This window comes from Psychrobacter muriicola 2pS (assembly GCF_904846535.1).
GTDB classification, from domain to species: Bacteria; Pseudomonadota; Gammaproteobacteria; order Pseudomonadales; family Moraxellaceae; genus Psychrobacter; species Psychrobacter aquimaris.
Genome location: NZ_CAJHBC010000001.1, coordinates 57,672 through 173,014 on the forward strand (window position 1 = coordinate 57,672; position 115,343 = coordinate 173,014).

Annotated in this window: 97 protein-coding genes; 57 read left to right on the forward strand and 40 right to left on the reverse strand. The window is 43.4% G+C overall.

Going from position 1 to position 115,343, the window contains the following annotated elements:
• Positions 1-32: 32 nt before the first annotated feature.
• The gene (locus JMX93_RS00245) at positions 33-950 is read right to left on the reverse strand and encodes a LysR family transcriptional regulator (RefSeq protein WP_443518167.1); all 918 of its coding nucleotides are present in this window, start codon (positions 948-950) and stop codon (positions 33-35) included.
• Between the two features lie 260 nt (positions 951-1,210).
• Between JMX93_RS00245 and JMX93_RS00250 the strand changes: the two genes are divergently transcribed.
• The 21 genes from JMX93_RS00250 to JMX93_RS00350 all read left to right on the forward strand — a co-directional run bounded on the left by JMX93_RS00250 (position 1,211) and on the right by JMX93_RS00350 (position 22,025).
• Positions 1,211-2,329, forward strand: coding sequence for a muconate/chloromuconate family cycloisomerase (locus tag JMX93_RS00250; RefSeq protein ID WP_198333275.1), 1,119 nt, complete (start codon positions 1,211-1,213; stop codon positions 2,327-2,329).
• 86 nt (positions 2,330-2,415) lie between these two features.
• Positions 2,416-2,706 (forward strand): muconolactone Delta-isomerase, encoded by a 291-nt coding sequence (catC, locus tag JMX93_RS00255; RefSeq protein ID WP_193012734.1) that lies wholly within the window; start codon positions 2,416-2,418, stop codon positions 2,704-2,706.
• 242 nt (positions 2,707-2,948) lie between these two features.
• Positions 2,949-3,872 (forward strand): catechol 1,2-dioxygenase, encoded by a 924-nt coding sequence (gene catA, locus JMX93_RS00260; protein ID WP_499203504.1) that lies wholly within the window; start codon positions 2,949-2,951, stop codon positions 3,870-3,872.
• A gap of 156 nt (positions 3,873-4,028) precedes the next feature.
• Positions 4,029-5,405, forward strand: coding sequence for a benzoate 1,2-dioxygenase large subunit (benA, locus tag JMX93_RS00265; protein WP_499203505.1), 1,377 nt, complete (start codon positions 4,029-4,031; stop codon positions 5,403-5,405).
• Positions 5,406-5,465: 60 nt separating this feature from the next.
• Complete coding sequence (gene benB, locus JMX93_RS00270) at positions 5,466-5,963, forward strand: benzoate 1,2-dioxygenase small subunit (RefSeq protein ID WP_499203506.1); 498 nt, start codon at positions 5,466-5,468, stop codon at positions 5,961-5,963.
• 105 nt (positions 5,964-6,068) lie between these two features.
• Positions 6,069-7,085 (forward strand): benzoate 1,2-dioxygenase electron transfer component BenC, encoded by a 1,017-nt coding sequence (gene benC, locus JMX93_RS00275; RefSeq protein ID WP_499203507.1) that lies wholly within the window; start codon positions 6,069-6,071, stop codon positions 7,083-7,085.
• Positions 7,086-7,131: 46 nt separating this feature from the next.
• Complete coding sequence (locus JMX93_RS00280) at positions 7,132-7,911, forward strand: 1,6-dihydroxycyclohexa-2,4-diene-1-carboxylate dehydrogenase (protein WP_499203508.1); 780 nt, start codon at positions 7,132-7,134, stop codon at positions 7,909-7,911.
• 78 nt (positions 7,912-7,989) lie between these two features.
• Positions 7,990-9,183, forward strand: a complete 1,194-nt coding sequence (gene benE, locus JMX93_RS00285; protein WP_496190617.1) for a benzoate/H(+) symporter BenE — start codon at positions 7,990-7,992, stop codon at positions 9,181-9,183.
• 130 nt (positions 9,184-9,313) lie between these two features.
• On the forward strand, positions 9,314-10,006 hold the full coding sequence (locus JMX93_RS00290) for a 3-oxoacid CoA-transferase subunit A (protein ID WP_499203509.1): 693 nt from the start codon (positions 9,314-9,316) through the stop codon (positions 10,004-10,006).
• 26 nt (positions 10,007-10,032) lie between these two features.
• Positions 10,033-10,683, forward strand: a complete 651-nt coding sequence (locus tag JMX93_RS00295) for a 3-oxoacid CoA-transferase subunit B (protein WP_496190616.1) — start codon at positions 10,033-10,035, stop codon at positions 10,681-10,683.
• A 34-nt stretch (positions 10,684-10,717) separates the two neighbouring features.
• Positions 10,718-11,950 carry a 3-oxoadipyl-CoA thiolase gene (pcaF, locus tag JMX93_RS00300; protein WP_499203510.1) on the forward strand — a complete coding sequence of 411 codons (1,233 nt, stop codon included), beginning with the start codon at positions 10,718-10,720 and terminating at the stop codon, positions 11,948-11,950.
• A 78-nt stretch (positions 11,951-12,028) separates the two neighbouring features.
• The gene (pcaD, locus tag JMX93_RS00305) at positions 12,029-12,808 is read left to right on the forward strand and encodes a 3-oxoadipate enol-lactonase (protein WP_499203511.1); all 780 of its coding nucleotides are present in this window, start codon (positions 12,029-12,031) and stop codon (positions 12,806-12,808) included.
• Positions 12,809-12,889: 81 nt separating this feature from the next.
• Positions 12,890-14,185: a M20 family metallopeptidase gene (locus tag JMX93_RS00310; protein ID WP_499203512.1), complete on the forward strand. Its 1,296-nt coding sequence runs from the start codon at positions 12,890-12,892 to the stop codon at positions 14,183-14,185.
• Positions 14,186-14,496: 311 nt separating this feature from the next.
• Positions 14,497-15,861 (forward strand): MFS transporter, encoded by a 1,365-nt coding sequence (locus JMX93_RS00315; RefSeq protein WP_499203513.1) that lies wholly within the window; start codon positions 14,497-14,499, stop codon positions 15,859-15,861.
• 504 nt (positions 15,862-16,365) lie between these two features.
• Positions 16,366-16,440, forward strand: a complete 75-nt coding sequence (gene pqqA, locus JMX93_RS00320; protein ID WP_075107140.1) for a pyrroloquinoline quinone precursor peptide PqqA — start codon at positions 16,366-16,368, stop codon at positions 16,438-16,440.
• 79 nt (positions 16,441-16,519) lie between these two features.
• Positions 16,520-17,431 (forward strand): pyrroloquinoline quinone biosynthesis protein PqqB, encoded by a 912-nt coding sequence (gene pqqB / locus JMX93_RS00325; RefSeq protein WP_499203514.1) that lies wholly within the window; start codon positions 16,520-16,522, stop codon positions 17,429-17,431.
• A 30-nt stretch (positions 17,432-17,461) separates the two neighbouring features.
• Positions 17,462-18,220: a pyrroloquinoline-quinone synthase PqqC gene (pqqC, locus tag JMX93_RS00330; RefSeq protein ID WP_499203515.1), complete on the forward strand. Its 759-nt coding sequence runs from the start codon at positions 17,462-17,464 to the stop codon at positions 18,218-18,220.
• Complete coding sequence (gene pqqD / locus JMX93_RS00335) at positions 18,217-18,513, forward strand: pyrroloquinoline quinone biosynthesis peptide chaperone PqqD (RefSeq protein ID WP_499203516.1); 297 nt, start codon at positions 18,217-18,219, stop codon at positions 18,511-18,513. The genes pqqC and pqqD overlap by 4 nt, the downstream gene beginning before the upstream one ends.
• On the forward strand, positions 18,510-19,706 hold the full coding sequence (pqqE, locus tag JMX93_RS00340; protein WP_499203517.1) for a pyrroloquinoline quinone biosynthesis protein PqqE: 1,197 nt from the start codon (positions 18,510-18,512) through the stop codon (positions 19,704-19,706). The genes pqqD and pqqE overlap by 4 nt, the downstream gene beginning before the upstream one ends.
• Before the next feature lie 2 nt (positions 19,707-19,708).
• Entirely contained in the window at positions 19,709-20,764 is a 1,056-nt protein-coding gene (locus JMX93_RS00345; protein ID WP_499203518.1) for a dipeptidase, read from the forward strand.
• 304 nt (positions 20,765-21,068) lie between these two features.
• A complete protein-coding gene (locus JMX93_RS00350; RefSeq protein ID WP_499203519.1) occupies positions 21,069-22,025 on the forward strand; it encodes an EamA family transporter in 957 nt (318 codons plus the stop codon).
• Positions 22,026-22,165: 140 nt separating this feature from the next.
• Here JMX93_RS00350 and JMX93_RS00355 read toward each other — a convergent pair whose 3' ends face one another.
• The 5 genes from JMX93_RS00355 to JMX93_RS00375 all read right to left on the reverse strand — a co-directional run bounded on the left by JMX93_RS00355 (position 22,166) and on the right by JMX93_RS00375 (position 27,256).
• On the reverse strand, positions 22,166-23,215 hold the full coding sequence (locus JMX93_RS00355; protein ID WP_499203734.1) for a zinc-binding alcohol dehydrogenase family protein: 1,050 nt from the start codon (positions 23,213-23,215) through the stop codon (positions 22,166-22,168).
• Positions 23,216-23,319: 104 nt separating this feature from the next.
• Positions 23,320-24,174, reverse strand: a complete 855-nt coding sequence (locus JMX93_RS00360; RefSeq protein WP_499203520.1) for an SDR family NAD(P)-dependent oxidoreductase — start codon at positions 24,172-24,174, stop codon at positions 23,320-23,322.
• 344 nt (positions 24,175-24,518) lie between these two features.
• The gene (locus JMX93_RS00365) at positions 24,519-25,646 is read right to left on the reverse strand and encodes a M14 family metallopeptidase (protein WP_499203521.1); all 1,128 of its coding nucleotides are present in this window, start codon (positions 25,644-25,646) and stop codon (positions 24,519-24,521) included.
• Between the two features lie 209 nt (positions 25,647-25,855).
• Positions 25,856-26,680, reverse strand: coding sequence for a DODA-type extradiol aromatic ring-opening family dioxygenase (locus tag JMX93_RS00370; RefSeq protein WP_499203522.1), 825 nt, complete (start codon positions 26,678-26,680; stop codon positions 25,856-25,858).
• Positions 26,681-26,803: 123 nt separating this feature from the next.
• Positions 26,804-27,256 (reverse strand): DoxX family protein, encoded by a 453-nt coding sequence (locus JMX93_RS00375; RefSeq protein ID WP_499203523.1) that lies wholly within the window; start codon positions 27,254-27,256, stop codon positions 26,804-26,806.
• Positions 27,257-27,417: 161 nt separating this feature from the next.
• Between JMX93_RS00375 and JMX93_RS00380 the strand changes: the two genes are divergently transcribed.
• Positions 27,418-28,365: a LysR family transcriptional regulator gene (locus tag JMX93_RS00380; protein WP_499203524.1), complete on the forward strand. Its 948-nt coding sequence runs from the start codon at positions 27,418-27,420 to the stop codon at positions 28,363-28,365.
• Between the two features lie 68 nt (positions 28,366-28,433).
• A complete protein-coding gene (gene ampC, locus JMX93_RS00385; RefSeq protein WP_499203525.1) occupies positions 28,434-29,609 on the forward strand; it encodes a class C beta-lactamase in 1,176 nt (391 codons plus the stop codon).
• An 89-nt stretch (positions 29,610-29,698) separates the two neighbouring features.
• Here the strand turns inward: ampC and JMX93_RS00390 are convergent, their stop codons facing one another.
• A complete protein-coding gene (locus JMX93_RS00390) occupies positions 29,699-30,565 on the reverse strand; it encodes a hypothetical protein (protein WP_499203526.1) in 867 nt (288 codons plus the stop codon).
• Between the two features lie 403 nt (positions 30,566-30,968).
• Here JMX93_RS00390 and JMX93_RS00395 point away from each other — a divergent pair, with 403 nt between their 5' ends.
• Positions 30,969-31,319 (forward strand): DUF3817 domain-containing protein, encoded by a 351-nt coding sequence (locus JMX93_RS00395; RefSeq protein WP_499203527.1) that lies wholly within the window; start codon positions 30,969-30,971, stop codon positions 31,317-31,319.
• Between the two features lie 142 nt (positions 31,320-31,461).
• On the opposite strand, the gene fhuB is transcribed toward JMX93_RS00395, so the two are convergent.
• The 3 genes from fhuB to JMX93_RS00410 all read right to left on the reverse strand — a co-directional run bounded on the left by fhuB (position 31,462) and on the right by JMX93_RS00410 (position 35,463).
• Complete coding sequence (fhuB, locus tag JMX93_RS00400; RefSeq protein WP_499203528.1) at positions 31,462-33,630, reverse strand: Fe(3+)-hydroxamate ABC transporter permease FhuB; 2,169 nt, start codon at positions 33,628-33,630, stop codon at positions 31,462-31,464.
• On the reverse strand, positions 33,627-34,538 hold the full coding sequence (locus tag JMX93_RS00405) for an ABC transporter substrate-binding protein (RefSeq protein ID WP_499203529.1): 912 nt from the start codon (positions 34,536-34,538) through the stop codon (positions 33,627-33,629). Before JMX93_RS00405 ends, fhuB begins: the two co-directional genes overlap by 4 nt.
• 160 nt (positions 34,539-34,698) lie before the next feature.
• Positions 34,699-35,463: an ABC transporter ATP-binding protein gene (locus tag JMX93_RS00410; protein ID WP_499203530.1), complete on the reverse strand. Its 765-nt coding sequence runs from the start codon at positions 35,461-35,463 to the stop codon at positions 34,699-34,701.
• A 138-nt stretch (positions 35,464-35,601) separates the two neighbouring features.
• Between JMX93_RS00410 and JMX93_RS00415 the strand changes: the two genes are divergently transcribed.
• Positions 35,602-35,868: a hypothetical protein gene (locus JMX93_RS00415; RefSeq protein WP_499203531.1), complete on the forward strand. Its 267-nt coding sequence runs from the start codon at positions 35,602-35,604 to the stop codon at positions 35,866-35,868.
• A 106-nt stretch (positions 35,869-35,974) separates the two neighbouring features.
• On the opposite strand, the gene JMX93_RS00420 is transcribed toward JMX93_RS00415, so the two are convergent.
• The 4 genes from JMX93_RS00420 to hppD form a co-directional block, all read right to left on the reverse strand.
• On the reverse strand, positions 35,975-37,363 hold the full coding sequence (locus tag JMX93_RS00420) for a Na+/H+ antiporter NhaC family protein (RefSeq protein WP_193012764.1): 1,389 nt from the start codon (positions 37,361-37,363) through the stop codon (positions 35,975-35,977).
• A gap of 108 nt (positions 37,364-37,471) precedes the next feature.
• A complete protein-coding gene (locus tag JMX93_RS00425; RefSeq protein ID WP_499203532.1) occupies positions 37,472-37,813 on the reverse strand; it encodes a 4a-hydroxytetrahydrobiopterin dehydratase in 342 nt (113 codons plus the stop codon).
• 172 nt (positions 37,814-37,985) lie between these two features.
• Positions 37,986-38,930, reverse strand: coding sequence for a phenylalanine 4-monooxygenase (gene phhA / locus JMX93_RS00430; RefSeq protein WP_499203533.1), 945 nt, complete (start codon positions 38,928-38,930; stop codon positions 37,986-37,988).
• Between the two features lie 188 nt (positions 38,931-39,118).
• Positions 39,119-40,219, reverse strand: a complete 1,101-nt coding sequence (gene hppD, locus JMX93_RS00435) for a 4-hydroxyphenylpyruvate dioxygenase (RefSeq protein WP_499203534.1) — start codon at positions 40,217-40,219, stop codon at positions 39,119-39,121.
• A gap of 145 nt (positions 40,220-40,364) precedes the next feature.
• Here hppD and JMX93_RS00440 point away from each other — a divergent pair, with 145 nt between their 5' ends.
• The 5 genes from JMX93_RS00440 to JMX93_RS00460 all read left to right on the forward strand — a co-directional run bounded on the left by JMX93_RS00440 (position 40,365) and on the right by JMX93_RS00460 (position 46,087).
• On the forward strand, positions 40,365-41,294 hold the full coding sequence (locus JMX93_RS00440) for a LysR family transcriptional regulator (RefSeq protein ID WP_499203535.1): 930 nt from the start codon (positions 40,365-40,367) through the stop codon (positions 41,292-41,294).
• Positions 41,295-41,459: 165 nt separating this feature from the next.
• A complete protein-coding gene (locus JMX93_RS00445; RefSeq protein ID WP_499203536.1) occupies positions 41,460-42,656 on the forward strand; it encodes an amino acid aminotransferase in 1,197 nt (398 codons plus the stop codon).
• Between the two features lie 252 nt (positions 42,657-42,908).
• Entirely contained in the window at positions 42,909-44,198 is a 1,290-nt protein-coding gene (fahA, locus tag JMX93_RS00450) for a fumarylacetoacetase (RefSeq protein ID WP_499203537.1), read from the forward strand.
• A 114-nt stretch (positions 44,199-44,312) separates the two neighbouring features.
• Positions 44,313-44,888 (forward strand): VOC family protein, encoded by a 576-nt coding sequence (locus JMX93_RS00455; RefSeq protein WP_499203538.1) that lies wholly within the window; start codon positions 44,313-44,315, stop codon positions 44,886-44,888.
• Between the two features lie 146 nt (positions 44,889-45,034).
• Positions 45,035-46,087, forward strand: coding sequence for a TRAP transporter substrate-binding protein (locus JMX93_RS00460; RefSeq protein WP_499203539.1), 1,053 nt, complete (start codon positions 45,035-45,037; stop codon positions 46,085-46,087).
• A gap of 86 nt (positions 46,088-46,173) precedes the next feature.
• Here the strand turns inward: JMX93_RS00460 and JMX93_RS00465 are convergent, their stop codons facing one another.
• On the reverse strand, positions 46,174-47,037 hold the full coding sequence (locus tag JMX93_RS00465; protein WP_499203540.1) for an IclR family transcriptional regulator: 864 nt from the start codon (positions 47,035-47,037) through the stop codon (positions 46,174-46,176).
• A gap of 315 nt (positions 47,038-47,352) precedes the next feature.
• Between JMX93_RS00465 and maiA the strand changes: the two genes are divergently transcribed.
• Both maiA and JMX93_RS00475 read left to right on the forward strand, forming a co-directional pair.
• Positions 47,353-48,000 carry a maleylacetoacetate isomerase gene (gene maiA / locus JMX93_RS00470; RefSeq protein WP_499203735.1) on the forward strand — a complete coding sequence of 216 codons (648 nt, stop codon included), beginning with the start codon at positions 47,353-47,355 and terminating at the stop codon, positions 47,998-48,000.
• Positions 48,001-48,346: 346 nt separating this feature from the next.
• A complete protein-coding gene (locus JMX93_RS00475) occupies positions 48,347-49,528 on the forward strand; it encodes an acyl-CoA dehydrogenase family protein (RefSeq protein ID WP_499203541.1) in 1,182 nt (393 codons plus the stop codon).
• Positions 49,529-49,760: 232 nt separating this feature from the next.
• On the opposite strand, the gene JMX93_RS00480 is transcribed toward JMX93_RS00475, so the two are convergent.
• The 3 genes from JMX93_RS00480 to JMX93_RS00490 all read right to left on the reverse strand — a co-directional run bounded on the left by JMX93_RS00480 (position 49,761) and on the right by JMX93_RS00490 (position 57,413).
• Positions 49,761-54,632 (reverse strand): ESPR-type extended signal peptide-containing protein, encoded by a 4,872-nt coding sequence (locus JMX93_RS00480; RefSeq protein ID WP_499203542.1) that lies wholly within the window; start codon positions 54,630-54,632, stop codon positions 49,761-49,763.
• A gap of 421 nt (positions 54,633-55,053) precedes the next feature.
• A complete protein-coding gene (locus JMX93_RS00485) occupies positions 55,054-56,700 on the reverse strand; it encodes a sensor histidine kinase (RefSeq protein WP_499203543.1) in 1,647 nt (548 codons plus the stop codon).
• Positions 56,701-56,714: 14 nt separating this feature from the next.
• Positions 56,715-57,413, reverse strand: coding sequence for a response regulator transcription factor (locus tag JMX93_RS00490; RefSeq protein WP_193012777.1), 699 nt, complete (start codon positions 57,411-57,413; stop codon positions 56,715-56,717).
• 267 nt (positions 57,414-57,680) lie between these two features.
• Between JMX93_RS00490 and JMX93_RS00495 the strand changes: the two genes are divergently transcribed.
• Entirely contained in the window at positions 57,681-58,202 is a 522-nt protein-coding gene (locus JMX93_RS00495; RefSeq protein ID WP_499203544.1) for a Spy/CpxP family protein refolding chaperone, read from the forward strand.
• A gap of 176 nt (positions 58,203-58,378) precedes the next feature.
• On the opposite strand, the gene JMX93_RS00500 is transcribed toward JMX93_RS00495, so the two are convergent.
• Together JMX93_RS00500 and JMX93_RS00505 are read right to left on the reverse strand one after the other, a co-directional pair.
• Complete coding sequence (locus JMX93_RS00500) at positions 58,379-60,004, reverse strand: hypothetical protein (RefSeq protein ID WP_499203545.1); 1,626 nt, start codon at positions 60,002-60,004, stop codon at positions 58,379-58,381.
• A 55-nt stretch (positions 60,005-60,059) separates the two neighbouring features.
• Entirely contained in the window at positions 60,060-62,021 is a 1,962-nt protein-coding gene (locus JMX93_RS00505; protein ID WP_499203546.1) for a hypothetical protein, read from the reverse strand.
• Between the two features lie 427 nt (positions 62,022-62,448).
• Between JMX93_RS00505 and ggt the strand changes: the two genes are divergently transcribed.
• Positions 62,449-64,317, forward strand: a complete 1,869-nt coding sequence (ggt, locus tag JMX93_RS00510; RefSeq protein ID WP_443509953.1) for a gamma-glutamyltransferase — start codon at positions 62,449-62,451, stop codon at positions 64,315-64,317.
• A 105-nt stretch (positions 64,318-64,422) separates the two neighbouring features.
• On the opposite strand, the gene JMX93_RS00515 is transcribed toward ggt, so the two are convergent.
• The gene (locus tag JMX93_RS00515; protein WP_499203547.1) at positions 64,423-64,914 is read right to left on the reverse strand and encodes a restriction endonuclease; all 492 of its coding nucleotides are present in this window, start codon (positions 64,912-64,914) and stop codon (positions 64,423-64,425) included.
• Positions 64,915-64,922: 8 nt separating this feature from the next.
• On the reverse strand, positions 64,923-65,060 hold the full coding sequence (locus JMX93_RS00520; protein ID WP_443557120.1) for a hypothetical protein: 138 nt from the start codon (positions 65,058-65,060) through the stop codon (positions 64,923-64,925).
• Between the two features lie 351 nt (positions 65,061-65,411).
• Here JMX93_RS00520 and dnaE point away from each other — a divergent pair, with 351 nt between their 5' ends.
• The 5 genes from dnaE to cysE all read left to right on the forward strand — a co-directional run bounded on the left by dnaE (position 65,412) and on the right by cysE (position 72,235).
• Positions 65,412-69,137, forward strand: coding sequence for a DNA polymerase III subunit alpha (gene dnaE / locus JMX93_RS00525; protein ID WP_499203548.1), 3,726 nt, complete (start codon positions 65,412-65,414; stop codon positions 69,135-69,137).
• Positions 69,138-69,381: 244 nt separating this feature from the next.
• Positions 69,382-69,759, forward strand: a complete 378-nt coding sequence (locus JMX93_RS00530; RefSeq protein ID WP_443509828.1) for an Hpt domain-containing protein — start codon at positions 69,382-69,384, stop codon at positions 69,757-69,759.
• Entirely contained in the window at positions 69,759-70,652 is an 894-nt protein-coding gene (locus JMX93_RS00535; protein ID WP_443509829.1) for an RNA methyltransferase, read from the forward strand. Before JMX93_RS00530 ends, JMX93_RS00535 begins: the two co-directional genes overlap by 1 nt.
• Before the next feature lie 109 nt (positions 70,653-70,761).
• Positions 70,762-71,205 (forward strand): YtoQ family protein, encoded by a 444-nt coding sequence (locus JMX93_RS00540; RefSeq protein WP_443215092.1) that lies wholly within the window; start codon positions 70,762-70,764, stop codon positions 71,203-71,205.
• A 148-nt stretch (positions 71,206-71,353) separates the two neighbouring features.
• The gene (gene cysE / locus JMX93_RS00545) at positions 71,354-72,235 is read left to right on the forward strand and encodes a serine O-acetyltransferase (RefSeq protein WP_443215091.1); all 882 of its coding nucleotides are present in this window, start codon (positions 71,354-71,356) and stop codon (positions 72,233-72,235) included.
• 94 nt (positions 72,236-72,329) lie between these two features.
• On the opposite strand, the gene JMX93_RS00550 is transcribed toward cysE, so the two are convergent.
• The 7 genes from JMX93_RS00550 to pheA form a co-directional block, all read right to left on the reverse strand.
• The gene (locus tag JMX93_RS00550) at positions 72,330-72,614 is read right to left on the reverse strand and encodes an IS630 transposase-related protein (RefSeq protein WP_499203549.1); all 285 of its coding nucleotides are present in this window, start codon (positions 72,612-72,614) and stop codon (positions 72,330-72,332) included.
• Between the two features lie 212 nt (positions 72,615-72,826).
• Positions 72,827-73,381 (reverse strand): 2-amino-4-hydroxy-6-hydroxymethyldihydropteridine diphosphokinase, encoded by a 555-nt coding sequence (locus JMX93_RS00555; protein WP_499203550.1) that lies wholly within the window; start codon positions 73,379-73,381, stop codon positions 72,827-72,829.
• Entirely contained in the window at positions 73,356-73,781 is a 426-nt protein-coding gene (gene folB, locus JMX93_RS00560) for a dihydroneopterin aldolase (protein ID WP_193012792.1), read from the reverse strand. The genes JMX93_RS00555 and folB overlap by 26 nt, the downstream gene beginning before the upstream one ends.
• Before the next feature lie 52 nt (positions 73,782-73,833).
• A complete protein-coding gene (rarD, locus tag JMX93_RS00565) occupies positions 73,834-74,796 on the reverse strand; it encodes an EamA family transporter RarD (protein ID WP_499203551.1) in 963 nt (320 codons plus the stop codon).
• Between the two features lie 258 nt (positions 74,797-75,054).
• Positions 75,055-77,376, reverse strand: a complete 2,322-nt coding sequence (locus tag JMX93_RS00570; protein WP_499203736.1) for a bifunctional prephenate dehydrogenase/3-phosphoshikimate 1-carboxyvinyltransferase — start codon at positions 77,374-77,376, stop codon at positions 75,055-75,057.
• Positions 77,377-77,523: 147 nt separating this feature from the next.
• Positions 77,524-78,666, reverse strand: coding sequence for a histidinol-phosphate transaminase (gene hisC / locus JMX93_RS00575; RefSeq protein ID WP_198331904.1), 1,143 nt, complete (start codon positions 78,664-78,666; stop codon positions 77,524-77,526).
• Positions 78,667-78,818: 152 nt separating this feature from the next.
• On the reverse strand, positions 78,819-80,000 hold the full coding sequence (pheA, locus tag JMX93_RS00580) for a prephenate dehydratase (protein WP_198331905.1): 1,182 nt from the start codon (positions 79,998-80,000) through the stop codon (positions 78,819-78,821).
• 528 nt (positions 80,001-80,528) lie between these two features.
• Here pheA and JMX93_RS00585 point away from each other — a divergent pair.
• Together JMX93_RS00585 and JMX93_RS00590 are read left to right on the forward strand one after the other, a co-directional pair.
• A complete protein-coding gene (locus tag JMX93_RS00585; protein WP_193012795.1) occupies positions 80,529-81,470 on the forward strand; it encodes a transaldolase in 942 nt (313 codons plus the stop codon).
• A 142-nt stretch (positions 81,471-81,612) separates the two neighbouring features.
• Complete coding sequence (locus JMX93_RS00590; RefSeq protein ID WP_198331906.1) at positions 81,613-82,074, forward strand: hypothetical protein; 462 nt, start codon at positions 81,613-81,615, stop codon at positions 82,072-82,074.
• Between the two features lie 116 nt (positions 82,075-82,190).
• Here JMX93_RS00590 and JMX93_RS00595 read toward each other — a convergent pair whose 3' ends face one another.
• Entirely contained in the window at positions 82,191-82,760 is a 570-nt protein-coding gene (locus JMX93_RS00595) for an adenine phosphoribosyltransferase (protein ID WP_193012797.1), read from the reverse strand.
• A 355-nt stretch (positions 82,761-83,115) separates the two neighbouring features.
• Between JMX93_RS00595 and JMX93_RS00600 the strand changes: the two genes are divergently transcribed.
• Both JMX93_RS00600 and JMX93_RS00605 read left to right on the forward strand, forming a co-directional pair.
• The gene (locus JMX93_RS00600; protein WP_011280463.1) at positions 83,116-83,280 is read left to right on the forward strand and encodes a rubredoxin; all 165 of its coding nucleotides are present in this window, start codon (positions 83,116-83,118) and stop codon (positions 83,278-83,280) included.
• 27 nt (positions 83,281-83,307) lie between these two features.
• Positions 83,308-84,336, forward strand: coding sequence for an alpha/beta fold hydrolase (locus JMX93_RS00605; RefSeq protein ID WP_193012798.1), 1,029 nt, complete (start codon positions 83,308-83,310; stop codon positions 84,334-84,336).
• Positions 84,337-84,456: 120 nt separating this feature from the next.
• On the opposite strand, the gene JMX93_RS00610 is transcribed toward JMX93_RS00605, so the two are convergent.
• Positions 84,457-85,458 carry a WG repeat-containing protein gene (locus tag JMX93_RS00610; protein ID WP_499203552.1) on the reverse strand — a complete coding sequence of 334 codons (1,002 nt, stop codon included), beginning with the start codon at positions 85,456-85,458 and terminating at the stop codon, positions 84,457-84,459.
• 404 nt (positions 85,459-85,862) lie between these two features.
• On the opposite strand from JMX93_RS00610, the gene JMX93_RS00615 reads away from it, so the two are divergent.
• Entirely contained in the window at positions 85,863-86,795 is a 933-nt protein-coding gene (locus JMX93_RS00615; protein ID WP_193012800.1) for a DMT family transporter, read from the forward strand.
• 133 nt (positions 86,796-86,928) lie between these two features.
• Here the strand turns inward: JMX93_RS00615 and JMX93_RS00620 are convergent, their stop codons facing one another.
• Positions 86,929-88,362, reverse strand: coding sequence for a solute carrier family 23 protein (locus JMX93_RS00620; protein WP_227686016.1), 1,434 nt, complete (start codon positions 88,360-88,362; stop codon positions 86,929-86,931).
• A gap of 542 nt (positions 88,363-88,904) precedes the next feature.
• On the opposite strand from JMX93_RS00620, the gene JMX93_RS00625 reads away from it, so the two are divergent.
• Positions 88,905-90,338: an L-serine ammonia-lyase gene (locus JMX93_RS00625; protein WP_443509839.1), complete on the forward strand. Its 1,434-nt coding sequence runs from the start codon at positions 88,905-88,907 to the stop codon at positions 90,336-90,338.
• Positions 90,339-90,480: 142 nt separating this feature from the next.
• Here the strand turns inward: JMX93_RS00625 and JMX93_RS00630 are convergent, their stop codons facing one another.
• From JMX93_RS00630 to xthA, 3 genes are all read right to left on the reverse strand, one after another.
• Positions 90,481-90,879 (reverse strand): DUF4377 domain-containing protein, encoded by a 399-nt coding sequence (locus tag JMX93_RS00630; RefSeq protein ID WP_443215084.1) that lies wholly within the window; start codon positions 90,877-90,879, stop codon positions 90,481-90,483.
• 415 nt (positions 90,880-91,294) lie between these two features.
• A complete protein-coding gene (argJ, locus tag JMX93_RS00635) occupies positions 91,295-92,518 on the reverse strand; it encodes a bifunctional glutamate N-acetyltransferase/amino-acid acetyltransferase ArgJ (RefSeq protein ID WP_193012803.1) in 1,224 nt (407 codons plus the stop codon).
• A gap of 134 nt (positions 92,519-92,652) precedes the next feature.
• Positions 92,653-93,477 carry an exodeoxyribonuclease III gene (xthA, locus tag JMX93_RS00640; RefSeq protein ID WP_443557108.1) on the reverse strand — a complete coding sequence of 275 codons (825 nt, stop codon included), beginning with the start codon at positions 93,475-93,477 and terminating at the stop codon, positions 92,653-92,655.
• 221 nt (positions 93,478-93,698) lie between these two features.
• Between xthA and JMX93_RS00645 the strand changes: the two genes are divergently transcribed.
• The 5 genes from JMX93_RS00645 to JMX93_RS00665 all read left to right on the forward strand — a co-directional run bounded on the left by JMX93_RS00645 (position 93,699) and on the right by JMX93_RS00665 (position 100,969).
• Positions 93,699-94,292, forward strand: coding sequence for a hotdog family protein (locus tag JMX93_RS00645; protein ID WP_198331912.1), 594 nt, complete (start codon positions 93,699-93,701; stop codon positions 94,290-94,292).
• Between the two features lie 27 nt (positions 94,293-94,319).
• Entirely contained in the window at positions 94,320-95,198 is an 879-nt protein-coding gene (locus JMX93_RS00650; protein ID WP_499203553.1) for an ABC transporter ATP-binding protein, read from the forward strand.
• A 100-nt stretch (positions 95,199-95,298) separates the two neighbouring features.
• Positions 95,299-96,093, forward strand: coding sequence for an ABC transporter permease (locus JMX93_RS00655; protein ID WP_193012807.1), 795 nt, complete (start codon positions 95,299-95,301; stop codon positions 96,091-96,093).
• A gap of 718 nt (positions 96,094-96,811) precedes the next feature.
• Positions 96,812-98,509, forward strand: coding sequence for an AMP-binding protein (locus JMX93_RS00660; protein WP_499203554.1), 1,698 nt, complete (start codon positions 96,812-96,814; stop codon positions 98,507-98,509).
• A gap of 759 nt (positions 98,510-99,268) precedes the next feature.
• The gene (locus tag JMX93_RS00665) at positions 99,269-100,969 is read left to right on the forward strand and encodes an AMP-binding protein (protein WP_499203555.1); all 1,701 of its coding nucleotides are present in this window, start codon (positions 99,269-99,271) and stop codon (positions 100,967-100,969) included.
• Between the two features lie 110 nt (positions 100,970-101,079).
• On the opposite strand, the gene JMX93_RS00670 is transcribed toward JMX93_RS00665, so the two are convergent.
• The 5 genes from JMX93_RS00670 to sohB all read right to left on the reverse strand — a co-directional run bounded on the left by JMX93_RS00670 (position 101,080) and on the right by sohB (position 106,968).
• Positions 101,080-101,949: an SDR family oxidoreductase gene (locus JMX93_RS00670; protein WP_499203556.1), complete on the reverse strand. Its 870-nt coding sequence runs from the start codon at positions 101,947-101,949 to the stop codon at positions 101,080-101,082.
• A gap of 237 nt (positions 101,950-102,186) precedes the next feature.
• A complete protein-coding gene (locus tag JMX93_RS00675) occupies positions 102,187-102,939 on the reverse strand; it encodes a histidine phosphatase family protein (RefSeq protein ID WP_499203557.1) in 753 nt (250 codons plus the stop codon).
• 68 nt (positions 102,940-103,007) lie between these two features.
• A complete protein-coding gene (locus tag JMX93_RS00680) occupies positions 103,008-104,303 on the reverse strand; it encodes a phosphotransferase family protein (RefSeq protein WP_499203558.1) in 1,296 nt (431 codons plus the stop codon).
• Between the two features lie 155 nt (positions 104,304-104,458).
• Entirely contained in the window at positions 104,459-105,709 is a 1,251-nt protein-coding gene (locus tag JMX93_RS00685) for an acyl-CoA dehydrogenase family protein (RefSeq protein WP_499203737.1), read from the reverse strand.
• Between the two features lie 278 nt (positions 105,710-105,987).
• Positions 105,988-106,968: a protease SohB gene (gene sohB / locus JMX93_RS00690; protein WP_198331921.1), complete on the reverse strand. Its 981-nt coding sequence runs from the start codon at positions 106,966-106,968 to the stop codon at positions 105,988-105,990.
• 368 nt (positions 106,969-107,336) lie between these two features.
• On the opposite strand from sohB, the gene aspS reads away from it, so the two are divergent.
• The 7 genes from aspS to JMX93_RS00725 all read left to right on the forward strand — a co-directional run bounded on the left by aspS (position 107,337) and on the right by JMX93_RS00725 (position 115,335).
• A complete protein-coding gene (gene aspS / locus JMX93_RS00695; RefSeq protein WP_198332046.1) occupies positions 107,337-109,163 on the forward strand; it encodes an aspartate--tRNA ligase in 1,827 nt (608 codons plus the stop codon).
• A gap of 67 nt (positions 109,164-109,230) precedes the next feature.
• Entirely contained in the window at positions 109,231-110,199 is a 969-nt protein-coding gene (locus JMX93_RS00700) for a lysophospholipid acyltransferase family protein (RefSeq protein WP_499203559.1), read from the forward strand.
• A 361-nt stretch (positions 110,200-110,560) separates the two neighbouring features.
• Positions 110,561-111,277: a glycosyltransferase gene (locus JMX93_RS00705; protein ID WP_443557343.1), complete on the forward strand. Its 717-nt coding sequence runs from the start codon at positions 110,561-110,563 to the stop codon at positions 111,275-111,277.
• Positions 111,278-111,293: 16 nt separating this feature from the next.
• Complete coding sequence (locus tag JMX93_RS00710) at positions 111,294-112,295, forward strand: Stealth CR1 domain-containing protein (RefSeq protein ID WP_499203560.1); 1,002 nt, start codon at positions 111,294-111,296, stop codon at positions 112,293-112,295.
• 41 nt (positions 112,296-112,336) lie between these two features.
• Complete coding sequence (locus tag JMX93_RS00715; RefSeq protein ID WP_499203561.1) at positions 112,337-113,503, forward strand: nucleotide sugar dehydrogenase; 1,167 nt, start codon at positions 112,337-112,339, stop codon at positions 113,501-113,503.
• A complete protein-coding gene (locus JMX93_RS00720; protein WP_499203562.1) occupies positions 113,503-114,525 on the forward strand; it encodes an NAD-dependent epimerase in 1,023 nt (340 codons plus the stop codon). The genes JMX93_RS00715 and JMX93_RS00720 overlap by 1 nt, the downstream gene beginning before the upstream one ends.
• A gap of 45 nt (positions 114,526-114,570) precedes the next feature.
• The gene (locus tag JMX93_RS00725; protein ID WP_499203563.1) at positions 114,571-115,335 is read left to right on the forward strand and encodes a glycosyltransferase family 25 protein; all 765 of its coding nucleotides are present in this window, start codon (positions 114,571-114,573) and stop codon (positions 115,333-115,335) included.
• The last annotated feature ends 8 nt before the right edge of the window (positions 115,336-115,343 follow it).

Sequence of the window (115,343 nt, forward strand, 5' to 3'; positions counted from 1 at the left end):
TTGAGAGCACTACTAATGGCATTAGAAGCTTGTCAAATTTTCTCACGCTTATAATCAAAACCTTCTGCATCATAGATTTGGTAAGTGACATTCAGCAATGTTTTTAATAGCTCTGACTTGTCAAAGTGTCTGACACTCATCACAATCGGTGAGGTAATCAATCCATCTTCAAAGGGTATATAAGTCACTTCTTGACTCCGCAAATGTTCAAGGGTTTTGGGCACAATTGTCAAACCCTCGCCTGCCGCCACTAGCCCCAATGCAACATGCAACTCACGCACCTCTGTAAAATAATTGGCCTTTAAGTTACGAGCGTCAAATAATTCCAAGACATAATCGATAAAACTGGGACGCGGTGCGGTTGGATATAGCAATAAATTCTCATTGGTTAAATCCATCAGTCTCACACTAGTACGCCCTTCCTTCGCCAAAGAATGACCAACAGGAACGGCAACGACCAAGCTCTCTTCCCTAAGCACCATCCGCCTGATAGAAGCGTCTTCAAATAATAGCCTACCAAACCCAACGTCTATTTTTCCGTCTACCAATCCTTGTGTTTGTTGCCAAGAATTCAGCTCATATAGTTTGATTTCCACATTTGGATATACCTCACGAAAACGGGCGATCACTTTTGGCAATATGCCAGATAAGATAGAGGAAACAAAACCGATAGACAGCGTATTATCAAAATTACCTTTGCGAATGGTCATCGCCCGCAGATCGTCCGATTTTTTCAATATCTGAATGGCATGATCATAAAAAAACTCCCCTGCCTCAGTCAGTTTGAGTGGACGATTTTCCCTATCAATTAACGTAACTCCGATCTCTTCTTCTAGCTGCTTGATTTGTCTACTAAGTGGCGGCTGTGAGATATACAAGCGCGCAGCTGCCTTATTAAAGCTCTTTTCTTCTGCGACTGCCACAAAGTAGCGTAAGTGCCTCAGTTCCATCTTTTCTCTTCCTTGATCAGGCCTTGGGCTGGTTTCTTAACATCAGTTTTTCAGTTGTGACGCTAATTACTATGACAACCGAATAAACTCGGTCGTAGCAATCATCTTTATACCTAAAGAACATAACACGGTGCAGGTTATATATAAAAATACCTAAAAGGTATTAATAATAGACTAAATAGGTCTTAGACATGCTGTTATCTAGCATTTATAGTTCTTATTAAGCATAAGGACGCACCACTCATCAATTAGGGACTGTCATGATTCGTTCAATTAATACCTTGCTGGTACCAATACCTACTATTCGAGCGCATAAGCTTGCTTGTACCGTCATGAACGAACAAGTACTCGTGCTAGTACATATCCAAACAGAAGATGGCTATGAAGGCTGGGGAGAGGCAACCACGATCGGCGGTCTCAGCTATGCCGAAGAAAGCCCTCACAGCATCAAAACCAATATTGATACTTATTTCACGCCTCTTTTATTAAAAGAGCAGCCGACCAGTGCAGCAAAAGCGATGCAACTGCTAAACCTTCATATCAATGGCAACCGTTTTGCAAAATGTGCGATCGAAACTGCCCTACTAGACATTGAAGGCAAACGCTTAAACTTGCCCGTGAGTGAGCTAATTGGTGGCCGTGTCCGCGATCGTATCGAAGTGGCTTGGACGCTAGCCAGCGGTAATACAAGCAAAGATATCGCTGAAGCTAAGCACATGGTTGAGCAAAAACGCCACCGTATCTTTAAGTTAAAAATCGGTAGCAATCCGATTCTTGACGACGTAGCGCACGTATTGGCGATCAAACAAGCCTTACCTGATTGTCGCATCACAGTCGATGTCAATCAAGCATGGACAGAGCTTGAAGCGATGAAAGGCATTAGCCTATTGCAAGCGGGCGGCGTTGATTTAATAGAACAACCTATCTCCATGAGAAACCCTACTGGACTTAAACGCTTAACAGATCATTTTGACGTACCCATCATGGCGGACGAAATTGTCCAAGACCCGCAAAATGCCGCTCGTTTAGCAGCAGATCATTGTGCCGACGTCTTTGCCGTAAAAATCAATCAAGCAGGTGGATTAAAGGCCGCCTGTCTCATTGGACAAATGGCACATTTAGCAGGTATTGAGCTGTATGGCGGTACGATGCTTGAAGGCCCTATCGGTACAGCGGCATCAGCACACGTGTTCTCAACGTATCCGAGTTTGAACTTCGACACAGAGCTGTTCGGCCCGCTCTTATTGACCGAAGACATTTTAGTGCAACCTCTTGATTATCAAGACTTTGGTTTGACAGTACCCAGCGGAGCTGGATTAGGTATCGAAGTAGACAGCGATAAGGTATATCGCTATGCCAAACAAGCCGCCACTAAATAAGAAAAGTCGTCATTTGCTACGGACTTTCAAAATGAAACGCGGTAGCAACTCGCCAACTTACCCTCATCAAATATAAGGAAATAATTATGTTATACCACGTCAGAATGGATGTGTTAATCCCAACAGATATGGATGCAGACAAGGTCAACGAGCTTAAAGCAACCGAAAAAGCCCTCTCGCAAAAGCTACAAGAGCAAGGTAAGTGGCGTCACATTTGGCGCTTGGCTGGCGAGTACTCTAACTTCAGTATCTTTGATGTCGACAGCAACGAAGAGCTACACGACATCATGATGTCGCTACCCCTTTACCCTTACATGAAGGTTGAAGTGACACCCTTGTTACGTCATCCATCGTCTATTCGTAGTGATGACAGCTAAGCGGTAGATAGCGCTATTGATAGGCTCAATCAGAGCAGTCAACCACTCATCAATAGCGTATTGGCTTAAAGCCCCCTTATTTATTACCAAACATCATTGGTCTATATCAGACCAAGCGGGCGCTATGGCTCAAATTTTAATAGCGCAATAACACAGGCAAACAAATTTTGAGTAAGAATACTCAATACTTATCCCGTTAAAATATTTATCCCTTTTAAATAGTCCTCAACAAGGAGAGAGACATGGAACGCAGCCAAATTGAAGCATTAGCCACGCAATTTATCACAGGCAAAATTGACTACCCTGAACAAGTCAATCCACGCGTACAAGAGATTGTATTACGTATCGTCACCGACCTCATGCAAACCATCAATGACTTAAAAATCACTGCCGATGAATATTGGACTGGGGTTGAATTCATTGGTGATTTGGGCAAAGAAGCGGGGTTGTTATCACCCGGCCTCGGTTTTGATCACTTCATGGATTTGATGATTGAAGAGGATTTAAAAGCAGCAGGACTTGATGGCGGCACTATACGTACTATCGAAGGGCCACTCTATGTCGCTGGTGCGCCAGAAGAACAAGGCTTTGCACGTCTAGACGATGGTACAGACCTTGATAATGGTACCGTGCTGTTTATGCAAGGGACTGTTTATGACAACGATGGCAACCCACTACCGAATGCCAAAGTTGAAGTATGGCATGCCAATAGCTTAGGCAACTACTCTTTCTTTGATGAGTCACAGTCAGCATTCAACTTACGTCGCAGCATCATCACGGACGAAAACGGCAATTATGCCTTCCGCAGTATTGTACCGCTAGGTTACTCGGTGCCACCAGACGGCATGACGCAAAAAGTACTGGGCCCGCTAGGTCGTCATGGTCATCGCCCCGCACATATTCACTTCTTCGCCAGTGCGGATGGTCATCGTAAATTGACCACACAAATCAACATCGATGGCGATGAATATCTATGGGATGACTTTGCTTTTGCCAGTCGCGAAGGCTTGGTGCCAGAAGTCACGATGGTTGAAGATGCGGACAAGTTAAAAGAAAAAGCGCTTGATAAGCCTTATGCCAGTATCGATTTTGACTTTCATCTGGTGAAAGACATTGACCAAACCGTACAAGGCAGTGAAGTAGAACGCCGCCGTGCCCAAGGTTAATGGTCATTTAATAGCATCATTTAATAGCAACCACTTAATATTGGAATACAAATAGCTAATAAATAGTGGGTTACTACGTTTGATACGTCCCAGCTGTCGTATCAAACGTCACACCCTACCCTCATTTAACATCGTTATTATACAAGGAAGGCAGCCATGAGCGAGCGTATCAATCTAGTACCTGAAGGATCAGACATCACTATTGATGATTTTTTAGAAGAGAACAGTGAAAAAGGGATTTATCGTCTGCATCGTAGCGCCTTCACTAACGAAGAGCTGTTTGAACTTGAAATAAAACATATTTTTGAGAGCAATTGGGTGTACTTGGCGCATGAAACTCAAGTTCCGAATAACAACGATTATTACACCTCATACATTGGTCGTCAGCCAGTCATCCTTGCCCGCAATAAAGAAGGCGAGCTGCATTGTATGATTAACGCCTGTTCACATCGTGGCGCTCAGTTATGCCGTCATAAAAAAGGCAACAAAGCCACTTACACTTGCCCATTCCACGGTTGGACCTTTAACAACACAGGCAAGCTGCTTAAAGTAAAAGACCCACGTGGCGCAGGTTATCCTAAGATATTCAACAAAGACGGTTCACACGATCTAAAACAAGTGAAGATAGCCAATTATAAAGGCTTTATCTTTGCCAGCTTAAATGATGACGTCCAGCCTATCGAAGAATGGCTTGGCGGCTCTACCAAAATCCTTGACATGATTGTCAATCAATCTCCAGAAGGTCTAGAAGTGCTACGCGGCACCTCGACCTATACCTTTGACGGCAATTGGAAGCTACAAGCTGAAAACGGTGCTGATGGCTATCACGTTTCAGCTGTGCATTGGAACTACGCTGCCACTACCGCCCGCCGTAAAGAAGAAGCGGCCAAAGAAGACAACATCAAAGCCATGAACGCTGGTAAATGGGGTCGTCAAGGCGGTGGTTTTTATTCTTTTGAAAATGGTCACATGCTGCTATGGACTCAGTGGGAAAACCCCCAAGACCGTCCAAACTATGCATATCGTGATGATTATGTCGCAAGCTATGGTGAAGCGATGGCGGATTGGATGATTGGACGCTCGCGTAACTTATGCCTCTATCCAAACGTCTATATCATGGATCAGTTCAGCTCACAAATTCGTATGTTACGCCCTATTGCCGTTGATAAAACTGAAGTGAGCATCTGGTGTATCGCCCCCAAAGGTGAAAGCGATGAAGCACGTGCTCGCCGTATCCGCCAGTACGAAGATTTCTTTAACGTCACTGGCATGGCAACGCCTGATGACTTAGAAGAATTCCGCTCGTGCCAAGAAGGCTATAACGGCATCAAACTTGAATGGAATGATATGTGCCGTGGCTCTGAGCATTGGATAGAAGGCGCAGATGAAGGTGCGGCAGCCATTGATCTCAAACCTTTATTGAGTGGGGTTAAAACTGAAGATGAAGGCTTGTATACCGTCCAGCATCGCTACTGGCATGAAGAGATGAAAAAAGCGCTAGAGCAAGAAAAACAGCTACATGGCGAAGGGTAATACGACAGCCAGTAACTTGCTTATCATGGCAGGAATAACCAACACATAAGGATATCAATCATGAAAAACACCACTGTGCAAATTGAAGACATTCGACAGTTTTTATACCGTGAAGCGCGTTTATTGGACGAGAAAAAATGGGAAGAATGGCTGACTTATTATGACGAAGACTGCCCTTTTTGGATGCCAAGCTGGGATGACGATGGTGAGCTGATTAGCGATCCGCAGAGAGAAATCTCACTGATTTATTATCCTGATCGTCGTGGTCTTGAAGATCGTATTTTCCGCATCGAGACTGAGCGCTCATCTGCGACCATCCCTGATACCCGCACTGCCCACAATTTATCCAACATTGAACTGCTTGAAGATAACGACGGTATCGTGACAGTACGCTTTAACTGGATCAATAAATCTTATCGCTATCATGAGACCAATACTTACTGGGGTTACTCTCAGTACAAGATAGACATGACTCAAGAGCAACCAAAGATTTTGGACAAATATGTGGTCTTAAAAGACGACTATGTGCATCAAATCATGGATGTCTATCACGTCTAATATTCGCGCGTTATCTAGTTATTGCTCAGTCATGATTCAGTAAATACTTAGTCACTATTTAGTCATTACGTTTCATTTAATAGGTGTTGGAAAGGGATATTTCTCATGGAATACAATATTGCTCTACAATTCGAAGACGGCGTCACAGGTTTCATTAAATGTGAAGCAGATGAAACGGTCGCCGAAGCCGCTTATCGTCAAAAATTTAATATCCCAGTGGATTGTCTTGATGGGGCTTGCGGTACATGCCGTTGCCATTGTGAGTCTGGCAGCTACGATATGCACCCTGATATGTACATCGAAGATGCACTCACAGAAGCGGAAGCCAACGAAGGTTACGTGTTGACTTGTCAAATGATTCCAGAAAGCGACTGCGTCATCAAAGTACCAAGCTCCTCTGAAGCTTGTAAAGTAGGCAAATCGACGTTTAAAGGCAAGCTACAACAGCTCAATGTACTGTCAGAGTCTACCATTCACTTTGGCGTGGACATCGAAAACCCCGATGCCTTGGTATTCCTGCCGGGTCAATATGTCAATATTAGTATTCCTGATAGTGACGAAACACGCTCTTACTCATTTAGCTCTGTGCCTAGTGTGAAGCAAGCTGAGTTTGTCGTCCGTAATATTCCCAATGGCAAGATGAGCACCTTCTTGTCTGATATCGCGCAGATTGGTCAAGAGATAAATTTTGAAGGACCTTTTGGCAGTTTTTATCTGCGTCCACTGGTGCGTCCGACATTATTTTTGGCAGGTGGTACTGGCATTGCGCCTTTCTTATCAATGTTAAAAAGCTTAGAAGTTGCTGGTGGTCATCATCCTGTAAATATGGTCTATGGCGTCACCAATGACACAGATTTGGTGGAAATTGCCAAACTTGAAGAGGTGAAACAAAACCACGCTTGGTTTGATTATCGTACTTGTGTGGCGAGTGAGGACAGTAGCCATGAGCGTAAAGGCTACGTCACAAGTCATGTCGAAGAGGAGTGGTTAAATGGCGGTGACGTTGATGTTTATCTTTGCGGTCCTTTAGCCATGGTCGATGCGGTCAGTAACTGGTTAGATGACAGCCTGCTAAAGCCCAGCAATTTTTATTATGAGAAATTCACCCCTAGTGAAAAATAAAATGGCTGAAACCATAGAGCGACAAGCAAGTTTTTAGGAGATAGCAATGAGTAAGCGCTTTGAAAATAAAGTATGTATCGTCACGGGTGCCGCCCAAGGTATCGGACGCGGCGTCGCTTTACGTCTCGCAAGCGAGGGCGCAAAGATCGTCATGGCAGACTTCTCACCATTGGTAGAAGAGGTCTTAGCCGAAATCACGGCAAATGGCGGCGATGCGATAACGATTCAAGCAGACCTTGAGAGCTCTCAAGGTGCACAAGCGGCTATCAATAAGGCACTGGATACTTATGGTCGTATCGATGTACTCGTCAATAACGTTGGCGGTGCGATATGGATGAAGCCTTTTACCAGCTTCACAGAAGAAGAGATTCAGAAAGAAATCAGTCGCTCTTTATTTCCAACTTTGTGGTGTTGCCGTGCGGTGTTACCAGTCATGGTCAAGCAGCAATCGGGCACCATCGTAAACGTCTCTTCCATCGCCACACGTGGTATCAACCGTATCCCCTACTCGACGGCAAAAGGTGGTGTCAATGCCATGACCGCCTCGCTCGCTTTTGAGTATGCAAATGACGGCATTCGTATCAATGCGGTCGCAACGGGCGGTACTGAAGCGCCGCCTAGAAAGATTCCACGTAATGCCAAGCCATTAACGGATGATGAAAAGGTATGGATGGATGCGGTCGTTGATCAAACCATCGATCGCACCTTTATGAAACGCTACGGCACGATTGATGAGCAAGTCAATGCCATTGTGTTTTTAGCGTCAGATGAGTCCTCCTATATCACTGGCAGTACGATCCCTGTGGGTGGTGGTGATGCAGGCTAAAAAACGCCTATAGGCTCGTAGATTGACTAACGTGAACTCCACTACTCTCTGATTACTGCTCATTTGCAAGGAAGCAATATGGCCACTGTCATCCAAACATTAAAAGAAGATTGGTCACTCTCGGCATCGGTGGCAGGATTTTTGGCGGTGCTCATCTCGTATGCTGGCCCTTTGATTATCTTTTTTCAGGCAGCACAAGCGGCGCAGGTCTCAGATGCGATGATGGCCTCTTGGATTTGGGGCATCTCCATTGGCGCTGCTGTCTCTGGTATTTATCTGTCTATTAAATACAAGACGCCAATCATCACCGCTTGGTCAGCGCCCGGAACGGCATTACTGGTGACAGTCTTTCCTGAGATGAGCATCAATGAGGCTATATCCGCTTATATTCTCTCAGCCGTGGTGATATTTTTGGTAGGTGCAACAGGTTCTTTTGACAAGATTTTGCGATGGATACCGAATGGCATTGCGGCTGGCATGATGGCCGGTATTTTGTTTCAGTTTGGCTTAGAGTTATTTGTCGCCACCAACACCATGCCATTTATCGTGTTTAGCATGCTTGGTTGTTATTTATTGGCCAAACGTTTGTCACCGCGCTATACCATGATTTGGGTGCTGTTATGCGGGGTTATTTTAAGTGTTCTACTTGGCAGGATGAATCCTGTCGATATGGATTTGGCGATTACCATACCCACCGTTATCTGGCCTGAATGGACATGGAACGCCACGTTTAACCTTGCCATTCCGCTTATTTTGGTCAGCTTAACGGGACAGTTTTTACCAGGTATGGCCATTTTAAACCTCAGTGGCTACGACACACCAGCCAAACCTATAGTGAGTATCGCAAGCCTTGCGTCATTAGCCGTCGCTTGTGTGGGCGGTATTACCATCGTATTAGCCGCCATTACCGCCGCATTATGTACTGGAAAAGACGCCCATGAGCTGAAAGAAAAACGCTATATCGCAGGGGTCGCCAATGGCATCTTCTATTTATTAGGCGGCTTATTTGCTGGCAGCATTGTAATGGTGTTTAGCCTATTGCCAAAAGAGCTGGTCGCCGCGCTGGCTGGACTTGCCCTCCTTGGTGCTATTTCTACCAACATCACGATTGCCATGAAAGATGATGACCAAAGAGATGCCGCTTTAATTACCTTTTTAGCAACCGCTTCTGGCATGAGCTTTTTGGGGTTAAGTTCCGTATTTTGGGGCATCGTTATCGGTATGATTGCTCATTATGTTTTAAATAAAAAACGTTTACTGTCATTTACTTAATCGCAAACGCTACGGGTTATTGATAATGCCATCTTCCAGTAACCCCCAGACCCCTTAATAAATGATTCAACGGCTTTACAGAAAACTCTGGCTAATACTATCTAACACTACGTTCTCATAGGGTATCAATATGATTAACAAAGCGGATAAAAACATCACTGAGGTGCTCAGTCAAATCAAAGACGGCGCTACCATTATGATTGGTGGTTTTGGTACGGCAGGACAACCTGCTGAACTGATTGATGCGCTCATTGATTTGGGTATTAAAGATTTAGTGATTATTAACAATAATGCAGGCAATGGTGATCATGGTCTTGCCAAGCTATTAAAAACAGGGGCAGTGCGCAAAATTATTTGCTCATTCCCGCGCCAGTCAGACTCTTGGGTATTTGATGAGCTATATCATGCGGAAAAAATCGAGCTGGAGCTGGTACCACAAGGCAATCTGGCCTGCCGTATTCAAGCCGCAGGTATGGGACTTGGTGCGGTATATACGCCAACGGGCTTTGGTACTTTACTCGCAGAAGGTAAAGAGACGCGCCATATCGATGGCAAAGACTACGTGCTTGAGTATCCAATTAAAGCAGATTTTGCCTTGATCAAAGCTGATAAAGGTGATCGCTGGGGCAACTTAGTCTATCGAAAATCAGCACGTAACTTTGGTCCCATCATGGCCATGGCAGCTGACGTGACGATTGCTCAAGTTTCTGAAACAGTAGATCTTGGTGCGCTTGACCCTGAACACATCATCACGCCAGGTATCTTTGTGCAGCATGTGATGCAAATCCAGCCTACTCATTCTACTGCCGCAGCAAGTGCTTAATACGGTCAATCATAAGGAGCGTCATCATGAGCCATACATTATTAACACGGGATCAAATCGCTGAGCGCGCTGCCCAAGATATTCCAGATGGTGCCTATGTCAATTTAGGCATAGGACTACCGACCAAAATTGCCCAATACTTACCTGCTGACAAAGATGTATTTCTGCATTCAGAAAATGGGCTGCTGGCTTTTGGCCCGCCCCCTGCCAAAGGCGAAGAAGACCCAGAACTGATCAATGCTGGAAAAGAATACGTCACCATGTTAGATGGCGGTAGCTTCTTTCACCATGGCGACTCGTTTGCCATGATGCGCGGGGGACATATCGACATTTGCGTATTGGGTGCGTTTCAAGTGGCGGCCAATGGTGACTTGGCCAACTGGAGCACCGGTGCTAAGGGTGCCATACCTGCTGTCGGCGGTGCCATGGACTTAGCGGTTGGTGCCAAAAAAGTCTTTGTGATGACCAATCACACGACCAAGACTGGTGAGCCTAAGATCGTCAGCGAGCTTACCTATCCTGTGACTGGGAAAAACTGTGTAGATCGTATTTTCACCGACCTGTGTGTTATTGATGTCACGGTTAAAGGACTGGTAGTGACTGAAATGGTCGAAAACCTAAGCTTTAATGACTTACAAGCGGTAACAGGTGCCACGCTCATTGACGCGACTAAATAAAAACATCTCATAATTAAAACTTAGGATAATCGCTATGTTCGATTCAACTACTGGTTTAAACAACGCTTATATTATTGATGCCATTCGCACGCCTTTTGGACGTTACGGTGGCGGTCTAGCCCCTGTACGTGCCGATGATTTGGGTGCTATTCCTATTAAAGCCTTGATGGAACGCAATACCAATGTCGACTGGGTGCAAGTAGATGATGTTATTTACGGCTGTGCCAATCAAAGCGGTGAGGACAATCGTAACGTCGGGCGCATGTCATCCCTTCTTGCCGGCCTTCCCTATCAAGTGCCAGCTACTACGGTGAATCGCCTATGCGGCTCGTCAATGGATGCGTTAGCCATAGCTGCGCGTGCGATTAAAGCCGGAGAAGCCAATCTCATTATTGCTGGCGGCGTTGAGAGCATGAGCCGTGCGCCATTTGTAATGGGTAAGTCAGATAAAGCATTTTCTCGTAACCAAAAGTTAGAAGATACCACCATGGGCTGGCGCTTTATCAATCCAAAGCTCGACGAGTTATATGGCACTGAAACTATGCCGAAAACGGCGGAAAATGTCGCTGAGCAGTTCAACATCAATCGTGCTGACCAAGACGCCTTTGCACTACGCAGCCAACAACGTACCAATGCTGCACAAGAATCAGGATTTTTCAAAGACGAGATTACCCCAGTCATCATCCCGCAGCGCAAAGGCGATGCAGTCATTGTCGATAAAGATGAGCATCCTCGTGCAGACACCACGCTTGAGAAATTAACCAAACTTCGTGCCATCGTTAAAGAAAATGGCACAATCACTGCTGGTAATGCATCAGGCATTAATGATGGCGCAGCAGCCTTCTTGGTAGCGTCAGAGCAAGCCATTAAAGAATTCAACCTGAAGCCACGTGCGCGTATTGTGGCTTCCACCACAGTAGGTGTTGAACCACGTATTATGGGCTTTGCCCCAGCACCGGCGATGAAAAAGCTACTGGCGCAAACTGGACTGTCTCTTGATGAGATGGATGTCATTGAATTGAATGAAGCCTTTGCCGCCCAAGCCTTAGCTTGCACGCGTGACTTGGGATTAGCTGACGATAGCGAGCGTGTCAATCCGAATGGCGGTGCGATTGCGCTTGGTCACCCACTTGGCGCTTCAGGAGCACGTTTGATTTTAACAGCACTCAATCAACTTGAGAAAACTGATAAGCGTTATGCCATATGTTCGATGTGTATTGGGGTGGGACAAGGTATCGCCATGATTATTGAACGAATTGATCATTGAATGCATTAATAATCAATCACCATAAACCTATGCGCCACTGACATTACAATGACACCATTATAAATAAGGATGATCGTTATGCCTGTACTTGAAAATAAAGACGTTACCTTAAACTATGCCACCTTTGGTGATAGCCGTAACCCTGCGCTTATATTCTCCAACTCTTTAGGTACCAGCTACCACATGTGGCAGCCACAAATTGACGCTTTGCAAAACGATTATTTCATCATCTGTTATGACACTCGTGGTCATGGAAAATCTTCTGCATCCAAAGGCCCTTATAGCCTTGATGCGCTTGGACAAGACGTCATCGATTTGCTCGATCATTTACATATTGATAAAGCATTTTTTTGTGGCATTTCAATGGGCGGCATGACAGGTCAATGGCTAGCCATTCATTATCCTAACCGCTTTCATCATTTGATGCTGTGCAATACGGCTGCAAAAATTGGCAATGAGGCCGCATGGACAGAGCGGGCACAATTGGTACGAGAGCAAGGTCTAGATCCTATCGCGGCAACAGCAGCATCGCGTTGGTTTACCGAGGGCTTTATCAGTAACCATCCTGATATCGTCAACGCCTTATCTGACACTCTTGCCGCTAGCAGTAGCGAAGGTTATGCCAGCTGCTGTGAGGCGCTGGCTGTCGCTGATACTCGCGAGCAATTAAAAGATATCGATGTCGCGATTACGGTGGTGGCAGGTACTGAAGACCCAGTGACGACGGTTGCCGATGGTCAATATATGGTCGATCATATCCCAAATGCCACACTCGCTACTATTGAAGCCTCCCACATCTCAAACATTGAGCAGCCTGACGTATTCAATCAGCTTGTGCGACAGTATTTAACCTACTAATCACGCCAAATTTATTGAGCAGTTAAGCGCTATTATGAAAAAAAGTCACCACACGGAAGTAATTTCAGACAAGGAAGGAACATGAAAAAGTCATTATTATCATTGGTTGTTAGTATTGCGGCCTGTAGCGCATTTAGTGCTCATGCCGATATTAACATCGATGAACAGGTAAAAAGCGTTGAAAATAAGGTGATTGAATGGCGTCGGGACATTCATCAACATCCTGAACTGAGCAACAGAGAAACCCGTACTGCCGCTATCGTTGCTAAGCATTTAAAGTCACTCGGTATGCAGGTTGAAACTGACATCGCGCACACGGGGGTTGTGGGTTACTTAAAAGGTGCCAAACCCGGCCCCACAGTCATGCTACGGGCAGACATGGATGCATTGCCAGTCACTGAAAAAGCAGATGTCCCATTTAAATCAACGGTTGTGACTAAGTATATGGGAGAAGACGTGGGGGTCATGCATGCTTGCGGACACGACACTCATGTTGCTATGTTAATGGGAACGGCTGAAGTACTGGCTGGCGTACAAAAAGAGCTGCATGGCAATATCATGTTTGTGTTTCAGCCAGCAGAAGAAGGCGCCCCTACAGGTGAAGAAGGTGGCGCCAATCTGATGTTGAAGCAAGGCATATTTAAAAAATATAAACCAGACGTTGCATTTGGACTTCATATTATGTCTAGTTTAAACACTGGTCAAATTGGCTACCGAAGCGGCCCTATCATGGCCAGTGCGGACACCTTTGATATCACCGTAAAAGGCAAGCAGACTCACGGTTCAGCTCCTTGGAATGGGGTGGACCCTATTGCCGCTGCCTCGCAAATCGTTACAGGAATTAATCATATAGTCAGTCGTCAAGTGGACATTACTAAAGAGCCTGCCATCATCTCATTTGGCAAAATAAGTGGTGGAATACGCGACAATATTATTCCAGATAGTGTCAATATGATTGGTACTATTCGTAACTTTGATATGGATAATCGCGATCAAATTTTTGATAACATAAAAACGACTGCCACTCATATAGCGATGGCATCAGGCGCAGAAGCAGATGTCAAAATCATCAAAGGTTATCCTGTTACTATCAATAATCCAGCGCTTACTGCGCAGATGCTACCCACTCTTAAAAGCGTAGCGGGTGCGGACAACGTATTTGATGTGCCTAAGCTCACAGCATCTGAAGATTTCTCGTTTTATTCCCAAGAAGTACCGGGATTGTTTATTTTCTTAGGCGGTACACCCGCTGGTCAAGACACTAGTAAGGCACCGTACAATCACTCTCCCTACTTTTACGCAGATGAAGCCTCATTTAAAGTGGGTACTAAAGCGCTGAGCCAATTGGCCATAGACTATTTAGCCATGAACAAATAACGCTTTCATAGAAACCTAAGTAGCTCATATATCTAAAAGACATATGAGCTACTTTTTTATTAGTGTTTTCAAAAAGACTATCTATGATCAGTAAAGGCATTATTTTCTTGAACAATAGTAATATTGCCGGAGTCATCTGCTTATAAATCCTTACAGCGTATTCTAGAAAAAGGCCGCGTTTCTTCCATTCTACCAAAGTAAAACCCATACCTTTTAGGTATAAATTTATACTTAGATGGTTTTTGACTTAATACCGGTAAAACCCTAACTTGTAAAGCACGTATAAGGATATTACCCACGGAGAAAAACGAATGGAATCTAAACCCCTAAACATCAATAAAGTCATTGATGAAGCCAAATTTTCCCCTTTTCATTGGAAAGTGTTGTTTTGGTGCCTATTGATTATTATTTTTGATGGCTATGATCTTATTATTTATGGTGTGGCGCTGCCGCTACTGATGGAGGAATGGTCATTGACCGCGGTACAAGCAGGTTTTCTTGCCAGTGCTGCACTTTTTGGTATGATGTTTGGCGCCATGATTTTTGGGACTCTCTCAGACAAGATTGGACGCAAAAAAACGATTATGATTTGTGTGGGTCTATTCAGTAGCTTTACCTTTTTAGGGGCTTTTGCTGATGGTCCAATGCAGTTTGCTGCTTTACGCTTTGTTGCTGGTTTAGGTATTGGTGGTGTGATGCCGATATGTGTCGCTCTGACCTCTGAATACGCGCCAAAACGTATGCGTAGTACGCTAGTTGCTATCATGTTTAGTGGCTATGCCATCGGTGGTATGGCGTCAGCACTACTAGGGTCATTTTTAGTGGTGGATTTTGGCTGGGAAGTTATGTTTTATATCGCAGGTATTCCCACCTTGCTATTGCCAATTATTTGGAAAATGCTGCCTGAGTCTTTGATGTATTTGGTCAAAGAAGACAGGCATGATGACGCTAAAAAAATCGTCCGCAGACTTGCACCACAAGAAACGGTCACTGCCTCTACTACCTTACTATTAGATGAGCTGACCAAAGGTGATGACGCACCCATTAAGGCCCTTTTTCTAAAAAACCGTGGATTCACCACTATCATGTTTTGGGTTGCTTTCTTTATGTGCCTGCTGATGGTGTATGCACTTGCTAGCTGGTTGCCAAAACTGATGATTCAGGCAGGTTATTCATTAGGCGCTAGTATGCTGTTCTTATTTGCACTAAATATTGGTGGTATGGTTGGGGCTATCGGTGGTGGTGTATTAGCTGACAAATTCCATCTTAAACCTGTTTTGGCCCTCATGTTTGCCTTGGGTGCAGTGGCATTGATATTGCTTGGCTATAATAGTCCTCAGGTGGTGCTATATACTCTCATTGCAATCGCTGGCGCTACCACTATTGGCTCGCAGATCTTACTTTATACCTTTGTTGCTCAATACTACCCTACAGCGGTACGTACGACGGCGATGGGCTGGGCATCGGGTATTGGTCGTATTGGCGCTATTGTAGGTCCTATCTTAACTGGGGCGCTACTGACACTTGAGCTAAGCCACCAGACCAACTTTTTGTTTATCGCCATACCAGGAATAATTGCAGCTATTGCTATTTTTCTCGTAAACCTAAATGCAGCAGTGGACAGCAAAACAAGTCAGGAGCAACAAATGAATTTAGACACTCCAATATCAACTTAATACTCACTTAAATGTGATATTAGTTGCATATCATTAAGTTAGCCCTTTTTTAGCGTATTCACGATTTGAATGCGCTATTTTTTATTGTCAATGATGCCTGTACTCAGGCAATGCGTCTTACACTACCTCTCAAAACATTCATATTTTTCAAAGTAAAAAACTATTCTGTTAAAAAAATAAATCACCATTGTATTTTCTTCTTACCATAACTAAAGATCGGTGATAATTCTCATAAAAAACAGCCAATCCATATAAACGAATCGTCGAACAAAAGGTATAATACCAACGTCATGCCATACCTATGTAAGTAACTAGGAGCCAGAAAGGCTTGGGCCATAAAACGCCAATACAGATTTGCTTTGATTTGTGCGGCCAGGCTATGTTACCAAAACCTTCTACGTTAACATCTAACAAATTGACATAGAGGGTCAGCTTATACTACCATTGATAATTACTTTCATTCATCTTACTGATGATCCTATAATAACTTTTTGGAGTAATCCCATGCAGTGGACCAAACCAGCTTTTCAAGACATCCGTATCGGTTTCGAAATCACTATGTATTTTGAAGCACGTTAAAAACTAATGAACCTGAATACATTAAAAGCCCTAGATGATTAGGGCTTTTATTTTTTTGGAAATTTGGAAATATCGATTTATGTATATTCACGTTTTAGGCTCAGCCGCTGGTGGCGGATTTCCGCAGTGGAATTGCAATTGCGAAAACTGCCATGGTGTACGTCAAGGCACCATTGACGCAAAGACCCGCACTCAGTCTTCGATTGCTATATCAGAAAATGGTATAGATTGGATTTTGTTTAACGCCTCACCAGACATTCGCCAGCAGCTATTTGACTTTAAAGCGGCGCAGCCAGCACGTCAATTGAGAGATACAGGCATTACGAATGTGGTTTTGATGGACAGCCAGCTTGACCATACGACAGGGCTATTGACCCTGCGCGAAGGTTGTCCGATTCCTGTTTGGTGTACTGACATGGTCTATCAAGATCTCACGACAGGCTTCCCTATTTTCAATATGCTAAAGCACTGGAATGGTGGTCTGCAATATAATCAAATCGATCCAAAACAGACCTTTCAAATCGACGGCTTTAGCAATTTAGAACTGACGCCTTTGGTGATTAGAAGCTCTGCACCGCCCTACTCCCCACACCGCAACGACCCCCATGATGGCGACAACATCGCGCTGATTGTGAAAGATTTAAAAACACAAAAACAACTCTTTTATGCGCCAGGTTTGGGCAAAATTGACGATGACATTATGCATATTATGAAAGCCTCTGATTGCGTGATGATTGACGGCACGCTATGGACTGACAATGAAATGCAAGAATGTGGCGTCGGCACAAAAACTGGCCAAGACATGGGTCATTTGCATATCAGTGGTGACGATGGCTCGCTACATTATCTAGATCAGCTCGAAAATACTCGTAAAGTGTTGATCCACATTAATAATACCAACCCGATATTGAATGAACAATCTGAACAGGCTGCGACATTAAAACAACATAGTGTTGAAGTGGCCTTTGATGGTATGCAGATTGAGTTGTAAGGCAAAGACAGCAATCATAAGGTAAAAACAATGCAAGAAGAAGCGAAAGCACTAAGCCCAGAAGCCTTTGAACAAGCGATTATGGATAAAGGCCAGTATTATCATATTTACCATCCTTTTCATATCATGATGCATGAAGGCAAAGCGACCCAGCAGCAAATCCAAGCGTGGGTCGCCAATCGATTTTATTACCAAATCAATATTCCATTAAAAGACGCGGCGATTATGGCGAACTGTCCCGATCAGCGGGTGCGTCAAGAGTGGATTCAGCGCATGATTGATCAAGATGGGGTGTATCCAGATGGTGGTGGCCGTGAAGCGTGGTTGGGTCTGGCAGAAGCGGTTGGCCTTAGCCGTGAGCAGGTAATTTCTGAAGAGCTGGTATTACCGGGTGTGCGTTTTGCTGTTGATGCTTATGTCAACTTTGCCCGCCGTGCCACATGGCGTGAGGCAGCGAGTAGCTCATTGACCGAGCTGTTTGCCCCGCAGATTCACCAGTCGCGCTTAGAGTCTTGGCCCAAGCACTATCCTTGGATCAAAGAAGAAGGCTATACCTATTTCCGCTCGCGCTTGAGTCAAGCTCGCCGCGATGTTGAGCATGGCCTGACCATTACCCTTGACTCGTTCAAAACGGCTGAAGAGCAAGAGCGTATGCTTGAGATATTACAATTTAAACTGGATATTCTATGGACGATTTTAGATGCCTTGAGCCTTGCTTATGTCCATAACCAAGCCCCTTATCAAAGCGTCACTACTGACCATGTTTGGCATAAAGGATTGTTCAAATGAGTTTACCCGCTAGTTTACCCGAGCTGGACCAGTCTATCGTACCCGTGTGGCGCCATGGTTATCGTTTTCAATTTGAGCCAGCTCAGAATGCTTATGTCTTACTGTACCCTGAAGGTATGATAAAACTCAATGACAGTGCCAGCATCATTGGACAGCATATTGATGGTCAGGCATCCATTGCTGATATTATTAAAAAGGTGAAAGCCATGTTCGGAGATATCCCTGAAATCGAGCAAGACATTATCGAATATATGCTGGTCGCCCAGCGTGAACATTGGATTGATTTAGTATGACTGCGCCAGTCGGACTGCCGCTATGGTTACTTGCTGAGCTAACCTATCGCTGCCCATTACAATGCCCTTATTGCTCCAACCCAATTGATTATGCTCAGTATAAAGAAGAGCTAACGACGCAAGAGTGGTTTGATGTGTTTGATCAAGCGCGGCAAATGGGCGCGGTGCAGCTTGGGTTTTCTGGCGGTGAACCACTGGTGCGTCAAGACTTAGAAGAACTGGTCGCTTATGCGCACAAGCAAGGTTTTTATACCAACTTGATCACTTCAGGTATGGGACTTACTGAGGCTAGAATCGCGCGTCTAAAAGAAGCAGGCCTACAGCATATTCAAATCAGCTTCCAAGCCAGTGATCCATCGGTAAACAATGCCTTGGCAGGTTCAAAACATGCTTTTGAGCAAAAGTATGAGATGTCACGTCTGGTCAAACAGTATGACTATCCGATGGTGCTTAACTTTGTGATTCATCGGCAGAACATTGATCAGATCGATCAGATTATTGATCTCTGCTTAGAGCTAGAAGCCGACACGGTTGAGCTGGCTATCTGCCAGTTTTATGGTTGGGCGTTTGAAAATATCGAAGGCCTACTACCGACCAAAGAACAAGTGGTTCGCGCCGAACGCATTACTAATGAGTATCGCAAAAAAATCGAAGAGCGTGGTATCAAATGTAAACTCATTTTTGTGGTGCCTGACTATTACGAAGAACGTCCGAAACCCTGTATGGATGGTTGGGGTAAGATTTTCTTGACCGTGGCACCTGACGGCACCGCCCTACCTTGTCATGCTGCCAGACAGCTGCCCATGTCCTTTCCCAATGTCAGGCAGACGCCATTAAAAGATATCTGGTATGACTCAGACAGCTTCAATCACTTTCGCGGTGATGATTGGATGCCCGACATGTGCCAAAGTTGCCCAGATAAAGAGCGGGATTATGGTGGCTGTCGTTGCCAAGCGTTTATGCTGACGGGCGATGCCAAGAATGCCGATCCTGTGTGCGGCAAATCGCCTTATCATTATTTGATTGAGGAAGCACGTATCAATAGCGAGACGCCAGTTCCTTTTGAAGAACTGCGTTTTCGCAACCCTAAAAACTCTAAGCGACTAAGTAACAAACAGCTAAGTGACAAACAAGCCAATGAAGCACAAGTGAATCAAGAGCAACTGATTCCCACTCGTACGGTCACGGATTAAATATGAATGCTGATAATAAGCCTGTGATTTTTGACGGCCATAATGACCTGTTGACCCGCTTATGGCTAAGCTCGGCTGACGATCCCGTGCACGATTTTATCTATGGCACGCTACCGGGACATTTAGATTTAAAACGTTGCCGACAAGCAGGATGGATGGGCGGATTATTTTCTATCTTTTTGCCACCCTACGCTTATGTGAAAAACAACCATCCGGACAAATTAATCAACCCTTCACACTCAGATTTCACTCCGCAAGAAATCGTGGATATTTGCTGTGCGCAATTGGCGCTTGCTCAGCAATTGCAGGCGCGATCAGATGGTCAGATTCAGATCTGTACGTCCTTGGCACAAATTCAAGCCTGTCATCAGAATCAACAATTGGCTATCGTTTTGCATCTTGAAGGCGCTGAGTTTTTAGCTATTGAGCCTGACTTACTGGATGTGTTTTATGAAGCAGGAATCAGAAGTATTGGCCCATTGTGGAATAGGAAAAGCCTATTCGGTGATGGTTTAAATGTGTCTTTTCCGCACTCTCCAAATACAGGATCTGGTCTAACCCGTGAAGGTAAAGACCTTATATTGGCATGCCGTGACAAGCATATGCTGATTGATGTATCACATATGAATGAGCGCGCGTTTTGGGATACGCTAGAAATTGCGGATCAGCCCATTGTCGCAACCCACTCCAATGCACACGCCTTATGTCCGCAAGCAAGAAACTTAACCGATCACCAGCTGGCTGCCATCAAACAAAGCAATGGTATGATTGGTGTGAATTTCGATGTTGCTTTTCTTCGTGCTGATGGGCAACGCAACACGCAAACATCACTTGATGTTATTGTTGATCATCTTGATTATCTGATTGACCATTTAGGCGAAAATAACGTTGGTTTTGGCTCTGATTTTGATGGTTGTCTATTGCCAGATGAGTTATCAGACATTAGCCAAATCTCCATGCTGATTGAGCGGATGCAACAACGATATTTCTCTGATGAGCTTATTGAAAAGATTACGTCGAAAAATTGGTTTGCTGTGCTTGATAAGATATGGCAGTGATAAGCATATGATTTTTCACAACAAATTATATGCTAAATAAAAAGGAAATACTTAGAGCTCAATTCAAATCATTTGAATACAACTCAGCCATCTATATTGTGGGTAATCTGGTAAGTAACCTATAGGTCGATAGATCGAATTTTTCAAGAATCGTCAATCTAGAACAGGTGACACAAACCGACGCGGAAAAACCCTTCAATGAAGCTGCAAGTGGAGTTAGTACCTTATAATTTCATATATGATTTGCTACAACCTAAATAATTCATGAGTATAATAACCAGCTATAACTTTTTAGGCCAACTACATGACTCCCATATATACCGCATTGGCTGTACTGGTTACCTTCATTTGGGGCGTAAATTTCACCTTTATTGCATGGGGGCTTGAGAGCTTTCCACCATTAATGCTTACTGCCCTGCGTTTTTTCTTTACTGCCATTCCATTAGTTTTGTTTCTAAAGCCGCCTAAATTTAACCGTACATTACTTATCTATGCCATCGGCACATTTGTCATGCAATACGCCTTTGTATTCACCGCCATGCATTTGGGTGCATCGCCAGGGTTAACGGCGCTATTACTACAAATTCAGATTTTTATCACTGTATTGCTGGCTTACTTTATATTGGATGAGGCAGTCAGTCGCATGCAAATCATCGGTATGTTGGTCGGTGTACTAGGACTCAGCGTGATTGCGCTAAACCTTGGCGGTGATATGCCTTTGGCTGGTTTTGTCTGCATCTTGATTGCAGCAATAGGCTGGAGCTTTGGCAACATTGCCTCAAAGCAAGCGTCAGCGCAAGCAGCCTTGAAAACCACGCAGCAGGGTTCAGGAATTACTATTGTCTCGCCTAGCACTGGCAAAAACAAAGCATCCGCATTATCTGCCCTAGCATTGGTAGTTTGGGGTGGCCTCATTGCTTGCGTGATGTTGACTCTATCTTCTCTTATATTTGAGACCGATGCATGGCAGCTAGCGACGTTTACTGAAGCATCACTAAAATCCTGGCTATCGCTTGGATTTATCGTGTATATCTCAACCTTGATTGGCTTTGGATTGTGGGCACATCTACTCAGTCAAAATACTGCTTCCAAGGTTATGCCGTTTGCTCTACTGGTACCAGTATTTGGCATGGTAACCTCAGTGCTGCTCACAGGAGAAGTTGTGACGTGGTGGAAGATACTGGCAATGACATTGATTTTGTCGGGGTTGTTATTGGCAAATGTGAAGATAAAGTTGGAAAGAAAGCGCCAGCCAATATAACATTAGCTACTTTATTGAAAAAAAAGTAAAAAATACTATAAAAATATGATTTCTAGTTAAACAAAAAAACCACCCTTGCCGATCAAACTAAGGTGGTTTTTATTTTGGTTTTAAGACTATACTTTCTAAAACTCAAAGTCCTATGCAGGCCAGCCTTCTAATACAATCTTGCCATGCGCTTGCTGGTTTTCTAGCATTTGGTGCGCACTGCGTACATGCTCAGCCGTGATAGTGCCAAGATGATAAGCAACCGTGGTTTTAATCTCGCCAGCATCGATCATTTTCGCTACATCAGTCAATAAACGATGCTGTTCAATCATATCTGGCGTATGGAACATAGAGCGCGTAAACATAAACTCCCAATGTAGGCTTAGGCACTTAGTTTTAAGAAGATTGGCATCTAATGATTTTGGATCATCAATGAGTCCAAGTTTACCTTGTGGCTTTAAGCATTTAATGATTTCTTCATAATGCTCGTCAGTATTATTGAGACTCACGACGTAATCTACTTCAGTGATGCCTATCTTTTGCAGTTCATCAAATAAAGGATTGTGGTGATTGATGACATGATCTGCGCCTAGCTCCTTTAACCACTGTACGCTCTCATCTCTTGAAGCAGTGCCGATAATCTTGGCAGAAGTTCGTGTTTTTAGTAGCTGCGTTAAGATAGAACCCACGCCGCCCGCTGCACCAATGACTAATACCGAAACGTCATTAGCACTCTCATCACTACCATTTTTATCTACCGAGCTGTTAGTGACAGGCACTTGTAAACGCTCAAACAACATCTCCCAAGCCGTGATCGTGGTGAGTGGCAATGCCGCCGCTTCAGAGAAAGACAACGATGCTGGCATACGCCCAACAATACGCTCATCAACCAGCTGATATTCAGCATTACTTCCCGAACGGCTTAAATCACCTGCGTAATATACTTTATCTCCTACTGAGAACAGGCTTACCTCGTCGCCAACTGCCGTCACGATGCCCGCCGCATCCCAACCAATCACTGCATACTCACCCTCTGGTGCAGGACGCGATTGACGGATTTTATAATCCACTGGGTTGACGGATATGGCTTTGACCTCTACCAAAATGTCATGGCCTGATGCAGTCGGTTTATCAAGGGTAATGTCTTGTAGTGCTTGTTCATTATCGATGGCTAGGTTGTCTTGATAGCCAATGGCTTTTATTGTCTGATTTTGCATTGTTTTTATTCCTAATAATAAATAAATTGAACAGAGCTCTCATGTGGGCAATACTGAAATACATAGCGCTTAACAGGAGGCAATTACTTTTAATACAACGACTGTAACACCTGCTGTGTTTGGCTTTCTAGCTCTGCAATGGCTTCTTTGTCTAACGCATCGGCATGCGGTTGACCAAATTCGCCCCTAGCATCGCCATGTGCACCATCTTTGATATCGTTATCAAAGTATTTACCCGTGTCACTAGCGAACTCATCCGAGACAGCCAATTCTGTTAGGATATTTGCGCCTTTGTCTGCTGATGACCAGTGATGACCATACGCTTCGTCAACCATCTTGGTGTTCAGCAATGATCCCGGATTGACAGCGATCACATTGATATCATGGCTAGCAACTGTGTCAGCTAAACCCATGCTCCACATCGTGAGCGCCAGTTTACTTTGCGCATAGGCAGCTTTGTCATCGAGACGCTCTTGTCCTACAAATGCCTTATATGATATTGGTGCTTGAGCAGCTGAGCTTAAATTCACAATACGCGCTTTACTAGATTGCTTGAGTAAAGGTAACAAAGCATTAGTCAATTCGTAAGGTGCTAGGTAATTGACCACAAAGCGCACGTCCAAACCATCTTTAGTCATCGCTGATGCCGTGGTATAAATCCCTGCGTTATTTATCAATACATCCAGCTTTGGTAGCTTTTCATTGACGTCTGCGGCCATCTTGAGCACAGCCGTTAAATCGGAAAAATCAGCCACAAACCCATCAATATGATCTACCGCGTCGCCTGTTGCCACTGCTTGGACTTCTGCAATGACACTAGCAAGTTTGTCAGCATCGCGGCCATGCAGGTAAACGTGATGCCCAGCCTCTGCTAGCTTTAAAGCAGCCAACTTACCAATGCCATCTGTGCTACCCGTGATTAAAATAGTTTTATGCATAGTCATAAACCGTCCTTATTGTTTGAATTATGGTTTCAGTCTTGGATACGTGTTCTATTTTATCTGTCGTTATAGCACCCATTGTTATGAAAGTGTTGTGATTCAAAACAGCAATCATCATCGACGGAAACACTTAAAGTTTCTGAAACTGGCTGATTTTTTGAATCATTATTTACTGTATGAGAGAGTAGCCGATTACGGCTATATAGTTGCGGGTGTCTATGTAAATTAAATGAAAATACAATTGATAAAAAAACGCTAGTAAGTGAGTACTTACTAGCGTTTTAATAACGACTAACGGCTTAAATACCTTTTATAAGTTGTCTGTTTAAATCCTCAGTTAGCGTCAATTAACGTAAATCATCAACGACGGCTAGCATGGCAATAAGCGATGCCTCACCTAACTGAATAGAACGCTCTGGTGACCAGCCCATCTCTTCATCAGGTAGATTATCGTTGTCTTTAAATGGCATCTCTAAGGTATTAGCAAGACAATCAAAACGTTCAGCCACCCAATGGGTTGCCAGTGTCATGTTCGCCTTACCTGGCGCATCAATCTCATAACCGACCTCGGTCTGAAAATCGGCACTGGCTAATTTCAATACGTCTGAGAACCGATCGCGTAGATGTGCGAGGCGCTCGTTATAACTCGGCGTGCCTTGAGAGCCAGCAAGGAATGCAAAAGGCAATGCTTCATCGCCATGCACATCATAAAACAGATCAACGCCCGTCTCTTCCATCTTATTGATCACATAAAACACTTCAGGACTTTTTTCTAAACTTGGACTTGCCCACTCACGGTTTAGGTTCGTACCTGCTGCGTTCGTACGTAGATGCCCGCGTACACTGCCATCAGGATTCATATTCGGCACAATATAGAAGTTGGCTTTGTCTAATAACAACCTGCTATTGGCATTATCGCTATCTAACAAGCTATAGAGCAAACCTTCGACCAGCCACTCAGCCATCGTTTCACCCGGATGCTGACGTGCAGTGATCCATATGTTGCGTTTATTAGTATCGCCATCACCAATCTTCACCAATGTTAGGTCGCGCTTATCAAGCGTGTCGCCTAAATGCTCTAAAATCACCAGTGGGTGCGTCTGTACAGCTGCTAACAAGTCTTGGTGACGCTCATAGCTATAAGGCGCAAAATAAGCAATTTGGATAGTTTCGCAGGCCAACTCTGCCACGATGGTTAATTTGCCATCTTTATAAGTAGTCGGTAGACGGAACCAATGCTGACGATCGTAAGAAGCGACTGCTTGATAATCCTCCCACCCTTCGAGATAGGAAGCCTCCCCTGCATTCATAATATTGAGAACGTACTCTTCTCCAATCTCACCAGAGAGACGGAAGTTGAACCATTGGAAAAACTCTTCACCAACGTCTGGACGAATGGCCAGTTGAATATTATTTTTATCTTCTATGTTAAGTACGTCAATATTACCTGCATCGAAATTGGCAGTGATATGCATGATCGCTCCTTGATTGGTTTTTTATGATTGGGTCTAATCGGCTATGTGTAGGATACAAAGGAAGGTGACAGATTTTTTATTCTAGATAGTCTCTAATCTAACACGGTAGCGTTATACTTTATTGGTCATCACACACTCTTTTTCAAGTCATTAGCGTACCAGATTGATCTCTGGTTTTTTCAGAATGGCCCACAGCGCTATATTCATATTTATCCAAACTGGAAAGCAGATAACTGCGTTTTTAGCACTTGCTCAGAGTAAATTTTATGACCCTTATCATTACCTGCTGCGCCTACCGCCACCATAAGCGGTAGCAAATGCTCCTCTGCTCCTAATGGATGTGAGGATGTTGCATAGGGCGCTTCTGACCAGTTAGCCAGCGCTGACCATCGCGTCTTCAAATCCGCTGCGACAGTATCCGTCAGCCAGTCGTCAAAACCCTCTGACGGTGCGGTGAAGTTTGCATCACCATAGCCACGCATATTATGAAAACTCATACCGCTTCCGATGATCAATACGCCTTCTTGACGTAATGCATGCAGTGCTTGGCCCGCTGCCAGATGCGCTTTTGGGTCTAGATCATTACGCAGTGACATCTGTACCACGGGAATATCCGCTTCAGGGAGCATTACCTTTAACGGTATAAAGACACCATGATCAAAACCGCGTGACGCATCTTGTTTGTTCTGTATACCTGCCTCAGTTAGCAATTTACTGACTCGTTCAGACAATACTGGCGCGCCTGATGCTGGGTATGTCAAGTGATAGGTATGCTCAGGAAAACCATAATAATCGTAAATCAAATCAGGTTTCACGCTAGCAGTAATACCAAACTTAGGTGTCTGCCAATGAGCGCTAATCATCAAGATAGCCTTTGGACGCTCAGGCAATCGAGTCGTAATGCTCGCTAAAAAAGTCGCCATCCCATCCCACATATCTGCAGGTTGCCAATCCATAAAAAAACAAGGTCCCGCGCCATGCGGTATAAATAGCACAGGCTGACTTACTGACTCGTTAGATACGTGTACGCTCATCACTTTCTCCTTGTCACTTTTATAAGATGGTTTGATTAATTGATATGATGTTGTCAGCGTGGGCCATTACTGTTTTTACGATGACGCCTCTTTAGCGTTACTGACAGCAATTAAAGGTAACTATTACACACGCCCTAGCTTTTCTGATAGTGCCTTGTCCATACTTATAGCACCGCCACCTTGTACCGCTAAAGCCAGCAAAGCCACCATCAAGGTCAATGCGTATTCGTAGCCACCATCAGCGGCGAATAAACCATTGCTGATATGGACAGAAAAAATAGCGACTAGCATCGTAAAGGCAGCGATCAATGCGGCAGGTCGAGTCAGTAATCCTAAAACTAAGGCAAGACCACCAAAGAACTCAGCACCGCCTGCCAATATTGCCATTAACAAACCAGGTTCCATACCCATACTGCTTAACCATCCAGCCGTGCCAGCCAGCCCATTGCCACCAAACCAGCCAAATAACTTTTGTGCGCCGTGGGCTGCCAAAATCAAACCAACGGGCACACGAAGGATTAAGGCAGCAGCGCCAGCTTCTGATGTTAAAATTTTATTTAATAGTGATGTTTTCATTGATAATTACTCTATAACGTATGATTGGGATAAATGCTGTATAAAATGATATAGACACACTTTACTATCAACGCGATAAAAGAGTAAGCCGAGTTATATTGAATGATTATCAACGTATCGTTTATAGTAGAATCAGCATTAGATTAAACATAGGAAACAACATGGATAGAATCGATGCAATGCGTGCCTTTGTAGCGGTGGTGACTGAGGGCAGTTTCAGTAAAGCCGCCACAGCGATGCAGCTTTCACCGCAACTGGTGAGCAAGTATGTTGCAAAGTTGGAGGAGCAGCTGAATACCCGTCTGCTCAATCGCACCACACGTAAAGTGAGCATGACTGAGGCTGGCAGTCAATATTTTACACACGCACAGCAGATTTTGTTGAGTATTGATGAGATGGCATCGCAGTTGGGCGGCTTACAACAGCACCCTAAAGGTATTCTACGAATCAGTGCACCTGTCTCATTCGCCTTAAAGCATATGGCAAAGCTGATTACTGACTTTCAAGAACGCTATCCCTCAGTCACCGTTGATCTACAGCTGAGTGACCGGAAAGTTGATATCGTTGAAGAAGGCTTTGATATTGCATTGCGTATTGGACAGTTAGACAGCTCATCGCTGATTGCCAAGCAAATCTCGCCTATTCGCGTGGTTTTATGCGCCTCACCTGAATATCTAAAAATCCACGGTACGCCTAAACGACTTGAAGATTTAGAGGCGCATCGCTATTTGCATTATAGCTATATGAACGGAGAGACTAGGGGACAAATTTATAAGTACCTAAAGGCGAAACAGCTCAAGGAAAGCAGCATTTTTCGTAGTAATAACGGTGACGTGCTGGTTGAAGCGGCCATTGCAGGCGCAGGATTGATATTGCAACCGACTTTCATTGTTAGTAAAGCGCTAAATACTGGCAAGTTAGTTATAGTGCTGCCTGAATATGAACCCAACCCTTTGGGCCTATATGCAGTCTATGCTCATAGAAAACTGCTGCCCCATAAAGTCAGGTCTTTTATTGACTTTATGACGGACTATTATGGTGATCCACCGTATTGGGATGAGTACATTAAGTTGAACCGCCCTAAGGTTATCGGGGATTCAATATCCTGAGAGAATACGTCAAAGAAAGCATCAAATAATTACTAATACCTCTAATAGTATGGAAAAATAACCACACAATGAAAAAACCCCTTCAAAGTATTTTAAACCGAGTGGGACTGACCGCTTTAGTGGCAGCATCATTACTATCGAGCACCGTACAGGCAGTAGATAGTGATGATCGCTTAAAAAGTACTGTTGATCAGCAAGCCACATTATTAATGAATAAGCATGATATTCCAGGCATGGCCTTTGGCATTATTATTGATGGAAAATCACATTTTTATCATTATGGTTTAGCTGATAAGAAAGCCAAAATACGTGTCTCAGAAAACACGCTCTTTGAGCTGGGATCTATCAGTAAGACGTTTGCAGCTACCTTAGCCAGCTACTCTGTATTGAATGGCTCGCTCGCATTAGAAGATACAGCTGATAAATATATTCCCTACCTAAAAAACAGTACCATTGGCAATACCAAACTTATCAATCTTGCCACCTATTCGGCGGGTGGTCTACCGCTCCAAGTACCTGATGACGTCACAAACAATAAGGAGCTGCTGCGCTATTATAAATCTTGGCAGCCCCTCTTCCCTATCAACTCAAAGCGTCTATATTCTAATGCCAGTATAGGATTGTTTGGTTATATATCGGCATTGAGCATGGATGCTGATTACACACAGCTGATGGAACGTAAAATACTGCCGTTACTCGACATGCCAAATACTTTTGTCAATGTACCTAATGACAAAATGTCCGATTATGCGTTTGGCTACAATGCTGCTGGTGAGGCCATCAGAGTCAATCCTGGTATATTAGACGCCGAAGCCTATGGTATTAAATCCACCATTTCAGATATGACGCATTTCATGGCGGCGAATATGGGTCTTGTGCCATTGGATACAGATATCCAGCAAGCGTTAGACAACAATAGAAAAGGCTACTATCAGGCAAGTACTTTTACACAAGGTTTGGCATGGGAAATGTACCCTTACCCCACCACGCTTACCGCTTTGCTCGAAGGCAATTCTATGGAGGTGATTCTAAAGCCTCAAACCATTACAACAGACAAGCATCAAACAGCAGTTTTAAACAACGTATGGGTCAATAAGACAGGTGCTACCAATGGGTTTGGCGGTTATATCGCTTATATTCCTGCCCAAAAATCAGGTGTCGTTATTCTGGCAAATAAAAACTATCCAAATGCAGATAGAGTCAAGGCAGCGTATGAGATTTTAGAAAGTGCGATGACCCATTAATGAAATATGAGTCACGCGCAACGTTATGCACAGTAGCTTTTATGAATGATAATGAACCCACTAGATGCTGGGTTCTTTGTGTTTAACCTTTAAGAGCACCCTTCAACTAGATAGATCGCTTCTGGTATACCAATATCAATGCTTTTCACCACACCTGTTAAAAGGATTTTATTGTCTGTTGTCCACTTATTTGCTTTAATCCTATAGTCATTCAGCTTTTGACCACCCTTGATATGGTATTCAATTTGTATGGGTAATTTGTCTTGTTTATCATTAAGCTCAATATTTTCGTCTTTTAACCACTCTCCTTGTGCATTTTCTTTGATAATTTTGAAATTAACGTTAGCAATCAGGCTGTAGTAGTCACCATCGACCGCATATTTATCGACCTCATAAGTAAGCTCGTCATGATGCGCTTTCATAACATCTGCGACTGCATCGCCAACCTTGATGTCTTTATAGAAAGGTATGTTTGGATCCTGAATAGTGATCAGGGCAACCTTGTTATCTATAATTTGATACAGCACAGAGGCACGTTTGCCATATTCTTGATCCATATAGCTCAGTGCTGGGTTATTGACGTAGTAGCATTGTTTGTTATCACTCTCTGCTCTAGTCATTCCTAAGTCATTTAGTAGCTCAGGCGTAACAACTTGTCCAAAGCTTAACTTCTGATAGCCTAATGGGCTGACCATTTTTTCATCGGCTATATTTTCTACTGTGATAGCCTGAATTTTATCCGTAGTGATAGAATCTGTAGGCACTAGATTTACAGAAGTCTCTTCCTTCTTGTCCATACCTTTATCGGTATCAGCCGTTTGGGCAGTGACATTATTGTTTGAAGATAGAGACTTTGAGCCACATCCTGTCATCAGTTGCATAGTAACGATCGATAAAGTAGCAAGCAGTGCTGTTTTAATTGTTGGTATGAGTAACTTTTGAGTAAAAAATGACATGACTGAACTCCTGAATCTGGATTATTTATATTAATACCTGTTCTATCAGACAGTCAGTTTCTATATTGTTATAAAGGAGAAATAGCGCTAATGACATCGAAATATTGACCAACAGTTTGGAAGAATTTAGCTATCTTTATCCCATATAGACGAATATCGATTGACCTATAATGTAAATATTGGCAGCAAGGTGGTTGCTACTATGAGCTGAGTATCAGGTATTGGAGCTGATGCTATGATTGGTAGGTCCGACCCTATACTCGTAAAAAACCCAAGATAAAAAATAAAGAGTGCAAAATAGAGTCTGACATAAAGCATTACTTCAAAGCTCTGAGTATATCCAGTATCATATCGACACTAAAAACTCTCTACGTTGCTTTTTGCTAAACAAAAGGAAGATACAGTGCCGCAGGCTCAAACTACTATCACAGAAACACCTAACCTCACAAAAGAACAAAACACTGTATTGAAAAATCTTACGGTCATGGGTTACTTAGAAGGTACTTCCTTCTTATTATTACTTTGCATCGCCATGCCGCTAAAGTACATGATGGGTATTCCAGAAGCGGTCGCCTATATAGGGATGGCACACGGCGGCTTGTTCATCGCATATATTTTAATGCTGTTGGCAGCCACCACCAAAATCAAAATGCCGCTTTGGGCAATGCCAGCAGGGGTACTCGGATCCTTTTTGCCCCTTGGTCCGTTTATATTCGATCATTTACTAAAAAAAAGCTTGAATAAAAAAGATTAAAACTCCTTCAAAATACAACCAAACAACTCACCAAATATGACGAACGTCGGTGATTTTAAGGTATAGATCTGTTTACTCGCTTGACGGTATGTATTAATGACTGATTATGATTATTTATCAGTCATTAATTTTCCCATAAAAACTATCCACTCACAGCAACTGGCACTTTACGAATCAGCCATAAAAAATACGCGCCGCCAATGATAGCCGCAATTGTGCCTGCAGGCAGCTCATAAGGGAAAATAACATAACGTCCAATCCAATCTGCTATTACCATCACCCCTGCGCCTAACAAAGCGGCTAATGGCAGTTGGCGCTCAAGCCTTACCGCACCAAGTGAGGTCGCCAAATGCGGCACCATCAAGCCAATAAAACTCAATGGCCCTACGGCAAGCGTACTGGCAGTACTTAGTGCCGCCACCAGTGCCAATAGCGAAATCGTGACTGGCGTCACAGCCACCCCCAGATTACGAGCGACCCCTGTACCCAAACCAAGCACTTTTAAGGGTTTGATAAGCAGTAAGCTGAGAGCAAATAAAATGAGGGCAATGCCGATAAGATACCAAACCGTGCTAGGCTGAGCGCTATAAGTGGTTCCAGATAACCAGCTAAGCATCGCCTCTAAACGAGGGTCGCCAGACAGCTTGACCATATGCATCACCCCATCCATCATCGCGGCAATACCGATACCGACCAGCAACAGATAGCCAGAACTTACTCTGCGTGCTAGCCAAATAACCAGCAATAACACGGCCATCGCTCCTGATAATCCTGAGATCAACAACGTGCCTGAGCCAGCAGACAGTCCCAAGCTTGGTAGCAGTAAAAATCCTAAGATAACCCCAAGCGCCGCGCCCGAGCTCACACCCAGTACCTCTGGACTTGCCATCGGATTGCGGGTGAGCGTTTGCAATAGCACACCAGCGATGGCCAACATCAGACCCGTTGCAGCAGCGCTTAGGCTGCGAGGGAGCCGATACTGCTGAGTAATTGCCCAATCAGTACTTAGTCCCCAACCATTGACGTCTTGAACGAAAAGACAGGCCAGTATGATTATCAATACCACGCCAAGACCCCAGCGCCACCATGCCACAGGTGCATGTTTACCCGTCAGCATGGGAGTCACGGTTTCTATGCGCTCACGGCGCTGACGCAAAATCAGCCAAATAATCAGTGGCGCGCCGAGAATACCCGTCATCGCCCCTGCTGGGATTTGCATATTTAGTATGGGTTCAAGTAATAGAGCGACATTGCTAGTCAACCATAAAAGCAGTGCCCCTAAGACAAAGGCTGCAAGCAGACGCTTGCTAATAGAAGCGACACCCAGTGCATTGACCAGACTGGCAGCGCCAAGACCGATAAAACCAATCAGACCGACTTCGCTAACCACCAAAGCGGTAACAACCGCCACAATAAGCACCACCAAGGCACGTATACCGTTAATCGGCACGCCCAAGCGCTTGGCTTGTGAGTCATCCAGACTCATCAAGGTTAATGGTTTTAACAATGGTAGACAGACAACCGCCATCACGACCGCAGTTATTGACAGCATCATACTGGTGTGCCAGCTGTTTTGTGCCAAAAAGCCCGCTGCCCACGACAGCATGCCATTGCTACGCTCAGCGAAAAATAATACCAAGACATTGGCAACGGCAGCGAGCAAAATATTGACCACTAAGCCTGCCAATATCAAAATCAAAGGGTTAAATCGGCTGGGCGCTGACAGAGCAAATACCAGCCCCATACTGATAATCGCGCCAATAAAGGCCACATAAATACCGCCATAAATCGCCAAACTTGGCAAAAACAAGGTCACAATGAGCATAGCTAATTGCGCACCAACGCCGACGCCCAATGTGGTGTCTGACGCTAATGGGTTTTTGACCAGCTGCTGTAGCAAAATACTGACAACTCCAAGCAGACCCCCTGCCAATAGCGCCACTATGCTGGTCGCCACTATATGCAGCTGCGTTGCAAGACTGCTAATATCCAATTGCGAGCTTGGAATAAACAAGTCACTGATTGGGCGTGTCCACTCCTGAGCGATTAATGCCCACGTGCTCCATACTGACAACACCACAAGGATAATCATTACTGCCCAGATGCGCCATGTATCCGCAAATACCGCAGGTTGTTGCCGAGGTGGGTTTGGTGCTGGATTGGGAGGTTTTTGCGCGAGCTTTGAGTGTGGCTCTGATGATGTTTTTAATGTGGGCGACTGAGAAGCTGCGAGTGAAGTCATAGGTTTAACATAATCAGTAGTATTATTGGCATGAGGGTGACGAGTCTGTGCGGCAGTGTTGGTAGTCATGATGCGGCCCCACCTTTTAATGTCACTGTTGATAAATTATTTGCCAAGCCGACCAGTGAAGACATACCGCCATAAATCCATATGGGTGGCAGCTCGCCCACACAGCGCTCATCGCCATAGCCTAGACGCTGCCAAACCAAACTGTCTTTAATCTCAGCTCGGGTTATCGGGCTTAAAGGGTCGATGATTAATAGGCAGGTCTCATTATCCAATTGAGCCAAATCGCCCATTCGAATGGGGACAAACCCCCATTGATTGCCTTTACCTAATACATCAAGCTCTTTGCCCATCTGACTTAGCACGGGTTGAAACAAACTATTTTTGACATACATACGCATGTTATTGGCATCAGCAAACTGCACAACGGCGAATTTCTTCACTTTTGGGTAGCGCTGTTGGAGGCGCTCACTTGCCAGTTTGATATCCTTCTGACTTTTTGCAATATAATTTTCAGCCAAGGCTGGTTCATCAATCAGTTTGCCCAGTTTGCGAGTTGGCTCAGTATAATCTGACCAAGTTGCGGTATCCCCTTTGGCGGCGAACATGACTGACTCAGAGGGTACATCTCCATAGAGATTGCGTGCATGCTCATAAAAAAAGTTATCGACGACCAAATCGACAGGCAGTTGTGCAACCAGTTCCGCATTAGGCTGATAGCGAATGCCCAAATCAATCGTTGATGTTGGCAGTTTAGGCGTGCCTACCCATCTGTCCCAAACCCTGATATCGCCTGTCGCAATCGGTGGGTAGCCCATCGCTGTCAACGTTGCCGCATTGCCCCAATCAGGTGAGACAATATTGATGTTAGCGTTATCTGCATTGCCCACTTGAGCGTCTTTTTGCACCACTACTGGTTGGTGACAGGCGGTCAGCACGGTGGTCAGTGTTAAGCTTGCTATAAGCGGCAACCACTTATATTTACTGATAGTGGGAGTTATGAAAGGTTTTATAAAAGATTTTATGGCTGTTTGAGAGAATTGATATTTATAAAGAGCAGGAAACATAGCGGCCTATCTTTTGAGCGAATAAGAGAAAATGGAAAATAAAAAAAGATATTGAGGACACGCCCTAAGCAACAGCAACTGGTTGCCCCGTTATAGGGTGACTAAGCAACTGCATATCGACGTTAAAAATCTTGTGTAATATTGTCGGTTGCATGGTGCTACTAATATCACCATCATGGCAAATACGGCCGTTTTTTAGGGCGATGACTCGATCGGCATACTGCGCTGCCAAATTAATATCGTGGATAATAATGACCACACTCAACCCCTGCTCATCCACCAAACGACGGATAAGTTGGATAACTTCCAGCTGATAGTGCATATCAAGAGCGGCTAATGGCTCATCAAGTAATAAATATCTGGTGTCTTGTGCCAGACACATAGCAAGCCAAACGCGAGCACGCTCACCACCTGAAAGCGTGGCCGTAGTGCGGTCAGCGAACGCCTCTGTTTGGGTGATACGCATGGCTTCTGCTACTTTATCTTTATCAATTTGGCTTGGTTTTTGCAGCCACTTTTGATGTGGATAGCGCCCTAGCATCACCAGCTCACGTACTGAAAACCCAGCGGCTTCTGGTAGTTGCTGTGGCAAATAGGCCATTCGTCGTGCCAGCTCTTTGCTACTGTAATCACTGATATCGCGCTCATCCAAGCTGATGCTACCGCCATTAGTCATCATCTCGCCTGCCAACGCTTTAATCAAAGTAGATTTTCCTGAACCATTATGTCCAACTAAAGCGGCCAATTGGTTGCTACCAATCTCACAGCTTACATTGTCTAATAAAGTATTGCCTTGCCGACTGATAGTCAATTGGTTTGCACGTAACATATTGGTACTCATTATTAATTTAAATCGTTGTATGTATATTGGACAGCTAATAAAAACTGATTTTACTCGCAAACGATAATAAAAACAATTATCATTAACTTAAAATACCACTCTTTTTATTTCCATTTACTGTTACGCGTGAGGACATATATACCCCATTCTCTTTCACCTGTTACACGTAACCCTCAAATTCAAGCGGACTTCTATACTCAGTTAATCATTTCAGAACTCGCACAAACCATTGCCCATGCCAACGTCAGACTAACGGCTATCTATGCCGAAGCCATCGCTTTACAAGTACAATTGACCGACACAAAAAAACGTCTGCTCAATCTCTTGAACAAACGTTTTTCATCACATTACATTGTGCTAGATGCCTATCAAGTCGTTTTGAATGACAACTAGGTCATGATTGCAGAGTGATAAATAAAAGCTAGGGCTTGCTGTGTTGCCTTAAAAGACACAAGCCCTAGCATTTTGATGCAAAGTTTAGATACAAAAATTTTTCGGGTTACTGACTCTTAAGTCGACTGATGGTAATACCCGTAAAGCCAAATAATATCGTCAGCAATAGCGATAAATAACAGAAGAACGCATAAGGCAGATAATCAAGCACGGGCACGCCTAATGCTTGGCTGATAAACACGCCGCACACACTCCAAGGGACCAAAGGATTGATGACCGTACCCGCATCTTCAATGGTACGAGACAAATTCTTAGGATGTAAATTCAAACGCTCAAACGTCGGACGAAAGGCTGTACCGGATAATAAGATACTCAAATACTGCTCGCCAATAAGCACGTTAATGCTCAGAGCAGACATGGCAGCGGCAAATATGGCGCGACCTGATGTGGTTAATGTGTCTTTGATCCCTGATAACAGAGCTGGCAAAATACCCAATGCTGTGAGCAAGCCACCAAGACTGAGTGCCAATATCACAATCGCTTGAGTAAAGAACATACTCTGCACACCGCCACGCGATAGCATACCACCGACTTCACCCAGCTCTAACGATGCAGCGGGCGCATAGCCTGCAAATAGATAGCCGCCTAATTGCCCAAAGCTCGGCGAGCTATGCAAATAAGTAATAATCAATGCCGCCACAATGGTACAGATAATCGTATAGATGGCATTGACACGGAAAACAGCCAACCCAACCAGTACCACAAATGGCAATACCGCATAACCATGTACCAAGCCACTTTCAATTAACTGACCTTGCAATACGGTTACCTGACTCAAATCAGAGCCTGCGGTCTGCCCAGAGAAAAACCAAAAAATAATGACCGTCAGTATCCACGCCGGTACAGTGGTGTACATCATATTGCGAATATGCTCAAACAAATCAATACCTACCACCGATGACGCAATGGTGCAAGTGTCTGATAACGGCGACATTTTATCACCAAAGAACGCCCCTGAAACCACAGCACCAGCCGCGATCGCAACGTTGGCATCAAAGGCATTACTCATACCAATAAAAGCCACACCCAATGTCGCCGCGGTGGTCAAACTACTGCCCAAGGCAATACCAATAATAGAGGTCAACACAAAGGCTGAAATGTAATAATACTCTGGCGAAATCAACTGAAAACCAAAATACATCAGCGTTGGAATAGCACCAGACATCATCAAAGCGGCGACCATCAAACCAATAAAAAAGAATAGATAGATCGCACCGATACCACGCATGACACCCGATGCCATTTGCGCTTGCATATCATCAAAGGTCAAGCCTTTAAACAGACCAATGCCTAGCAAGACACAGATAGCAAGTATCAATGACAAATGCGGTACCCAGCCAAAACCTATCATGGTAACGCCCATGATAGCGATGACAATGGCAGAAATCATAAATGCCAGTTGAGGAGAAATTTGGGTTAATATTTTTGGCGGCATCACACATCCTTAGGTTGCCAGTAGCGTCTGGCGTTAGATTGGATTTGAGTTTGACAATTTCAATAAATTGGCAAGTTTAGCAAGCTGATGGAGCAATTCATAACCCCATTACTCATCAAGCAAGCTATCGGTCTTAGCCGCCATGACAAAGTCGTTGCGATGCAAGCCTTTAATACTGTGCGACCACCACGTTACTGTAACTTTACCCCACTCTACCAATATCCCAGGATGATGCCCTTCTGCTTCAGCGATGTCTGCAAGCTTATTGGCAAATGCCATCGCCTTGACGAAATTTTTAAACTTATATTGACGTTGTAATTGCTTGATGCCATCAACTTCTATCAATGACCAATTCGGAATTTGTTGCAATAGTTCTTGTGCTTCATTGTCGCTGACTGTCGGTGCGCCAATACGGCAGGCTTCACAGCTGGCTTGTGATAATGTCGTCATTATAATATCCTTTTATGTTAACTATTGGGGCACGTGCTCAATTAAATTAATAGTCCTCTAAATGGCCTAAAAATGAGGGCACGCCCTAGTTTTTGTAATAAATATACGTCCATGTTGACGCTGTTTTTGATGGCTACATGATTCAAATGATGCCGTGTTTCTCAACCATACGTTAGGAGTTTTTCACCGCATAACTAGGCTCAAACAATCCTAGGGACATGGCTTGTTTGACCATTCCCATGATATCGCTATTAACAATATCAAATAATGTATCCAAATCATCAATGACATAATAAATCGGCTGGATATGATCAATACGATAAGGAGTACGGAGTACATCAAGCAAGTCAAAGGCTCGATGTTCTGGTTGAGTCTGATTTTCTGTTTTATTTTGAGACTCATGACTGAGCGCATAGACCGTCTCAGATGGTGAGCTTAAGATGCCGCCGCCATAGATTCGGCGACTGCCCTGATTTTGTCCCACCAAACCAAACTCGATGGTAAACCAATAGAGCCGTGCTAAAAACCATCTTTCTTCTTTAGTGGCATTAAGACCCAGCTTGCCATAAGTCTCATTGAACGTTGCAAAGGCAGGATGCGTCAGTAACGGGCAATGTCCAACGATTTCATGAAAAATATCGGGTTCTTCGATATAGTCCATATCGTCCAAGCGACGGATAAAGGTTGCCACTGGAAAGGATTTATTGGCAAGCAATTTGAAGAACTTACCAAAACTGATTAAGGCAGGGACAGCCGCGGTTTGCCAGCCAGTCGTGGCTTGCAATACTTCATCAATATCCTGTAGCTGCGGAATACGAGTAGCGGGCAAATTCAGATTTTTTAGACCCTCTATATAGGCTGGGCAGGCACGGTTGGGGGTTTGCTCAGCTTGACGCTCAAGCAAGGCTTGCCACATACCATTTTCATCATCACTATAGTGAATATGACCATGGCTATCTGGCTGGTGCGACACATAAGGTTGTTTTTTAGGAATAGAATCCTGCTTTTTATGAGCAGAATCATCGTGGCTAGCTGCATCAGTGCCTAGCGTTTTGCAAGCAACGCTGTTGGCACCGATAGCTTTATTAACAGAATTCGTATGTGGTAGGCGTTCCATGCCTGTATTCCTTTTATTGCCATTAGCACTCTGAATTTTTGCTAGTCGTTTTCAATCATGACTTAACCATAGCTCAGTCATCACATTGAACACACGGCATTACAGAGTGCAGTGCTTATTAGGGACAAGACAAACTCCTTTTATCCTGCCCGTTTATTTTATGGATTTTTCCCTAAATGTAGAGGCGCTTACGGCATTTCAGTCTCTGGCTGACCAACCGTGCCACGACGAACTTGATCACGCTCGATAGATTCAAATAGGGCTTTAAAGTTACCTTCGCCAAAACCATCTTCGTAATCACCTTTACGTTGGATAAATTCGAAGAATACAGGGCTACCCAGAATAGTTTCAGAGAAAATCTGTAGCAACAGACGCGGTGTGCCGCCTTCAGTCGTGCCATCTAGCAAGATACCGCGCATCTGTAGCTCAGAGACATTTTCGCCATGACCTGGTAGACGTTCGCTGAGCATTTCATAGTAAGTCGCGGTTGGGGCAGTCATTAGCGGGATACCAGCTGCTTTTAACTTATCGATACTGGCAAACAAATCATCGCTAGCCAAAGCAATATGCTGAATGCCTTCACCGTTGAAATGCATCAAGTACTCTTCGATTTGACCGCCGCCCTGCTTTGACTCTTCGTTTAATGGGATACGGATTTTGCCATCAGGCGCTGTCATGGCTTTACTGGTCAGACCAGTGTATTCGCCTTTGATGTCAAAGAAGCGGATTTCGCGGAAGTTAAAGATGCGCTCATAAAAGTTTGCCCAATAGGCCATACGACCACGGTAAACGTTATGGGTTAAATGGTCGATGACTTTGAAGCCATGCCCGACAGGACGACGGTCTACATCAGCAAAAAATTCGAAATCAACGTCATAAATAGACTCACCATCTTTATAACGATCAATGAGATAAATCAGTGAGCCACCGATACCCTTGATAGCAGGCAGGCGTAGCTCCATCACACCAGTTGGTACGTCTACTGGCTGCGCGCCCATTTCGATGGCACGCTCGTAAGCTTTTTTGGAATCCTGCACACGAAAGCCCATGCTACAAGCGCCAGCACCGTGCTCTTCAACGAAATAGCTGGCTTCGCTTTTTGGTTCACGATTTAGAATAAGATTGATGTCACCTTGACGGTACAGCGCAACATCTTTTGAGCGATGGTTAGCCACATGGGCAAAGCCAAGCTGTTTGAACAATGCGTCGACCGCATCCGGTTGAGGTGAGGCGAATTCAACAAAATCAAACCCATTCAGTCTCATTGGGTTGTCAAATAAATCTGCCATTGTAATCATCCTTAATTTCAATTGGTGGTAAAAATGCGATAAAAAATGTCTTCCATCAATAATTCTTATTGACGATGTATTTATATTAGATTAGGTTTATTTATAAGACTAATTGTTTTTTATGATTTATTTATCAGGTTTACTTATGAATATCAGCATTCGCCAATTAACCGCTTTCATCCAAGTCGCTGATAATGGCAGTTTTACCCGTGCCAGCGATCAGATGCATTTGACCCAATCTGCCGTTAGCGGATTGATTAAAGAATTGGAGTCCAGCCTTGGTATTGTGCTGTTTGACCGTACTACCCGCCAGCTGTCTTTGTCAGCAGTAGGACGGCATTTATTGCCACAAGCACGGCGCATCTTGAATGAGATGCAGCTCTTTGAAAATGAGGCGAGCAGCTTAACAAGCTTGGCACAAGGTCAAGTACGGCTCGCCGTTTCGCAGTTTGCAGCCTCCTCTATGCCAGCGGTCATCGCCCAGTTTGCCAAACAACACCCCGAGATTGGCGTGTCGTTATTGGATTGTTCGGCAGAAAACTTACTCAGACATATTCAGGACATTGAAGTAGATTTGGGTGTCGGCACTGAGCTTGGTTTTATGGAGACTGAGGACGACATCAATGCTGATTTGTTATATCAGCTGCCATTTTGTGTGGTGATGCCCGATAACCATGCGCTGGCACAAAAACATGAAATAACGTGGCAGGATTTATTAGACATTCCGCTCATCACGCTGCAAGGCCCTTTCATTGAACAAGTGACAGCCGAGTTGAACGACCAGATCGCCAGCCATATCCAACAGGCACGTTACAAAGTCAATTTTATGTCCACCGCGCTTGAGATGACCCGTCAAGGCTTCGGCATTACCTTATGTTTGCCCTATATGCCCGAAGTCATCGATTGGGTTAGCGCCAATGGCTTACAAATGAGGCCGCTGGCACAACCAGTTAAAATGCGGCAGTTTTTTATCTACCAGCGTTCTTCGCGTGCATTATCACCTGCTACTATTGCCTTCAAAGGCTTCTTGCAGAGCTATTTTTCCAGTCATTTTAATGACTTACAGCGTACTTAAATATTGCTTTCACAGATAGCATCAGCGCTTAAAAAGCCTTGAAACATAATGGTTTCAAGCCACTATTTTATTAATTATGCAAGATAATTGAATCTCATATTGAGTTAACCGTCAATTTGCTCTATGATTTTTGGCGGCTTGATTTATATTTCATAAGGAAACAACATGTTTGAACGTATCGACTACTACGCGGGTGATCCAATTTTAGGGCTGATGGAAAAATATACAGCAGATAATAATCCTAAAAAGGTCAATTTAGGCATTGGTATTTATTATGATGAAAATGGTGTATTGCCCGTACTTGACTGCGTAAAAACAGCCGAAGAACGCATTGCCGATCCTATTGCTCCGCGTCCATATCTGCCGATGGCAGGCTTGCCAGGACACCGTAAAGGCTGTCAAGAATTACTATTCGGTAAAGACGCACAGATTTTAAAAGATGGCCTAGTCGCTACTATTGCTACGATTGGTGGTTCTGGCGCGTTAAAAGTCGGCGCTGAATTCATCCATGAATGGTTCCCACAATCTAAATGCTATGTGAGTGATCCAACATGGGGCAACCACATTGCCATTTTTGAAGGCTCTGATGTCGAAGTGGGTAAATACCCGTACTACGACAAAGCCAACAGCAGCATCAAGTTCGATGAAATGATTGCGTTTTTTGAGACATTGAACAAAAATGACGTGATCTTGCTCCATCCTTGTTGCCACAATCCAACGGGGTTAGATTTGACCCGTGAGCAGTGGGATACTGTGCTGAACGTCATTCAAGCGCGCGAACTGATTCCATTCATGGATATTGCCTACCAAGGCTTTGGCGAAGATATGGACAGCGATGCTTATGCGATTCGTAAAGCTGTCGATATGGGCTTGCCATTGTTTGTCAGCAATTCATTTTCTAAAAACTTATCGCTATATGGTGAGCGTGTCGGCGGTCTATCGGTTGTCTGCCCAACGGTTGATGAGACAGAGCGCGTCTTCGGTCAGCTGAATGCTACCGTACGCCGTATCTACTCAAGCCCGCCATCACATGGTGGCCGTGTGGTCGATATCGTCATGAATGACGAAGCACTGCATGATCAATGGGTTGGCGAAGTTTATACGATGCGCGACCGTATCAAAGCCATGCGCTTAAAGCTTAAGTCAGTATTAGAAGCCAAAATCCCGAACCGCAACTTTGACTATATTACCCGTCAAAATGGCATGTTTAGCTTTACTGGTCTGACGCCTGAGCAAGTCGAACGCTTACAAAGCGATTTTGGCATTTACATGGTTTCCAACTCACGTATGTGTGTGGCTGGACTAAATACCAGTAACATCGACTATGTTGCCAATGCCATGGCAGACGTCTTACAAGACTGAGTGAGCACGCATTAAAACGATGCGGTAGTACGTAATAGAGATTCACAAAAAGGTTGAGCGAGTGCTCAGCCTTTTTTATGTCATGCGTTTTTCATATTTACTTTAATAAAGAATATCAACTGCCTTAGTATCACATCTCTTTTAAGAAAACACTGCACAAAAACCCTTGCAATCTCCACTTTGATAAATTACATTATGCGTAAGTAGTTAATTATAACGTAATTCATTATATGCTTTAGCAAGGAGCAACCTATGTCAACGATTGACAATACCCTCACATCCTTTATCAATATCGCCGCTGATTCTGACTTTTCTATTCATAACCTGCCTTATGGTATTTTTAGTGATACCAAAGATGGCAAACGCCGTGCTGGTGTGGCTATCGGTGAGTACGTGTTGGATTTGGCTGTGCTCGAAGCAGAAGGTTTACTGAGCTTAGAGGGCGGTCAATATTTTGATCAACCAACGCTAAACGCCTTTATTGACTCTGGTCGAGACAATTGGACTCAAGCACGCACAACCATCCAAAACCTACTATCTAGTGCCAGCGATACCTTGCGCGACAATCAAGATTTGCAGAAAAAAGCGCTATTTAGTCAATCAGATGTCACCATGCATCTGCCTGTTCACGTACCAGGTTTTACCGACTTCTATTCGTCTAAAGAACATGCGACCAACGTCGGCACTATGTTCCGTGATCCAAACAACGCCCTACTACCTAACTGGACTGAAATGCCAGTCGGCTATAACGGACGCGCCAGCACCGTCATCGTCAGTGGCACTGATGTGATACGCCCCTCTGGTCAATTAAAGCCAAATGCTGACGCCCGCCCTATTTTCTCAGCCTGTAAGCGTTTAGATTTTGAACTTGAGACTGCTTTTGTAGTTGGTAAAGGTAATAGCATTGGTCAACCGATTGCAGTAGACAATGCCTTTGAGCATATTTTTGGCATGGTCTTGCTCAACGACTGGTCAGCCCGTGACATTCAAAAATGGGAATATGTGCCTTTAGGTCCATTTAATGCCAAGACCTTCGCTTCTGAAGTATCACCTTGGATCGTCACCATGGATGCATTGGCACCTTTTAAAACGGCATGCCCGATTCAAGAGCCAAAACCATTGGCATATCTAAATGAAAAAGACAGCAATAATAGCTATGACATCACTCTGTCAGTTGAGTTATTGCCTGAAAATGCAGAAACAGCTACAGTCATTTGCGAGACCAATTTTAAGTACATGTACTGGTCTATGGCGCAGCAGCTCACGCATCACACCATCACTGGCTGTAAAGTAGAAGTTGGCGATATGATGGGCTCAGGTACGATTTCAGGGCCAACGCCTGACTCTTATGGCTCGATGTTAGAGATTGCTTGGAATGCTACCAAACCAGTAACGCTTGAGGGCGGCGCAACACGCAGCTTTATCGAAGATGGCGATACAGTGATCATGAAAGGCTATAGCGAAAAAGACGGCGTGCGTGTTGGTTTTGGTGAAGTGCGCGGCAAAGTATTGCCCGCGCTTAACTTTGATTTCGATAAATAGTCTAGAAAAAATGTGAGCACAGTTGTTTTGAGCTGCCAAGCAACCATCGACCTATAGTCAATCGGTACTGGCAGCCTATCTACTCACTGCATTCCCTATCAAAAGGAGTTTGATATGAGCTTTAAAATTGAAAAGATTCATCATGTGGCCTATCGCTGCAAAGACGCCAAAGAAACTGTTGAATGGTATCAAAAACACCTAAACATGGATTTCATCCTTGCATTCGCTGAAGACCACGTGCCTTCGACCAAAGCCTTTGACCCTTATATGCATATTTTTTTAGACGCAGGTAACGGCAACGTATTGGCGTTTTTTGAAGTACCCAATCAGCCTGAAATGGGTTTTGATCCGAATACCCCAAACTGGGTGCAACACTTAGCTTTGAAAGTAAAAGATCGTGATGAGCTAATCCTTGCTAAAGAGCATTTGGAACAAGGCGGCATTGATGTCATTGGCGTCACGAATCACGGTATCTTTCACTCTATTTACTTCTTTGATCCCAACGGTCATCGTCTAGAGCTGACATACGACGACCCGACCTCAGAAGACAAGGTTTCTATGATTACCGAAGCCATTAAGCAAGACATGCTTGATGAATGGTCTCGTACCAAACGCGCGCCTGCGCATACTCAGTTTTTACATGCCGAAGAGTTGGCTGAAGCACGAGAAGTCGCACCTGTCGGTGAGTAATTGCCCTGTTATTTTGTTTGCTACCTCTTTTTACATGATTAATTAGGCCGTGCCATCATTTTAAGACCACTAAATGTATCAATATACTAATTGATGATACGCCCTAGATAGCGAACAATATCCAACCATCATGAAAGGATTCAATGATGAAAATAAAAACCCCTATAGGAATACTCTTAGCAACCTCGATTGCGATGACTGGCTGCTCTAATAACGAACAAGCAGCAAGCGCCGATGTCAATACAGGCGACGTGACGACGCTGAGATTTTCACACTTTATGACGGCCAATGACAATATCAATACCGAAGCATTGGAGCCATGGGCAAAGAAAATCGAAGAAGAATCAAATGGTCGTTTAAAGATTGAGATCTACCCTTCTGCTACTCTCAGCAAACCGGACGCTACCTATGACGCTACCGCAAAAGGTATCGTTGATATCGGTATGCAAGCGCAAGGATATACAGCAGGACGGTTCCCTTTGACGCAGATTGTAGAGCTACCCGGTATCACCAATACCGCACAGCAGCAAAGCTGTATCCTGCATAAACTCTATGACGAGGGTGTCATTAAAGATGAGTACGAAGATACTCATTTGCTCGCACTCATCGGGACAGGACAAGGCGCTCTTCATACGGTTGATAAACCCATTCGCACGCCAGCCGATATGAAAGGCTTACGTATTCGCCAACCTTCGGCCGTTGCTAGCCACATTATCGAGGCGACTGGTGCCGCACCCGTTGGCATGCCTGCCAGTGATACTTATACCTCGCTTCAGCGCGGTGTCATTGATGGGCTGAGCTTTACTTGGCAACCCATTCAAGCTTTTCATCTTGATGAGCTCATCAATACACATACCAACATACCTTTTTACAACTCTACCTTTGTCATCAGTATGAACAAAGATAAATATGATAATTTGCCCGATGATCTCAAAAAAGTAATTGATGACAATTCAGGGGCGCAGATGGCAGCACGTGTCTCCAAAGTATTTGACGTCAGCAATGCTAAAGCCATGGCTGCCGCTAAAGAAAAAGGCGATATCATGATCGATATTCCTGACCCACTCAATGACCCAGACTGGAAAGGTCCATTAATGGAGGGCTCGCAGCACTATCTAGATGAAGTCAATGCCACTGGTCTAGATGCTAATAATGTATACGAAAAAGCAAAAGCAGCAAGTAGCGCCTGTGTGGTTTAAATAAGGAGTATCGTGAGACAATATGGGTAAATAAATCTCTCGAAGCGATAATGCGATAGCCAGTCAGTTTGTAGTAAAAATTTTGGCTATGCTATTTGATAACGCTGCGCGATTGCTAGTATTTGCTCAACCACGTTGTGTTGCTCACTCATCGGCAATTGCTCTGTCGTTCCAATGATAGTGATGGCGTATTCTAGTGGTAGACCTTTGCCAGCAGTTTTGTCACTAATAGCAAGCTGCGGTAATATGACAGGAATTGTGATGGCATTAATCCCCATCAGCATATCACCAGTGACCGTCGCATAGCCTTGGGTACGAATCTTGGCTTGCAAGTGACTGAAATTCTGCCATTTTTCTGTAATTATTGCTTCATTGTCATTCTGCCATTCAGCTGTGACCAATGGCTGAATGACCGCATCAGATTGATAGCTGGCAAATAATTGCCCTGTAGCTGATGTCGTCAAAGGCATGCGTGAACCGATGCGAGTGATAATACTAATCGGGCTGTCTGGTTCAACTGACTGAATAATAATAGGGCCTTCGCTAAACCATTTGGCAATCTGCACACCGCAATTCAAGGTATCCTTAATTTCATTAGCGATGTGCGTCAGCCGCTCTAAAATATTGTTTTGACTAAATCCAGAATGCCCAAATGCTGCCAATGTGTTAACCCTATCGCCCAGCCCGTAGCGACCATCATCAAGCTTACGCGCATAGTTTTTACGAATGAGGCTGACCAAATAGCGGTGACACTTTGCTGGATGCATTTGCATCACTTGCGCAATGTCTTTTAACATCATTGGCTCGTTATGATCGATAAGAACGTCTAATACCGACAATCCAATCTCCAGTGACTGTACGCCATTCTGGCTTTTATTGGTTGTCGCCGTATTGTCTAAAGGGTTTTCAGCTACTGGCATGTTTTGCTCAATGAATAATTTACTTGGCATGTTAATCTAAACATATTAATGAAAAACTGAAATGAAGATTTAACGTCATAAGAGTTTATTAATTATATAAGATACATTTCGTCTTACTAGGGCGTGTCCTCAATTCAATCGATTATCTTCTAAATGGGCTAAAAATGGTTAAATTTTGCCAAAAATCGTCATATAGCTTATCAATATCTCGATATTATTGTCGCTACTTTCCTTGTTTGACGGCAATTTATCACATTTTTATCACCATTTTTAAAATGAGGACACGCCCTAATTATAACTCCTTATCTCACTCACAACCTACCATAATAAAAGGAATTAACAATGATGACACTTTATGGCTACTTTCGCAGCAGCACTTCTTATCGTACTCGTATCGCGATGAATCTAAAAGGCTTAGACTATGACTATATTTCGGTCAATTTAGCACAAGATGAGCAATTAGCAGATGAGTTTAAATCACTCAATCCTCAAGGGTTGGTGCCTGTCTTACAGGCAGATGATTTATTACTATATCAAAGCCCCGCCATCCTAGAATGGTTAGAAGAAGTCTATCCTGAGAAGGCATTATTGCCCAAAGACGCGGCTGGGCGCATGCAAGTACGTGCCATTAGCGCTATGATTGGTTGTGATATTCATCCGATTAATAATCGCCGTATCTTACAATATCTACGCAATGAGCTGTCAGTAGACGAAGCAAAAGTCATGAGGTGGTGCAACCGTTGGATGAGTGAGGGATTTACGGCGTTAGAGAAAATACTAGCAAAAGACAAAACCCGTGGAAAATTTTGCTACGGTGATAGCCCTACTTTTGCAGATTGCTATCTGATTCCTCAGGTTTCTTCGGCGCGACGTTTTAACGTAGATTTAAGTGCTTATCCCAATATCGTCGAAATTGACACGCATTGCCGTATGCTCAAGGCCTTTGCCGATGCTGATCCTAGCATGCAGCCCGATGCGCCCAAGTCTCAGTAAATAATCAAACAGGGTTCTTTCAGTAAGGGTGTTTTTCTATTAAATGACTAGAAAATTAAATAACAAAATGCCCTTATAATTTCTGGGCTCAGACAAAGCAATCAAAGCGAATGACTGCCTGAAAATATGCAAAGTATTGATACTCTTAAGCCAAATATAGTATTCAATATTTTATTACATCATCACTTCTAGTTTTCATCTCAATATAATATTTCATATATTCAAATTATTGGTTGTATAGCAGTCAACTGTTGGCTATTCTTGGTATAGGCATTGTTATATCTCAAATTTAGAATTGATTTTAGATAAACATACTGTTTTATTCATTAAAATAAGGTTGGATATTATGAGTTATACACCTTTATCAAATAACAAAGACGCTCTACTATCCGATGCAGCTGAAGATATTTATGATTTAGCCATATCAGCTAGAGAAGAAACCGAAACCTCTAGGAGAATTGCACCGACAGTGGTTAAAAAACTGTCAGAGTTGTCGCTATTTAGGATGGGATTACCAAAATCGTTGGGAGGATGGCAAGGCAATCCTGTGGAAACGTTAAAGGTTTATGAGACGCTAGCCAGTGCTGAAGCCTCAGTTGCTTGGATCGTTTGGAACAACCATTTGGCCTGCACATTTGGACGATTTTTAGACGAGCCTAGCATGAAGGAGATATACAGTGACCCCTCTCATGTCTATGCCAACTCAGCACGCCCTGAAGGGATTGCTAAACGAACCGCTGAAGGATATACGGTCTCAGGTCAATGGACACTAGTATCAGGTTGCGAATTGGCAGACTGGTTTGTGCTACGTTGCTTAGTAATATCAGAAGGCTCACCCACCACCCTTGGGCCGGGTGCAAATTTAAAGCTGTTTTTTATTCCAAAAGAAGATGTGGAAGTGATTGATACTTGGCATGTTGGTGGACTAAATGGTACAGGCAGTCACGACATCGTTATTAAAGACGCTTTTGTGCAGGAGCGTTATGCGGTCGACTTTTATAGCCCTGTTGCCATCGATAATGCGTATAGTCGCCTACCAATTGGTTGTATTAACGCAGCTGGCTGTGCAGCGATGGCACTGGGTGTCTTAAAAGCAGCGACAGATGAGTTAATCCAAATCTGCCATGAGAAAGTCACGCCAGGTAAAAGCCCAGATTTGCGTGATCGTGCAGCGGTACAGGCGACTATCGCTAAGAGCAAAACACTATTAGCGTCTAGGCGCTCGCAATTACATAATAGTGTCGAGGTATTATGGAACGAAGCCCAGCAACAGAACACCTTTACCGATATACAGCTGGCTGATGTGTGGGCAGCAGCCTGTGAGGCAGCGAGAGAAGCCAGAGCCATGGTATCGGAGATTTATGCGGTCGCTGGTACGGTCTCGCTATATAAAAAACATAGAATAGAAAGAGCGCATCGAGACATTCATGCTATTTTACAACATGGCATCGTGCAGCCACATTGGATGGAGCAAGCCGGTATGGCTTATGTCGGATTGACCCCAAATGCAGCCATGTTCAGAGTATAAAACTGCTTTTATGATAATAAATAAGCTCTCATAGAATGAGGGCTTTTTATCGCTTGGCTATTGAGCGAGAGAAAAAAATCATTGTCAAAAATCATATAGTGACCACCAAATCATCGCGCTGAAAATGTCTTCATTTTCAAGTCATAAAAAAGCAAGACATCTAATGCCTTGCTTTTTTATGACTAACTTTGTAATTAACGAATCACTTTACTTGATATTAGACTTGGTTTTTTTAGTCAAAATGGAAGCCTGCACCAATCGAGCCACCTGCATTACCTTGGGTATCAGCGGTGCCATTTACCTTAATGACCCAACGACCATCATTAGATAACTTCGAGAAGCCAATAGCGACCGCACTTTCCCCATTGTACGTTCCTATACCACCACCGATTAAGGATTTACCGGCGATATAAGCTTGCGGTAATGAAGACATTGCCATGGCGGCTGAGATACCAGCATTTGCATCGTCTTCGACTTCACCAATTTTATAACCCAATTGGTTCATATTGTCATCCAGTCTTTTATCAAGTGCACTTAATTGACCGAAATTGACAGCATCTCTGGGTGCCATACCGTCAGCCACATCAGTGATCTTGTTGCCAGCGGCGTTGATACCGCTTGCAGTCATACTAGGACCACCGACGATGCTAACGCCATTATTATTGACTGTCGTATTGCCAGTCTTGACGCTATCTATACTAATGTTACCGTTTAGATCAAATTTAATACTACTGCCTGCTGCTGTGGTGGTGATGTTATTGCCACCTGTGAAGTTAAGAACACTGCCATCGCCTACTGGTTTATTGATGGTAGCACCGCTATCAGCACCAAAATTGAGACCTGCATCTATTTTATCCTTGTTCACTTTGATATTGGTGGTGTTGGTGTCGATGTTTGTCTTATTCGTGGCAATGTTTGTGGTATTGGTTTGAATATTGGTGGTGTTGGTTTGGATGTTTTCATTGATAACGATTTCTCCTTGCTTAATAGAAGCAATCGCACCATCGATACTATTTTGACCGGTACCACCAATATTACTATTGGTAAAGGTGCCATCTACAGGATTGTAGACTGTCTCACCGCCAATGATACTACTGATGCCATTGCCTTGTGCATAGAGCTGACCACCGTTGATGGCATCTTTGCTACCTACAGAGACAGCGCCATTCGCAACGTTTGTAATCTTAGTGTCAGCAGCATTGATACCCGCTTTGGTGACACTAGGTCCGCCTGTAATAGTCAGACCATTACTATTAATAATGGTGTCACCCGCTGTTATGCTGTCTACATTCAGATCTGGGTTTAAGTCAAAGCTAATGTCATTAGCACCGGCTAATGGCGCTGCAGCACGTAGCCCAGGGCTAACATTATTGTCTGCTGATCTAGACACTCTAATATTACCATCGCTGCTGTTCAGATCGATGGCACTTCCTTGTTTGATCATAGTGGCAACATCACCCTGAGCCGTTAGTCCCCAACCTTGATCGAGGGCAAACGTCGTCGCGTTCAACTGTCCGACAGTCGCCGCATCTGTATCTGCAATACCAGCAGCTACATTGGTGATTCTGTTAAAACCATTGTCAAGACCGCTACTGCTCAGTCTAACCGTTCTACCGGGACCATTATCAGTAAAGGTAAAGCCATTACTATTCATAATGCTATTACCAATCTGCATGCTACCCTCATTGCCTAAGTTCAACTGGTTATTCAGTTTCACCTGAACACCTGTTGCCGAGGCCGTCGTCGTAATGTTGCTATCACCAGTAACATTGATGGTATCACCTAAAGCAAACTGCTGGTCGTTGGCACTATTGCCATCACCGATTTTGATGCCTTTAGCCACGAGACTATTGGTTGCTGACAATTGGTCGAAGTTTACCGCATCCTTACCTGTGGTAGCTTCTGCCACATTAGTAATTTTATTGCCACCATTGTTTAGACCATTGGCTGAGATGCTGACACCACTACCAAAATTTGCACTGTTAAGACCAGTTAAATCTTTCGCAAGTTTCACGGTCAATGTGCTGGTACCGTCAGCAACGACGCCAACGTTGTTCCCATTTGACAAGTCGCCTACCACTGTCGCACCACCTTTGACCGTTAGCTTATCACCAAGCTTACGATTGACGGTAGTACCCATGTCACCATTGAAGTCGAGACCTTTATCTATCGTCGTGGTTGTGGCTCTTAGTTGACCAAAGTTTACTGCATCATTGTCTAGTGACCCATCAGCGACATTGGTAATTTGATTGCCACCATTATCCAGCCCACCATTACTGAGTCTGACCGTTTGATTGGCACCACCCGTGAATGTAACACCATCATTGTTGACAACTGTAGTTCCTGTGGTCAAGCTGGTTGAGACTAAGTCTGCAGCAGTAGCAACTTTAATACTGCCATTGTCAGCGGTTAAGACAATATTATCTCCGTTAATAAAGTTGGCTGTATTATTGTCTTTATCCAGAGTTTTGACTTCTGCACCATTGATTTGTGTCACTACCGTTTGCATCGCACTATCTGCTTTGACCAAGCTTGCCTTGCTACCTTCGCTTAGATCAACTTGATAGTCGGTGATATTGGTATCAATGTTTTTATCACCCGCTTTGACCGTGACAGCGCTCGACCCTGCCGAAGCAGTTGAACCATTAGCATTGATAGTATAGACATCCTGTCCAGTATCGCTATCAGTTGAAAAATCAACACTGGTAACATTTGTACCTTTGAGCACTTTGGTTCTCGCTCCTGCAGCTGCCATCCGTACATCACCGATGTTTGCTGCATTGGTTACTGTATTACCACCGCTTTTTACTCCCGTGATCTGGGTGTCGTTGGCATTGATACCAGTAGTAGAGATACTAACACCACCAAAATCTGCACTAGTGAGGCCAGTTAAAGTTGGAGACAGACCGAGGGCAATGCCATCAGCACTACTAAGCGCTGTGGTGGTTAAATTGCTATCCGTATCAAACTTAATTTCTTCACCCAAGGCGAAGGTTTTTTTGAGGGTGCCGCCGCTGCTTGCGTCGTTTACATTAAATCTGATGCCTTTAGCGATATTATCAGTGTTGGTACCAATATTGGTCGTATTGGTTGAGATATTGCTAGTATTGCTGGTTACTTGTTGATTGGTCTGGAACAACTGACCGCCATTGATGGCGTCTTTACTATTTAGACTGACTGCACCATCATCTACATTAATAACTTTCTTATTACCTGCATTGACTCCGCTCTTCGTGATGCTTGGACCATTTAAAATGGTCAGACCATTACTAGTTAGCGTGGCATTGGTAGGATTAAGTATGCTTCCACCCGTTACCGTGATACCTTTACCACTAACCGTAGTTACGCCAGTAAGCACTCCGCCAGTGACAACGCCTAGACCATTGACCGTCGTGCCATTTAGCAAGTTACCGGTGCTAACGCTGCCTGTTGTACCTAGGTTTAAATTGTCATTGAGCTCAACTTCGATTTTGCCATTATTTACTCGGGTGTCGATGTTGCTGTTGGAGCCAACCACTTCAATGGCTTGTCCCAATGGTTTCTGTACCGTATTACCATCAGCGGCCTGCAAAGCAAATCCTTTGTTAATGGTGGTAGTATTACTTCCTACCGCTTCATTGGTCGCGTACAACTGACTACCATTCACCGCGTCTGTACTGGCCGCAGTGACAGCTCCACCAGCGACATTTTTGATCTGGCGCTCAGATCCTACTACGCCCACGGATACTTGCGCACCCTCTCGTAGCATACCCTTATCATCGATGACATTACCGGCGATATCGTATACCACGCCACCAACGGTCATCGTTTTTTCAGAACTAGCACTTGTTGCTGTTGTTGAGCCTGCACCGAGAGAGACTGAACCATCTTTGCTCGCTGATGCGCCAACACCAAACGCTGATGAAGCAGTTCCCGATGTGTTGGAATGAATACCAACGGCTGTAGATAGATCCCCCTTAGACAACGACTTTGCACCAATGGCTATCGAGGCAGCACCTCCAGCTTCGGTATTGACATCATATTGATTGGTTTCTACCAGATCTTTACCTACATAGGATTTGAATGCCTCGTTAACTGTGCCTCCATTTAATGGCGACAGCGGACTACCATCGATATTAGTTTTCGATGCAAAATTTAGGTCATCACCGCCTATTGCGATAGAGGATGCCCCTCTAGACACTACATTAGCGCCGATAGCAATAGATTGCTCACCACTTGCCATCGTCTGTTGCCCAAATTCTGAGCTACCAATCGCAATGGTTTGGCTGCCCGTGGCTTTTGCATTTCCGCCCATCGCCATGGCGTTATAACCTGTCGCCCCGTCGTTATTAGCATTACCGATAGCGGTTGAGTCCACGCTGTAATACTTGGTTTTATTGTCCTTGACTACATTTGCCAATCTATATAACTGCGAACCATTCACCGCATCTTTACTCGTTGCCGTTACATCGCCGTTATCTACATTGATTATTTTATTATTACCATTATTAAGACCGTTACTACTAAGTGTAATGTTATTGGCTGCATTGATCGCCACGATCTTAACCCCAGAGTTATCGATCAAAGTATCACCCGTTTTAAGGCTGCCATTAGCACCAAGATCGATGCTTTCAGCTAATTGGACGGTTAAAGTATCACCTATACCGAATACCCCGATATTACCAGTCGTTAGCGGTCCAGTTGCACCCCCTAAAATATTAAGTGTCTCGCCATTACTGCGTGTGATAGTTGTCGCATTGTCTCCTTCGAAGTTGAGTGTTATTGAACCTTCAGGATTATCGTGATCAGAATTATTGTTGTGACTATTGTTACCCGAAGTATGGGTATGAACCCCTTGACTACCGTGGTTGTGACTATAGTCACCATCATGGTGATTTTCTGTGCCTATAGCATTCGCCTGTATGCCGAAACCAGCAGCCAGCAGCCCTATTGCTATCGTGGATAAGCGGAAAAATTGGGTAGAAGAAAGGTTAGGAGTAGTATTGATGGTCGCGTTTGCGCTCACGCTAGATTTGGAAGATTTGCCGCGCCCCTTTGCATACTCGCCAACTGCGGTAAAACAGTTCAAGGCTTCATTCCATATTACTTTATAGATGCGATTCATAATGTGTACTCCCTTACAGATTGGTCAGATTTAAAAATCAGAGATAATATCCATCTTGCAGAGAGTTGATATCACAAAATAAAACTCGTTATAGGCTCACAATAATCAAATGTTCTTTTATATATCGTTCATCTTGTTAACCAAGAAATAACATTTTTTATCTTGAAAAGCCTTAATCGCTCTCTCTATATATTAGTATTACCGAATATATAGAGAGAGACAATGCCGTTCATCTGACATTCAATACCGCTCATACAATTATATAACAAAAAATGAATATATTGTCGGCATTCGCTACTTGTTTGTATTAAATATCCTTACTTTTTTTAAATTATCTGTTATGAAAATTAATAAAACATACGCTTATATATACATTTTAGAGATATTTTAAGCGTATGTTCACTGTCTAGGCCATCTCTTATCAGCGCTTAGATCCAATGGGCAAGGTGATTTGCACAACCAACCCTTGAATACCATCTTGGCGATTGTAGACATGGATCTGACCCTTGTGCGCCATTACCACCGCATGGACGATGGCCAAACCCAAGCCATATCCACCCGTTTCGCGATGGCGGGCTGAATCAAGTCGTACAAAGGGCTGAAAAATACGCTCTACATCTTTATCTGCGACGCCGCCGCCCTCATCCATTATGCTGATTTGAATTGCAGTTTTCTTATCCTCCATCTCCACTTCTTTAATCTCAGCAATCACTGTTGAATCAGAGGCAGTATGCATAAAGGCATTGCGAATGACGTTTTCAAGCGCACTATGCAACTGCTCTTGATTACCTAGCACAGTCCAAGGAGTGGTTGAGGCAGAGTCTGAAACGAGTGTATGACTCGGTTGCCATTGCCAGCGCACGTTTTTATGTTGAAACTCAAAGCAAACGTCTTGTCCAATTTCACTGATAATGTCAGAAATATCAACTATTTCGTTCTCTATATTATCGATCGTATATTGCTGCATTTGTAGAGATTGAATATGGATGATTTGCTCGATCAACTCATTCATCCGCGCCGACTCTTTATCGATACGGTCAAGATAACGACTAGCATTCGGCGCAAAGTCTCGAGTCAGCTCAGTCGCAACATCAAGACGCGCCAATGGTGATCGTAGCTCGTGCGAGATATCACTTAACATCTGTTTACGTGCCAGCTCACTCTCAGCCAGACGTGTTGAGAGTTTGGCCACATCTTTAGCAAGCAAACCCAACTCATCATCTCCCATGTTTGATAAATTTGGATGGGCTTGATAATCACCACCAATCATACGGTGTACGGTGTTTTGCACACGGCGAATACGCTGGGTCAATGTGCGACTCAGCCAAATACAAACCAAGACGCTAAAAATAATAATCAACAGTAAACGTATGGGAAAATTGCCACGTTGCAGCGCCACGACGTCTGAAAACCGTAGATGCGGACGCAACTGTATGATCACAGCCTGCTCATCTGGTAAGACGACCGTCATGTCCGCCAGTTCAGGACGACTATCAGGATCAGCTACCTGCCCGCGATTCGGGGTCATCGGTGACAGGATATGATTTAAAAGCGACGGCTCATTATCCGATATTCTATCCTCATGACTACCAGACATTTGATTATCAGGCTTTTCATTATTAGGATTAGGCATTGACTGCATTGGTGGCATTGGTAAATGCCCCATTACCTGTCGATCGCCCTCTATAGGGTCTTGCCTACGCTCATCTCTATCACGATAACGCGGAAATATAATCGCACCTTGCTCATCATAGACTCTTATCTGACTCATAAGCCGCCGATCTTGACGATACATCTCCCTGACAGTGGTTAAATCACCCACTTGTAGCGCCTCAATCATCTCTTGGCGCTTAACCAACAAACTATCAATTTGCACATCCATACGAGCGGTTAGTGCTTTTTCGACCAGCCAGCGCTCCACCATGATAGATAAGATAGAGGTGATGAGGATCGTTAATAATAGACTTAGAAACAACCGCCAAAATATCGTGATTCGCACTTTAAATTTAGGTGCTTGCTCAAGTGCTTTATTAGGTTCTCTCTTAGGGGCTTTTTTAGCAGTATTCATCGATGAGTCCGTCATTACAACACCAGCTGATAGCCTTTACCACGAACCGCCTTGATAGGCTCATCGTGGAAAGGTTGGAGTTTTTTGCGCAATCGTGAGACATGCACATCAAGGCTACGATCGAACGGCTGTAATTCACGCTGCAATACATGCTCTGACAGCCATGCTTTGCTCACCACCTCACCTTTTTGTTTTAATAGCGCAACCAATAAATCAAATTCTGTGCCAGTGACTTGTAGCTCTATGCCATCTATCTGACAAAGCCGTTGGTTTTGATCCAGATGCAAACGACTGTCTGGTAGCGGCGTATGCTCTGATGCCGCCGCATTGGTACGCTTGATGACTGCATTGATACGTGCCAGCAGCTCTCGAGGATTGCAAGGTTTGGTAATATAATCATCAGCACCCAGCTCCAGCCCAATGATACGGTCAATCTCCTCCCCTTTTGCCGTCAGCATGATGACAGGGATATCACTGATATTGGGCAATTGACGCAAGACACTCAATCCATCTGTTTTTGGCATCATAATATCTAACACCAGCAAATCATAAGCAGAAGCACCATTAAGCATATTATTACTTGCGGTTTTTAGTTTCTGTATGACAGCTTCACCATCGTGAACGCAGTCGCATGTCACGCCATGATTATGCAAATATTCTTGTAACAACTGGGTCAATTCTTCGTCATCATCGCCTAGTAGTATGTGTGGCACATTTTTCTCCTTGAGCGTTAGATCGCTTTATTAGCCATATTATCAGTCAATTGCTTATCGATTCGCTATAAACGTTACCTTTCTTAATACTTCATAAATGTTCGTAACCTTTAACTGTCGTAATATAGCGTCTATCAGCGACAAATACTGATGATAAGCAATGATGGATAGTGGCTATCCGGGACACTCCCCATTCATAGGCTGATCAGATAAAAACTGACTTTTTCGCAACCAATAACGTATGCACCATAAATTAAGGTAATGATGATGAAAAAATTATTAATGGGCTCAGTATTAGCAATGTCTAGCATTTTCACCGTAACGGCTTGTACCAGTGTTAATGCGACCACTGATACCACACCAACGACCAGCAAAATGCAGCATAAAGATGGCATGAAAAAAGGCGGCATGAGAGGTCCAATGTCACAGCTAGATCTAACGGCGACGCAACAAGCGCAAATCAAGGCCATCATGCAAGCACAACACGGCGACCGAAAAGCGGACCGTACAAAAAACCAAGCAGAACGTGTGCAAATGCATCAACAAATGCAAGCATTGACCAATGCCAGTACTCTAAACACAGCCGCAGTCAATCGCTTAGCTGATCAGCAAGCAGCTAAAACCAAGCAGCGCTTCGTGGAGCGCGTACAAGCTCAACACGCTATTTCTCAAGTATTGACCGCTGAGCAACGTGCAAAACTTGCCAAATTACAAGCCGAAAAAATGGCGAAAGGTCATAAAGGCTCAGAGCACGGTAAAATGCATGGCAAACAACGCCAAGGCATGTAGTAAGTTAAGGCATGTAAGTTTTATCAATACAGAGACTTGTATTAATATTTAATGTCTTATAAGAGTTAATATGACAATATGAAAAAGCGCATCGTATAAACGGTGCGCTTTTTAGTTTTCAATTTCAATAAAGACTAACTAAACTTACCTACGATTAATCAGCCTTAAGTCAGCCTTTATTCAATCACCCCAAACTTCTCTTTAGTCATTGGTATGACACTAAACATCATTTTGCCCATCGCCGTACCATTGCCATCGCGATAATACTGCATCAACTCGCTACCATACTCTCGCATATCAATACTATTACTGGCATTAGGCACTTGCACATCACTTGGTAAATTGGGAAATGCCATGTCTTTAGCGCTTATAGCGGAATACTGCTGCAGAACATCTATGACCATGTTCTTATTAGAGGCGGTTTCGCTCGGAATCTCACTACGCAGATGCTGCCATTTGAGCTGACCACGCTTATCAAATCCATATAACTCTTGCGTCTCTGCATTCGCTAGCATTGCATCTTCTTTTATCTCTGCTATCGTTTCCTCTGTTGTCTCACTGCCACCATTCATGTCACTCTTTATCATTGCCAACATTTGCTGTACTAACGCTTTACTGGTAAATTTATCAGCATTTGTGTTGCCTACCTCGTAAGGCTCGCTTTCTTTGACCAGTTCTGGATATCTCTGACTAATCCGCTCGTAAACGATGCGCATATAATCTTGATAAAACTGCTCATAACTCTCAGCACTTTGTACACGGCGAATGACTTGGTTACTTGCTAGCATTGCTGGTAGCTGATGCGCGGGTAACTTGGGAGAGAGCGAGGCTAGCGCATTAGGGGCGACATAATCAAACTGGCTAATAGGTGCGGCATCAAATGTGGCATCTAGTGCCGCAAAGTGGCTTTTTATCAATTCACTACCAAAGCCTTTGGGTAAGGTGCCATCATCAATGGCTAACTTTAACCACTTGTTGCGCCACTTTGTACCGAGCTTATCGTCTAACAGTTCTGAATTAAACATCGCAAAATTATCTGCCCACAAATAAATATTACCGTTTTTAAAATCCAGATAAATAGGCTGATTGATACTGCTTTGATGATTACGCGCTTGATACTGCGCGCTCGCTAGCATGGTCGCCTTGCCAGCCATTGGCTGATAAATGCCTTGTGCATTGATAGACAACGGCTTTAGCATATAAGCATCTAACAGCTGTGCTTTTTTGACATCTTGCACTGTCGCTCGGTCATCGTAATTGTCAAATAACTGTTGGTAAGACGCTGGTACGATGATATCACTATCATAGTTGCTCTCTACCCACGCCTCATACGCATCTGTACACTCAAGGTAGCGGTCTTTCAGCGCTGTTCGCTGAGCATCATAATCTATCGCCAAAATGTCTTTACTTTGCGCTTCTGCTTGGGCAATTAAGGCAGCATATGCTTGATCATGTGTGTCTTCGCAGTATTCATCGATATAGCCTGAGGCGACTGGCGCTTTGGCACCTATTTTAGTATTTATATTGCTAAATTTCTGCTCGTTACTAATCTCAAGATTGCTATGGTAACTAAAAGACTGGCGGCGCTGCTTTTGTAACGCAGTCGCCAATGCTGTCTTTGCCGCCGCTGGCGTTTGCTTGGCAGTCATCGCGTTAGATTGGTCAAGACTGGTAGATTGGCAACCCGTTAATAATAGTGCTCCTGTGACTAATGCACCAGTAAATAGGCGATTGCCATTAAGAACTGACGCAAGGCTCGCTGACGAAAGACGACTTGCAATGATTTTATGTACTTTTTTCATTTTTTATCCTTAATAGATGTGAGCTGAAATGGGACAAGATAATGCTATTTAGTCTCTATCTTTCATTATCTTTAGCATCGCCAAAACGGCTCTCATCAACAGCGTCTGTGCTATGACTACTCTCATATTCGTCACTGCTGTAATCATTCTCTAAACTGCCATCCTGATAGTCGTAACGCGCATAACGTGCCGCTTGCAGTCTGTCTTTTTGTTGGCGTTGCTCTGCCATCCACGCGTTACCATCGATAGCCGCTTTAGCATTTGTACCAAAAGACTCGGTCAATAAAGGCGTTAGTGCATGGTTATTAAAGCTGCTTTTATCATAACGTACTTGATTTAGCATAGTCGTGGTAGAGCCCATCAAGTCGCCGCCAATATTTACCCGCTGCTGCTTGGCAAGCAGGCGATCTGAGCTGTCTAAATAATAGTAATTTATCTGATTGAAAGAGATCGGACCGATGGCCTCAATAAGCTGCAATAGCGAGCCCACATCCGCACTTTGGTAGCCTTTGTTGTATAGCTGCACTTTCGCAAGCGCGGTTTTTAGCATCGCGCCATCAGGATATTTCTGTGGATTGGCATCGACATAATCCTGTAGCGACTTTGTCATGTATTTTAAGGTTTTGCCGATCATCTCACCGCTTTGCTGGCTGCCAAAATATACTTTTACCGCACGACTCGCCCCGACTTCTTTGGCAAAGGCATCATGACGAATATCTACCGCGCTAAAGTGCTCAGGCGCAAGCTCTGCCATGCTACTCTGTATGGCAGAAATAGCGGCATCATAAAGCACTGCTGGCGGTAGCTGCGCGGTAATACTCTCTGGCAACCCAAAACTGACGGTATGTGAGGTCATTTGGTTAGGTAAAGGGGTGTTTTCAGGATTAACAAGCGCCACGATAGGCATGATTGCCGATGGGTCTACCGTGATGCTGCTGTTATTAAAATCAAACGCTAACGGTATCTGCACGGATGAGCTAATCGTCGGCGTCACATAATCATAGCTGTAGACGCTCTGTAGTTGTCGCTGTTTGGGTTTGTACTGACTGACACTATTAAACGTTAAATTTTGATATTGATAAGCATTTGACGCCGCTATCTGTTCAGGCGTGCGATGGAACATACTCAGCATTTGACCAATGATACCCGTAGATGATGCTGGTTGGCTTTCTTGTGCTACAGCCTCTGATTGTGGTTTGGCCATTTGCATGGCTTCATAGTTTTTTAACAGAGTTTTGGGCTTTAGGTTGGAGACCCCTGAGAGAATGCCGCTATTCCTATCGTTGTAATCGCTATCATCATAATCCTCTGTGTCATAACCATATTCATCGTAATTATCAGCAGCATAGCCCTCCTGTTCATAATCACTCTCAGCCGCAGCGTCATATGCACGGTCTTCAACGATAACGGCCTCGTCTACAGCTATCGCATCACCAGCTTCAGCTAGCTCGGAATCGTCATCACTGTCGTCATTAGCATTCGATCCGCTTTCGCTGTAAGCACTATCTAAATATTCAGGCTCATAAGCATAAGCTTCTATAATCGTTCTAAGTAAGCTACTAGAGCCTGCATCGATGCTATCTGGATCAATAAAAGGTACGGTTTGATAATTGGCTTGTGCGACCGCCACATGCTCTGTCGCAAGGTGCTGACGAATAGCCACCAGTAAATGTGATTTGGCTTGATTGTCCGTATTAGGATATTTTTCTTGGTCAAATAATTGCTGATAACGTTCAGATTTGGCAGTGAGGCTGGCATTAAATGCACGACCTTGGGCTTGGCTTTGTACACTATCGGCGGTACTAAAATCCATCATGCTTTTTGATACAGCGGACGATGATAAAGCAGGGCTTGATTGACAGCCCAAAAGCGCCAGAGACGTACTACCAGCCAACAAGATGATAGAAGTCAATTTACCTGTCTGATATACATGATCGTTATTATTGATAGACGAATTATGACTCGTCATCTCAGAATAGCGCTGTCGATGATGGTTATTAGTATGGTTTGATGACATAGTAATCTCTTTGTATAAATAGCCAGTCTATAATTAGTGTACATTAGTAGCGTTATTTATATCACAAGACGTTACAGTTTAGTAATGTTAGCGCATGTTTTTTTGAAGGAAATCTTCACTGATAAATAAAGACTTGTTTGCAGTAGCAACTCTGCTACAGGTAAATATCTGTATAAAGGCATCAACGAGACTGCTAGGCTGTATCAAACCTCATATCATAAAAGGGAATAAACAACTTTCTACCACTGGTTATTTTCGTTACTATTCGGGAGTATTTATCACTTTACAATGCTTATAAATTTACCCTTTCCACTCATGTAAAAAGGACTTTACGATGCTAAAACCCGCTTCCCAATTGCATAACGACATCGCTCATTATCATCGGCCTCATGATAAAACCATCTTAACAACAACGCTAAAATCAACCATGCTAATGATTAGCAGCACATTACTGCTGTCTATATCTGCTCATGCTGTTGAACCGACAATCGATAAATCACCTACCATCAACCAAACGTCAATTAACACCAGCGCCATCAATTTCGCAATTATGGCTGATAATCCAACTGTCTTGTCTGAAACCAAACGCATCACACGGGCAAAAACCACTACTCTCAAAACCACCTCAAACAATGCCAATAGCGATCAGGCCATTTATTCTGAAGATGCTATTCACCATCCAGTATGGGCAAAAAATGGCATGGTCGCCACCCAAGAAGCACTTGCTTCTGACATCGGTTTACAGATTTTGAAAGACGGTGGTAATGCGGTAGATGCTGGGGTCGCGGTTGGCTTTGCTCTCGCAGTGACCTTGCCACGTGCTGGTAACATCGGTGGTGGCGGTTTTATGATAATTTATGATGCCAAGCAAGGTAAAACTGTAGCGCTTGATTATCGCGAAAAAGCACCAAGTAGCGCCTCTCGTGATATGTATCTCGACGATGAGGGCAACGCAGTCAGTGACTTATCTCGTTATCATGGCTTAGCCGTTGGTGTCCCAGGTACGGTAGCAGGGCTACTAAAAGCACTAGAAGAGCATGGCACCATGAGCCGCGAGCAAGTCATGGCACCAGCGATCGCATTGGCAGAAGATGGCATAGAAGTCACCGCTGGCTTGTCCGAATCGCTTACTGCTTTGAGTGATCGCTTGCAAAAATGGCCAAGCACCAAAAAGGTATTTTTTAAAGCGGACGGTAGCGCTTATCAACCGGGCGAGCGGTTAAAACAGCCTGAACTTGCCCGCTCGCTAAAGCGGATCGCGGTACAAGGTGCAGACGGATTTTATAAAGGTGAAACCGCGCGTGACATCGTAAAAGCCGTCAATGAAGCAGGCGGTAGCATGAGCTTGCAGGATTTAGCCGATTACGAAGCCATCGCCCGCGTGCCTGTCAAAGGAGATTACCGTGGTTATGAGATTGTCTCAATGCCACCGCCCTCCTCTGGCGGTATTCACATTATTGAAATATTAAATATCTTAGAAGGTTATCCGCTCAAAGACTACGGTCAAAACAGCGCACAAACCATTCATTTGATGGCAGAAGCGATGCAACTTGCTTATGCAGATCGAGCTGAGTACCTAGGTGATTCGGATTTTATTGATGTCCCTGCCAGCGGCTTAACCTCACAAGCTTATGCAGATAAACTGCGCACGTTAATCAACCCAAACAAAGCCACGCCAGCAGCTACTATCAAAGCCAACAACCCGCTCCCTTATGAAAGCGATCAAACCACGCATTTCTCTATCGTTGATAAAGACGGCAATGCCATAGCCAATACCTATACGCTGAACTTCTCTTATGGCACAGGTCTCGTGGCTGACGGCACAGGGATCTTGTTAAATAACGAAATGGACGATTTTTCTGCTAAGCCTGGTGTGCCTAACGGTTACGGATTATTAGGCGGTGAAGCAAATGCCGTTGAAGCCAATAAACGCCCGCTATCCTCTATGAGTCCGACGCTGGTCTTTAAAGACAGCAAACCTTATATCGTTACTGGCAGTCCCGGTGGTAGCCGTATCATCACTACCGTCACCCAAATCATCTCGAACGTCATCGATCATGATATGAATATCGCTGAGGCAACACATGCTCCGCGTATTCACGATCAATGGCTACCTGATGAGATTCGAGTTGAGAAAGCACTGAATATTGATACGGTTAAAAAGCTTGAGTCAATGGGTCATACAGTCAGTCCAAAATCAGCGATGGGCTCTACACAATCAATTATGCTGACACCAAATGGCGTTTACGGCTCGTCTGATCCGCGTATCGTCGATGCGGCGGTGGTTGGGTATTGAGTGACGAGTATTTTTGCTAAATCACTATAACAAGCATTCTCTATATCATAATGATATAGAGAATGCTTGTTATATCATCCTTATAATAAAAACCATTTCACCCAATCAATACAACTTGATCTTATCAAAGAAGTCATTGTCTAGTAATAATTTTGGTCTGGCATTGACCTCTTTTAGACCCACCTTATGTTGCATCATAAGCTCTATGAGATTCATTTGATCAATGAGTATCAGACTGTGCGAATCCGTTGCATTGGCATATTCTTGCGCAGGCTTGGTAAAGCTCATCGTGGTAATAAACAAGCCATGGTGATTGGTTTTTTGTGGTGGATAAGCACCGATAAAGTTTTTCAAGTCGCCATTAGATATATTATTACAAGCACTATATAATTTGGCTTGAATATAATAATTGTGCACCTCGCCATCGGGGAAATCCTGAATAATCAGCCCATCAATGCCATTGTCATTCGAGCGTCCAGTATGACGCGAGGTTAAATTACTTTCAGGACTTTCAATCTCTAAAGAGCGTTCAATCAGTTTTAGACAAAACCATTCAAACTGTAAAGGTGACAAGCTTTCAAGCTGTGCCATAATCATATCAGGCGTTACTTTGACAAAATCATTACCAACTCTCTATAGAATACCGTGCGACCAACGGTATTCCGCGTACTTAAGTTTTTTATGGTTTGTATACCCGCATTTAACATGTCACCAAATGCGGGCAGCTTCGTAATGTTACTCATAATATTATCGTCTTTGTTTGATTACATGAACATTATTGCGTAAAAGAAGGCGTCAAATAGGCTTTGTTTCGCAATAATTTAAGGACAAAAGTTTATGCTACCAACTATTGAGATAAAACACAGCAAAATTTCACCTTTATGAATAAGAAAAAAATCCTCTCACTAAGATTAAAGCCTTTGAATCAGTGGCTGTCTGCGGCAAATAATGCTATTATTGACGACCCCATTTAAAACGTATCAACATAGCTATCGAGGTCTTATTTACCTCTGAATATCAATGTAAATGACTGATAAACATCCTTTATCTTATCGATAGCTTGTTACTTTTGATCGTACTAGTAAGAGTCTTCTATGGCATTTGTACACCTTGGTATCCACAGCGAATATTCAATCACTGATTCTATCGTGCGTATCAAGCCGCTAGTGAAAGCCGCGTCGGCTGATCAGCAGCGCGCGCTGGCATTGACCGATTTGTCCAACTTGTATGCCACGGTGAAGTTCTATCGTGCCTGCCTAGGTGCTGGTATCAAGCCCATTATCGGCAGCGAAGTCATTATGGAAAATGAAGACACACGGCTCACCCTACTTGCGATGAACAACGAGGGCTATCAAAACATCACTCGTATCGTATCGCTCGGGTTTACCGAAGGGCGCGCCGACGATGCTAATCATGGCGTACCGGTCGTCAAGCGCAGTCATATTTTAGCGCATGCGGCTGGCGTGATTGTCTTGTTTACTGAAAAGTCAGATGTTGGTCAGGCACTGGTCGGCTCCATGCCAGAAAAAGCCGATGAGCTGCTGACAGAATGGCAAGCGCAATTTGATGATCGCTTATATTTTGCTATCAAGCGTACCAATCGCTCAGGTGAAGACGCCTTTATTAAAGCCGCCATTCACTCAGGTGCCAAACATAATATTCCTATCATTGCGCATAATGACGTGCGCTTCTTAGAGCAAGATGATTTTGATGCCCATGAAGCGCGAGTCTGTATCGCAGGCTCGTATGTACTTGCTGATCAAAATCGCCCGCAGACCTATTCAGATGAGCAATATCTAAAAACCCAAGCGCAAATGGTGCAATTATTTGCTGATATTCCGCAGGTGATTGACAATACTTTACGCTTAGCAACACGCTGTAATGTGACCTTGACGCTTGGTATCAATGTATTGCCTGACTTTCCTGTGCCTGAAGGTGAGACGATTGAATCGTTTTTCCGCGCAGAGTCAATGCGAGGTCTTAACAATCGATTAGACAAACTGTTTCCGGTTGAGGAACGCAGCGATAACTGGAGCGACTTTCGCCAAAAATATGATGAGCGCTTAGAATACGAGCTGGAAGTTATTTTATCCATGGGCTTCCCCGGTTACTTCTTAATCGTGATGGACTTCATTCGCTGGGCAAAAGCCAATGGCGTGCCCGTCGGACCGGGTCGTGGTTCTGGTGCGGGCTCACTCGTCGCTTATGCGTTAAACATTACCGACCTTGATCCTATTCATTACGATCTATTATTTGAGCGCTTCTTAAACCCTGAGCGGGTATCCATGCCCGATTTCGATATTGACTTTTGTATTGAAGGTCGTGACCGCGTTATTGATTATGTTGCGCAAACTTATGGGCGTGAAGCGGTCTCGCAAATTATTACCTTTGGTACTATGGCGGCAAAAGCGGTGGTACGAGATGTGGCGCGCGTACAGAGCAAATCTTACTTTCTTGCCAGCAAATTGTCTAAATTGATTCCAAAAACCCCTGGTATTACGCTCAGTCAAGCACTCGAGCAAGAGCCGCAGCTTAAGGATTTAATATCCAATCCCGATAACATGGATTATGAAGATGCCATTGAAATTTGGGAGATGGCGATTAAGCTTGAAGGTGTCTGCCGTAACGTCGGTAAACATGCGGGTGGTGTATTAATTGCCCCGCATAAAATCACCGATTTTAGTGCCATCTATTGTGATGACGAAGGTCACCGTGTCAGCCAGTTTGATAAAGATGATGTCGAAGCAGTTGGTCTGGTGAAGTTTGACTTTTTGGGTCTACGTAACTTAACGGTCATCAATGCTGCGGTTGAAAACATCAACCTGCGCCGTGCCAAAGAAGGCAAAGATGCGTTAGTGTTAGAAGACCTACCGTTAGATGATAAAAAAGCCTACAAGCTCTTGCAAGATGCTAAGACCACTGCCGTCTTTCAGCTAGAAAGTATGGGTATGAAAAAATATCTAGCAAAACTACAACCGACCAACATCGAAGATGTGATCGCCATGTGTGCGCTTTATCGCCCAGGCCCACTGGACGCTGGCATGGTAGAGATGTATATCGACCGTAAGCATGGTCGTGAGGAAGTCATCTATGACCATCCTAACCTTGAGCCGATTTTAGAAAATACCAATGGCGTTATTGTCTATCAAGAACAGGTCATGCAAATCTCGCAGGTGATGGCAGGCTATAGCTTGGGCGGTGCAGATATGCTACGCCGAGCCATGGGTAAAAAGAAGCCTGAAGAGATGGCTAAGCAGCGCGATATTTTCGTCACAGGTGCTACTGCACAAGGTATTGATGAAGCGACGTCAGGCGGCGTGTTTGACTTGATGGAAAAATTCGCGGGTTACGGTTTTAACCGCTCGCATTCTGCAGCATATGGCGTGCTCGCTTATCAGACCGCTTATCTCAAACAGTACTACCCTGCTGAATTTATGGCAGCGGTATTGACGTCTGATATGAACAACACTGATAACGTGGTGTTCTTTATCAATGATTGCCGTGAAAATTTTGAGTTAACTGTGGTCAATCCATCCGTGAACCGCAGTGAGTGGCATTTTGTCGCTGATACGCCGACCAATATCATTTATGGCTTGGGTGCGATTAAAGGGGTTGGCGAAGGGGCGGTTGAATCTATCGTTGATGCGCGCCGCCGTGAAGGCCCGTTTAAAGATTTATACGACTTTTGTCGCCGTGTAGATATTAAAAAGGTTAATAAGCGCACGCTTGAAGGACTGATAAACGCTGGATGTTTCGACGATTTTGCTGCTACTTTGCGACCTGACTTGCCAGCGGACACCGCGTACGAGATTCGCGGTGCACTCATGAGTCAATTACCAAGCGCCGTACAAGCCGCTGAACAAGACCGCCAAAACCGTGAAATCGGTATGATGGACTTGTTTGGTGAAATGGATGGTGTCGTCGCCGCGCCGCCATTGGTCATGACGCCAGAGTTAATTTGGGGCGACAAACACCGCCTGAAAGCGGAAAAGAACACGTTGGGATTGTACTTGACGGGTCATCCAATCAATGAATACTTGGATGAGTTAAAACGCTATACCTCTGGTACACGTCTCAACAAGCTAGCCGATACTGGCTATAATGGTAGCTGTTATTTTGCCGGATTGATTATTGATATTGCCAACTTTGGTAATCGCAATGTCATTATCTTAGACGATGGTACATCAAGACTAGAAGTCAGTTGCTATGCTGAGCGTTTCAATCGTGTCAAAGAACAGTTGAAAATTGATGAAGTCGTCATCATCAAAGGCAGCATCCGTGAGCGTGATGGGCGTTTATTTGCCCGTCTCGATAGTGCCATGAGCATGATTGATGCGCGCCTAAGATGGATGAAAAAAATCAGTATCAAAATTCATGGCAGCGATATCAATCTGCTGACACGTATGCAACCTTTACTCAAGTCTGCACAAGCCAGTATTATTCCAGCACCAAAACTGTCGTATGACAACGAGCAAGACGAGCAAAGTGGCAACTTTAATGGCAATAGTGGCTACGATACTGCGATGGGCGGAAGTCTGTATGATGAAAATGGCAATGATTTATTGGCGCTAGAAAATGACATGAATCAAGATGCCTTTCATCAAAATAGTGCCATTCAAAGCTATGCGAACAATGCTCTAAGCAATACCGATGCTTCTATCAATGACAATTGCCTGCCACTAGGACTGAGCATTTATGAGGAATTTGGCATCGCTAACGTAGGGCTATCTGAGCATTGGCGCATCTACCCTAACGATGACAACTTACAGCAATTAAAAAATATGGTTAGTGAAGACAATTTGCATTTCCATTATAGCTAGGGCGTGTCCTCATTTTAAAAATGGTGATAAAAATGAGATAAATTGCCGTTAAACAAGAAAAGTAGCGCAAATAATATCGAGATATTAATAAGCTATTTGACGATGTTTGGCAAAATTTAGCCATTTTTAGCCCATTTATAAAGTAATCGATTGAATTGAGGACACGCCCTAGTACTTGAATGAATATTGAAGTATTTATTACAAACCCTTTACTGTTTTAACTTTTAAAATTGGACATAAAACCATGGATGAAACCCCAAATAAAAATATGGCTCACCAAGCTGAAGAAATCATTAATCATGAGCAATTTGAAGACATGCGTGATTTGTTAGAAGAAGACTTTGCTGATTTAATACAAGTGTATATTACTGACAGTCAGCAGCGAGTGGGTGCGCTGCGAGTCGCTCAGCAAGAAGACGACAACACCAATGGTTTTGAGCTTGCTCATGCGCTAAAAGGTGCCAGCGCCAACTTAGGCACGACCCAATTGATGAGCCTGAGCAGCCAGTTACAAGAGCGCTGCCGCGAGCGTCTTATCAGTGAGCAAGCGGCACTGATTGAAGATATCGCCGTCGCATTGCAACGCGCTGAACAAGAAATCAATCTAAGATTGGGGTTGTAATGAGTAACGATTCTGCCCCTATATTAGCAGCGTCCACTGTCAATAATACGGTGAGCGACTATTTGTCTTGTGTGCAAATTGTCATGGTTAACACCACGTTGCCTGCCAATATTGGCTCAGCAGCACGTGCGATGCATACCATGGGTTTGTCTCGTTTGACGGTCGTTGATCCTAAGCTACCAATTGATGAAACCAGTGTGTCTCATGCAGCAGGTGGCAGTGAGCTGCTATCGTCAGCCTTGATTGCACCTACCTTAGAATCTGCCATTGCAGACTGCCAGTTGGTATTTGCTGCCAGCAGTCGCAGTCGTCATTTGCCTCGCCCTGTCGTGACACCCACGCAAGCTGCCCAGATTATGTTTGATTTCATCGATAAACAGTCGGCATTGAGCACAGACGATAGTAACGCTGATACCCGATCGGCTGCTACTTTTAGTAAACCAAATATCGCTATCTTGTTTGGACGTGAAGATCGCGGATTGACCAATGAGGAATTGGCTTATGCAGATTATCATATCCAAATTGATGCCAACCCTGCTTATCCTGTATTAAATGTCGCTTCAGCCGTGCAAGTAATCGCCAGCTTTATCTTTGCTTACGCCCAAACGCATACTCAGACAACGGATAGTTTAGATACTGCTTTGAGCACTACTGTTCAGCCAACGCTCGATGTACATTTACGTCAGCAATGGGATGAACCCGCCATTACCCAACAGCAATTGCAACAGCTGACGCATCGCACGACTGAACTGATGGTTCAACGTGGTTTAGCCGATAGCGAAAACTTGAAGTCATTACCATCGCGGCTGTCACGACTGGGCTCACGCCTACAGCTTGATCAAAAAGAATATCAACTACTAAGTGCTTTGATTGCCAAACTTGCAAAAGACTAAAGCTTTTAATATGCAAGGTTTCAGGCATTGAGTTTCTATTGCATTAGCAGCATTTACAAATTTTATGAATTTATAAATGACATGATTCAATAATGAAAAGGAATTGACTATGAATTGGAACGTTTATTTGTCCGGAGAAATACATACCGACTGGCGACAGAAAATTATGCAAGGCGCAAAAGACCATGGTCTTGCTATTAATTTTACATCAGCAGTGACTGAACATGAGGCCAGCGACGCGGCTGGTGATGTGTTAGGTAAAGAGGATAATGGGTTCTGGCGCGATCATAAGTCATCAAAAGTTAATGCGATTCGCACCAAAAACATGATCCAAAAGTGCGATATTGCTATCATTCGTTTTGGTGATAAATATAAACAGTGGAACGCTGCATTCGATGCTGGCTACTGCGCGGCTTTAGGCAAGCCGTACATTACCCTACATGCTGAGGATATTATCCATCCACTAAAAGAAGTCGATGCTGTGGCAATGGCATGGGCGCAAACGCCAGAGCAAGTTGTTGAGCTGCTAAAATATATTGTCAGTGATAGCTAAATCATAAATAATTGCCTGTAGATACATTGCCAATGACTGGCATTTTATCGATCAGCCGTCTGTTTTATTTATCGCTCATCGCTATATTTTGTGCTACAAAGCTGCTATAACTGAATTGATTGTAATCAAAAATACGATAGGACAATTTATGTCATTGCCAACTGCCTTATTCAAATCACTTTCACGTATCAAAAAAGACCTAAAAGAAGATATCGATGCGGTATTCAATCGTGATCCAGCAGCACGTAATAGTCTGGAAGTCATCCTGACTTATCCTGGCATCCATGCGCTTGTTTTACATCGCGGTGCCCACTACCTTTGGAATCATGAACAAAAACTGGCTGCGCGCGTTATCTCGTATGGTTCACGCATCGTCACAGGCATTGAGATTCACCCTGCTGCCAAAATCGGTCGTCGGTTTTTTATTGATCATGGCATGGGAATTGTTATTGGTGAAACGGCAGAGATTGGTAATGATGTTACCCTATATCATGGTGTGACGCTTGGCGGTGTCTCTTGGAATAATGGCAAACGCCATCCTACGTTAGAAGATGGCGTAACTGTTGGTGCTGGCGCAAAAGTATTGGGACCATTTACCGTTGGTAAAAATGCCAAAATTGGCTCAAATGCCGTTGTGGTAAAACCCGTACCAGCAGGCGCTACAATGGTCGGCAATGCTGCTCGTATGATCTCCGATCATCACGATGAAAAAGGCAATCCTATTACTACCAAAGTCCAAGACGCTAAGCCAAAAGAAAAAGCAGAAACCAAAAAACCAACCACCGCACGCGAAACTGCTTTTCAAGCTTATGGTATCGACCCATCCTCGCAAGATCCTGTTGCCGAAGCTTTTGCTAAAATGCTAGAGCATATCCAACAATCTGAAAATCGCCTCGACCAGCTACAAACAGCGATGTGCAAGATTGATCCTGACTTTTGCAAAAAAGAGTATGACAAACTGTGCTTAGAAGATATCGATGTGATTGGTCGTTCTGATATGGACGTGATTGATGATAAGAAAAATAGCTAAGAGAGTTTTTAAAAAGAAACAATAAAGTCAAAGCGGGTTTAGATAAAGTCTGCTATGTCTGCATACATGGTAGATTGATCTGCTTTATCTTCTATCAAATTTTTGACTGATGCCAAGACGCTTTAAAGATACCCGTTTTACTGGAGTTCAAGCGACGAGCTCTTCCATAGTTATAATCATCAGAATATCTTTTTACGTCTTCAATCAATGCGTCATCAGGTGTTTTAATCGGTGCTTTATTTGTCTTAGCGACTAAACTCTGTTGCCAGCTGTGAATGATGCTGGTACTAAGTCCATAAAATAAAGAAGCCTCTCGAATGGTCATGCCATCAGCGATGCTAGAAAGTAACTGTTTGCGATAGTCTATTGAATAAGTCATTGTTTATTTCATTAAATCTGATTGTTATAAGTATTGCATCGGTTTTATTTGGATTAAACTATATACTAATAATTGTTTATATAATCGCATAGTTTTTATTAAATTTTTGTTTTAGATACTGAGAGATTGGATCGAAGAAAATTATAAATATCGATGGTTTTAGGTGAAAAAACATAATAGAAAGTAAGAGTGTGCGCTAGTCACTAGTAAAATTAGAATTTGGTTAAAATCAATTCCTCTACCCCTACTTCCTCATGCGCCTTAAATGGATAACGATCCGCCATTATTAGCCATTCAGAAATTATCTGTTTAGATGACATCTTATTGCTTAGGCTATTTTTATTAAGAGCAGTTCTGATTAATAGAATATCAATATCCATCGTGACTTTTTTTATTGGCGTCTGAGCTTCTGTTAGACGCTGCCGATGGCATTCACCCTCAAGATCTTTAAAAATCTGCTGTAACTGTTGCAAACTAATGGGTACGGTAAGTAAAAGATAAACACATTGGTTAGTATAGTCGGGCTTTGGTTGCGCTTCGGTCGAGGTAAAGTCAGGATTTTCAAACGCAGTAGATAACTGTATTTCCCCTAGCGCCGCTAGATCTTCTCTGACACGCGATAGATAATGCTCAGCTTGGTAATTGCTGCCTAAAGCCAATAGTGCTGCCGTCACAGACTGCGTTTGCAACTGTTCAGGCATACACTTTTTTAGCGTTTCTAAATTCAAATCTATTGATTTTTTATGCATCATCGGCTTGGCTATCATCAGCTTCTTTAGTAATTTTCTTATCTGTTGATGCTGACGCATAACGCGTGATTTGAACCCCAACCGCATCGGCTTGCTTTATAGCAGTGGGCTTAGCAACGCTTAAAGTAACTTTATGACAGCTATATTTTGCGAGCAACTTATCAGCGATTTGCCCCGCTAAATGCTCTAGCAACTGCGCTTTAATGGCTTTGCACCATTCACTCACATCATCGCAAACTGCTTTATAATTCAGCGCATCATTGACATCATCTGAGATAGCAGCACGGCTGATATCTGTTTCAAGTGCTATATCGATCAGGAGCGGCTGCGTAATGGCGCGCTCCCACTCATAGACACCGATGACTGCTTCTACTTTTAAGCCTTTTACAAATACCACATCAGATTCGGTATGAAACATGCTCTCATCCTTGTTTGCTAAATTTTTAATTAGAGTTTTGAACTCAGGTTTTTTAACTGGTTTGCTGCAACGCCTCTTCACGCAAACGCGCCGCTTTTAGCGCTTTACTAGGGCGATGACGCCATAAGTCAATGCTGAATAATAACAGACCAAGCCAAATCAAACCAAAGACAGCCAAACGGTGCAAATCAAATGGCTCGTTATAATAGAACACCGCTAAGAAGAAAATAAAGGTCGGCGTCAGATAATTCATAAAGCTTAAAATACTATAAGCAACGAGCTTAGTAGATTTATTAAACAATAACAGCGGTATCAAGGTAATCGGGCCTGCGATCATCAGTAGCCAAATGTTTGGACTAAACCAAAAACTCAATTGACTGCTGACCACATCCGCTTGCCAGAACCACCATAAGCAAATCGGCACCAACATCGTTGTTTCGACAAACATGGCATCGACAGCCGTCAAAGGCGTCTGCCGTTGAATGGTGCCATAAGTACTAAAACTAAAGGCTAAAATCAGTGATATCCATGGCAAGCTACCAATCATGACTACTTGAATGATCACGGATAATAAGGCAAAACCGATGGCAACCCATTGCAGCGTACGTAAGCGCTCTTTGAATAAAATCATCGATAGGGCAACGCCCACCAATGGTCCAATAAAATACCCCAAACTGGCTTCAAGGATACGGTCGTGATTGACTGCCCATACATAAGTGAGCCAGTTGGTGGCAATAATCAAACCCGATATAAATGAGAACACTATCCATCTTGGATTTTTCTTTAAGGTATCGATCCACTGCCAGCGCTTGGTGACTACCAATACGATAAGCAAGCAGGCAAACGTCCAGATAATACGGTGACCGATAATCTCGGTCGCATCGTAGGCGGCCAATTGTTTAAAATATAACGGAAACCCACCCCAGATAAAAAAGGCAATGAGTGCGGTGATAATGCCTCGTCTGGTCGTTTTAATGGGCGTGACTGGTTTTTTGATGACGTTCTGGGTGGTCATAGTACAGTACAACTTTTTAGAGCAAAGCGCACTCTTGGCCCATATTGATTTTTATATCAATTCAATGGCAAAAGCGCAGGGTCACTACAGATAGGATACAAGTTAAAAAGCAATGTGCGAATGTCCATATCGACATCAACACATTGCTAACGATAACCACTATTTTGAGATAAATTTATCTAAAGGTTAGTAAAAAATTACATTAACCTTAAACATGAGTCTTATGATTCATGTATTTAGAAACGAAACAATAAAGCATTAAGCGCTGGCATCATCAACTTGAATTGACATACCAATTTGATTGGCAAGCTCAGCAAATCCTGGAAAACTGGTATTGACGGTTTCAACGCCTTCAATAGTAATTTGCTCGGATGCACGTAAGCTGGCAACTGCAAAACTCATGGCAATACGATGATCATGGTGCGAGGTAATATGACCGCCACCAAAGATAGATTGGCTATTATTGACTTTGCCGTTTTGACCATCAACATCTTCGCCTTCAACACCTTTACCTTCAATAATCAAACCATCTTCCGTCACTGTACAATCAATACCAAGTGTTTGTAATCCTTCTGCCATGACCGCAATACGATCAGATTCTTTTACGCGCAGCTCTTTGGCACCGGTCAACACCGTACGACCTTGCGCACAGCTAGCAGCAATGAACAATACTGGAAATTCGTCAATCGCTAATGGCACTAGATGCTCTGGGATTTCAATACCAACTAAGTTTGAGCTACGAATAGTGATATCTGCGACTGGTTCGCCGCCCACATGCGTCTCATTAGTCAAGCTGATATCCACTTGCATCAGCTTTAAGATATCAATGATGCCAGTACGTGTCGGATTAATACCCACTTGTGTGAGGGTCAACTCGCTGCCTTGACTGATGGCCGCTGCCACCATAAAAAATGCCGCAGAGGAGATATCAGCAGGGACAGCGATGTCACCGCCTTTGAGCGTACCGCCCCCTTCCACACTGATGCGGTTGCCATCGACCGTTACTGGATAACCAAAAGCTGAGAGCATACGCTCGGTATGGTCACGACTGACTTCTGGTTGGGTAACGGTCGTGGTGCCTTCTGCCCAAAGTCCAGCCAGCAATAAGCAAGACTTAATCTGCGCAGAAGCCACAGGCATCTCATAATCGATACCCTGTAGCGGCTTACCGACAGTCGCTCGACCAGTGATACTAAGTGGCGCAGTACCACTATGACCAGTACTTTGAATGACTGCACCCATCTCGCGTAAAGGCGCGGCCACACGCTCCATTGGGCGTTTGTTCAGGCTGGTATCACCAGTTAATACACTATCAAATGACTGTGCAGCTAAAATACCTGACAACAGACGCATACTGGTGCCCGAGTTACCCATGTATAATGGTGTTTTGCTTGGTTTTAGGCCATTCATACCGACACCATGGATGGTCAATTTGCCGTTATCAGGCCCTTCGATAGTGACACCCATATCACGGAAGGCTTGCAAGGTGGCAAGCGCATCTTCTCCTTCCAAAAACCCAGTGACATTGGTCACGCCTGTCGCAAGGCTACCCAGCATAATGCTGCGATGCGAGATAGATTTGTCACCAGGAATGGCAATGGTGCCTGAGACAGTATTGCTAGGCGTAATATTATAAGAAGCTGACATGGCAGAAGTATCCGTATAAGGGGTGCTGGCTAACATATGGCCAAAATGTCGCCGTGCGGCTTGCGCGCGGCCCAAAAGTCCCATCAGGGCGGTTGAATCTTTATCAATGATGAGCTGACGCATGGTCTGTAAGTAAACGCCATACTCATCAAGGGCGCTCACAATGGCGCTTTGATTGGCAAAAAATATATCATGCCACATTTTAGGGTCGCTGGCAGCGATGCGGCTAAAGTCACGAAAGCCACCCGCAGCATAACGAAACATATCTAAATTGTCATCATGGCTTGCCAGCTGCTCAACCAAATTAAAGGCAAGCAGATGTGGCAAATGACTGGTATGCGCCAATATACGATCGTGATGATCAGCGGCCATTGACATGACATTTGCGCCCACCGCTTCCCATAATAGTCGCAGCTTTGTAATGGCTACATTACTTGTAGTAGGTAGCTCGCAGATAATGACACTATGATTAACAAACAATGTCACGCGTCTGGCATGATACCCCGAATTTTCAGCGCCAGCAATCGGATGTGCAGGTACCAGTCCTATAGGCAACGCTCCAAATACCTCTTTGGCAGCGTCAATGATATTGACCTTGGTGCTACAGACGTCAGTCAGGATGCAATCAGTGGCAAGTTGTCCGTTATCCATCGCTGCTTTGATATCGACAAATACGGCTTGCACCGCTTGTACTGGTACGGCGATAACAATCAAATCACTACCGAAAACTACTTCACTTAAGACAGCACTACCAGCGTCTAATAAGCCGTGCTGAATGGCTTCATCGATACTTGGCGTATGTCTATCAACCGCCACCAACCGCTCACTCAAACCATTGTCTTTAATGGCTTGGGCAAGGCTAGCACCGATCAGCCCTAGACCGATAACACAAACTTGCTTAAATAACGGCGGCTGACTATTGATAGACTGCATATTATTGCTTATATTGTTTTGCTGGCGACTCACGGCTTTTCTCGTTAAACAAACTAGCGTCAGAATGACTAAAGCACGCTGATGCCAGTGTCATAAAAATGATTAATAAATTATTTACTTATCTAAAACGACCTAACATACTTTTTATCAATCATCAGTCAAGATTGAGCGCAGCGTATCAATCAAGCGCATATTGTCTTCTGCCACCCCTACTGTGATACGCAGCCAATTAGGTAAGCCATAGCCCTCTAATGGACGGACGATAACACCCTGCTCTAACAATGCTTGATGAATAGAAGCAGCGGTAATGTCTTCCATCTCAACGGCTATTTCTACCATAATAAAGTTGGCATGTGACTTGATAAAACCCAAGCCTAATGCGTCAAACTGCTTTTCTAACCAGCGCATTTGCTCATCATTCATCAAACGAGTTTTTTCGATAAAATCTGAATCATTAAGCGCAGCAGCAGCAGCAGCTAAAGCCACTCTACTCACGTTAAACGGCTGACGAATACGATTCAGTAAGTCCGCGACAGCCACTGAACTAAGCGCATAACCGACACGTAAACCCGCCAGTCCATAAGCTTTGGAAAAAGTGCGCACGATGACGACATTATCAAATTCATCTAACAACGCCCGATTATTACTCTCAGGGCTGTATTCGATATACGCTTCATCTAATACCACCAATACCGAGCTTGGTATGTGAGCCATAAATGCTCGTAACTCTTGAGGTTCAAGCTGCGTGCCAGTTGGATTATTAGGATTGGCGATAAAGACTATTTTAGTATTAGGATTGTCTTGAACCGCTTGACTCATCGCTTTTAGATCATGACCAAAGCGATTGGCAGGCACTTCTATACCTGTCGCCCCTTGTATTTTAGCCAGCATCGGATAAACGATAAAGGCGTACTGACTGTAAACGATAGCATCGTCAGCACTAGCAAAACTACGCGCTAAAATATCAAGCAAATCGTCAGAACCATTACCCAAAGTAATCTGTTCGACATTGACATCATTAAAGTCAGCCAGCGCTTGTTTTAGATAGTAGCCGTTGCCATCAGGATAACGTGCCAACTGACCCAATTGCTCAGTAATCGCTAGCGTGACGTGCGGTGAGCAGCCTCTTGGGTTTTCATTACTGGCAAGTTTTACCACATCTGAGACGCCATACTCACGCGTCAACTCTTCAATCGGCTTGCCCGTTTGATAAGGCACCAGCTCTAAAATACTATCATAGGCGGGTACAAGCGGTAATAAACTTGACTCTATCGAATGAGATGACGGCATGATTTATCCTTAGATATGATTTTGGCGAGTAATTTGACCCAGTTGGCGTTATATCGTTGGTTCAATCTCAAAGCGAGTCAAGGCGACCAATTCAGATGGTTACGTAATACTTCACGCGAGGTGAACGCCATGACTCTTTTATAGTAGAGGGACTATAGCACTGCTTTTGGATAAGAACCTAGAACACGCACATCTTTTACCAACGGACGGATATCAGCGATAGCAGCGCTGACGTTTGGCTCGTCAATATGACCATTCATGTCAATGAAAAACACATAAGCCCACTTATTCGGACGTTCAGGACGAGTTTCGATACTGGTCATTGACACGCCATGATAAGACAAAGGCTTCAAAATTTCGATCAATGCGCCCGCTTTGTCATGTGCCGATACGACGATAGACGTTTTATCCTGACCTGATGGCGCAATCGCTTCGTGACCGATGATAAGGAATCGCGTGGTATTGCTCGGGTTGTCTTCGATATTCGAGTATAGCTTATGCAAGCCATATTCTGCAGCAGCCACATCACCTGCGATTGCTGCTGAATGCCATTCATTTTTCAAACGGCGGGCAGCTTCGCCGTTGCTCGATACCGCCACGCGCTCAACATTAGGATAATTGACATCGAGCCAATGACGACACTGCGCCAATGACTGCTGATGCGAGTAAATACGGCTTAAACCATCGAGTTTGGTATGCTCAGCGACCAAGAAATTCTGATGAATCGGCAGTTCAACTTCTCCGATTATCTTTAAGGTAGAAGACAGAAAGCCATCTAACGTATGGTTAACCACACCCTCAGACGAATTTTCGACTGGCACCACACCATACATCGCTGTACCCGCTTCAACTTCACGGAATACATCAGTGATGGTGGTCATTGGCACGGTATCAGCGGCTTTACCGAAATGCTTGAGCGCAGCAGCATGAGTAAAAGTGCCTACTGGGCCCAAGAAAGCAATACGCTGCGGTGCTTCTAAGTCGAGGCAGACCGACATAATTTCACGGAACAATCGCGCCATTTTGTCATCAGCGATCGGGCCTGTGTTACGTTCCATCACCGCTTTTAGTACTTGCGCTTCACGCTCAGGACGATAAAAAATAGGATTGCTATTGTCGGCAGTCGGGTTATTGACAATATGCTGTTTCTTTACTGCGGCCACTTGCTGAGCCAACTTGGCACGGTTATTAATCAGTGTCTGGATTTCGCAGTCTACTGTATCAATACTTTGGCGAATATCGTCCAAAAATGCTTTTTCAGTTGCAGTATCGTTAGCCCCTGCGATGGCTTGATTTAGATTATCCATGTTTTGCTCTGATGACTGCTCACTCATTACCGCCCATCCTTTTTCTAAAATTATTACTGAGTTTTTTACTATTAGATACTGCTGTTTTTAACTTTGAATGCTTTAAGTATTTCTCATTATTGACAACCATTCATCTCATTATTGAATCAGCACTCAATGACGATCAAAGGTATCAAGCATACTAGCGATGATATTCAATAGAAATCACACTAAATAGCAAACAGTCTATCAAAAACACCCTGCACTGCGAGCGCTATCGTCTACTGCTGTCGCATGTTAGTCATACACCAGCATGCAAATGTAGCAGCCAGACTGCTGACCCGCTCTACTATAACAAAAACTATCGACAGTGCCCATGTGTAAATGCGCGTAAATATGCGTAAATTCGTCAATATTAGCAAAGAGAGGCAATATGGCAGCGATGTACGGTAAAACTATGGAGGAACATCAACTCAAAACTATGTTACAGTCTAAAACTGATAGCAAATAGCACTATAAAAAATAAAATTACCACGTAACTGAACACAACCTGTTTTTGATAAAAAAGGATATCTGATGAGCGCATTACAACAGCTTCGTACCATGACCACCATTGTCGCTGATACTGGCGACCTTGCCGCCATTGCGCGCCTAAAACCTATCGATGCGACCACCAATCCAAGCCTTATTACTAAAGCACTCATCCATCCTGACAACCAAGGCATGCTGTCAGAAACCATGAGTCGCCATAATGGTGATATAGATGCAGTGATTGACGCGCTGACTATTCAGGTTGGCTGTGATATTTTAGAGCTTATCCAAGGCCGCGTCTCTACCGAAGTGGATGCTCGTTTGTCTTATGACACTCAAGCAACAATTGATAAAGCCTTAGCATTTATGGAAGCTTACCAAAAAGCAGGGGTTAACTCAGAGCGGGTATTGATTAAAATGGCTGCGACATGGCAAGGTATTGAGGCAGCGCGCTATCTTGAGACCCAAAATATTCACTGCAATTTAACTTTGTTATTTGGACAACATCAAGCGATTGCCTGTGCGGATGCTGGCGTGACATTGATATCACCTTTCGTGGGCCGTATTTTAGACTGGCAAAAACGCCAACAAAATCGTCAAAATGTGCCCGCTTCTGATGATATGGGCGTGCAGTCTGTGAAGCGTATTTATCAATACTACAAGCAGCATAACTATGATACGCAAGTGATGGGTGCAAGTTTCCGCTCGACTGAACAGATATTGGCGCTAGCAGGGTGTGATCTATTGACCATCGCACCTGACCTTATCGACGCGCTAGCAGCGATGGATACCGAGGTTACACGACAACTGTCACCTAGCATGTCATTAGATGTGGCAGATATGAAACGAGTGAGTCTAACGCAAGAGGAATATAGTATCGCCTATCAGCAAGACACGGTTACACAAGACTTATTACCAAAAGGTATCGATGGCTTTATTGGTGCTCGTGATGAGCTTGCTCAGATGTTAGCAGCGATGCGTAATTGATATAAGCATCGATCGATATAAATGATGGTGAATGTGATCGGTACTTTACAAACTTCAGTAGTAGGTCATAAAAGAAATTTGCCTGCTAATAGTAAGTTGGCTATCATGGCTCACTTTTAACAACAAGAAGTAAGGCTTGATTATGAAACGGCTATCAGTGTTATTAGCGGGCGGTGCTCTAGCGGTCAGCGCACAGGCAGTGAACTGGTCAAAAATATCAGAGAGTCATACTGGATCAATTTTTAGCTTAGACTTAGACTCTATCGAAAGCTCCGACATCAATATCATAGACGAAAAAAGTGTCGACAACATCACCGTATCTATTCGTAGAACGTACCCTGCACAAAAAGACGAAACGAAAGCAGATAAGGAAGGCAAAGAAAACGAGATTCATCATAGCGATCAGCAACTGCTCATCTCTTGTAAAGACGCCAGTTACTATAGGCGAGCTTACGTTAATTATGGTGCTGATAATAAAGTCTTAAAATCTTGGCAATCAGAGAAACCCATATTAACCACAAAAGACTTTAAGGTAACCAAGCCGAAAACGATTAGTCGCATGCTAGTAGAACAGGCATGTAAAAGTTACCAGCAAGACAAGTAATGTAAGCGAAGGCGAACTTACAAAATACATGCAATCAAAAAAGCGCGCTAAATTCATTCAGCGCGCTTTTTTATTTTATTGCTTCATTTAACACTATTCACTAAGCGTTGCCAGTTTTAAGCCTTTAAAACCGTATAGACAGGCACTGGGAATTCGCCATGCAAATCAACCAAATCTAGTAGGACTAACGCCCCCACCACGGTATGATCTGCCGATTTACACAGCTCATAAGCGGTGGTTAATGTGCCACCAGTGGCCAAAATATCATCGACCAATAGCACGCGCTCTGGTGGCAGATTGTTTTGCATCTCAAGCGTGTCTTTACCGTACTCTAAAGCATATGCTTTATTGGCAACTGGTGGTGGCAATTTACCGGGTTTACGTAGCAAAATCATCCCTTTACCCAATCGACCTGCCAGTAAACTTGCAAAGACAAAACCGCGCGCCTCGACTGCGCCCAAACAATCTACCTCGTCTATCACGCCTTCGGGCAGTGCAGCGAGCAATGCATCAATCACCTCATTTATATGACTGCGCAGTAACGGGGTAATATCATAAAAATCAATGCCGACTTTTGGGAAGTCTGGTACTGTGCGAATCACTTGCCAAAAAGGATGATCCGTATTGAGTTTATGAGACGACTCATTTTCGGCATTTTCAGATGTAGCGGCAGCACTAATGCTCATGGTAACCCTTAGCGTATATGACTTAAACGATGTAATTTAGATAATAATATATCAATGATAAATGATGGCTAATACTGTGAATTTAGCGGCGCTTATTATAACATAATTGATAGGAATGTCGCGGTTGGACACGTAAGAGTACAGCTGCTTAGTGAAAGACAGAAGACATAAACCTCTTGATAAAAACCAATCAATCTCAATATACAAGTGTAAACTTAACGACGAAAATCACGGTTATATGCTAAACTACGTGCGCTTTTACAGTCTCCTCTAACGGCTGTGATTGCAAATATGAACGTCAAAAACACCCTGTAACACGGATTATAAACACTGATAATGCTCGATAGGACTATTTATGAAACGTTATGAATGTATCGTCTGCGGCTGGATATATGATGAAGCGCTCGGCTGTCCCGAAGAAGGGATTGCACCAGGCACTAAATGGGATGACATCCCTGATGATTGGACGTGCCCAGAGTGCGGTGTGGGCAAGCTTGATTTTGAGATGCTTGAGCTGTAATAGACGACCCTCTAATTAGGACACTTCATGACAACATCGAATGACATCAAACCATCGGCAACCCTACAAGAAAACTTAGGTGGCTATCCTACTCCTGAGTGGCAAAAGTTTGGCGCGCACCAATGGCGAGACTCTGACCTTAGCAAGCATCTGTATCAATCGATGATTGATATAGGTGATGGCATTGAGCTGTGTGTTGAGGCAGGTGGTAATCCTAATAATCCACCACTGCTCATGATTATGGGGCTTGGCTCACAGATGATATTTTGGCCAGATAATTTTATCAAGCGCCTTATTGATGCCGGTTTTTTTGTCATTCGTTTTGATAATCGTGATATTGGTCTGTCTTCTAAAGTACAGATTGATGGACTACCACGTATCAGTCAGCTAAAAATGATGATGCGCTTGCAAACGGGGTTGTCTAATAAAGGTACGCAAGTTGCTTATAATTTAACAGATATGGCAGAAGATACCGCTCGTTTGATTAAAGCGTTGCAGTTGGGCAAAACCCATCTGATTGGGGCATCTATGGGCGGTATGATTGCGCAAATCGTAGCGGCACGTTATCCAAGTTTAGTGCAGCGTATGGCGTTGATGTTTACCACGACCAACCGTGCATTTTTAAAACCCCCAAAACCCAAGCAGCTATATACCCTGATCAACCGCCCTGAAAGTCATTCTGAGCGCGATATCGTGCGTCATAGTGTGTGGTTTATGAAGACAGTCGGTACACCAGGGCATGTCAACGTACGTATGGTGCGTGAAATTGCCAAACTGCGTTATCAGCGCAACTTTCATCCGCTCGGGACGGTACAACAGCTCAATGCTATCTTGGCGTCAGGCTCTATCAGCCGGTTTAGCAAGCAAGTCAAAGCACCGACTATTGTACTGCATGGTAGCGCAGATGGACTACTACCCGCCTCACAAGGTCGTGTGGTTGCCAAGACCATTCCGAATGCCAAGTTTCATTTAATCGAAGGCATGGCACATGATATTCCTGAGTACTATCAACCTTATATGGTCGATTTAATCAGCAATCATTTATTAGAAAAATAGCTATTTACTCATAATAAAATCCGTAATAAAAAGAGCGTAAATCCTACTATTAATTCATAGGGTTTACGCTCTTTTTTATGCTGGCTATTTTATGTAGGTCTTTAGGTTTGAACACGCAGCTTAATCACAACCCACCCCTGTGCCCTCCTTATCAATACACATTTTATTGCCATTTTTTAGGTTGCCAATCCATGCTTTACCACCAGTAAAGGTAAAGGCGGGTTTGCCTTGATAAAGATCACCAGCTGACACACCGCTATTGGCAAAGCGAAAAGGAATCACCAGCTCCCCACCAAGATTAACAAAGCCCCAGTTTTCATCGATGCGCACGCCAGCCAAGCCTTCGGCAAAGGGACGCACCTCGTCAAAAGAATAGGTGATCATAGTCACATTATTGTCATCGACAAACCCCCATTTACCATCTTGCTGACGCGGTTGCAGCATCGTAAAACGATTGGGAGGTGCCTGGTTGAATGAGGATGCGTCGCCATTGGTGCTGGCAGGTGCTCGTTGCGTCGTGGATTGCTCGTTGTCTCTACTGTTTGGGTCACTGGTCGTTTTGCCGTTTTCATCAATCCAACTGATCGCTTGGTTTTTACGTACACGGGCGACACCATCCTGGTAATCATCAATGTCACTAATCGCGGATGAAAACGACACAATGGTTTTATTACTAGTATTAATGACCCCATATTTACCATCTTGTTTTACTACGATACGCCCGTTAGAGACGGGACGCGCCCAACCCTGTCCTTCCTTGAGTACATCGTACATCGCAGGCACCACTTCACGACCCTGCATATTAAGATAACCAACATGACCATTGCGCAGTACAGGAAGTAAACCAGCCGATATCTTACTGGCATCGACTTTTTGATAACGTGATAAATCAACGACGCTTTTGCCTTTACTATTAATCAGAGCCACTGGCGCGCCAAAATCTTTTGTCGCCAAAAAATAGCCACTATTTGCCGTACAAGCCACGTTTTTATAATAACTTTTTGGAATTTTGCAACTGGCCGCTTGCGCACTTGGCACCATAAATAGCGTACTAGCTAAAAGGAATATAGCAAAACCAGATGTCGATAGTCGTTGTTGTAGGGATAATGAACGTCGTAACATAGATGAACCTAGGCTAATGATATTGAAGTACTTGATGTAAAGACTAATAAGAAACCGTCCTGTTTTATTATGCTACTACAGTGATTATAAACCACTAGATTAACAAATAGTGATATCCACGCCAATATCGTTCCTGTAAGAATGTCTCCACCATATATTCGTATTGTTATAGAGGTTCTCTTATGTGAGCGAAGCTCAAGGGCGTCATTGACTTTATCCCTAATTTATAACGCGATAAAACCTGATACAGCAATAATAAATCAAACAATAAGCATAAATGATGGTTTGACCATTTCATTTTAGCGTCAAAACCTAGACAATACGGCTTGGATTAGCGTAAGTATTCATTGGCGTCATCGTTGATACAGTAAGATAAAAAAATAATACGGATATAAGGACATTATATGGCGATTGCTTCTTCACGCTCTGCCTCTACTGGGTTGGTCATTGGTTGTATTATCTTTGGTTTGGGTAGTTTAATTGTCGCTCACGTTGATATTGGCGGTTGGGCAATGGCATTTTGGCGCTTGGCCATTTCAGGTGTTGTATTCGCTGTATTGGCCAAAATCATGGGACAGCGTCTACCGCGCTCAAGGCGCGCTATTTTTTATGGATTGTTATCAGGTGTCTTTTTAGGCTTAGATCTGGCGCTCTGGCACGAGAGTATTTATGCTGTCGGTCCTGGCATCTCGACTTTACTGAACAGCCTACAGATTTTCTTTTTAGCCGCCATTGGGTTTTTATATTTTAATGAACGCCAATCTATATTGCAGCTCATCAGTTTATTTTTAGCCATGCTTGGCGTGGCAATGATAGGCAGTCCTGAGTTTGCGCATAACAGCGCCGCCACTTGGGGGTTTGTCACTGGTATTGTCTCAGGGGCCATGCTGGCGGCATCGATGACTTTTATCCGTAAGACGCATGATACTGAACCCACACCAATATTTATGCTAATGCAGCTGATTAGTATCGGTGGTGTATTGGCGATGATTATTCCTATGTTTGTGTTTGATATGGATCATATTTTGCCAAACACTTGGTCTGAGATTGGCTGGGTGCTCATCTACGGCACAGTGATGCAGTGTTTGGCGTGGGGGTTAATCGCTTATTCCATTCCTAAGCTGTCTTTGGCGTTAACTGGATTATTATTATTATCAGAACCCATTGCCGCCTTGGTCATTGATTATAGCTGGCTGGACAAACCGATTAATACCTTACAGTGGAGCGGTGCCCTGCTGACCATGTTTGCAATCTATTTGGGCTCACTGAAACCTAAGCCGCGCGCCCTACGACGTTATCGGTTTTTCTCAAAATTTTATAAGCGAGATTACAAGTAGTTTTTATTGTGCACTTGTTGCCACTCCATAAAAAGCGCCCATGCTACCGATAGCATGGGCGCTTTTTATGGAATGAATATGCTGTTACCATCATTATCTGATAGGTTTAAAATTCAAGCATCATAAAAGCTAATTACTTAGCCAATGATTGATGAGCAGCCTTCGCTTCAGATCCTTGGTTAAATAACGCATTTAATACAATCGCTGCCAGAGTAGCAGTACCGATACCGCCCAAATCAAAGCCGCCTAAGTGCAAACTAAAGTTACCGGTACCCATAATAACGGTCACAGCCGCGATAATTAGGTTGCTGTTTTTGCTAAAGTCGATACGACTGTCTATCCAAATTTTGACGCCTGCAATAGCAATCAAACCGAACACCACAATGGAAGCACCGCCCAATAAAGCTGCTGGTATCGTCTGAATGATGGCACCAAACTTTGGTGATAGCCCTAACAAAATAGCCACCACACCTGCCACGACAAATATCGTTGTGCTATATACTTTAGTCACCGCCATCACACCGATGTTTTCAGCATAAGTCGTCACACCAGTACCGCCAAACCCTGCTGAAAAAGTGGTTGCTAAACCATCAGCAAAAAATGCTCGACCCATATAAGGGGTCACACGAGCTTTGGTCATACCTTCGACGGCCTTAAAATGCCCTAAGTTTTCGGCCACCAAAATAAAGGCCACAGGTGCAATCAGAATAATAGCACTCATCTCAAAGCGAGGCGTATGAATGCTCGGCAAGCCAAGCCATGAAGCAGCTGCCACACCACTAAAGTCGATCGCCGAACCAAAACCCATGACATTGGTCATTATAAAATAGGCAAAGTAGGATAATATTAAACCAACCAGTAATAGCAGACGACGCAGCATACCACGTGTAAAGACAGCCACACCACTGATGAGTAATACGGTCAACGTAGCCATCCAAGCATCGAACTGATTTGCAGAAACCCCTTGAATGGTCACTGGCGCTAAGTTGAGACCGATAATCATCACGATAGCACCAGTAACGATAGGCGGCATCAAACGCTCAATCCAGCCAGTACCCGTTTTCATCACCAGCAGCCCGATTAACGCATAAATGATACCGCAAGCCATAATGCCGCCCAAAGCGACATTCAAATTATCATTGAACCCTGCGCCTGCGTAAGCCGTCACAGCGATAACGGGACCAATAAAAGCAAAACTTGAGCCCAAATAGCTCGGCATGCGTCCACCAGTGATCATAAAGAACATCACCGTACAGATACCTGACATCAAAATGGCTAAGTTGGGATCAAAGCCCATTAACAGCGGCGCAAGCACAGTCGAACCAAACATAGCAAAAGTATGCTGTACACCTAGCAGCACACTTTTTGACGGAGGCAGATATTCATTGATACCGACTGGATCACGATCTAAATCACCTTGATAAGGACGCCATGTCGGAAACCAGCGTCCATTTTCAAAGTCTGGATTGTACGGAGGACTGATCGCCGCAGACTCTAATACATGTTCAGCAGATGGTGCTTGAGCGCTGTTTTCTAAAGGCGAGGAATGGTCTTTTTGAGATGGCATACGCGCTTGTCCTATGTAAACTGGGCTAAAATAATAGACGACAGTAAATGATAAATAAAAATTGCGTTAAATTAGGGCATCAACTGGCAAGAATATGTGGCTAGAAATTACGATAACGAGTAAAATCCGCATCTTTTCATTTTAAAATATGTCGCTCTGATTTATTCATTTATGTTGCAATATGGCAAACCAAAAGTATTATTTGGTATGATGACCATGTTTTGGTAGATGTATGTGGTCGGATATGTTTTACTAAAAAATGGTTATGGTCGCTTATGACTCAGCGTACTCTGCAGCGACAATCAACTTACAGGATGTTACATAGCCATTAGCTCCGAGCATGATAGCGGAGTTTCAAAATAAATAAAAGTTATTATTCAATCACCATTTTTCCTCTTTTGCGTCAATACTTCCATGGGCGGTGCTTCCTCTACACCTTTTATCGGTGCTATGAGTGAAGGCTGTCTGTTACATTCTCAATGAAAGTGCCTAAAGCAGTCTATACAACATGTTAGTGCACTTAAAAAATTTGGTAAGTTATTATGATTAGTGTTTTTGATTTATTTAAAATCGGTATTGGCCCATCAAGCTCACACACGGTAGGACCCATGGTCGCCGCCAATCTTTTTTTGGGGTCATTAGCCAAGCAAACAGAGCTGACTGCTATTACAGGCGTTGAAATTGAGCTTTATGGCTCTTTGGCAGCGACAGGCAAAGGGCATGCAACTGATACTGCTATATTGTTAGGACTGCTTGGGCATGCTCCCAGCACGATCGATACCCGTTTGACCAGTCAATATTTGTCACCAATTTTTTCAGAAAAACAGCTCAATATAGCAGGCAAACATGTTATTGCCTTTGATACAGAGCGCGATATTCATTGGTATGACGAAACCGTTTTGCCCTACCACCCTAACGCCTTGACTATCCGTGCATTATTGAACGACGGCAGCCATTACCAACAAACTTATTATTCGGTAGGTGGCGGCTTTGTTATCAATGAAGCAGATGCCACCAATCCGGATGAAGATAACGCCACACCGACCATCAACGCTATTCCGTATCCCTTTAATAGTGCCGCAGAATTGCTAGAGCAATGTCGTCAACACCACTTAAGCGTTAGTGAATTGGTACTGGCGAATGAATGTCATTACCGCAATCAATCAGAAGTCTTTGCTTATTTAGACTCTATTTGGGAATCAATGCAAGACTGCGTGACGCGAGGCTGTCAAAACAGTGGCATATTGCCTGGGGGCTTGGATGTAAAACGCCGTGCACAAGCATTACATCTACAACTGTGCGCCGAGAAAAACCAGCCTATTACCAAAAATGATAAACTCGCCGCCATGGATTGGATTGACTTATATGCCTTAGCAGTTAATGAAGAAAATGCCAATGGTGGAAATGTCGTCACTGCACCCACCAACGGTGCAGCAGGTATTATTCCTGCGGTGATGCATTATTATCGCGACTTTTTGGCAGGCTATAGCCAAGATGGCGCACGCAAATTCTTGTTAAATGCGACTGCTATTGGCAGTTTAATCAAACAAAATGCCTCCATCTCTGGCGCTGAAGTTGGTTGCCAAGGTGAAGTTGGTTCTGCTTGCGCTATGGCCGCTTCTGCATTGGCAGAAATCTTAGGCGGCGACCCTGCCAAGTGCCTCAATGCCGCCGAAATTGGTATCGAACATAACTTAGGTCTGACATGCGACCCTGTTGGCGGCCTAGTGCAAGTGCCTTGTATTGAGCGTAATGCCATGGGTGCTGTCAAAGCCGTCAATGCCGCGCGACTTGCTTGCCGTGGTAACGGACAACACTTCGTCTCTTTAGATAAAGTGATTGAAACCATGAAAGTAACTGGTGCTGATATGCTAGATAAATACAAAGAAACCTCACGAGGCGGTCTTGCTGTTTATGCAGACAATCGTATCCCTACTGCCACTCATGGCGTCAGTGTAAAATACAGTCAGTGCTAATATAACCATTGTTTAATATAGCCTGTTCTGACATCACGCTCCCAAGTATTTGCTAACATAAAAAAAGACCTCTAATAAAGAATTAGAGGTCTTTTTTGTTTTGGCTAAATATAATTAATAACTGGATATGCTCAATGATTCATTATTCAGCTACTTTTGAAACCACTTCGTTCAGAATCCAAACTGGCTTAGCCATGTTACTAACTTTATCCACCACTACTTCTTGGCGAACATCTAGAACATAACGATAGTTTGGCTCATAAGTGAAGCCTTGAATATTACCATTTAAAGGTGTGTAGTTTTTCTGATAAGTCTGGCGATACTGTAGACATTCTGATTCAACCTTAGTGCCATCGGCTGTCGAAAGCTCACAGACGGCTTTAAGTGGTGCTACTTCTATTTTAAAACTTGGGATGTTAACCACTTTAACATTCATAGGTTGCCCATCGACAACCATCGTACGTTCGTTATCCATACCCATGGTAGAACAACCTGAAAGGGCAAATGCTGTCATTACTGCTGCAAGTACTAATTTTTTCATTGTCAAATCCTCAGTTGATTGTTATGAATACATTATTAATGGTTTAAAATTATTGTTTTGGACATTTTATGATGGTAAATATGCTTAAAAAAATTTCAGTGATTGTTGTGACATTACTGTCAATATTGAGTTAAGCAAAACTATTCACTTTATTTAACTTTACCCGATAAATCTATTAAGTCTCAATAATGTCGTCTATTCTTCGTTTACTGAGGTCAGTATAGGGCGCAACTCGTCTTCTGCTCTATAACTGCTTTGTAAAGTAACGTCAGCTTTTGCAACTGATGTTAATAGAACGTATTAGATAACAAGGTGAATTGATACCTCCTTAATGTGTGCACTAAAAAAGCCAGAGCAATACATGCTCTGGCTTAAGTATAAATCGACCAAAAAAAATGATTGGTTTTAAGCGCCTCTAACTACGATAATCCGCATTAATCTTGACGTAGTCATAGGATAAATCACAAGTATAAACCGTATCACTGGCATCCCCACGGGCAAGATCGATATGAATGGTAATCTCAGCGCGACTCATGACGGTCTTACCTGCCGCTTCCGTATAACTGGGTGCGACACCACCATTCTGGCAAATCATAACTTCATCTAGATAGACATCTACTTGCTCAGTATCCAAATCTTCGATACCGGCATAACCCACTGCTGCTAAGATACGACCCCAATTAGCATCGCTAGCGAAGAACGCTGTTTTGACCAATGGTGAATGCGCAACCGCATATGCCACATCGCAGCACTCTTGCGTCGTCTTGCCACCAGTTACTTTGACGGTCATAAACTTGGTAGCACCTTCGCCATCACGCACAATTAATTGCGCCAGACGAACAAACACCTCGGTCAAAGCCGCAAATATAGCCTGATAATGCGGATGCTCTTGGTTGTCAATGATACCTGAGCTGGCAGCACCCGTGGCTATCAACACACAGCAATCATTGGTTGAAGTGTCGCCATCAACAGTGATGCGGTTAAAAGATTGTTCGTTGATGGCACTTAGCATCTCCTGTAATAGGTCAGCAGCGATATTAGCATCGGTCGCCACATAGCCCAGCATGGTGGCCATATTAGGGCGTATCATGCCTGAGCCTTTTGACATACCCGTAATATGATAGCTGACACCCGCCACGTCGATTTTTTGGCTAGCGAGTTTCGGAATCGTATCTGTGGTGCGAATACCGTTCGCCGCGGCAAGCCAATTATCAGCAGCCAAATTGGCAAGTGCATTATCTAAGCCCGCGATGACCGCATCACTATTTAATGGCTCACCAATGACACCCGTCGAGAATGGTAATATTGCATTACTATCCACGCCAGCCTTGCTCGCCAGAGCTGCACAGATATCAACGGCGCGACGTTTGCCATCAGCGCCCGTCCCAGCATTAGCATTACCCGTATTGGTGACTAAATAACGCGGACTGGTCTTGGCAAAATGCTCACGCAATACCCGTACAGGCGCAGCACAAAAGGTGTTTTTGGTGGTCACAACCGCAGTAGTCGCAGTATCAGCGATCTCAATCACCACTAAATCATCTCGGTCTTTATAGCGTACGCCTGCGGCAGTGGCGCTTAGCTTGATTCCTTCGATAGGATAAATAATATCAGGTACTGCAACATTTCCGACTGCCATGGTTCAATCCTTATTGTGAAATTTTTATCATTATTTATAACAAATAATGCGATAAATACTGAGACGCGTTGAGCATTCAACCATGACGCTACTGCTGGTGAAGTGTCAAACATGCCACATGCCCTACATAAATATTACCGTTTTTTTAAGTCAAATGCCGACCAAATTGGCGCATGGTCAGATGGCTTTTCCATCGCCCGTAGCTCATAACTAATCCCAGCATCAACACATGCCTCAACAAGATCCGAGCTACACAAAATATGATCAATGCGTAAGCCACGTTTAGGCTCATCGTTGAACCCACGACTGCGATAATCAAACCAACTATACAGCTCTGTGCTTTCTGGATAATGCAAGCGATAGGTATCCGTCAGCTCGCGTGACATCAGCGCCGCATACCATTCGCGTTCTTCTGGTAAAAACGAAGTCTTTCTATTTTTCAGCCAGCGCTTAGCATTAACTTCACCAATGCCAATATCAGTATCTTCTGGGGCAATATTCATATCACCCATGATAACAAGCGAGCGACCTTCCGCCTTCAAAGTGTCAATATATGCCATCAAATCTGCATAATAAGCCCGCTTCATCGGGAATTTAGTCGGATGGTCTTGGCTTTCGCCTTGTGGAAAATAGCCATTGAGCACATCAATTTCACGACCGTCAAACTCATAGCGGGCATGGATAAAACGTTTCTGTGCCTCAGTATCCTCACTAGGAAAACCTTTTTGCACAAATATAGGTGCAACCTTGGATAGTAATGCCACGCCATAATGGGCTTTTTGACCAAAGTACTCTACGTGATAGCCAAGACTTTCTATATTTTCTAAAGGGAACTGCTCATCATGTACTTTGGTTTCCTGTAGACCCATCACATCAGGATCGATCACTTCTCGCACGGCCTCAAGCTGATGTTGACGAGCGCGAATACCATTGATATTAAAACTGACAAAACGGGTCATAAATTATCCTATACTAATTGATGAAAATACGGTGCTAATATAAAGCGATGGGATATGAGAGTACATAATCCACTATCATAACAGACGTAGACCGACCTAACTGTTGCGTGCCCTGATATCTTAAGCTAGAGTAGTTGTTGTTAACATGACTGCTATCAAATTTTGGCTATCGCATCATGGACATCGAACAATATTTATTAAAACAATGACCGAGCATCTTTATGATAAAAAATAACAGCAAAAATACAAACACAGTGGCAAGTGTAGATGGCGAATGTGTGCCATTGTTTACCAAAGATTATAATGTCTATATTAACCATACTGATGCGGGCGGTATAGTCTACCATGCCAATCATTTGGTGTTTTTTGAAAACTGCCGCCGTGATTGGTTTGGGAAACTGAATTTGAATGGGTATTTTTTGCAGACTGACGATGGAGAAATCCAGCATTTTGTTGTGAGTCAAGCAGACTTGCAATACAAAAAAGCCATTCTGTTAGATGAAGTCATCAATGTGCGTATCGATAAAGTTGAGTTAAAACCTGCCAGCATTATCTTCTACCAAAGCATTCATCGTCACAGCCCAAACAGCCTTTCTCCCGATAATGCTAATAGCAATGCCAATGCTAGCAGCAGCTTATTAAGTAGTGGCAAAATCGTCATTGCTTGTGTGCAAAACCAAGTCAAAACCAAGCCTGTATCCAATAATAAAGCCGATACTGCGGTTGCTAGCACCACGCCCATGCGCCCTATTCGTGTCCCAAAAAATTTACGCGATGCCATTGAGCAAGCGATTTACGAGCAGCTGAATACTTAGTGGCTAAATATTTAATGATAATGTCTTATGAATCTTCATAGTACTAAGCCGATACTGACATTCGAGAGTATTCAGGTGCACAGTAAACGCACAGCCATCATACCTGCCTATAATGATAGCAAGGTTAGCGATGACAATATTAACAACAAACATATGGAAGCTACAGAAGCCAAAACATCTGTGCTATCTAGTATTTGTCAAAGATTGATCGGCAAACTAAGACCAAACACTGCCTCTAAGCCAATCGTACCTGCTCATCAACGATTATTAATCAACGGAGCCACAGGCAAGCTGTTAGCAGGTCAAGTAACCGTGTTGACAGGCGCTTCTGGTAGTGGTAAATCGGTGTTGTTACGGGTATTGGCTGGGCTATTGCCCATGAGTAGCGGCAATGTGTATTTGCGCCGTGATGACGGATCAACCAGCAGTGCGTACTATAGTATCCATGATACTGCACCGATACAGTGGCGCATGCATGTTGCCCTACTCGCACAGCACCCACAATTATTAGAAGGCAGTGTACTTGAGAACTTGCAAATGCCTTATCGGCTACAAGCGCATCAGCATCACAGCTTTGATATCGACTGGCATATCGCACAGCTTGAGCACTTGCAACGAAGCGCTGACTTTTTGCAGCAAGATGCCTATCATCTATCGGGCGGTGAGCGGCAGCTGGTCAATACATTACGTCTCTTACAATTGAAGCCGCGGGTGTTGTTACTAGATGAGCCTACCGCTGCCCTAGACAGTGACACTTCAGCCCAGCTCGTACATCTACTCACAAACTGGTTACAGGCAGATAGGCGGCGTACATTACTATGGGTAACTCACGATACGCAAGACATCATGCCATTGGCCGATCGGCATTGGCAGATGCAAGCAGGGGTATTAACTGAGATATTCTAACGCTGAGCTAAGCCTGTCATGTCACTCTTTAAAATGATCTTTCTTAACAAAGTCGTATTAGTGTCTATCTTATATTCGTCATTTTATATAGTGAGCCACGATGAGCGGTACAGATGACATACAAATATTTTTAACTTACGGTGATATTGCCCTTGCCAGCAGCTTAATCATCATCGTTCTTATTATCTCTTGGCGGCTACGCTTACAGCTGACCAAAACGCTTTTAACCGCGGCTATCCGCACGGTGCTCCAGCTTAGTTTTATCGGTTTGATATTGGCATGGATTTTTGCCCGTGAACAGTGGTATGAAGTCCTGTTAATTTTGACCATCATGACCTTGATTGCAGGCGCTGCTGCCAAAAATCGCGTTAAACGTAGCTATAAAGGTTTGTTAACTGACACTCTGCTAGCAGTAAGCGTTTCGGCTATATTAGTCACTGCGATAGCCATCATGATTATTTTAAAGGTACAGCCTTGGTACACACCGCAATTCGTCATTCCTATCTTGGGGCTGATATTGGGCAACTCGCTCACCGCTATCTCATTGACCAGCAACCAGTTGATTGAATCCTTCCATGAGCAGCAAGGACGTATAGAGATGATGCTCAGCCTATCTGCTCGCCCATTTGAAGCGGTACATGAACCAATACGCGCTGCCATTGTCAATGGCATGACTCCAACTCTGAACTCTATGCTAGTTGTCGGTATTGTTAGCTTACCAGGGATGATGACTGGTCAAATATTGGCTGGCGCTGACCCCACTCAAGCGATTCGCTATCAGATAGTCACTATGTTTTTGATATGTGTGAGCAGTACGCTCGGTTGTACAATCAGCGCGTTACTCATTTATCGACGCTTTTTTAATAAAAACAAGCAGCTGATATTGCCTTCATAGCATTCAGTATGACTAAATCTCAAATGAAGGTTCTAGGACGTGTCCTCATTTAAAAAGGGAAATAAAAATGAGATAAATTGCCGTCAAACAAGGAAAGTAGCGCAAATAATATCGAGATATTAATAAGCTATTTGACGATGTTTGGCAAAATTTAGCCATTTTTAGGCCATTTAGAAAGTAATCGATTGAATTGAGGACACGCCCTAGCACATCTTTGGTTGATATATTAATTTTGGCTGTGATGGTTTTTTTAACTGACGCCTTTATTTTTATCAAGATTTATACTCATCCAGTGGCAAACAGGGATGCTACCTATTCATGTTAAATTATATATGAATCGTATTTTTCAGCTTTATTTATGCACTGCTCAGTATTTCATACTAGTATAGTATTTGATGACATTCATGCTAATGTATTGCTTAAATGTATCATTATTTTCTGATACCTTAGTGTTAGATAGATAACAGGTAGAGCTTATTTAAGAGTAAAAATGCTTTTATGATTAAGCTATCTGTCCGTTCAATTGAGTTAATTATCTGCCTAATAATAGTTAAGTCCTTTTGGACGATGGCAACAAAACCTAGCAGCCAGTCAATAGATAAGGATATTATCACTCTCAGCGGCAAACGGTTTACGTCAGCGCTGATGTGTTTATTGACACGGATATGGCTGCTTTACTACAGAATTCACCCTATTTTAAACTTCAAGGACGCTGACTATGACGCCGAATAAACCTTGGCTTGCCCATTATCCTAATGGTGTACCAAAGACCATCAACCCCGATAGATATAGCAGCATCATGGAGCTGTACGAAGAATGCTTTGAGCGCTTTCGTCTGCACCCTATGAGTATCTGTATGGGCGTGACGCATACCTACGATGATGTTGATAAAGCTTCGATTGCCGTTGCCGCATGGTTGCAGGCGCAAGGTCTACCTCAAGGCAGTGTGGTTGCACTCATGATGCCAAACGTTCCGCAATACCTGCCAACGATGATTGGTATTTTGCGGGCAGGCTACGTTTGTACCCCTGTTAACCCACTGTATACTGGTCGTGAGCTGCGCCATCAGTTGAACGACTCGGGTGCTCAGGTTATTTTTGTGGTCGATAACTTTGCCCAAGCGCTTGAACAAGTCATTGATGAAACCCATATTAAGCGGATTGTCCTCTCAAAAATGGGCGACATGATGGGGTTAAAAGGTATCTTGGTGAATACCATCATCCGTCAGGTCAAACGCTTAGTACCGAAGTACAAACTGAATGACCCTAAGCACGAAGTGACCAAGTTCCCTGATGTATTGAAGAAAGGTAAAAACCTTCCGTTCCACAAGCCAAAAATGCAATTGGATCAAAAAGCATTTTTACAATACACGGGTGGGACAACAGGGCTGTCTAAAGGGGCTATTTTATCTCAGCGTAACATCGTCGCCGCTGCGATGCAGTCAGAAGCATGGACCAAGCCGATTACCTCAGAGATTAATGAGGTTTATATCAATATGGTCATGGCGTTACCGCTATATCATATTTTCGCCTTTATGTTGAGTCTACTCGGCATGCGCTCAGGCTATACCTTTATCTTGATACCCAATCCGCGTGATATACCAGGATTTATCAAAACCTTATCAAAACAGCCCTTCCATATATTGCCAGCGGTTAATACCTTATTTAAAGGCTTACTTGATCATCCAAACTTTAAAGATTTGGACTTTAGCTCATTACGTATCTCGCAAGCGGGTGGTATGGCAGCGACTGAACAGACAGCTGCACGTTGGCTTGAGACCACTGGTTGCGCCATGATTGAAGGTTGGGGCATGACAGAGGGTGTTGCCGTGGGTACAGCCAATATCATCACAGATCGTAAATTTAACGGTACGATTGGTGTGCCTGTCTCTAGTGTCGATGTCATTGTCATCGATGATGAAGGCAATCGCGTTGGTGTAAACCAAGCTGGTGAGATGTGTGTAAAAGGTCCTAACGTCACGGTAGGCTATCTTAACAGAGACAGTCGTGATGACTTCACGGCAGATGGCTACTTCCGCACTGGCGATATCGTCAGCATGGATGAAAAAGGATATTTTAGATTACTAGATCGTAAAAAAGACATGATTTTGGTGTCAGGCTTTAACGTCTTTCCAAATGAGGTTGAGTCGGTCATGCTAGATTGTGATGGTATTATTGATTGCGCAGTGATTGGCATTCCTGACGAGCGTCAAGGCGAAGCAGTCAAAATCTATATCGTCCCTGCCGACAACAATGTAACCAAAGAAATTATCACAGATTTTGCGTTAGACAATATGACTGGTTACAAATGCCCACGTCATATCGAATTTGTAAGTGAGTTGCCAAAGAGTAATGTTGGTAAAGTACTGCGTCAAAAACTGCGTGAAAAGCATATGTCGGAAAACCCGCAACCGTAAATAAAGCACCAATCGTCAAAAAGCGCTTTGCATCATATGCAGAGCGCTTTTTTATGCAAAAACTTAAGTCATGTTGAACATTGAATCAGAGTGCTGGTAGATATTATCTTTTGGTAAAGCAAAATTAAAAGCAATGAACTGCTAATGAATACTGTTCGCGAATATTCAATATGCCTCATAACCCTCATAACCCTCATACAGAAATTTTTCATGTTGTAACCATATTGTTAAAATTATCACAAAATAAACGTCCTGTAAAAAAGGATACTAATATAATCACTGGGGATATTTAAAGGGAAAAAACCGCTCATCACCGCCTACAAACCGCTTGTCCTTTAGATTGTGACAACATATATTTTTTACTTTATCAAACTTAATTGTAAACTATTAAGTTCTTGTATAATAATAACAATATCAATTGTAGTTATGTTAATGTGTTGTAAAAATAAGTGATGCTGTTTTTTATTAGAGTAAGTTGATAATATGCTCCATTCAAGTGAGTTCAGGAGCATTATTTGCAGGTGGCGATTTTTGTAGTTTCAAAAATATTAACCAGCTGTTTACTCTATTTAGACGCTCACTTTTTATAGCTAGATGAATCTGTAGTTAAATAATTTATATAGAGGCCAACGTATTTTAGCAGTCTGTGAATTGATAGGATAGCACGCGACAATCCATTGCTTTCAAAGCGATGATTTATATTGTTGACAGGGATGTGACTACTTTTTTATAGAACCTTAACATTTAAGGACGCTAAGTATGACAGTAGATAAACCTTGGCTTGCGCAATATCCAGAAAACGTACCCAAGACTATTAATCCTGATCAATATGAGAGCCTCATAGAGCTGTATGAGGAATGTTTCAATCGCTTTCGTATGCACCCCATGACTATTTGCATGGGTGTTACGCATACTTATGGTGACGTGGATAAAGCCTCACTTGCTGTTGCCGCATGGTTACAAGCGCAAGGGATTCCTAAAGGCAGTGTAATCGCATTAATGATGCCAAACGTCCCACAGTATTTGCCAACGATGATTGGTATTTTGCGGGCGGGTTATGTGTGTACCCCTGTGAATCCACTATACACAGGGCGTGAATTACGCCACCAATTAAATGATTCCGGTGCTCAGGTTATTTTTGTGGTCGATAACTTTGCTCAAGCACTCGAACAAGTTATTGAAGAAACCGACATCAAGCGTATTGTCCTCTCTAAAATGGGTGACATGATGGGGCTAAAGGGTATTTTGGTCAATACGGTTATCCGTCAGGTCAAACGCTTAGTGCCTAAGTACAACTTGAATGACCCTAAATACGATGTGACTAAATTCCCTGATGTGCTTAAAAAAGGCAAAAACCTACCTATCCAATCACCAAAAACCACATTGCAACAAAAAGCGATTTTGCAATATACCGGTGGAACGACTGGTTTGTCGAAAGGCGCTATTTTGACTCAGCGTAACGTCGTCGCCGCTGCAATGCAGTCAGAAGCTTGGTACCGTCCCGTCACTTCAGATATTAATGAAGTCTATATCAATATGGTCATGGCGTTACCGCTCTATCATATTTTTGCTTTTATGTTGAGTCTACTCGGCATGCGCTCAGGCTACACCTTTATACTGATCCCGAATCCACGCGATATGCCTGGCTTTGTTAAAACACTATCAAAGCAACCGTTCCATATATTTCCAGCGGTTAATACTTTGTTTAAAGGCTTGCTTGACCAACCAAACTTTAAAGATTTGGACTTTAGCTCACTACGCATCTCGCAAGCGGGTGGTATGGCGGCAACTGAGCAGACAGCTGCACGCTGGTTAGAAGTCACTGGTTGTCCGATGGTTGAAGGTTGGGGCATGACTGAAGGCGTCGCAGCTGGTACGGCTAACGTCATCACTGATCGCAAGTTTAACGGTACGATTGGCATACCAGTTCCTAGCGTAGACATCATTGTTGTTGATGATGAAGATAATCGTGTCGGCTTACATCAAGCTGGTGAGATGTGTATTAAAGGCCCAAATATCACCTCAGGCTATTTTAATAAAGACAATAGTAATGACTTTACCAGCGATGGTTACTTCCGTACTGGTGATATCATCAGTATGGATCAAAAAGGCTATATCACTTTACTTGATCGCAAAAAAGATATGATTTTGGTTTCAGGCTTTAACGTCTTCCCCAATGAAATTGAGTCCGTCATGCTAGATTATAAAGGCATCATTGATTGTGCAGTGATTGGTATTCCTGATGACCATCAAGGCGAAGCCGTCAAAATTTATGTCATCCCTGCTGATAATAATGTTACCAAGAGTGATATTAAAGAATTTGCTTTGGACAATTTGACTGGTTATAAATGCCCGCGTCATATCGAATTCTTAAGCGAGTTGCCAAAGAGTAATGTTGGTAAGGTACTACGTCAAAAGCTGCGTGAAAAGCATATGTCGGATAATCCTCAAACCTTGTAGTAATTAAGCTTTAGAATTAAGACAATAAAAAACCCTCAACATTAATGACGAGGGTTTTTTATTGGCTTCTTTTTGGCTTCACTGCTGTTGGTATCAAGGCAATAAAGCAACTAATTGACTTTATTAACCACCTGCAATGGCAAATGCTTCATTGCTTGACCGACAATAGACCAAGGTAGGCTTGGTACACAAGCTTCATCGACCTCAGCTTCAATCGCTGCAACGATAGATTTGGTGCCCGTATCGGCATCTACTTCAAAGGGTAATGGTTTGGCATTTTCATTAATTTCAGTACGGATATAACCCGGATAAATGGTCGAGACTTTAATAGGCAATTTGGTTAACAACATATCAGCACGAATGCCCTCTGCCAGATGAGCCAGACCCGCCTTACTTGCGCCATAAGCGGTCAAGTGCTTAGGCAGGCCACGCATTGCTGACATGCTTGATATCACCACCAAATGACCGCTGTTTTGCGCGCGAAAGATATTCATCGCCGCTTCACATTGCGCGAGCGCAGAGACAAAATTAATCTCAACGGTACGGCGGTTGGTGTCAAAGCGTCCTTTGCCAATACGGCGACTATCCCCGACTCCCGCATTGACTACAACACGATCAATATGACCAAAATCAGTAGCGAACGCATCAAATACGTCAAATATCGCATCATAGTCGCTGACATCTAATGCTCGATATTCAACACGAATATCAGGATACGCTGCCATCAACTCTGATTGTAAACGCTCTAAGCGATCAGTACGGCGGGCACAAATAGCCAAGTTATAGCCAAGCTTAGCAAACAATTTTGCCATGCCTTCGCCCAATCCAGAGCTGGCACCAGTGATTAATACTGTTTTACCATACCCAACCTGCTGCTTACTTAAACCTTTTAGATATCGCGCGGGCTGAATCGCGCTAAAGAGCTGATTTTTACTTTGTTTGGCGCTTCTGGTGACTAAGTTGATCAATTTATTTTGCATGGAACATCCTGTTTACATCAATATTATATGAAGTTGACAGTCTATAATATCGCAAATTTATAGAGATAATTTATCTGTCATAAAAATAAACAAAAAGTATGCCTCAATAATAATAACCAATTTTAACGACATAAAAAATGGCTACATGTTTAGAGTAGCCATTTTATCCTGATGCTAATCATAGCTTAATCATAGCTTAATCATAGCCTTGATGTCTCACTGCTATCGCGTACTATTTTATCGCCAAGTCACGAAGCGTTTGCCATCAGCGAATAAATGGCTGTATTCATTTAAAGACAATAGCCGTGTACTTTGCTCTTTTAAGGTAATAGACGTTACGCCCGTATTAACCAAGCTTTTATTGATTTGATACGCAGTCTGACTCCCTTGTTGTAATAACTGTGCAGTAATAGCAGCGATAATGCCGCCCGAGGTAAACACCAATACCGTACTATCACGCTCTAAGTTTAGATTGACCACTTGCAGACGCACCTGCTCAAGCGCTTGTTTTGCCCGCTCATTAAATTGCACCCAACTCTCGATATAATCGCTGTCATTTTCACCGGCATGCCAGCGCTGCATCGCGGCATCAAACAGCTCCGCTAAACGCGTAGATGGCACTTCTGCTTGCGCAATCTCGGCCGCAATCGCACCTTTACTCATAAAAGCAGGATCAGACTTTATAAACACATCTTTATGATTAAACTCATTAAATTGTGGCAATATATAGCTATCTGGTGCATTAATATCGATTGCAGGCTTACTGGATATATCGGTATCAACAAACGACTGATAACGCTGCCAAAAATGATGCGCAGAGTCTTGCTGCCTGACCAAACTACCAGTGAAAATCGCATCGATTCGACGCTGAGTCGTCGCGTAATGCTGACCTAGCATCTGCGCTTGTCTGCTTCCTAGCTCTGAAAGTTGATCGTAATTCTCTTGTCCAAATGACGCTTGACCATGACGGGCCAAAAGTATGGTTGTCATAAACTATTGCCTTATTAGTGGTACTTTTATAATTTTTAAACGTCCTAGCTTTATAATTTTTAAGCTGCTTACTTTTCAGCTTTAGGCATGTTTTGTCCAAAATAGCTCTTCGGCAAAATACCTTTGATAACAGCCTGTATAGAAGTTGGTAACTGCTCAATCATCGCAGCATCAACACCCATATCCTGTAGATGTGGCTGTACTCGGCTAGTAAATAAAATCTCACCTTCATATTGAGCAATCAGCTTTAGACATTTAGCATGTAGTACGTGCACAATAATCCAGAAGTTCTTAAAGGCTGGATTGGTCGTTTGCTTGTGATAGTAGCGATAGTAAATTTGCTGCACGATGCCTGCTAAACGGAATAACCCAAACACTTCATAAAACGTCCAGTTGTTTATCTCTAGACCTGTCTGCTCAAGATAATAATCAACTACCTCATCGCGAGTCATCATGCCTTTTAAATGCGTAGGCTGACGGCGTGACTGCTGCATGATGATGTTGTCATCTTCTTCAATCCAATACGCCAATGCACTACCCAAATCCATCAAAGGATCACCCAAGGTTGCCATTTCCCAGTCGAGCACACCAATGACCTTGGTCGGATCATCAGCAGCCAAAATCACATTATCAAAGCGCCAATCATTATGAATCAGGCACGTTTTACTGTCAGCAGGCGTATGCTTACCAAGCCATTGACGTACTAAAGCAAAACTTGGGACGTTAGGTGTTTTGGCTTTGACATAACGCTTATCCCAACCAGTTACTTGACGCTCGCAATAACCTTCGCCGCGTCCAAGATTGACCAAATCAGGATGCGCTTTATAATCTACTTGATGCAATTCTATTAAAGCATCAATGACATTGATACATAATGCACGCGTCTGCTCTTCGTTTAAATCAACCCCTTTTGGCAAATTGGCACGAGGAATGATGCCCTCCATACGCTCCATGACATAAAAATCAGCACCGATGACGGACTCATCAGTACATAGCGCGACCATTTTAGGTACGTAAGGATAAGCATCCTTTAAAGCTTTTTGGACAGTGTATTCACGCACCATGTCATGTGCTGATTTGGCTTTAGTGCCTTTTGGCGGACGGCGTAAAATCAAATCTTGGCTTTTACTTTCAGCGTTACCTTTGCCTTCATATTGCAAGCGATATGTCCAGTTTGAGGCACCACCCGAGAATTGCGTAACCCTTGGTTCGCCTTCTATATCGACACCTTGAGCACGTAGCCAGTCACTAACCGCTTTGGTGTCAAGCGCTTCGCCCTCGCGAACATCGCCGCCTTTATCCAATATTTTATTAGGTGATTCATGATGGGTATCAGTGTTGTTGGACTGATTATCAGTTGCCATGAGATATTCCTTATCTTGTGGTCAGTTATTTTTATAAATAGTGAGTATAGGTATGAAAATTCACTATTAATGGTGTAATAGTGAATTTTAATTAAAGATTAAGTACAGTAAATGGTCATTTAAACCAATTTCTATAAGTCTATTACCGATTAAACTTAGGCTTTAGCAGGCTTTGACGGACGACTAAAACCTTGACGCTTTAATTCTAACTTAGCAATCATGGTTTTATGCACTTCATCAGGACCATCGGCTAAGCGCAGCGCTCGTGCTTGAGCAAAGAAGCTCGGCAGCATGGTATCTTGACAAACGCCCATACCACCATGAATCTGAATCGCCATATCAACCACTTCTTGCAATACCGTTGGCGCAACTACTTTAATAGCAGAGATTTCAGTCAATGCTACTTTGGTACCTTGCGCGTCCATTTTTTGCGCTGCATATAGTGTCAATAAACGCGCTTGATCAATCTTAATACGCGCTTCAGCGATACGCTCAAAGTTACCGCCCAATTGTAGCAATGGCTTACCAAAAGCCGTACGTTCCATGCCGCGTTTGACCGCTAGCTCTAGAGACTTTTCAGCAGCACCGATACAACGCATGCAATGATGAATACGCCCTGGCCCTAGGCGACCTTGCGCAATCTCAAAACCCATACCCGGTCCACCGATAAAGTGGCTGACGGGTACACGTACATCATTGAAGCTGACTTCGCCATGACCGTGCGGCGCATCATAATCGCCAAATACTTTCAGCATGCGCTCGATATTAACACCCGTTGACTTTGCTGGTACTAATACCATCGAATGCTGATGATGACGGTCTTTATTCTCATCAGGCGTGTACGCCATTACAATCAAAATATCAACCGCAGGGTCACCAAGACCTGATGACCACCATTTACTGCCATTGATGATAATCTCATCACCATCGACGACAGCGGTGGCTTGCATATTCGTCGCATCACTGGAGGCGACATCAGGCTCAGTCATACAAAATACCGAACGCGTCTTACCTTCTAATATTGGTGTTAGCCATTTGTCTTGCTGCGCCTCGCTCCCATAACGCCATAGCAACTCCATGTTGCCACTATCAGGGGCATTACAGTTAAACACATAAGGTGCTAATAAACTGCGCCCTGTTAGCTCAGCAATCGGTGCATAATCGGTAACCGACAGCCCCGCCCCTAGCCTGTCATCTGGCAAAAATAAATTCCATAGACCAGCTTCGCGTGCTTGCTTACGTAAGCTCTCATACTTTTCTGGCCATTGCCAAGCTTTCCAATTTCCATCCGGGTTTTGTGCATGACAATCTGCCCAAAACTGTGCCTCTATTGGTTCAATGTGGGTTTCGATAAATGCTTTGACTTTGGCATGCATGGCTTGACCATGTTCGGTGGCGGTAAACATCAATGTATTGGTAGACATAGCTGGCATCCTTTTCCTTGCTGATGGTTAATTATTTTCATCACGTTCACATAAAACTTTGATAAAAAGCCCAATATTAATTTTATAGTGTACGTGCGTATACTCTTTTCTGTATGCCACATTTATAACACAGCATTTATGAATAAACAGCAAAAAGGCGCGACCCGTTAGGACACGCCTTTTACAAAATACAAACAATGCACGATTCAGTGTTGCCAGGCTAAAATACTAGTGACCAAATAACATCATGATATTTAAACTTATTTTAGGATATTCAAACGACTGTTTAAATCAAAACGTGCCAATGCATCTGGCAGCTTATCAACGGCCATGCTGATAGTCGCTTCTGCGGCTTGTGACAGCCCTAATTTTTCTGCCAATGTTGGCTTTTGGCGTGAATGCAATGCATACACTTCATTGTTTTCCATACGCTCTAATAGATAACTGTCTGATGTCTGTAATTTATCTACCAAGTTTAAATGCAATGCATCTTCACCGTACCAATGCTCGCCTGTCGCGACTTTATCTACATCAAGCATACCACGATAGCGATTGACGAAGTGCTTAAACAACTCATGCGTTTGCTCTAGCTCTTCTTGGTATTTAGCACGATCTTCGTCGTCATTCTCACCAAATACGGTTACGGTACGTTTGTAATCACCAGCGGTAAACATCTCATAATCGACGTCATGATTTTTCAGCCATTTATGAAAGTTTGGCAACTGTGAGACCACACCAATCGAGCCAATAATAGCAAATGGTGCTGCCACGATATTATCCGCCACACATGCCATCATGTAACCGCCACTAGCGGCGACTTTATCGACACAGACAGTCAGTTTTAAACCAGCATCTTTTAGACGTGCCAATTGCGCTGCTGCCAATCCATAACCATGCACCAAACCACCGCCTGATTCAAGACGCACCACGACTTCATCGCCTTTATTTGCCGTACTGATTAATGTGCTGATTTCTTCGCGTAAATGTTTAACTGCCGTGGCTTTGATATCACCGTCAAAGTCGAGAACGAAAATTTGGGATTTATTGTCACTGTTTTTTTTCTTATTTTTGCTTTTTGCCTTCAATGCTTGCTTGGCTTTTTTAGCCATTACTTTTTTGAATTGCTTAAGCGCGGCTTTACCTTGAGTGGCCTCCATTAAGTCTTCACGGCGTTGTTCTTGGTTTTTATTTAGATGGACAACTCGTAACTCAACAGGGTTTTTAGCAGGGTGAAAAAGCATGAGTAGCATTCCTTACATGATTAAGATAATTTTAATAGGATTTTATAAGTGATCCTGATATGTGCGCAGTGGCTGATATTTTCAAGCAAAATGACAATATTTAACCCAATGCAAATGTTACTGAATAAATACGCCCATTACTGATACTTTCCTACGCTTTGATTGGACGCCACTGGTTGTATAACAAGGGCAGATTAGGCATAATATGCGTTTACACCAAATTTTCTGTAGCCAACGTGATGACCATTTGTCTTAATCGCGTTATTTGTGCGTTTTTAGCAGATAGCTTGAATCGCACAGCAATGGCTGCATTATTGTATTTCGAATTGGGCTGACAACTGGATAATTATATTATGACGCAAAGCACTATGACGCATAGCGAATATCGAGACGAATATTGCGGAGCCGTAACCGAAAGCTTCATTGATCAAACCATTAGTATCGTGGGCTGGGTACATCGTCGTCGCGATCACGGTGGCGTGATTTTTTTAGACATGCGTGACCGCGCTGGTATCTTGCAGGTAGTCGTTGATCCTGATACCCCAGAAGCCTTTGCTACTGCTGATGCGGTACGTCCTGAATATGTGCTAAAAATCACTGGTCGCGTACGTCGCCGTTATGAAGGTACTGAAAACAATAATATGACCAGTGGTCAGATTGAGCTTCTGGGCAAAGAAATCGAAGTATTGGCGAAATCTGAAACACCGCCTTTTCCATTAAATGATGAGAAAACCACGGTCTCAGAAGACTTGCGTTTAAAATACCGCTACCTTGATATGCGTCGCCCGCAAATGCAAGAGCGTATGGTTTTCCGTGCTAAAGCCACATCAGCGATTCGTCGCTATCTAGATGACCATGGTTTCTTAGACGTTGAGACTCCTATCTTGACTCGTGCAACACCAGAGGGCGCACGTGATTATCTTGTGCCTTCACGCACACGCCCAGGCAACTTTTTCGCATTGCCGCAATCACCACAGTTATTCAAACAGTTGTTGATGGTGTCAGGTTTTGATCGTTATTATCAAATCGCAAAATGTTTCCGTGACGAAGACTTACGTGCTGACCGTCAGCCTGAATTTACACAGGTGGATATTGAAACTTCTTTCTTAAACGAAGAAGAAATCATGAACATCAACGAAGGTCTGATTAAGCATTTATTCAAAACCATGATGGATGTTGAGTTTGAGCAATTCCCACGCATGACTTACGCTGAAGCGATGCGTGACTATGCCTCAGACAAGCCTGACTTACGTATTCCATTAAAACTCATCGACGTTGCCGATTTAATGAAAGACGTTGATTTTAAAGTATTTGCAGGTCCTGCTAACGATCCTAAAGGTCGCGTTGCTGCCCTACGTATCCCTGGTGGTGCTTCATTAAGCCGTAAGCAAATCGATGCCTATACTAAATTTGTCGGTATTTATGGTGCACGTGGTTTGGCTTATATCAAAGTCAATGATGCGAGCAATATCAACAACGGCGTTGACCAAGAATCTGGTTTACAGTCTCCTATCATCAAAAATATGACCGACGATGTATTGGTAAGCTTGATTGAGCGTACTGGTGCAGAAAGCAATGATATTATATTCTTTGGTGCGGATAAAGCCAGTGTAGTAAACGATGCAATCGGTGCACTACGTCAAAAGATTGGTCTAGACCTTGAGATGACAACGTGTGAGTGGGCGCCACTTTGGGTGACTGACTTCCCAATGTTTGAAGAAACTGACGATGGTCGCTGGACCTCAATGCACCATCCGTTCACTAAGCCTAAAGGTTCTGTTGAAGAACTAAAAACCAATCCTGAAGCTGCACTTTCTATTGCTTATGACATGGTGTTAAATGGTACAGAAGTTGGCGGTGGTAGCTTACGTATCAATACCTTTGATATGCAGCAAGCCGTACTTGATGCTTTAGGTATCGGCGAGCAAGAGGCTCAAGACAAGTTTGGCTTCTTACTTGACGCCCTAAAATTCGGTGCACCTCCGCATGGTGGCTTGGCCTTTGGTTTGGATCGTCTGATTATGCTTATGGTAGGCGCGGATTCTATCCGTGATGTCATCGCCTTCCCAAAAACCAAAACTGCTGAATGCCCACTAACTCAAGCACCTGCTGAAGTCGATAGCAAGCAGCTACGTGATCTTGGTATCCGTGTGCGCGAAAAAGCACAGGCTGACACCAACAAACCTGCTCAATAAATGGTCTAACGATGTCCGGATATTTTTTTCAACGCTTATTACGTGATTCATCACTGTGTGAATGGTTATGAATCCGTATCATATTTTTAAAATCGTGCCATTGTCTGTCTTGCAGATACTGGCACGTTTTGTTGCGTGGGTGATTATCAAGATACCCAGTTTAAGTATCATGCGTACGGTCAGTATCAATATGGCGTTAATTGCTCCTAAGCTGACCGATGTGCAAAAACAAGTCTTAACCAAAGAGATTATTTATCACCAGTGTTTGACCAGTATTGAATCTATCAAAAGCTGGGCCATGCCACCTGAGTGGAGTATCGCTCAGATTCGCGACGTCCATAATAAAGACATTTTATTAGAAGGACTTGCTAATTCCAACGGCATGCTAGCTATCGTTCCGCATCTCGGTACGTGGGAGATGATGAATGCCTGGCTCAATCAATTTGGTTCCCCAACCATTATGTACAAACCTGTTAAAGGTAATATTACCAACAACTTTGTGCTACAAGGGCGTTCAAGGCTTAATGCGACCTTAGTACCAACCGATGGTAGCGGTGTAAAGGCAATATTTAAAACACTCAAACAAGGTGGCTTTAGTATTGTCTTACCCGATCATGTTCCCGACCCTTCAGGCGGTGTGGTTGTGCCCTTTTTTGGCATTAAAACGCTAACTAGCACGCTTGCTTCTAAACTTGCTAGTAAAACCAAATGTGCATTGGTCGGCTTATCTTGTATTCGCCGTGACGATGGTCATGGATTTGACATCTATTGCTATAAGCTTGATGATCTCGCACTTTATGATCGTCATGCTGAGACCGCCGCTTATGCACTTAACCAAGCCATGCAACAGATGATTGAATCGAAATGTAGTCACTATATGTGGGGCTATCGGCGTTTCAAGCACATTCCCACATTAGGGAATCCTTACAACGTTGATGAAGAAACTTTGGCCAAATTCATTCGTGACAACAAACTGGCTGACCATAACGATCACAACGTTCATGATACAACCACGCGCTCTTGCAATGAGCAATGACCTTACAATTAGCCAAACGTTTAGAGATATCGTGAATCATAGCTGTGATAGTATTGGCTGACTTTTGTACCTTTAAACGTTACTAAGGCGTGTTCTCAGTTCAATCGATTGTCTTATCAATGGATTAGAGATGACTAAATTTTGACAAGCTGCCTCAAATAGCCAGTCAATACCTCGATACTGTCTGCGCTACTTTCTTGTTTGGCGATAATTTATCTCATTTTTACAATGAGAACATACCCTAAATATTTTTTATTTATATTAATATGAGTGCATTATGGCAACTGACGTAACCAATACCTCATCGACAGACCACACGCCAGCAAGCAGCAGCACTGCTGAGCAGCGTTATGTTATCTGTATGAAATGGGGTGACAAATACGGCGCTGAGTACGTCAACCGTCTTTATAATATGGTCAGTCGCCATTTGACCTTAGACTTCCAAATGATCTGCCTTACTGATGATAGCAGCGGTATCAACCCTGCTGTGACTTGCCATCCTATTCCAGAGATGGACTTGCCTGCTGGGCCTGAGCGTGGTTGGAAAAAACTCACGACTTTCAAACCTGAACTATACGGTCTTAAAGGTGTGGCGTTATTTTTAGATATCGACATTGTTATTGTTGATAACATAGATGCCTTTTTTACCTATCAAGCTCAGCATAAAGACAGCGTGGTGATTATCCGTGATTGGAAAAAACCGTGGCGAATGATTGGTAATAGCTCTGTTTACCGTTTCAATATTGGCATGAACACCTATCCTGATTTGCTCGCAAACTTTGAGCGCAACTTTGCAACCATTCGTACCCAAGTGCGCCATGAGCAGGCTTATCTGTCTAACTATTTACGTGAGCATCATCATTTAGAGTATTGGGATAAAACATGGTGTGTCAGCTTCAAGTACCAATGCATCGCCCCTATTCCCTTTAACTTTGTGCGCGTACCTACTCTGCCAGATGGTGCAAAGATTGTCATCTTTCATGGTGAGATTAATCCGCCAGATGCCATCAATGGTAGCGGCGGTAAATGGTATCGCCATATTAAGCCAAGCCCTTGGCTAAAAGATTATTGGCGATAAACCCATAGGAAATACCATGAAAGCAGATGATGAGATGCAAATAGATATTGTGATTGCTTGGGTAGATGGTGATGATCCACTGCTCAAACAAAAAAGGGCGCGTTATCAGAAAACAACCAGCGCGGCATCTGACGCTATCAGCTCAACACGTTTCGCCAGTAACGATGAAATATATTACAATATTGCCTCCATCATAAAATACGTGCCTTTCTGTCGACATATCTATATCGTCACCGACCAACAGCAACCGGCACTGATCGAAGCGTTTGCTGAACAAAATATTTGTGCAAAAGACAAAATACGTATCATTGACCATAAAGACCTCTTTGCGGGCTATGAGCAGTTTTTGCCTACTTTCAACACGCGTTCTATTGAAAGCATGCTATGGAATATCTCAGGTCTGTCTGATTATTTCATATACATGAATGATGATTTTTTCTTCAACCAACCTGCTATTATCACAGATTTTTTAGATGCTGACACTATTATCATTCATGGTCATTGGCGAAAAAACACCCTTCTACAAGCCAAACTCCAATATCGAAAATCTCTACAAAAATTATCAGGCAAAAAAGTTCAACCCAAACATACGATTGCCCAAATGCTCAGCGCTAAAATCCTGGGTATGAATCAGTTTTTTGAAGTGCATCATTATCCCCATATTGTCGATAAGAATATTTTAAAAAGCTATCTTTTGCATAACCCTCAGCTATTGATTGAGCAAATTCAATATAAATTTAGAGATGTGGCTCAGGTAAACCCCATTACCTTAATGAATCATCTAAAAATTCAACAAGGGGAAGCTTGTCTAAAGCCACCCATAGCAATCAACTATTTAAAAAATGAAAACGGTGTTGAGGATTTTTTAGCAGGTTTGCAAAAACAATCTATCAAATATGGGTGTATACAAAGCTTAGACTTGCTTGACCCTGACTCCCGTAACAATATTACCGAGGCGATGATTCAGAAGTTTTCACAGCATCTGCCATTATCGTTATTGCTCAATCTCACTAAATAGAATCAATCTCATAATAATAAAAATATAACCTTGGAATTTTTATGAAAATAACAGTAGTAGGTACAGGCTATGTCGGCTTATCCAATGCTATGTTACTTGCCCAGCACAATAAAGTAATCGCTGTCGATGTCATAGCAGAAAGAGTCGAGATGTTGAATGCCAAACAATCTCCTATTGAAGATCCAGACATTGAAGATTTTTTACTCAACAAACCCATCGATTTCACAGCCACTTTAGATGCCAAAGCAGCTTACAAAGACGCAGATTTTATTATTGTTGCTACCCCTACGGATTACGACTCAAAGACCAACTATTTTAATACCCAAAGTGTTGAAAGCGTCATTGAAGAGGTGCTGAGTGTTAATAAAAATGCGCTAATCGTTATAAAATCAACAGTGCCCGTCGGCTATACCAATGACATTAGAAAACGATTTTTGACAGATAACATCATTTTTTCGCCTGAATTTTTACGCGAAGGCAAAGCGCTATATGACAATCTTTACCCTTCGAGAATTATCGTCGGTGAGCAGTCGGAACGTGCGAGACAATTTGCAGATTTGCTCTTGGAAGGTGCGATAAAGAAAGACGTTCCTCAGCTATTTACTGAATCTACTGAAGCTGAGGCCATTAAATTGTTTTCCAATACCTATCTAGCGATGCGTGTTGCCTATTTTAATGAGCTAGATACGTATGCCCAGACTTTTGGGTTAGATACCAAACAGATCATTGAAGGCGTAGGATTAGACCCGCGTATTGGCAATCATTATAATAACCCATCGTTTGGCTATGGTGGCTATTGCTTGCCTAAAGACACCAAACAGCTATTGGCAAATTATGATGACGTCCCGAGCAACCTTATCCGAGCTATTGTTGATTCTAATAGCACTCGTAAAGATTTTATTGCCGATAAAATCATTGAAAAGCAACCAAAAATCGTTGGTATCCATCGACTAGTGATGAAAAGTGGCTCGGACAATTTCAGAGCGTCTGCTATTCAAGGCATTATGAAGCGTATCAAAGCAAAAGGCATCGAAGTGGTTGTCTATGAACCCGTGTTAAAAGAAGAAGAGTTTTTTAACTCAAAAGTCATTAAGGATTTGGATGCATTCAAAGCCATGAGCGATATTATCGTGGCAAACCGCTTATCTGCAGACATCCAAGACGTGTCGCATAAAGTGTTTACTAGAGATTTATTTGGGAGCGATTAATGAAGATTTTAGTGACTGGTGCCGCAGGTTTTATTGGCTTTCATTTAATTAAAGCATTGCTGGGCAAAGATTGCTTTATTGTCGGTATTGACAACCTCAACGCTTATTATGAAGTTGCGTTAAAAAAAGACCGTCTCAAAATTCTAAGCAAACAATCAAACGAAAATACTTTTAGATTTATCACGTTAGATCTGGCTGATCGCGAAGCAATGGCCAGTTTGTTTACTGAATATGGCTTTGATATCGTGATTAATCTCGGTGCACAAGCGGGCGTGCGCTATTCTATCGAAAAGCCACATGAATACATTGACTCCAATGTAGTGGGATTTCTGAACGTGCTTGAAGGCTGTCGACATGCTAAGGTAAAACATTTAGTATACGCCAGCTCTAGCTCTGTATACGGTATGAATATCAAGCAGCCATTTAGCACTAAGGATCGTGTAGATTATCCCATTAGCTTATATGCTGCGACCAAAAAATCTAACGAATTAATGGCACATACCTATAGCCATTTATACAATATCCCCACGACAGGGTTACGCTTTTTTACCGTCTATGGTCCTTATGGTCGCCCTGACATGGCCTACTTTTCATTCACCAAAAAAATACTGGCAGGTGAGCAGATTGATGTCTATAACAATGGTGAGATGCAACGTGATTTCACCTACATTGATGATATTGTCGAAGGCATCACTCGTATTATCGATAAAATCCCAGAACCACAACAATCTTTTGCGACCACAGCAATCGCACCTTACCAAATCTACAATATCGGTAATAACCAACCAGTAACGCTTCGCCGCTTTATTACTGCTATTGAAAGTGCGTGCGGTAAAAAAGCAAAAGAAAACTTGTTGCCCATGCAGCCAGGTGACGTCCCAGCAACTTACGCCGACATAGACGAGCTAACAGCCGATATTGGCTTTAGACCTGAAACCAGTATCGAAGATGGCATCTTAAAATTTGTAAATTGGTACAGAGCCTATTATCTAGAAGAACCAAGAGAATCACATCAAGCATAAAATTCGATAAGTCATAGAATAGATATAGCAAGGAAGAGTCAACCTATGAAGACATTGACATATTTGGTTAATTTAGATGGAAGCGATGCGCGCCTAGAAAGCGCAACTCAGCAGTTAGAGCAAATAGAGTGGCCATTTGAAAGAATACCAGCCTATGATGGCCGCGGTAAAAATTTGGCTGATTTTGCAGATTATGATGACTCTCAAGCCAGAAAAAATCTAGGACGTAGCTTATTAAGCTCCGAAATCGGCTGTTATCTAAGTCATTACAAATGCGCTGAACAATTCTTGCAGACGGATGCTGACTTCTTGGTGGTACTAGAAGATGATATGACCTTGTCCACCAACTTCAAGACGATAATAAATGAAACCCTAGCGTTTTTACATGCTCATCCAACGTTGGATTGGTACTTGGTAAATCTTGCAGCAAAAAAGAAAAAGCTTGCTCGGGACATCACCAGCTTTGATAAACATACATTATGGCACGCCTATTATTTCCCTATTCGTGGTCTTGGCCTCATTTGGTCACGTAAGGGCGCTGAAGCATTTATTGCAGCCGCAAAACCCATCTCTATACCCGTTGATATATTTTTCCAACAATGGCTGAGTAACAATGGAAAAGGGTTGGGTATTTGGCCTGCATTGGTACAGCCTTTGGGCCTTGACAGCGATATCTTAGGGACGGAAGCATCGCAAAATATAAAACGCAAAGACAAAGAAAATCGAGACTTGTCCTATAATATAAAAAAACAGAAAAGAATGTGGCAAAATAAAACCAAGGCTGTTGCCAACTTATACCTAAACAAGTAGTTTATATT

Excerpts from the sequence above, each read along its gene's own strand:
- aspS (WP_198332046.1), top strand. The coding sequence starts at position 107,337 with ATGACGCATAGCGAATATCGAGACGAATATTGCGGAGCCGTAACCGAA.
- fhuB (WP_499203528.1), bottom strand. The coding sequence starts at position 33,630 with ATGACTACCAACACTGCCGCACAGACTCGTCACCCTCATGCCAATAAT.
- pcaF (WP_499203510.1), top strand. The coding sequence starts at position 10,718 with ATGTTCGATTCAACTACTGGTTTAAACAACGCTTATATTATTGATGCC.
- sohB (WP_198331921.1), bottom strand. The coding sequence starts at position 106,968 with ATGCTTTTTCACCCTGCTAAAAACCCTGTTGAGTTACGAGTTGTCCAT.
- JMX93_RS00680 (WP_499203558.1), bottom strand. The coding sequence starts at position 104,303 with ATGGCAACTGATAATCAGTCCAACAACACTGATACCCATCATGAATCA.
- pqqB (WP_499203514.1), top strand. The coding sequence starts at position 16,520 with ATGTATATTCACGTTTTAGGCTCAGCCGCTGGTGGCGGATTTCCGCAG.
- hppD (WP_499203534.1), bottom strand. The coding sequence starts at position 40,219 with ATGGCAGATTTATTTGACAACCCAATGAGACTGAATGGGTTTGATTTT.
- JMX93_RS00685 (WP_499203737.1), bottom strand. The coding sequence starts at position 105,709 with ATGTTTACCGCCACCGAACATGGTCAAGCCATGCATGCCAAAGTCAAA.
- pqqD (WP_499203516.1), top strand. The coding sequence starts at position 18,217 with ATGAGTTTACCCGCTAGTTTACCCGAGCTGGACCAGTCTATCGTACCC.
- JMX93_RS00600 (WP_011280463.1), top strand. The coding sequence starts at position 83,116 with ATGAAACGTTATGAATGTATCGTCTGCGGCTGGATATATGATGAAGCG.
- JMX93_RS00705 (WP_443557343.1), top strand. The coding sequence starts at position 110,561 with ATGAAATGGGGTGACAAATACGGCGCTGAGTACGTCAACCGTCTTTAT.
- rarD (WP_499203551.1), bottom strand. The coding sequence starts at position 74,796 with ATGACCACCCAGAACGTCATCAAAAAACCAGTCACGCCCATTAAAACG.
- JMX93_RS00610 (WP_499203552.1), bottom strand. The coding sequence starts at position 85,458 with ATGTTACGACGTTCATTATCCCTACAACAACGACTATCGACATCTGGT.
- JMX93_RS00375 (WP_499203523.1), bottom strand. The coding sequence starts at position 27,256 with ATGAAAACATCACTATTAAATAAAATTTTAACATCAGAAGCTGGCGCT.
- pqqC (WP_499203515.1), top strand. The coding sequence starts at position 17,462 with ATGCAAGAAGAAGCGAAAGCACTAAGCCCAGAAGCCTTTGAACAAGCG.
- JMX93_RS00475 (WP_499203541.1), top strand. The coding sequence starts at position 48,347 with ATGAGTTATACACCTTTATCAAATAACAAAGACGCTCTACTATCCGAT.
- JMX93_RS00485 (WP_499203543.1), bottom strand. The coding sequence starts at position 56,700 with ATGAATACTGCTAAAAAAGCCCCTAAGAGAGAACCTAATAAAGCACTT.
- JMX93_RS00650 (WP_499203553.1), top strand. The coding sequence starts at position 94,320 with ATGAATCTTCATAGTACTAAGCCGATACTGACATTCGAGAGTATTCAG.
- phhA (WP_499203533.1), bottom strand. The coding sequence starts at position 38,930 with ATGGAACGCCTACCACATACGAATTCTGTTAATAAAGCTATCGGTGCC.
- JMX93_RS00555 (WP_499203550.1), bottom strand. The coding sequence starts at position 73,381 with ATGATAGCCAAGCCGATGATGCATAAAAAATCAATAGATTTGAATTTA.
- JMX93_RS00530 (WP_443509828.1), top strand. The coding sequence starts at position 69,382 with ATGGATGAAACCCCAAATAAAAATATGGCTCACCAAGCTGAAGAAATC.
- JMX93_RS00630 (WP_443215084.1), bottom strand. The coding sequence starts at position 90,879 with ATGAAAAAATTAGTACTTGCAGCAGTAATGACAGCATTTGCCCTTTCA.
- JMX93_RS00410 (WP_499203530.1), bottom strand. The coding sequence starts at position 35,463 with ATGTTACGTGCAAACCAATTGACTATCAGTCGGCAAGGCAATACTTTA.
- JMX93_RS00495 (WP_499203544.1), top strand. The coding sequence starts at position 57,681 with ATGAAAAAATTATTAATGGGCTCAGTATTAGCAATGTCTAGCATTTTC.
- JMX93_RS00500 (WP_499203545.1), bottom strand. The coding sequence starts at position 60,004 with ATGAAAAAAGTACATAAAATCATTGCAAGTCGTCTTTCGTCAGCGAGC.
- JMX93_RS00645 (WP_198331912.1), top strand. The coding sequence starts at position 93,699 with ATGATAAAAAATAACAGCAAAAATACAAACACAGTGGCAAGTGTAGAT.
- hisC (WP_198331904.1), bottom strand. The coding sequence starts at position 78,666 with ATGCCGTCATCTCATTCGATAGAGTCAAGTTTATTACCGCTTGTACCC.
- JMX93_RS00620 (WP_227686016.1), bottom strand. The coding sequence starts at position 88,362 with ATGCCATCTCAAAAAGACCATTCCTCGCCTTTAGAAAACAGCGCTCAA.
- JMX93_RS00365 (WP_499203521.1), bottom strand. The coding sequence starts at position 25,646 with ATGCATATCACTGCCAATTTCGATGCAGGTAATATTGACGTACTTAAC.
- JMX93_RS00480 (WP_499203542.1), bottom strand. The coding sequence starts at position 54,632 with ATGAATCGCATCTATAAAGTAATATGGAATGAAGCCTTGAACTGTTTT.
- JMX93_RS00465 (WP_499203540.1), bottom strand. The coding sequence starts at position 47,037 with ATGCCAAGTAAATTATTCATTGAGCAAAACATGCCAGTAGCTGAAAAC.
- JMX93_RS00655 (WP_193012807.1), top strand. The coding sequence starts at position 95,299 with ATGAGCGGTACAGATGACATACAAATATTTTTAACTTACGGTGATATT.
- JMX93_RS00425 (WP_499203532.1), bottom strand. The coding sequence starts at position 37,813 with ATGACGACATTATCACAAGCCAGCTGTGAAGCCTGCCGTATTGGCGCA.
- cysE (WP_443215091.1), top strand. The coding sequence starts at position 71,354 with ATGTCATTGCCAACTGCCTTATTCAAATCACTTTCACGTATCAAAAAA.
- JMX93_RS00295 (WP_496190616.1), top strand. The coding sequence starts at position 10,033 with ATGAGCCATACATTATTAACACGGGATCAAATCGCTGAGCGCGCTGCC.
- JMX93_RS00715 (WP_499203561.1), top strand. The coding sequence starts at position 112,337 with ATGAAAATAACAGTAGTAGGTACAGGCTATGTCGGCTTATCCAATGCT.
- pcaD (WP_499203511.1), top strand. The coding sequence starts at position 12,029 with ATGCCTGTACTTGAAAATAAAGACGTTACCTTAAACTATGCCACCTTT.
- JMX93_RS00505 (WP_499203546.1), bottom strand. The coding sequence starts at position 62,021 with ATGTCATCAAACCATACTAATAACCATCATCGACAGCGCTATTCTGAG.
- catA (WP_499203504.1), top strand. The coding sequence starts at position 2,949 with ATGGAACGCAGCCAAATTGAAGCATTAGCCACGCAATTTATCACAGGC.
- JMX93_RS00585 (WP_193012795.1), top strand. The coding sequence starts at position 80,529 with ATGAGCGCATTACAACAGCTTCGTACCATGACCACCATTGTCGCTGAT.
- JMX93_RS00310 (WP_499203512.1), top strand. The coding sequence starts at position 12,890 with ATGAAAAAGTCATTATTATCATTGGTTGTTAGTATTGCGGCCTGTAGC.
- argJ (WP_193012803.1), bottom strand. The coding sequence starts at position 92,518 with ATGGCAGTCGGAAATGTTGCAGTACCTGATATTATTTATCCTATCGAA.
- JMX93_RS00720 (WP_499203562.1), top strand. The coding sequence starts at position 113,503 with ATGAAGATTTTAGTGACTGGTGCCGCAGGTTTTATTGGCTTTCATTTA.
- maiA (WP_499203735.1), top strand. The coding sequence starts at position 47,353 with ATGACACTTTATGGCTACTTTCGCAGCAGCACTTCTTATCGTACTCGT.
- ggt (WP_443509953.1), top strand. The coding sequence starts at position 62,449 with ATGCTAATGATTAGCAGCACATTACTGCTGTCTATATCTGCTCATGCT.
- JMX93_RS00345 (WP_499203518.1), top strand. The coding sequence starts at position 19,709 with ATGAATGCTGATAATAAGCCTGTGATTTTTGACGGCCATAATGACCTG.
- JMX93_RS00665 (WP_499203555.1), top strand. The coding sequence starts at position 99,269 with ATGACAGTAGATAAACCTTGGCTTGCGCAATATCCAGAAAACGTACCC.
- JMX93_RS00675 (WP_499203557.1), bottom strand. The coding sequence starts at position 102,939 with ATGACAACCATACTTTTGGCCCGTCATGGTCAAGCGTCATTTGGACAA.
- JMX93_RS00615 (WP_193012800.1), top strand. The coding sequence starts at position 85,863 with ATGGCGATTGCTTCTTCACGCTCTGCCTCTACTGGGTTGGTCATTGGT.
- ampC (WP_499203525.1), top strand. The coding sequence starts at position 28,434 with ATGAAAAAACCCCTTCAAAGTATTTTAAACCGAGTGGGACTGACCGCT.
- JMX93_RS00350 (WP_499203519.1), top strand. The coding sequence starts at position 21,069 with ATGACTCCCATATATACCGCATTGGCTGTACTGGTTACCTTCATTTGG.
- JMX93_RS00250 (WP_198333275.1), top strand. The coding sequence starts at position 1,211 with ATGATTCGTTCAATTAATACCTTGCTGGTACCAATACCTACTATTCGA.
- JMX93_RS00245 (WP_443518167.1), bottom strand. The coding sequence starts at position 950 with ATGGAACTGAGGCACTTACGCTACTTTGTGGCAGTCGCAGAAGAAAAG.
- JMX93_RS00440 (WP_499203535.1), top strand. The coding sequence starts at position 40,365 with ATGAATATCAGCATTCGCCAATTAACCGCTTTCATCCAAGTCGCTGAT.
- JMX93_RS00390 (WP_499203526.1), bottom strand. The coding sequence starts at position 30,565 with ATGTCATTTTTTACTCAAAAGTTACTCATACCAACAATTAAAACAGCA.
- JMX93_RS00660 (WP_499203554.1), top strand. The coding sequence starts at position 96,812 with ATGACGCCGAATAAACCTTGGCTTGCCCATTATCCTAATGGTGTACCA.
- folB (WP_193012792.1), bottom strand. The coding sequence starts at position 73,781 with ATGTTTCATACCGAATCTGATGTGGTATTTGTAAAAGGCTTAAAAGTA.
- JMX93_RS00710 (WP_499203560.1), top strand. The coding sequence starts at position 111,294 with ATGAAAGCAGATGATGAGATGCAAATAGATATTGTGATTGCTTGGGTA.
- JMX93_RS00455 (WP_499203538.1), top strand. The coding sequence starts at position 44,313 with ATGAGCTTTAAAATTGAAAAGATTCATCATGTGGCCTATCGCTGCAAA.
- JMX93_RS00515 (WP_499203547.1), bottom strand. The coding sequence starts at position 64,914 with ATGATTATGGCACAGCTTGAAAGCTTGTCACCTTTACAGTTTGAATGG.
- JMX93_RS00520 (WP_443557120.1), bottom strand. The coding sequence starts at position 65,060 with ATGAGTAACATTACGAAGCTGCCCGCATTTGGTGACATGTTAAATGCG.
- benC (WP_499203507.1), top strand. The coding sequence starts at position 6,069 with ATGGAATACAATATTGCTCTACAATTCGAAGACGGCGTCACAGGTTTC.
- JMX93_RS00725 (WP_499203563.1), top strand. The coding sequence starts at position 114,571 with ATGAAGACATTGACATATTTGGTTAATTTAGATGGAAGCGATGCGCGC.
- JMX93_RS00460 (WP_499203539.1), top strand. The coding sequence starts at position 45,035 with ATGAAAATAAAAACCCCTATAGGAATACTCTTAGCAACCTCGATTGCG.
- JMX93_RS00605 (WP_193012798.1), top strand. The coding sequence starts at position 83,308 with ATGACAACATCGAATGACATCAAACCATCGGCAACCCTACAAGAAAAC.
- JMX93_RS00290 (WP_499203509.1), top strand. The coding sequence starts at position 9,314 with ATGATTAACAAAGCGGATAAAAACATCACTGAGGTGCTCAGTCAAATC.
- JMX93_RS00370 (WP_499203522.1), bottom strand. The coding sequence starts at position 26,680 with ATGAGCGTACACGTATCTAACGAGTCAGTAAGTCAGCCTGTGCTATTT.
- JMX93_RS00550 (WP_499203549.1), bottom strand. The coding sequence starts at position 72,614 with ATGACTTATTCAATAGACTATCGCAAACAGTTACTTTCTAGCATCGCT.
- pheA (WP_198331905.1), bottom strand. The coding sequence starts at position 80,000 with ATGAGTGAGCAGTCATCAGAGCAAAACATGGATAATCTAAATCAAGCC.
- JMX93_RS00315 (WP_499203513.1), top strand. The coding sequence starts at position 14,497 with ATGGAATCTAAACCCCTAAACATCAATAAAGTCATTGATGAAGCCAAA.
- benB (WP_499203506.1), top strand. The coding sequence starts at position 5,466 with ATGAAAAACACCACTGTGCAAATTGAAGACATTCGACAGTTTTTATAC.
- JMX93_RS00540 (WP_443215092.1), top strand. The coding sequence starts at position 70,762 with ATGAATTGGAACGTTTATTTGTCCGGAGAAATACATACCGACTGGCGA.
- JMX93_RS00380 (WP_499203524.1), top strand. The coding sequence starts at position 27,418 with ATGGATAGAATCGATGCAATGCGTGCCTTTGTAGCGGTGGTGACTGAG.
- JMX93_RS00280 (WP_499203508.1), top strand. The coding sequence starts at position 7,132 with ATGAGTAAGCGCTTTGAAAATAAAGTATGTATCGTCACGGGTGCCGCC.
- xthA (WP_443557108.1), bottom strand. The coding sequence starts at position 93,477 with ATGACCCGTTTTGTCAGTTTTAATATCAATGGTATTCGCGCTCGTCAA.
- pqqE (WP_499203517.1), top strand. The coding sequence starts at position 18,510 with ATGACTGCGCCAGTCGGACTGCCGCTATGGTTACTTGCTGAGCTAACC.
- JMX93_RS00535 (WP_443509829.1), top strand. The coding sequence starts at position 69,759 with ATGAGTAACGATTCTGCCCCTATATTAGCAGCGTCCACTGTCAATAAT.
- fahA (WP_499203537.1), top strand. The coding sequence starts at position 42,909 with ATGTCAACGATTGACAATACCCTCACATCCTTTATCAATATCGCCGCT.
- JMX93_RS00590 (WP_198331906.1), top strand. The coding sequence starts at position 81,613 with ATGAAACGGCTATCAGTGTTATTAGCGGGCGGTGCTCTAGCGGTCAGC.
- dnaE (WP_499203548.1), top strand. The coding sequence starts at position 65,412 with ATGGCATTTGTACACCTTGGTATCCACAGCGAATATTCAATCACTGAT.
- catC (WP_193012734.1), top strand. The coding sequence starts at position 2,416 with ATGTTATACCACGTCAGAATGGATGTGTTAATCCCAACAGATATGGAT.
- JMX93_RS00625 (WP_443509839.1), top strand. The coding sequence starts at position 88,905 with ATGATTAGTGTTTTTGATTTATTTAAAATCGGTATTGGCCCATCAAGC.
- JMX93_RS00595 (WP_193012797.1), bottom strand. The coding sequence starts at position 82,760 with ATGAGCATTAGTGCTGCCGCTACATCTGAAAATGCCGAAAATGAGTCG.
- benA (WP_499203505.1), top strand. The coding sequence starts at position 4,029 with ATGAGCGAGCGTATCAATCTAGTACCTGAAGGATCAGACATCACTATT.
- benE (WP_496190617.1), top strand. The coding sequence starts at position 7,990 with ATGGCCACTGTCATCCAAACATTAAAAGAAGATTGGTCACTCTCGGCA.
- JMX93_RS00445 (WP_499203536.1), top strand. The coding sequence starts at position 41,460 with ATGTTTGAACGTATCGACTACTACGCGGGTGATCCAATTTTAGGGCTG.
- JMX93_RS00360 (WP_499203520.1), bottom strand. The coding sequence starts at position 24,174 with ATGACTATGCATAAAACTATTTTAATCACGGGTAGCACAGATGGCATT.
- JMX93_RS00670 (WP_499203556.1), bottom strand. The coding sequence starts at position 101,949 with ATGCAAAATAAATTGATCAACTTAGTCACCAGAAGCGCCAAACAAAGT.
- JMX93_RS00570 (WP_499203736.1), bottom strand. The coding sequence starts at position 77,376 with ATGCAGTCTATCAATAGTCAGCCGCCGTTATTTAAGCAAGTTTGTGTT.
- JMX93_RS00700 (WP_499203559.1), top strand. The coding sequence starts at position 109,231 with ATGAATCCGTATCATATTTTTAAAATCGTGCCATTGTCTGTCTTGCAG.
- JMX93_RS00420 (WP_193012764.1), bottom strand. The coding sequence starts at position 37,363 with ATGCCGCCAAAAATATTAACCCAAATTTCTCCTCAACTGGCATTTATG.